97 protein-coding genes and 1 tRNA gene (2 of these 98 running past the window's edge) are annotated in these 115343 nt (G+C 56.6%); 40 read left to right on the plus strand and 58 right to left on the minus strand.

Features of this window, described 5'->3' with window-relative positions:
* A protein-coding gene (locus ACOTX5_RS03030) for a ligand-gated channel protein (protein WP_234101213.1) crosses the window boundary here: on the plus strand, positions 1-558 show its 3' end. 1428 nt of this gene lie to the left of the window's left edge; only the last 558 of its 1986 coding nucleotides appear in the window; its start codon lies off the left edge, out of view; its stop codon occupies positions 556-558.
* Positions 559-612: 54 nt separating this feature from the next.
* On the opposite strand, the gene ACOTX5_RS03035 is transcribed toward ACOTX5_RS03030, so the two are convergent.
* Together ACOTX5_RS03035 and yieE are read right to left on the minus strand one after the other, a co-directional pair.
* Positions 613-2082 carry an amino acid permease gene (locus ACOTX5_RS03035; protein WP_006811308.1) on the minus strand — a complete coding sequence of 490 codons (1470 nt, stop codon included), beginning with the start codon at positions 2080-2082 and terminating at the stop codon, positions 613-615.
* A gap of 180 nt (positions 2083-2262) precedes the next feature.
* Positions 2263-3129, minus strand: coding sequence for a DNA-binding transcriptional regulator YeiE (gene yieE, locus ACOTX5_RS03040; protein ID WP_017383387.1), 867 nt, complete (start codon positions 3127-3129; stop codon positions 2263-2265).
* A 97-nt stretch (positions 3130-3226) separates the two neighbouring features.
* On the opposite strand from yieE, the gene ACOTX5_RS03045 reads away from it, so the two are divergent.
* Positions 3227-4273 (plus strand): YeiH family protein, encoded by a 1047-nt coding sequence (locus ACOTX5_RS03045; protein WP_033487350.1) that lies wholly within the window; start codon positions 3227-3229, stop codon positions 4271-4273.
* Between the two features lie 64 nt (positions 4274-4337).
* The gene (nfo, locus tag ACOTX5_RS03050; RefSeq protein ID WP_045910724.1) at positions 4338-5195 is read left to right on the plus strand and encodes a deoxyribonuclease IV; all 858 of its coding nucleotides are present in this window, start codon (positions 4338-4340) and stop codon (positions 5193-5195) included.
* A 74-nt stretch (positions 5196-5269) separates the two neighbouring features.
* Here the strand turns inward: nfo and fruA are convergent, their stop codons facing one another.
* The 3 genes from fruA to fruB are packed head-to-tail and all read right to left on the minus strand — an operon-like array spanning position 5270 to position 9040.
* Positions 5270-6955 carry a PTS fructose transporter subunit IIBC gene (fruA, locus tag ACOTX5_RS03055; protein WP_015572312.1) on the minus strand — a complete coding sequence of 562 codons (1686 nt, stop codon included), beginning with the start codon at positions 6953-6955 and terminating at the stop codon, positions 5270-5272.
* A 16-nt stretch (positions 6956-6971) separates the two neighbouring features.
* On the minus strand, positions 6972-7910 hold the full coding sequence (gene fruK / locus ACOTX5_RS03060; RefSeq protein ID WP_006811313.1) for a 1-phosphofructokinase: 939 nt from the start codon (positions 7908-7910) through the stop codon (positions 6972-6974).
* The gene (gene fruB / locus ACOTX5_RS03065; RefSeq protein WP_045910723.1) at positions 7910-9040 is read right to left on the minus strand and encodes a fused PTS fructose transporter subunit IIA/HPr protein; all 1131 of its coding nucleotides are present in this window, start codon (positions 9038-9040) and stop codon (positions 7910-7912) included. Before fruB ends, fruK begins: the two co-directional genes overlap by 1 nt.
* 358 nt (positions 9041-9398) lie before the next feature.
* Here fruB and setB point away from each other — a divergent pair, with 358 nt between their 5' ends.
* The gene (gene setB / locus ACOTX5_RS03070) at positions 9399-10580 is read left to right on the plus strand and encodes a sugar efflux transporter SetB (protein ID WP_015572310.1); all 1182 of its coding nucleotides are present in this window, start codon (positions 9399-9401) and stop codon (positions 10578-10580) included.
* Here the strand turns inward: setB and ACOTX5_RS03075 are convergent.
* Positions 10577-10831 carry a YkgJ family cysteine cluster protein gene (locus ACOTX5_RS03075; protein ID WP_003859353.1) on the minus strand — a complete coding sequence of 85 codons (255 nt, stop codon included), beginning with the start codon at positions 10829-10831 and terminating at the stop codon, positions 10577-10579. The genes setB and ACOTX5_RS03075 overlap by 4 nt on opposite strands.
* Before the next feature lie 164 nt (positions 10832-10995).
* On the opposite strand from ACOTX5_RS03075, the gene yeiP reads away from it, so the two are divergent.
* Positions 10996-11568, plus strand: a complete 573-nt coding sequence (yeiP, locus tag ACOTX5_RS03080; protein ID WP_003859355.1) for an elongation factor P-like protein YeiP — start codon at positions 10996-10998, stop codon at positions 11566-11568.
* 116 nt (positions 11569-11684) lie between these two features.
* Here the strand turns inward: yeiP and uxuA are convergent, their stop codons facing one another.
* Positions 11685-12875 (minus strand): mannonate dehydratase, encoded by a 1191-nt coding sequence (gene uxuA, locus ACOTX5_RS03085; protein ID WP_045910722.1) that lies wholly within the window; start codon positions 12873-12875, stop codon positions 11685-11687.
* A 205-nt stretch (positions 12876-13080) separates the two neighbouring features.
* Here uxuA and ACOTX5_RS03090 point away from each other — a divergent pair, with 205 nt between their 5' ends.
* From ACOTX5_RS03090 to yejF, 9 genes are all read left to right on the plus strand, one after another.
* Positions 13081-14547, plus strand: coding sequence for a mannitol dehydrogenase family protein (locus ACOTX5_RS03090; protein WP_045910721.1), 1467 nt, complete (start codon positions 13081-13083; stop codon positions 14545-14547).
* A gap of 123 nt (positions 14548-14670) precedes the next feature.
* On the plus strand, positions 14671-15657 hold the full coding sequence (locus tag ACOTX5_RS03095) for a CobW family GTP-binding protein (RefSeq protein WP_017383393.1): 987 nt from the start codon (positions 14671-14673) through the stop codon (positions 15655-15657).
* 33 nt (positions 15658-15690) lie between these two features.
* Complete coding sequence (locus ACOTX5_RS03100) at positions 15691-16404, plus strand: phosphatase PAP2 family protein (protein ID WP_023295065.1); 714 nt, start codon at positions 15691-15693, stop codon at positions 16402-16404.
* A 415-nt stretch (positions 16405-16819) separates the two neighbouring features.
* Entirely contained in the window at positions 16820-17389 is a 570-nt protein-coding gene (gene mepS, locus ACOTX5_RS03105; protein WP_047727285.1) for a bifunctional murein DD-endopeptidase/murein LD-carboxypeptidase, read from the plus strand.
* Positions 17390-17516: 127 nt separating this feature from the next.
* The gene (locus ACOTX5_RS03110) at positions 17517-19070 is read left to right on the plus strand and encodes a cyclic di-GMP phosphodiesterase (protein ID WP_045327800.1); all 1554 of its coding nucleotides are present in this window, start codon (positions 17517-17519) and stop codon (positions 19068-19070) included.
* A 75-nt stretch (positions 19071-19145) separates the two neighbouring features.
* Entirely contained in the window at positions 19146-20951 is a 1806-nt protein-coding gene (locus ACOTX5_RS03115; protein ID WP_045910720.1) for an extracellular solute-binding protein, read from the plus strand.
* A 9-nt stretch (positions 20952-20960) separates the two neighbouring features.
* Positions 20961-22055, plus strand: a complete 1095-nt coding sequence (locus tag ACOTX5_RS03120) for a microcin C ABC transporter permease YejB (protein ID WP_003859369.1) — start codon at positions 20961-20963, stop codon at positions 22053-22055.
* A complete protein-coding gene (locus tag ACOTX5_RS03125) occupies positions 22055-23080 on the plus strand; it encodes a microcin C ABC transporter permease (protein WP_017693033.1) in 1026 nt (341 codons plus the stop codon). The genes ACOTX5_RS03120 and ACOTX5_RS03125 overlap by 1 nt, the downstream gene beginning before the upstream one ends.
* A gap of 1 nt (position 23081) precedes the next feature.
* The gene (gene yejF, locus ACOTX5_RS03130; protein WP_045910719.1) at positions 23082-24671 is read left to right on the plus strand and encodes a microcin C ABC transporter ATP-binding protein YejF; all 1590 of its coding nucleotides are present in this window, start codon (positions 23082-23084) and stop codon (positions 24669-24671) included.
* 3 nt (positions 24672-24674) lie between these two features.
* Here the strand turns inward: yejF and ACOTX5_RS03135 are convergent, their stop codons facing one another.
* The 3 genes from ACOTX5_RS03135 to rsuA all read right to left on the minus strand — a co-directional run bounded on the left by ACOTX5_RS03135 (position 24675) and on the right by rsuA (position 27218).
* The gene (locus tag ACOTX5_RS03135) at positions 24675-25019 is read right to left on the minus strand and encodes a YejG family protein (protein ID WP_003859372.1); all 345 of its coding nucleotides are present in this window, start codon (positions 25017-25019) and stop codon (positions 24675-24677) included.
* Positions 25020-25295: 276 nt separating this feature from the next.
* The gene (locus ACOTX5_RS03140) at positions 25296-26495 is read right to left on the minus strand and encodes a Bcr/CflA family multidrug efflux MFS transporter (RefSeq protein ID WP_017383400.1); all 1200 of its coding nucleotides are present in this window, start codon (positions 26493-26495) and stop codon (positions 25296-25298) included.
* 15 nt (positions 26496-26510) lie between these two features.
* Complete coding sequence (rsuA, locus tag ACOTX5_RS03145) at positions 26511-27218, minus strand: 16S rRNA pseudouridine(516) synthase RsuA (protein ID WP_017383401.1); 708 nt, start codon at positions 27216-27218, stop codon at positions 26511-26513.
* 151 nt (positions 27219-27369) lie between these two features.
* On the opposite strand from rsuA, the gene ACOTX5_RS03150 reads away from it, so the two are divergent.
* Together ACOTX5_RS03150 and rplY are read left to right on the plus strand one after the other, a co-directional pair.
* Positions 27370-29130: a DEAD/DEAH box helicase gene (locus ACOTX5_RS03150; protein WP_017383402.1), complete on the plus strand. Its 1761-nt coding sequence runs from the start codon at positions 27370-27372 to the stop codon at positions 29128-29130.
* Between the two features lie 125 nt (positions 29131-29255).
* The gene (gene rplY, locus ACOTX5_RS03155; RefSeq protein WP_015572298.1) at positions 29256-29540 is read left to right on the plus strand and encodes a 50S ribosomal protein L25; all 285 of its coding nucleotides are present in this window, start codon (positions 29256-29258) and stop codon (positions 29538-29540) included.
* A gap of 51 nt (positions 29541-29591) precedes the next feature.
* Here rplY and yejK read toward each other — a convergent pair whose 3' ends face one another.
* Positions 29592-30599, minus strand: a complete 1008-nt coding sequence (gene yejK / locus ACOTX5_RS03160) for a nucleoid-associated protein YejK (protein ID WP_017693031.1) — start codon at positions 30597-30599, stop codon at positions 29592-29594.
* Positions 30600-30733: 134 nt separating this feature from the next.
* Between yejK and ACOTX5_RS03165 the strand changes: the two genes are divergently transcribed.
* The 3 genes from ACOTX5_RS03165 to ACOTX5_RS03175 all read left to right on the plus strand — a co-directional run bounded on the left by ACOTX5_RS03165 (position 30734) and on the right by ACOTX5_RS03175 (position 32891).
* Positions 30734-30961 (plus strand): YejL family protein, encoded by a 228-nt coding sequence (locus tag ACOTX5_RS03165; RefSeq protein WP_001135586.1) that lies wholly within the window; start codon positions 30734-30736, stop codon positions 30959-30961.
* A gap of 19 nt (positions 30962-30980) precedes the next feature.
* Positions 30981-32741 (plus strand): LPS biosynthesis-modulating metalloenzyme YejM, encoded by a 1761-nt coding sequence (gene yejM / locus ACOTX5_RS03170; protein ID WP_017383404.1) that lies wholly within the window; start codon positions 30981-30983, stop codon positions 32739-32741.
* Between the two features lie 73 nt (positions 32742-32814).
* Positions 32815-32891, plus strand: a tRNA-Pro gene (locus tag ACOTX5_RS03175).
* Between the two features lie 66 nt (positions 32892-32957).
* On the opposite strand, the gene ACOTX5_RS03180 is transcribed toward ACOTX5_RS03175, so the two are convergent.
* On the minus strand, positions 32958-33218 hold the full coding sequence (locus ACOTX5_RS03180; RefSeq protein ID WP_006811332.1) for a DUF2534 family protein: 261 nt from the start codon (positions 33216-33218) through the stop codon (positions 32958-32960).
* 202 nt (positions 33219-33420) lie between these two features.
* Here ACOTX5_RS03180 and eco point away from each other — a divergent pair, with 202 nt between their 5' ends.
* Entirely contained in the window at positions 33421-33930 is a 510-nt protein-coding gene (gene eco, locus ACOTX5_RS03185) for a serine protease inhibitor ecotin (protein WP_045910717.1), read from the plus strand.
* A 135-nt stretch (positions 33931-34065) separates the two neighbouring features.
* Here the strand turns inward: eco and mqo are convergent, their stop codons facing one another.
* On the minus strand, positions 34066-35715 hold the full coding sequence (gene mqo, locus ACOTX5_RS03190) for a malate dehydrogenase (quinone) (protein WP_017693029.1): 1650 nt from the start codon (positions 35713-35715) through the stop codon (positions 34066-34068).
* 187 nt (positions 35716-35902) lie between these two features.
* Here mqo and ACOTX5_RS03195 point away from each other — a divergent pair, with 187 nt between their 5' ends.
* Entirely contained in the window at positions 35903-37198 is a 1296-nt protein-coding gene (locus ACOTX5_RS03195; RefSeq protein WP_040118313.1) for a SulP family inorganic anion transporter, read from the plus strand.
* Here the strand turns inward: ACOTX5_RS03195 and mgtE are convergent.
* The 6 genes from mgtE to ACOTX5_RS03225 form a co-directional block, all read right to left on the minus strand.
* Positions 37161-38597 (minus strand): magnesium transporter, encoded by a 1437-nt coding sequence (gene mgtE / locus ACOTX5_RS03200; protein WP_006811337.1) that lies wholly within the window; start codon positions 38595-38597, stop codon positions 37161-37163. The genes ACOTX5_RS03195 and mgtE overlap by 38 nt on opposite strands.
* A 140-nt stretch (positions 38598-38737) precedes the next feature.
* Positions 38738-40381 carry a multidrug ABC transporter permease/ATP-binding protein gene (locus ACOTX5_RS03205; protein ID WP_017383408.1) on the minus strand — a complete coding sequence of 548 codons (1644 nt, stop codon included), beginning with the start codon at positions 40379-40381 and terminating at the stop codon, positions 38738-38740.
* Positions 40382-40457: 76 nt separating this feature from the next.
* Positions 40458-41108, minus strand: coding sequence for a DNA oxidative demethylase AlkB (gene alkB, locus ACOTX5_RS03210; RefSeq protein ID WP_045910715.1), 651 nt, complete (start codon positions 41106-41108; stop codon positions 40458-40460).
* Positions 41108-42166, minus strand: coding sequence for a bifunctional DNA-binding transcriptional regulator/O6-methylguanine-DNA methyltransferase Ada (gene ada / locus ACOTX5_RS03215; RefSeq protein ID WP_047727283.1), 1059 nt, complete (start codon positions 42164-42166; stop codon positions 41108-41110). Before ada ends, alkB begins: the two co-directional genes overlap by 1 nt.
* Positions 42167-42238: 72 nt before the next feature.
* Entirely contained in the window at positions 42239-43294 is a 1056-nt protein-coding gene (apbE, locus tag ACOTX5_RS03220) for an FAD:protein FMN transferase ApbE (protein WP_015572290.1), read from the minus strand.
* 114 nt (positions 43295-43408) lie between these two features.
* Positions 43409-44500 carry a porin OmpC gene (locus ACOTX5_RS03225; protein WP_017693024.1) on the minus strand — a complete coding sequence of 364 codons (1092 nt, stop codon included), beginning with the start codon at positions 44498-44500 and terminating at the stop codon, positions 43409-43411.
* A gap of 744 nt (positions 44501-45244) precedes the next feature.
* Between ACOTX5_RS03225 and rcsD the strand changes: the two genes are divergently transcribed.
* Positions 45245-47917, plus strand: a complete 2673-nt coding sequence (rcsD, locus tag ACOTX5_RS03230; RefSeq protein ID WP_045910713.1) for a phosphotransferase RcsD — start codon at positions 45245-45247, stop codon at positions 47915-47917.
* A 16-nt stretch (positions 47918-47933) separates the two neighbouring features.
* Complete coding sequence (rcsB, locus tag ACOTX5_RS03235; RefSeq protein ID WP_003859405.1) at positions 47934-48584, plus strand: response regulator transcription factor RcsB; 651 nt, start codon at positions 47934-47936, stop codon at positions 48582-48584.
* A gap of 84 nt (positions 48585-48668) precedes the next feature.
* Here rcsB and rcsC read toward each other — a convergent pair whose 3' ends face one another.
* Positions 48669-51515: a two-component system sensor histidine kinase RcsC gene (gene rcsC / locus ACOTX5_RS03240; protein WP_017383412.1), complete on the minus strand. Its 2847-nt coding sequence runs from the start codon at positions 51513-51515 to the stop codon at positions 48669-48671.
* Between the two features lie 135 nt (positions 51516-51650).
* A complete protein-coding gene (gyrA, locus tag ACOTX5_RS03245; RefSeq protein WP_063945173.1) occupies positions 51651-54287 on the minus strand; it encodes a DNA topoisomerase (ATP-hydrolyzing) subunit A in 2637 nt (878 codons plus the stop codon).
* A gap of 146 nt (positions 54288-54433) precedes the next feature.
* Between gyrA and ubiG the strand changes: the two genes are divergently transcribed.
* The 4 genes from ubiG (at position 54434) to yfaE (ending at position 59282) form a co-directional block, all read left to right on the plus strand.
* Entirely contained in the window at positions 54434-55162 is a 729-nt protein-coding gene (gene ubiG, locus ACOTX5_RS03250) for a bifunctional 2-polyprenyl-6-hydroxyphenol methylase/3-demethylubiquinol 3-O-methyltransferase UbiG (RefSeq protein ID WP_006811346.1), read from the plus strand.
* 349 nt (positions 55163-55511) lie between these two features.
* Entirely contained in the window at positions 55512-57797 is a 2286-nt protein-coding gene (gene nrdA, locus ACOTX5_RS03255; protein ID WP_023295072.1) for a class 1a ribonucleoside-diphosphate reductase subunit alpha, read from the plus strand.
* Positions 57798-57897: 100 nt separating this feature from the next.
* The gene (gene nrdB / locus ACOTX5_RS03260) at positions 57898-59028 is read left to right on the plus strand and encodes a class Ia ribonucleoside-diphosphate reductase subunit beta (RefSeq protein ID WP_026080618.1); all 1131 of its coding nucleotides are present in this window, start codon (positions 57898-57900) and stop codon (positions 59026-59028) included.
* Positions 59028-59282 carry a class I ribonucleotide reductase maintenance protein YfaE gene (gene yfaE, locus ACOTX5_RS03265; RefSeq protein ID WP_003859419.1) on the plus strand — a complete coding sequence of 85 codons (255 nt, stop codon included), beginning with the start codon at positions 59028-59030 and terminating at the stop codon, positions 59280-59282. Before nrdB ends, yfaE begins: the two co-directional genes overlap by 1 nt.
* A gap of 83 nt (positions 59283-59365) precedes the next feature.
* Here yfaE and glpQ read toward each other — a convergent pair whose 3' ends face one another.
* Together glpQ and glpT are read right to left on the minus strand one after the other, a co-directional pair.
* A complete protein-coding gene (gene glpQ / locus ACOTX5_RS03270) occupies positions 59366-60427 on the minus strand; it encodes a glycerophosphodiester phosphodiesterase (RefSeq protein WP_017693020.1) in 1062 nt (353 codons plus the stop codon).
* Between the two features lie 11 nt (positions 60428-60438).
* Positions 60439-61791: a glycerol-3-phosphate transporter gene (gene glpT, locus ACOTX5_RS03275; RefSeq protein ID WP_045910711.1), complete on the minus strand. Its 1353-nt coding sequence runs from the start codon at positions 61789-61791 to the stop codon at positions 60439-60441.
* 250 nt (positions 61792-62041) lie between these two features.
* Between glpT and glpA the strand changes: the two genes are divergently transcribed.
* Genes glpA through glpC form a run of 3 tightly spaced genes read left to right on the plus strand, consistent with a single transcriptional unit; the run spans position 62042 to position 66064 of the window.
* Positions 62042-63670 (plus strand): anaerobic glycerol-3-phosphate dehydrogenase subunit A, encoded by a 1629-nt coding sequence (gene glpA, locus ACOTX5_RS03280; protein WP_015572285.1) that lies wholly within the window; start codon positions 62042-62044, stop codon positions 63668-63670.
* Positions 63660-64877, plus strand: a complete 1218-nt coding sequence (gene glpB, locus ACOTX5_RS03285) for a glycerol-3-phosphate dehydrogenase subunit GlpB (protein WP_045910710.1) — start codon at positions 63660-63662, stop codon at positions 64875-64877. The genes glpA and glpB overlap by 11 nt, the downstream gene beginning before the upstream one ends.
* Entirely contained in the window at positions 64874-66064 is a 1191-nt protein-coding gene (glpC, locus tag ACOTX5_RS03290; protein ID WP_023295077.1) for an anaerobic glycerol-3-phosphate dehydrogenase subunit GlpC, read from the plus strand. Before glpB ends, glpC begins: the two co-directional genes overlap by 4 nt.
* A 31-nt stretch (positions 66065-66095) precedes the next feature.
* Here the strand turns inward: glpC and ACOTX5_RS03295 are convergent, their stop codons facing one another.
* The 4 genes from ACOTX5_RS03295 to tctD all read right to left on the minus strand — a co-directional run bounded on the left by ACOTX5_RS03295 (position 66096) and on the right by tctD (position 70132).
* Positions 66096-67295 (minus strand): nicotinamide mononucleotide deamidase-related protein YfaY, encoded by a 1200-nt coding sequence (locus ACOTX5_RS03295; protein WP_017693016.1) that lies wholly within the window; start codon positions 67293-67295, stop codon positions 66096-66098.
* A 94-nt stretch (positions 67296-67389) separates the two neighbouring features.
* Positions 67390-67932 carry a YfaZ family outer membrane protein gene (locus ACOTX5_RS03300; RefSeq protein ID WP_017383419.1) on the minus strand — a complete coding sequence of 181 codons (543 nt, stop codon included), beginning with the start codon at positions 67930-67932 and terminating at the stop codon, positions 67390-67392.
* A gap of 129 nt (positions 67933-68061) precedes the next feature.
* A complete protein-coding gene (locus tag ACOTX5_RS03305) occupies positions 68062-69471 on the minus strand; it encodes a sensor histidine kinase (protein WP_023304141.1) in 1410 nt (469 codons plus the stop codon).
* Positions 69458-70132, minus strand: a complete 675-nt coding sequence (gene tctD / locus ACOTX5_RS03310; protein ID WP_006811361.1) for a transcriptional regulator TctD — start codon at positions 70130-70132, stop codon at positions 69458-69460. The genes ACOTX5_RS03305 and tctD overlap by 14 nt, the downstream gene beginning before the upstream one ends.
* Positions 70133-70284: 152 nt before the next feature.
* Between tctD and ACOTX5_RS03315 the strand changes: the two genes are divergently transcribed.
* Genes ACOTX5_RS03315 through ACOTX5_RS03325 form a run of 3 tightly spaced genes read left to right on the plus strand, consistent with a single transcriptional unit; the run spans position 70285 to position 73234 of the window.
* A complete protein-coding gene (locus ACOTX5_RS03315) occupies positions 70285-71265 on the plus strand; it encodes a Bug family tripartite tricarboxylate transporter substrate binding protein (RefSeq protein ID WP_006811363.1) in 981 nt (326 codons plus the stop codon).
* An 11-nt stretch (positions 71266-71276) separates the two neighbouring features.
* Entirely contained in the window at positions 71277-71708 is a 432-nt protein-coding gene (locus tag ACOTX5_RS03320; RefSeq protein WP_003859443.1) for a tripartite tricarboxylate transporter TctB family protein, read from the plus strand.
* 11 nt (positions 71709-71719) lie between these two features.
* A complete protein-coding gene (locus ACOTX5_RS03325) occupies positions 71720-73234 on the plus strand; it encodes a tripartite tricarboxylate transporter permease (protein WP_006811365.1) in 1515 nt (504 codons plus the stop codon).
* On the opposite strand, the gene menE is transcribed toward ACOTX5_RS03325, so the two are convergent.
* From menE to ACOTX5_RS03365, 8 genes are all read right to left on the minus strand, one after another.
* Entirely contained in the window at positions 73235-74596 is a 1362-nt protein-coding gene (gene menE / locus ACOTX5_RS03330) for an o-succinylbenzoate--CoA ligase (RefSeq protein ID WP_032102726.1), read from the minus strand.
* Complete coding sequence (menC, locus tag ACOTX5_RS03335) at positions 74593-75558, minus strand: o-succinylbenzoate synthase (protein WP_032102727.1); 966 nt, start codon at positions 75556-75558, stop codon at positions 74593-74595. The genes menE and menC overlap by 4 nt, the downstream gene beginning before the upstream one ends.
* Positions 75558-76415, minus strand: coding sequence for a 1,4-dihydroxy-2-naphthoyl-CoA synthase (menB, locus tag ACOTX5_RS03340; protein WP_003859452.1), 858 nt, complete (start codon positions 76413-76415; stop codon positions 75558-75560). The genes menC and menB overlap by 1 nt, the downstream gene beginning before the upstream one ends.
* Complete coding sequence (gene menH, locus ACOTX5_RS03345) at positions 76412-77188, minus strand: 2-succinyl-6-hydroxy-2,4-cyclohexadiene-1-carboxylate synthase (RefSeq protein ID WP_033487373.1); 777 nt, start codon at positions 77186-77188, stop codon at positions 76412-76414. The genes menB and menH overlap by 4 nt, the downstream gene beginning before the upstream one ends.
* Positions 77185-78855, minus strand: coding sequence for a 2-succinyl-5-enolpyruvyl-6-hydroxy-3-cyclohexene-1-carboxylic-acid synthase (gene menD, locus ACOTX5_RS03350; protein ID WP_015572277.1), 1671 nt, complete (start codon positions 78853-78855; stop codon positions 77185-77187). Before menD ends, menH begins: the two co-directional genes overlap by 4 nt.
* A gap of 88 nt (positions 78856-78943) precedes the next feature.
* A complete protein-coding gene (gene menF / locus ACOTX5_RS03355) occupies positions 78944-80239 on the minus strand; it encodes an isochorismate synthase MenF (RefSeq protein WP_045910709.1) in 1296 nt (431 codons plus the stop codon).
* Positions 80240-80325: 86 nt separating this feature from the next.
* Positions 80326-80631 carry a stress response protein ElaB gene (elaB, locus tag ACOTX5_RS03360; RefSeq protein WP_017693006.1) on the minus strand — a complete coding sequence of 102 codons (306 nt, stop codon included), beginning with the start codon at positions 80629-80631 and terminating at the stop codon, positions 80326-80328.
* A 50-nt stretch (positions 80632-80681) separates the two neighbouring features.
* On the minus strand, positions 80682-81146 hold the full coding sequence (locus ACOTX5_RS03365; protein WP_045910708.1) for a GNAT family N-acetyltransferase: 465 nt from the start codon (positions 81144-81146) through the stop codon (positions 80682-80684).
* A gap of 71 nt (positions 81147-81217) precedes the next feature.
* Between ACOTX5_RS03365 and rbn the strand changes: the two genes are divergently transcribed.
* Together rbn and ACOTX5_RS03375 are read left to right on the plus strand one after the other, a co-directional pair.
* Entirely contained in the window at positions 81218-82135 is a 918-nt protein-coding gene (rbn, locus tag ACOTX5_RS03370; RefSeq protein ID WP_015572275.1) for a ribonuclease BN, read from the plus strand.
* 64 nt (positions 82136-82199) lie between these two features.
* A complete protein-coding gene (locus ACOTX5_RS03375; RefSeq protein ID WP_015572274.1) occupies positions 82200-83204 on the plus strand; it encodes a chemotaxis protein in 1005 nt (334 codons plus the stop codon).
* 164 nt (positions 83205-83368) lie between these two features.
* On the opposite strand, the gene nuoN is transcribed toward ACOTX5_RS03375, so the two are convergent.
* From nuoN to lrhA, 14 genes are all read right to left on the minus strand, one after another.
* Positions 83369-84826 carry an NADH-quinone oxidoreductase subunit NuoN gene (gene nuoN, locus ACOTX5_RS03380; RefSeq protein ID WP_015572273.1) on the minus strand — a complete coding sequence of 486 codons (1458 nt, stop codon included), beginning with the start codon at positions 84824-84826 and terminating at the stop codon, positions 83369-83371.
* 6 nt (positions 84827-84832) lie between these two features.
* Entirely contained in the window at positions 84833-86362 is a 1530-nt protein-coding gene (gene nuoM / locus ACOTX5_RS03385) for an NADH-quinone oxidoreductase subunit M (protein WP_017383429.1), read from the minus strand.
* 145 nt (positions 86363-86507) lie between these two features.
* Positions 86508-88349, minus strand: coding sequence for an NADH-quinone oxidoreductase subunit L (gene nuoL / locus ACOTX5_RS03390; protein WP_015572272.1), 1842 nt, complete (start codon positions 88347-88349; stop codon positions 86508-86510).
* Entirely contained in the window at positions 88346-88648 is a 303-nt protein-coding gene (gene nuoK, locus ACOTX5_RS03395; protein WP_003861496.1) for an NADH-quinone oxidoreductase subunit NuoK, read from the minus strand. Before nuoK ends, nuoL begins: the two co-directional genes overlap by 4 nt.
* A complete protein-coding gene (gene nuoJ, locus ACOTX5_RS03400; protein ID WP_003861493.1) occupies positions 88645-89199 on the minus strand; it encodes an NADH-quinone oxidoreductase subunit J in 555 nt (184 codons plus the stop codon). The genes nuoK and nuoJ overlap by 4 nt, the downstream gene beginning before the upstream one ends.
* 10 nt (positions 89200-89209) lie before the next feature.
* Positions 89210-89752, minus strand: coding sequence for an NADH-quinone oxidoreductase subunit NuoI (nuoI, locus tag ACOTX5_RS03405; protein WP_003861491.1), 543 nt, complete (start codon positions 89750-89752; stop codon positions 89210-89212).
* 14 nt (positions 89753-89766) lie between these two features.
* Positions 89767-90744 carry an NADH-quinone oxidoreductase subunit NuoH gene (gene nuoH, locus ACOTX5_RS03410; protein WP_003861490.1) on the minus strand — a complete coding sequence of 326 codons (978 nt, stop codon included), beginning with the start codon at positions 90742-90744 and terminating at the stop codon, positions 89767-89769.
* The gene (gene nuoG / locus ACOTX5_RS03415; protein ID WP_003861488.1) at positions 90741-93464 is read right to left on the minus strand and encodes an NADH-quinone oxidoreductase subunit NuoG; all 2724 of its coding nucleotides are present in this window, start codon (positions 93462-93464) and stop codon (positions 90741-90743) included. Before nuoG ends, nuoH begins: the two co-directional genes overlap by 4 nt.
* Before the next feature lie 54 nt (positions 93465-93518).
* Positions 93519-94856: an NADH-quinone oxidoreductase subunit NuoF gene (gene nuoF / locus ACOTX5_RS03420; protein WP_003861487.1), complete on the minus strand. Its 1338-nt coding sequence runs from the start codon at positions 94854-94856 to the stop codon at positions 93519-93521.
* Complete coding sequence (gene nuoE, locus ACOTX5_RS03425) at positions 94853-95353, minus strand: NADH-quinone oxidoreductase subunit NuoE (RefSeq protein WP_006176513.1); 501 nt, start codon at positions 95351-95353, stop codon at positions 94853-94855. The genes nuoF and nuoE overlap by 4 nt, the downstream gene beginning before the upstream one ends.
* Before the next feature lie 2 nt (positions 95354-95355).
* Positions 95356-97158 carry an NADH-quinone oxidoreductase subunit C/D gene (nuoC, locus tag ACOTX5_RS03430; protein ID WP_003861484.1) on the minus strand — a complete coding sequence of 601 codons (1803 nt, stop codon included), beginning with the start codon at positions 97156-97158 and terminating at the stop codon, positions 95356-95358.
* 89 nt (positions 97159-97247) lie between these two features.
* Positions 97248-97922 carry an NADH-quinone oxidoreductase subunit NuoB gene (gene nuoB / locus ACOTX5_RS03435; RefSeq protein WP_003861482.1) on the minus strand — a complete coding sequence of 225 codons (675 nt, stop codon included), beginning with the start codon at positions 97920-97922 and terminating at the stop codon, positions 97248-97250.
* 15 nt (positions 97923-97937) lie between these two features.
* Complete coding sequence (gene nuoA / locus ACOTX5_RS03440; protein WP_003861475.1) at positions 97938-98378, minus strand: NADH-quinone oxidoreductase subunit NuoA; 441 nt, start codon at positions 98376-98378, stop codon at positions 97938-97940.
* A 631-nt stretch (positions 98379-99009) separates the two neighbouring features.
* Positions 99010-99948 carry a transcriptional regulator LrhA gene (gene lrhA / locus ACOTX5_RS03445; RefSeq protein WP_017693002.1) on the minus strand — a complete coding sequence of 313 codons (939 nt, stop codon included), beginning with the start codon at positions 99946-99948 and terminating at the stop codon, positions 99010-99012.
* Positions 99949-100885: 937 nt separating this feature from the next.
* Here lrhA and alaA point away from each other — a divergent pair.
* Both alaA and yfbR read left to right on the plus strand, forming a co-directional pair.
* On the plus strand, positions 100886-102100 hold the full coding sequence (gene alaA / locus ACOTX5_RS03450) for an alanine transaminase AlaA (protein WP_003861471.1): 1215 nt from the start codon (positions 100886-100888) through the stop codon (positions 102098-102100).
* A gap of 117 nt (positions 102101-102217) precedes the next feature.
* On the plus strand, positions 102218-102817 hold the full coding sequence (gene yfbR / locus ACOTX5_RS03455) for a 5'-deoxynucleotidase (RefSeq protein WP_003861468.1): 600 nt from the start codon (positions 102218-102220) through the stop codon (positions 102815-102817).
* A gap of 85 nt (positions 102818-102902) precedes the next feature.
* Here yfbR and ACOTX5_RS03460 read toward each other — a convergent pair whose 3' ends face one another.
* From ACOTX5_RS03460 to yfbV, 4 genes are all read right to left on the minus strand, one after another.
* A complete protein-coding gene (locus ACOTX5_RS03460) occupies positions 102903-104735 on the minus strand; it encodes an SLC13 family permease (RefSeq protein WP_045910707.1) in 1833 nt (610 codons plus the stop codon).
* 75 nt (positions 104736-104810) lie between these two features.
* Complete coding sequence (locus ACOTX5_RS03465) at positions 104811-105470, minus strand: sugar phosphatase (protein WP_003861463.1); 660 nt, start codon at positions 105468-105470, stop codon at positions 104811-104813.
* Between the two features lie 11 nt (positions 105471-105481).
* On the minus strand, positions 105482-105976 hold the full coding sequence (locus ACOTX5_RS03470; RefSeq protein WP_003861461.1) for a YfbU family protein: 495 nt from the start codon (positions 105974-105976) through the stop codon (positions 105482-105484).
* Between the two features lie 92 nt (positions 105977-106068).
* Positions 106069-106524, minus strand: a complete 456-nt coding sequence (gene yfbV / locus ACOTX5_RS03475) for a terminus macrodomain insulation protein YfbV (RefSeq protein ID WP_039270294.1) — start codon at positions 106522-106524, stop codon at positions 106069-106071.
* 337 nt (positions 106525-106861) lie between these two features.
* Between yfbV and ackA the strand changes: the two genes are divergently transcribed.
* The gene (gene ackA / locus ACOTX5_RS03480; protein WP_015572267.1) at positions 106862-108064 is read left to right on the plus strand and encodes an acetate kinase; all 1203 of its coding nucleotides are present in this window, start codon (positions 106862-106864) and stop codon (positions 108062-108064) included.
* Between the two features lie 75 nt (positions 108065-108139).
* On the plus strand, positions 108140-110281 hold the full coding sequence (pta, locus tag ACOTX5_RS03485; RefSeq protein ID WP_045327763.1) for a phosphate acetyltransferase: 2142 nt from the start codon (positions 108140-108142) through the stop codon (positions 110279-110281).
* Between the two features lie 108 nt (positions 110282-110389).
* Here the strand turns inward: pta and ACOTX5_RS03490 are convergent, their stop codons facing one another.
* The 5 genes from ACOTX5_RS03490 to ACOTX5_RS03510 all read right to left on the minus strand — a co-directional run bounded on the left by ACOTX5_RS03490 (position 110390) and on the right by ACOTX5_RS03510 (position 114371).
* Positions 110390-111343 (minus strand): transketolase family protein, encoded by a 954-nt coding sequence (locus ACOTX5_RS03490; RefSeq protein WP_015572265.1) that lies wholly within the window; start codon positions 111341-111343, stop codon positions 110390-110392.
* Positions 111336-112166 carry a transketolase gene (locus ACOTX5_RS03495; protein WP_045910706.1) on the minus strand — a complete coding sequence of 277 codons (831 nt, stop codon included), beginning with the start codon at positions 112164-112166 and terminating at the stop codon, positions 111336-111338. Before ACOTX5_RS03495 ends, ACOTX5_RS03490 begins: the two co-directional genes overlap by 8 nt.
* Positions 112163-113554 (minus strand): PTS ascorbate transporter subunit IIC, encoded by a 1392-nt coding sequence (locus tag ACOTX5_RS03500; protein WP_017383437.1) that lies wholly within the window; start codon positions 113552-113554, stop codon positions 112163-112165. Before ACOTX5_RS03500 ends, ACOTX5_RS03495 begins: the two co-directional genes overlap by 4 nt.
* Positions 113555-113575: 21 nt before the next feature.
* Positions 113576-113848, minus strand: coding sequence for a PTS sugar transporter subunit IIB (locus ACOTX5_RS03505; protein ID WP_045910705.1), 273 nt, complete (start codon positions 113846-113848; stop codon positions 113576-113578).
* 79 nt (positions 113849-113927) lie between these two features.
* Positions 113928-114371, minus strand: a complete 444-nt coding sequence (locus tag ACOTX5_RS03510) for a PTS sugar transporter subunit IIA (RefSeq protein ID WP_045910704.1) — start codon at positions 114369-114371, stop codon at positions 113928-113930.
* A 236-nt stretch (positions 114372-114607) separates the two neighbouring features.
* On the opposite strand from ACOTX5_RS03510, the gene ACOTX5_RS03515 reads away from it, so the two are divergent.
* Positions 114608-115343: the 5' portion of a LacI family DNA-binding transcriptional regulator gene (locus tag ACOTX5_RS03515; protein ID WP_017383439.1), read on the plus strand. The gene runs 284 nt beyond the window's last position; the window shows 736 of its 1020 coding nt (coding positions 1-736); the start codon lies at positions 114608-114610; the stop codon falls past the right edge of the window.

Consider the following 115343-nt stretch of genomic DNA (forward strand, 5'->3'; position numbering starts at 1 on the left):
GGCGTAACGCTGTTTAATACCGACTTCAAGGACAAGATTACGGAAGTTCGCCGCTGTAACAGCAGCGCCGATCCCGCCTGTACGATTGGCGATCACAGCTATGATTTCGTCAGCGATCGCGTCAACGTGGACAAAGCCAACATGCGCGGTGTGGAGTCCTCCTTCGGGTGGAAAATCACGCGCGATGTGAACTGGACTGCAAACTACACCTATACGGAGTCTGAGCAGAAGAGCGGCCAGTTCTCCGGCAAGCCACTGAACAAAATGCCGAAACACATGTTCAACACCACCCTGGACTGGCAGGCGACGCCAGATGTCGGATTCTGGAGCCGTCTGAACCTGCGCGGTAAAACGTCTGAGTACCTGAGCCGCACGTCAATGTCCCAGGGTACGCCGTCCTACACTCAGGTTGATGTCGGTATGCGCTACAACGCCAACAAAAACCTGCTGGTTACTGCCGGTGTGTATAACGTGCTCGATAAGCAGATTGATTACGATACGTATGACACCGTGCTGGATGGCCGTCGCTACACCGTCGGCATGACCTACAGCTTCTGATCTGCCCATAAAAAAGCCCGCTCAACTGAGCGGGCTAAAAGAGAGGAAGTGCGGTTATTGTTTAAATCGTTCCGGGAAATCCATTTCACTGTAGCGAACGAAGCGTGTTCCTTTCGTCAGTTTGTAGCCAAACCAGATGATCAGGAACAGCGGAATGCCAATATAGGTGGCCGTGACGGCGCCCCAGTCAATGGTGTCCGCAAGGAAGGCCTCATAGTTCTGACCCAGGGTAATAATCAGGCACAGAACGAAGGCGAAGATCGGCCCCAGCGGGAAGAACCCTGACCGGTACGGCAGATTATTCAGATCATGCCCCTGCTTGACGTACCCGCGACGGAAACGGTAGTGGCTGATGGCAATGCCCAGCCAGGCAATGAAGCCCGTCATACCAGAGGTGTTAAGCAGCCACAGGTAGACCGTCTGATTGCCGAACATGGAGGTCAGGAAACAGAGACCCGCAATCACCGTGGTCGCATACAGCGCGTTGCGCGGCACGCCACCGCGAGACAGTTTCGAGAAAATACGCGGCGCTTTACCGTCGCAGGCCAGGGTGTAGAGCATGCGGGTGGAGGCGTACATCCCGGAGTTACCCGCAGACAGTACCGCCGTCAGGATCACCGCGTTCATCACCGCCGCGGCAGAGAGCAGACCCGCGTGCTGGAAGACCAGCGTGAACGGGCTGACGCTGATGTCTTTCACATCGTTACGCAGCAGGCTTGGGTCGGTATACGGAATAATCAGGCTGATAATCAGGATCGCGAACACATAGAACAGCAGGATACGCCAGAACACCTGACGCACCGCGCGCGGAATGTTCTTCTCCGGGTTTTCGGATTCACCGGCCGCGATACCAATCAGCTCGGTACCCTGGAAGGAGAAGCCGACAATCATCGCCACGCCAATCATCGCCGAGAAGCCCCCGGCAAACGGCGCATCGCCTATAGTCCAGTTACTCCAGCCCGCCGGTTCAGCCCCTTTGAAAATACCAACGATCATCGCCACACCGACGACGATAAAGATGATGACGGTTGCCACTTTAATCAAAGAGAACCAGTATTCCGCTTCGCCAAAGCCGCGCACGGAGATGTAGTTCAGCAGGAAGATGACCGCCAGGAACAGGGCGCTCCAGATCCAGCCTGGCGTGTCCGGGAACCACCAGGTCATCACCAGCTGTGCGGCGACGAGGTCAACGGCGATGGTCACCGCCCAGTTGTACCAGTAGTTCCAGCCCAGCGCGAAGCCGAAGCCTTCCTCAACGTATTTTTGTCCGTAGGTCGAAAACGAACCAGACACCGGCATGTATGCCGCCAGTTCACCCAGGCTGGTCATCAGGAAGTAGACCATCAGGCCAATCAGAATATAAGAGAATAATGCCCCACCCGGGCCGGCTGCCGAAATTGTTGCGCCAGAGGCAACGAAAAGACCCGTACCGATGGAGCCGCCAATGGCGATCATCGTCAGGTGACGCGCCTTAAGTGCGCGACGTAGCGCGGGCGCTTCTGTGGTTTTAGTTTCTGAAACCATGTGAAAATGCTGTCCATTCAATAAATGAGGCGCGATTGTAGCAGACGATCTGCGTTGCTTCCGGCAGAAATGCTCAGTTATAAGAGAGCTTCATGACTCGGCCAGGATTATAAGTAAAGCATAAAAATGTGGGGTGATAAGCGCACATAGCCCCGGTAAGCGAAGCGCCACCGGGGAACGTTAAATGGCGCAGTAGCGCAGAAAACGCTGGAGCGAGCTGGAAAGGTGTTTCTGACGATGATGGATGCACCACAGCGTGCGCACCAGCTTCGGCAGCGGAACGGGGATCTCAACCAGAGAGCCGGTCTCCAGCTGTTCGGCAATCACCCGTCGGGAAAGACAGCTAATGCCCAGGCCATGACGCACCGCATGCTTAATCGCCTCGGAGTTACCCAATTCCATCCCTAACTGGAACTGCGGCAGATGGGACAGCAGCAGATAATCGACAATCTCACGCGTGCCGGAGCCCTGCTCTCGCAAGATCCACTGCGCCTGCGCCAGACGCTCCAGCGTCACCTCGCCCTGGAGTAAAGATGAGGCCGGGGAGGCAAACACCACCAGCTCATCCTCCAGCCAGGGTTCCGCAATGATATCCACGTTGTGGCACGGCCCTTCGATAAGCCCGATGTCCACGCGGAAATCGATCACCGCGTTGATCACGTCCTGGCTGTTGCCGACGCTCATTTCCAGCGGCAGGGTCGGAAAATCCCGGCGGTAGCGGGCAATCACTTCCGGCAGGATGTAGTTACCGATCGTGCTGCTGGCGTAGACGCGAATAGCGCCGTTGTCCTCGCGGAACAGCTGTTCGATCTCCGTTGCCTGCTCCAGCAAGGCCAGGGCACGCGGGTACAGCAGGCGGCCATGTTCGTTCACCACCAGCCGCTTTCCTACCCTGTCGAAAAGCTGAACGCCCAGTTGCCCTTCAAGATCGGTCAAGGCCGCGCTAACGGCGGACTGCGAGAGCGCCAGCATTTGTGACGCCTGGGTTGTCGAGCCGCTTTTCAGCACCTCGGCAAAAACTTCCAGCTGACGCAATGTAATGTGCATGGTTGCTTACCACTTATAAAGATTGATTATAAATATATAATCAATTTTATTTTTAAGCCAGAGCGCCGTAACCTTTAGCCAGACAAAGGAGAAGGTTATGTCAGAAATCACCTTACAACATCATCGTACAGTATGGCACTTCGTGCCGGGTCTCGCGCTCAGCGCCGTGGTTACCGGCGTGGCTTTATGGGGCGGGAGTATACCGGCGGTTGCCGGCGCAGGGTTCAGCGCCCTGACGCTGGCCATTCTGCTTGGCATGGTGGTCGGGAACACCGTTTATCCACACATATGGAAATCCTGCGACGGCGGCGTGCTTTTCGCCAAGCAGCATTTATTACGTCTCGGGATCATCCTTTATGGCTTCCGTCTCACCTTTTCGCAGATTGCGGATGTCGGTGTCAGCGGGATTGCCATTGACGTCCTGACCCTTTCGAGCACCTTTTTACTGGCGTGCTTTATCGGCCAGAAGATCTTTGGGCTGGACAAACAGACCAGCTGGCTGATCGGTGCGGGTAGCAGCATCTGCGGCGCGGCGGCGGTACTGGCAACAGAACCCGTCGTTAAAGCCGAAGCCAGTAAAGTCACGGTTGCCGTCGCGACGGTAGTTATCTTCGGTACGCTGGCGATCTTCCTGTATCCGGCCATGTATCCGCTGGTGGCGCACTGGTTTAGTCCGGAAACCTACGGCATTTATATCGGCTCAACCATGCACGAAGTGGCGCAGGTGGTGGCGGCAGGTCACGCCATTAACCCGGAAGCGGAAAACGCGGCGGTCATCGCCAAAATGCTGCGCGTGATGATGCTGGCCCCGTTCCTGATTTTCCTCGCGGCGCGGGTTAAACAGCTTGCTCCGGCAGGCGGCAGCGAGAAAAGCAAAATCACCATTCCGTGGTTTGCGATCCTGTTCATCGTGGTCGCTGTCTTCAACTCTTTCCACCTGCTGCCAAAAGCGATGGTGGATATGCTGGTGACGCTGGATACGGTCCTGCTGGCGATGGCGATGGCGGCGCTGGGCGTCACCACACACGTCAGCGCGCTGAAAAAAGCCGGCGCGAAACCGCTGCTGATGGCGCTGGTGCTGTTCATCTGGCTAATCGTTGGCGGTGGTGCGATTAACCTCGCCGTGCACAGCCTGTTGGCATAAACCATCTCGTCCTTCTCCTGTTAACCCGCTATCATAGGCATTTCGGGTTAACAGGAGTCTTTTTATGAAATATGTTGGAGCGCACGTCAGCGCTGCCGGTGGCCTTGCGAATGCCGCCATTCGCGCCGCCGAAATCGAGGCGACCGCTTTCGCCCTGTTCACCAAAAACCAGCGCCAGTGGCGCGCCGCAGCGCTCACCGCTGAAGTGATTGATGATTTCAAAGCCGCCTGTGAGAAATACGGCTACGGGCCTGGCCAAATCCTTCCCCACGACAGCTACCTCATTAACCTCGGTCACCCGGTTGCCGAGGCGCTGGAAAAATCCCGCGAAGCGTTCCTGGATGAGGTTCAGCGCTGTGAACAGCTGGGGCTGACGCTGCTGAACTTCCATCCCGGCAGCCATCTGATGCAGATTGACGAAGACGCCTGTCTGGCGCGCATCGCCGAGTCCATCAACATGACCCTGGATAAAACCCAGGGCGTGACGGCGGTGATTGAGAATACCGCCGGTCAGGGCAGCAACCTCGGCTTTAAGTTTGAGCATCTGGCGGCGATCATCGACGGCGTGGAAGATAAATCCCGCGTGGGGGTGTGCATCGATACCTGTCACGCCTTTGCCGCCGGCTATGACCTGCGCACAACCGAGGCCACGAAAAATACCTTCGAGGAGTTCGAGCGTATTGTCGGTTTTAAATACCTTCGCGGTATGCACTTAAACGATGCGAAAAGCGCGTTCGGCAGTCGCGTTGACCGCCACCACAGCCTGGGCGAAGGCAACATCGGCCATGATGCGTTCCGCTTTATCATGCAGGATGCCCGCTTCGACGGCATTCCAATGGTGCTGGAAACCATCAATCCGGATATCTGGGCGGAAGAGATTGCCTGGCTGAAGGCGCAGCAAACCGCTGACCAGGCGGCATAAAAAAAGCCGGGCTGCTTACGCACCCGGCTTTTTTTGTAGGTCGGGTAAGGCGAAGCCGCCACCCGACACCGCTTTTAGGCTGCCTTTGCGACCACTTCCGCTTCCGGGCGCTTCAGCACCGCGTAAGACAGGCCTGCCACCAGCGTACCGGCAACAATCGCCAGCAGATAACCCAGCACCGGCGTGATGGCGCCAGGGATCAGCAGGACGAACAGACCGCCGTGCGGCGCCATCAGTTTCGCACCTACCGCCATGGAGATAGCCCCCGTCACCGCACCACCCACGATACAGCACGGCAGAACACGCATTGGATCGCGTGCCGCAAACGGAATTGCGCCTTCGGTGATGAAGCACAGGCCCAGCACCAGCGCCGCTTTACCGCCTTCCTGCTGCGCTTTATCGAACTTACGGCGGGCAATAATCGTCGCCAGACCGAGCGCCAGCGGAGGCACCATACCGGCCGCCATGATCGCCGCCATCGGCGCGTAGGTCTGGGTACTCAGCAGGCCAACGCCAAAAGCATATGCCGCTTTGTTCACCGGCCCCCCCATGTCGGTACACATCATACCGCCGAGGATTGCGCCCAGCAGCACCGCGTTCGCCGTCCCCATGGTTTGCAGCCAGTGGGTCAGACCTTCCAGAATGCCCGCGACCGGCTTACCAATCAGGTAAATCATCGCCAGACCGACCACCAGGCTGGAAATCAGCGGGATGATCAGGATAGGTTTCAGCGCCTCCATACTCTGCGGTAGCTTCAGCTTCGAGCTGATCAGCTTCGCCACATAACCGGCGAGGAAACCGGCAATGATACCGCCGATAAAGCCAGAACCGGTGCTCACGGCGAGCATACCGCCGATAAGACCCGGCGTCAGACCCGGACGGTCAGCAATGGAGAAGGCGATAAAGCCCGCCAGCACCGGCACCATCAACGCAAACGCGGAGCCGCCGCCAATCTGCATCAACGCGGCCGCCAGTGTGCCCGGCTCTTTAAACGCCTCGATACCAAAGGCGAAGGAGAGCGCAATACACAGGCCGCCCGCCACCACCATCGGCAGCATGTAGGACACGCCGGTCAGCAGGTGACGATACGCGCCCGCAGACTCTTTTTTCCCTTCGGTCGCAGTTTTAGCCGCACCGGTTGCCTGATACGGTTTGGCTTCTGCCAGCGCCTTATCAAACTCCTGCGCGGTCTTCTTCAGCGCCAGGCCGGTAGAGGTACGGTACATCGGCTTGCCGGCAAACTTCGCCAGATCCACTTCGATATCCGCCGCCACAATCACCAGATCGGCTTCCGCCACCTCTTCAGGCGTGATGGCATTGCCCGCACCAACAGAGCCGCGGGTTTCAACCTTCACCCACCAGCCACGTTTTTTCGCTTCGGTTTCAATGGCTTCAGCCGCCATAAAGGTGTGCGCCACACCTGTCGGGCAGGCCGTTACCGCAACAATGCGTTTCGGCCCAGCGGCGGCAACCGGCGCCGCCTCAACAGGTGCGCTGTAAACCGTCGCATGACCTTTTGCTTCGCTCAGAAACAGTTCAGGGTGTGCCACCGCGCGATTAATATCACCCAGCCACACTTTTTTGCCGTTCAGGGCGCTGTCAGCGGGGATTTTGTCGCCCAGAACAATCGCCATTTCAGCATCACCCGGGTTATCAATGATATCCAGATGCGCTTTTTGTGCCGCCGCGCCCAGCAGGGTCTTCGCCATATAGGCACGAGCCTGTCCGAGACCGGAGTCAATGATCAGCAGCGTTTTCATTATTCCTCTCCTGCTGTTAGTTAAAAGGTTTTAAGTCAACGCGCGCCATCATCGCGGCTAACTGGGTACGATCGGTAATACCGACATTGCTCTGGCTCACGGCCAGGGCCGCAACGGCGGTAGCAAGACGTAAGGTATGTTCACTGGATTCGCGCATCAGCAGACCGTAGATCAGGCCGCCAACCATCGAATCCCCGGCACCCACGGTGCTGACCACCTCCATTGAAGGCGGTTTGGCAATCCATTCCCCGGAGGCGTTAACCCACAGGGCACCTTCTGCACCCAGAGAAATCACCACGTGAGCGATACCCTGCTCGCGCAGCGCATGGGCAGCGTCAATCACATCCTTTAATTCTGGCAGCTTACGGCCCGCCCAGATCTCCAGTTCGCGGCGGTTAGGCTTAACCAGCCATGGCGAGGCTTTCAGACCGGCGACCAGCGCGTCGCGGCTGCTGTCGAAAATAATGCACGGGCACTGGCTGCGCAGGCGCGTCATCCAGTCGGTGAACGCTTCCGGGCTGACGCCGGACGGCAGACTGCCGCTGACGCACACCATGTCAAACTGGCCCAGCCAGCTCAGGGAATCGGCAACAAAGCGCTCCCAGTCAGCCGGGGTCACTTCGAAGCCGGAGAAGTTCAGATCGGTCACTTCACCGTCTTTCTCGGTCAGCTTAACGTTGATGCGGGTACGGCCCTGCACAACCTGAAAACGGTTAGCGATGCCCAGTTCACTGAACAACTGCTGAAAACCATCCTGGTTGTCTTTACCGAGGAAGCCGCCAACGGTGACGTCGATGCCGAGATCTTTCAGCACCTTCGCCACGTTAATCCCTTTTCCTGCGGCATGCAGGCCGGTCGTCCGCACCAGGTTGACTTCGCCACGCTCAATTTCCGGACAGAAACCCACCAGATCGTAAGCCGGGTTCAGCGTAATGGTCGCAACACGTCTGCTCATTATGCGCCCTCCCCCAGACCGGCCGCGATGGCGTCGCCAATCGCTTTCAGCGCCTGTTCAGCATCCGCACCCTGCGCGGTAAAGCGCAGACGATGACCTTTCTTCACGCCCAGCGCGACAACTTTCATCAGGCTGCGCCCGTTGGCTGGTTTACCCGAACCGTCCAGATTGGTCACGGTGATCTCACTTTCAAATTGTTTAATGGTATTCACCAGCATGGTGCCCGGACGGGCATGCAGGCCATGCTCGTTACGCACCACGTACTCTGCGCTCAACAGGTCATCCTTCAGCGCATCGTCGCTGGTCAGCAGGGCCAGCACCGTCGCCGCGTCTGCGTTCAGCAGTTTTTCAGCTTTATTGTTCAGCAGCAGATCGCCCAGACGCTTCAGCACGGATACCGGCTGATCGTCCGCCATGGCGACCGTTACCAGCATCGCGGCGCGTTCGCCGTCTGTCTCAAAGGCAACCGCAGCACGGCTGACCGCGATAGCGCTACGCAGGTTGCCTTCAGCACTGTCGTTCAGCCAGATGCCCTGACCCAGGTTTAATGGCTTATCATTGATGGCGCACGTCACAAAAGTGGTATCTGCCGCTCCCACTTCTTTCAGGCGGGCCGCGTTCAGCGCCTGGAGCGTCAGCAAATCGGACGCAACGACGTCCAGCGTCAGGGTTTCATTATCCAGCTTCAGCGCTTCGCTCTGTTTTTCGCCCATCAGCAGGGCACGCAGCTCTTCAGCAGTGGTGGCGGATTTAAGCTGTTCCGCGACGGCATCATCACTCAGCACGTGCGTCAGCTGACGCAGCAGGCCCAGGTGTTCGTCACCGCTGGCCGCGATGCCGATCGCCACATAAGCCACCTGACCCTCGCCCCACAGCACGCCCTGCGGGAACTGGAAGACCTGCACGCCGGTTTTCAGCACCTGATCGCGGGTGTCCGTGGTGCCGTGCGGAATTGCAATACCGTTACCGAGGAAGGTGGAGGTCTGCTGTTCACGCGCCAGCATGCCGTTGACGTAGCCGTCAGCCACGTTGCCAGCCTGCACGAGCGCAGCGGCGACCTGGCGAATAGCCTCTTCTTTATTCCCGGCCTGTTCGCCCGGGTGAATATCCTGAACAGATAACTGGAACATGATTCTCCTCTCCTGCTGAAATTGAATCGTTTCAGCTTAACTGAGAAACCAGGCGCTAACCTGCTTCGTCAGGACAGGCAAGATAGCGCTGAAACGTTTCAAGAAGTCTTATCTTTTCTACAAAAGGTTGCAAGAAAAGTTACATTTCTTGCTGCAGAATTTAGAAGTGCAGCACATTTCTTCTTCAGTCGGGAGGTTTTTGCTGATGTTCAGCAAACAGGTTCAGCACGCTTCAGCGAAACGGCGATAAACTGAAATGCTATTTTGATTTATTGTGGCAATCTTGATTTTGCCCTCTGTTTATTTAATGACAGGCGGCGTAAACTCCGCCTCTCTCTGTTACTCGCAAAGACTGAACATGCATAACACCCCCGCTGCCGCCTCACCAAAGCCTTTTGATTTGACGTCAACGGCGTTTTTGATCGTTGCTTTTCTCACCGGTATTGCCGGTGCGTTACAAACGCCTACGCTGAGCCTGTTTCTGACCAACGAAGTTCACGCCCGCCCGGCGATGGTTGGCTTCTTCTTCACCGGGAGCGCCATCATCGGCATTTTCGTCAGCCAGTTTCTAGCCGGGCGTTCAGACCGCAAAGGCGATCGCAAAAGCCTGATCGTTTTTTGCTGCCTGCTCGGGGTGTTTGCCTGCCTGCTGTTTGCCTGGAACCGTAACTACTTCATTCTGCTGTTCGTGGGCGTCTTCCTGAGCAGTTTCGGCTCGACCGCCAACCCGCAGATGTTCGCCCTTGCCCGCGAGCATGCCGACCGCACCGGGCGAGAAGCGGTGATGTTCAGCTCGATACTGCGCGCGCAGGTGTCGCTGGCCTGGGTGATTGGCCCCCCGCTCGCCTACGCGCTGGCGATGGGTTTTGGCTTTACGGTGATGTACCTCAGCGCAGCCGTGGCCTTCGTGGTATGCGGCGCAATGGTCTGGTTCTTTCTGCCCTCCATGCGCAAAGAGCCGAAAGTGGCGACCGGTACGCTGGAAGCTCCGCGACGTAACCGGCGCGACGCGCTGCTGTTATTCATTATCTGTACGCTAATGTGGGGAACCAACAGCCTCTATATCATTAATATGCCGCTGTTTATTATTGATGAGTTGCATCTGCCGGAGAAGCTGGCCGGGATCATGATGGGAACCGCCGCGGGGCTTGAGATCCCCACCATGCTGATTGCGGGCTATTACGCGAAGCGCTTCGGCAAGCGCTTTTTGATGCGCGTCGCCGCCGTAGCCGGGCTGCTGTTTTATGTCGGTATGCTGACGGTTCATACGCCAGCCCTGCTTCTTGCTTTACAGCTGCTGAACGCCATTTACATCGGTATCCTGGCCGGTATCGGCATGCTCTACTTCCAGGATCTGATGCCGGGTCAGGCAGGCTCTGCCACCACCCTTTATACTAATACCACCCGCGTGGGCTGGATTATTGCAGGCTCACTGGCGGGCGTTGTGGCTGAAATCTGGAACTATCATACGGTGTTCTGGATTGCGCTGGTGATGTGCGTCCTGACGCTGAGCTGCCTGACGCGAATCAAAGACGTTTAAGGCGCGGTGAGCGCTTCCAGCTCAAGCAGATAAGTGATGGCCTGCTGGCGCGTACTGCCGCACATTTCGGCGGTTGGCTGGAGCCCGGAGCACACCTTCGGGCGCAGGGGCGAGCCAAAGATCATGCACAGGTTAGTGTCAGAGAGCTGAACGCAGCGTGTATTGGCAGGCTTGCCCTCCGGCATGCCTGGAATGGGGCTTGAGATGGACGGTGCGGTACAGCACGCGCCACAGTCGGAACGACAATCCATACATGCTCTCTGTTGGTGGCAGATGCCCGCGCAGTCGGGCATTGCGCGCACAGTAACACCTTTTATGTATTGATAGCAAAACCCACGAATTCCGCTTGCCTGAAAGGCCGCGCGCGAGTAATTTGGCGCGATATTTTTTACCTCCCGTAAACAGGATTACTGCAATGCCAAGAGCGAACGAAATTAAGAAAGGTATGGTACTGAATTACAACGGCAAACTGCTGATTGTGAAAGATATCGACATTCAGGCACCCAGCGCCCGCGGCGCAGCAACGCTGTACAAAATGCGTTTCTCCGATGTCCGCACCGGCCTGAAAGTGGAAGAACGTTTTAAAGGCGACGATATCGTTGATACCGTGACCCTCACCCGTCGCTACGTTGATTTCTCCTACATCGACGGCAACGAATACGTGTTCATGGATAAAGAAGATTACACCCCGTATATCTTCACTAAAGATCAGATCGAAGAAGAGCTGCTGTTTATTCCAGAAGGTGGAATGCCGGACATGCAGGTGCTGACCTGGGATGGCGTGCTGCTGGCGCTGGAGCTGCCGCAGACCGTTGATCTGGAAATTGTTGAAACGGCGCCGGGCATCAAAGGCGCGTCTGCAAGTGCGCGTAACAAACCGGCTACCCTGACTACCGGTCTGGTCGTACAGGTGCCAGAGTACCTGTCAGCGGGCGAGAAAATCCGTATCCATATCGAAGAAAAACGCTATATGGGTCGTGCTGACTGATCGTGCTTTTCGCCCGGTGGCGCTACGCTTACCGGGCCTACAAAAAACCGGCTCTGATGCCGGTTTTTGTGTTTTTGTAGGCCGGGTAAGGCGCAGCCGCCACCCGGCAACAACCTTTACAGCAGTTCAGGATACTTCGTCATTTTCAGCGCCAGCTCGATACCGCGCACTTCCGCCATCCCTTTCAGACGGCCAATCGCCGAATACCCTGGATTCGTTTTCTTGCGCAGATCGTCCAGCATCTGGTGCCCGTGATCCGGACGGAACGGGATAGGACGCACATCCCCCGCCTGCTTACGACGTACCTCTTCAGAGAGAATGGCATCCACCACCGCAACCATGTTCACGTCGCCGCCAAGATGGGCTGCTTCGTGGAAGGTTTTCGGGTTCTCTTCACGGCAGGTTGCACGCAGGTGGGTGAAATGAATGCGATCGCCAAAGGTTTCGATCATCCGCACCAGATCGTTATCCGCCCGCACGCCATACGAGCCCGTACACATGGTAAAGCCGTTGTAGATGCTGTCCACCGTCTCTTTCAGCCACTGCATATCTTCAATCGTAGACACGATACGCGGCAGGCCAAGAATAGGACGCGGTGGATCGTCCGGATGAACCGCCAGCCGCACGCCGACTTCTTCTGCCACCGGCACGATAGCGCGCAGGAAGTGCGCCATGTTTTCACGCAGCTGGTTTTTATCGATATCACCATATTCCGCCAGGCGCGCGCGGAACTGATCGAGGGTATAACCCTCTTCCGCACCGGGCAGGCCCGCGATGATATTGCGAACCAGCTTCTCAATGTCCGCTTCACTGGCGGCATTGAACCACGCCAGCGCCTGCTGCTGCTCTTCGACGGTGTAGTCTGCTTCCGCCCCCGGACGCTTCAGAATGTGCAGCTCGAAAGCCGCAAAAGCGATTTGATCGAAACGCAGCGCCTTCGAACCATCGGCCATTTCATATTCCAGGTCGGTACGCGTCCAGTCCAGGATCGGCATAAAGTTGTAGCAGACGGTATCAATACCACAGGCTGCCAGGTTACGAATGCTCTGCTGATAATTCGCAATCCAGGTATCACACTCACCGGAGTGGGTTTTGATATCTTCGTGAACCGGAATACTTTCCACAACAGACCAGGTTAATCCCTTCTCTGCCAGCTGAGCCTGACGCTTTTGGATTTCCTCCACCGGCCACACCTGACCGTTCGGAATATGATGCAGCGCCGTGACCACACCCGTTGCGCCAGCCTGACGCACATCATCAAGAGAAACCGGATCGTTCGGCCCGTACCAACGCCAGGTTTGTTCCATTGCCCCACCCTCTCAAGTTGTTATACCAATATGTGTTACTTCAATGACGACTACCATACATGTTTAATCGAAGTGGTCAATACAGCACGCGGCATTGATTGATCAAACTCACATAACAGGGATATTTACGGCTTACCAATTTAATTTGTTGTCATATAACTTTACACTGGCATTGTTAATTAATGGTTAATCAGGTGTGTATTACATGAAGACTATTGCCTCCACCGCGCTTCCTGCTCATGTCCAGCAGCCCCGCTACGATCGCGAGCAGTTACGCTCCCGCATCGTCCATTTCGGTTTTGGCGCGTTCCACCGGGCGCATCAGGCGTTGTTAACAAACCGGGTACTGAATGCCAAAGGAGGCGACTGGGGAATTTGTGAGATTAGCCTCTTTAGCGGCGATGTCCTTATGGGCCAGCTCCGGGCGCAGGATCATCTGTTTACCGTGCTGGAGAAAGGTGCCGAAGGCAATCAGCCCATTATTATCGGTGCGGTAAAAGAGTGCCTGAACGCCAAACTCGACTCGCTGGCAGCCATTATTGAGAAATTCTGCGAACCGCAGGTGGCAATTGTCTCCCTCACCATTACCGAAAAAGGCTACTGTATCGATCCGGCGACGGGAAAACTGGATATGCGGAACAGCCGCATCCTGCACGATCTTGAGCACCCGTCTGAGCCGCATTCCGCGCCGGGTATTCTGGTTGAAGCGCTTCATCACCGCCGCGAGCGGGGCCTGCCGGCGTTTACCGTGCTCTCCTGCGACAATATTCCCGACAACGGCCACGTGGTGAAAAATGCCGTTCTCGGCATGGCCGGAAAGCGTTCCGCAGAGCTGGCCGCATGGATCGAGGCGCACGTGAGCTTCCCTGGCACCATGGTCGACCGAATCGTGCCCGCCGCCACCGACGCCTCACTCGCGGAAATCACCCAGGAACTTGGCGTTGAAGATCCCTGCGCCATCAGCTGTGAACCGTTCATTCAGTGGGTAGTGGAAGATAACTTTGTCGCCGGGCGTCCGGAGTGGGAGGTGGCAGGCGTACAGATGGTTGAGGATGTCCTGCCCTGGGAGCAGATGAAGCTGCGGATGCTGAACGGCAGCCACTCCTTCCTCGCGTATCTGGGCTACCTTGCCGGCTACGCGCACATAAATGAATGTATGCAGGACGACAGTTTCCGCGAGGCGGCCCGCAGGCTGATGCTGAATGAGCAGGCCCCTACGCTGCGCATCACCAACGTTGATCTGACAGCCTATGCTGACAGCCTGCTTGACCGCTTCGCCAACCCGGCCCTACAGCATCGCACATGGCAAATCGCCATGGACGGCAGCCAGAAGCTGCCTCAGCGCATGCTGGATGGGATCCGCGTGCATCTTGAGCGTAACACCGCCTGGCCATTACTGGCGCTGGGGGTGGCGGGCTGGATGCGCTACGTCAGCGGTACGGACGAACAGGGCAACGCCATTGACGTACGCGATCCGCTGAGCGACAAGTTTCAGGCCATTGTCGCTACCAGCAGCGACGCAGAACGCGTTAGCGCCCTGCTGACGCTAAATGAAATCTTTGGCGACGACCTGCCGCAAAACCCTGTCTTTGTCGAGGCAATCACCAGCGCGTACCAGCGCCTCGTCCGGCTCGGCGCGCGCCAGGCCGTTATCGAAACGTTAAAAATTTAGCGATTATTGCGTTTAAGGCGAACGGTTTTATGCTCCGTTCGCCCTCCCTCTTCTCAATGCCCGATTTTTTCGTCAGGATGATAGATAGTTGTTACTACATCACAATTATTTATCGGAGCGCACGTGACCAAAACCAACCTGATCACCGGTTTTCTAGGCAGCGGTAAAACTACGTCCATTCTGCATTTGCTGGCCAATAAAGACCCGGCGGAAAAGTGGGCCGTGCTGGTCAACGAATTTGGCGAAGTGGGGATCGACGGCGCGTTGCTCGCCGACAGCGGCGCGATGGTGAAAGAGATCCCGGGCGGGTGTATGTGCTGCGTGAATGGTCTGCCGATGCAGGTCGGGCTGAATACGCTGCTGCGTCAGGGCAAGCCGGACCGTCTGCTGATTGAGCCCACCGGGCTGGGTCATCCTAAGCAAATCCTTGATTTACTTACCGCCCCGGTATACGAGCCGTGGCTTGAGCTGCGTGCGACGCTTTGCCTGCTCGACCCCCGCCAGCTGCTGGATGAAAAAGCGATCAATAATGACAATTTCCGCGACCAGCTCGCCTCGGCAGATATTATCGTGGCGAATAAATCCGATCGCGCGACGGCTGAGAGTCAGGCCGCGTTCCAGTCCTGGTGGCAGCAGGCTGGCGGTGGACGTCAGTATGTGCAGACGACCCAGGGCAACATTGATGGCGCCCTGCTCGACCTTCCCCGCCTCAACCAGACGCAACTGCCTGCCAGCGCTGAGCATTCGCATAGCCACGGCGCGAAGCAAGGCCTGGCTGCACTGAGCCTGCCGGAGCATCAGCGCTGGCGTCGCAACCTGAACAGCGGCCAGGGGCATCAGGCCTGCGGGTGGATCTTCGATGCCGATACGGTTTTCGACACCATTGGTATACTGGAATGGGCGAGACTCGCGCCGGTTGAGCGGGTAAAAGGGATCATGCGCACTCCGGATGGTCTGGTGCGCATTAACCGTCAGGGCGAGGATTTCTTTATTGAAACCCAGAACGTCGCGCCACCCGACAGCCGGATAGAGTTAATTAGTGCGGTTAATACCGACTGGAATGCCCTCCAGTCAAGCCTGTTGAAGCTTCGTTTAAGTTTGGGCGGCTAACGTTGCCCCTGATTTCACACATTGCTGAAGACTATGACGACTCGACTTCCTGCTATTTTATTGCTCAACGCTGCCGGCCTGGCGATCTTTTTCTCCTGGTATATCCCGGCGGATCACGGTTTCTGGTTCCCGCTGGATTCCGGGCTGTTCCACTTCTTTAACCAGGCGCTGGCGAAGAGTGAAGCCTTCCTGTGGCTGGTGGCGATCACCAACAACCGCGCGTTTGACGGCTGTTCGCTGCTGGCAATGGGCTGTCTGATGCTCTCCTTCTGGCTGAAGGAAGACAAAACGGGTCGTCGCCGTATTCTGATTATCGGCCTGGTGATGCTGCTGACGGCCGTGATTATCAACCAGCTGGCGCAGCATCTGATGCCGGTTAAACGCGCCAGTCCTTCGCTCTTTTTCCCGAATATTAACCGCGTCAGCGAGCTGCTTCATATTCCAACCAAAGATGCCTCGAAGGACAGTTTTCCGGGCGACCACGGTATGATGCTGCTGATTTTTGCAGGCTTCATGCTGCGCTATTTTGGTAAAAAAGCCTTCGCCATCGCCCTGGTTATTGTGGTGGTATTTGCATTCCCGCGGGTGATGATTGGCGCTCACTGGCTGACAGATATCGCCGTAGGCTCCCTCACGGCGGTGTTAATTGGTTTACCGTGGGTGCTGATGACCCCACTGAGCGATCGCATAATAGGCATTTTTGATCGCTATCTTCCTGGCAAATTTAAACAAGCTGGAAACAAATAAATAACGAAAATTAACACCATTCATCAGGGATCGTTTTCGATCCCTGCGTCACTTCTTTTCGGCGTCATTCAACGCTGTCATCATCCCGTCATACAATTCGTGATAAAAATGAAGCAATTGCAGGGATTACCGATATGAATGGCGGCATTTTGAGCAATTCCGCGCTGTAACTTTGTGTATCACATTTTCTTATAAAAAAACGGACTTTTTTGCTCGCAATACCCCGTGCAATCGGTTAACCTCGAACTCGTTTTGCCCCACTGAGATAATTATTATCATGGTGAATAATTTTGTGCGTTGAGCCACAGTTTTCACCATAAAGAATTGTCTCATTGTGAACAGATTATTAGTCTCGTCACGGTTGGCATTTTTATAACGATATTTTCGTTAAGGACTTCAAGGGAAAACAAACAAAATGGTCAAATCTCAACCAATCTTGAGATATATCTTGCGGGGGATCCCGGCGATTGCAGTGGCGGTTCTGCTTTCGGCATGTAGTACGACGAATACCGCGAAGAATATGCATCCTGAGACGCGTGTTGTGGGAATGGAAGATTCCTCTTCACTGCAAGCCTCTCAGGATGAATTTGAAAATATGGTACGTAATCTCGATGTTAAGTCGCGTATTATGGATCAGTATGCTGACTGGAAAGGCGTGCGTTACCGTCTGGGCGGCAGCACCAAGAAAGGCATCGATTGTTCCGCGTTCGTACAGCGTACGTTCCGTGAGCAGTTTGGGTTAGACCTTCCGCGTTCTACTTATGAACAGCAGGAAATGGGTAAATCCATTTCGCGCACTAAACTGCGCACGGGCGATTTAGTCCTGTTCAGCGCGGGTTCAACCGGTCGACACGTTGGCATCTATATCGGTAACGATCAGTTTGTCCATGCTTCCACCAGCAGTGGTGTGACGATTTCCAGCATGAACGAACCTTACTGGAAGAAGCGCTACAACGAAGCTCGCCGCGTTCTGAGCCGTAGTTAATATTGCTGTCGTATCGTTGGTTATCCCTTGGCTGGCGATACGATAAAAAAAGCACTGCTCCGGCAGTGTTTTTTTTTGCCCGTTACACTGATAACTATCCAGCGGCATTTCAGGAATCACGACATCTATGTTTACCCGCTACTTCTCCAGCAACCGCAAGATTCTGTTTCTCAGTTTCCTTACGGGGTTATTCACTGCCCTGCTCCTGGGAGCATTACAGTTTTACTGGAGTTACCACAAGCGAGACGTCAGATTCGATACCCTTATTACCGATTTAAGCGTCTACATGGAGAGCTATTTCGATGAGCTCAAAATGTCGATTGATACACTCCAGCCACTCACGCTAAACAGCTGCGAGGAAGTGAGTGCCGCCCTGACCTCCCGGGCGGCCTTTAGCATCAACGTGCGCGCCTTTTTGCTGGTCAGGGATAAAAACGCCTACTGCTCTTCCGCCACCGGCCCGATGAATGTCCCTCTGGAAGCGCTTATTCCTGAACTGCACATCAATAAACAGGTTGATATGGCGCTCCTGCCGGGCACCCCCATGATGCCGGACAAGCCCGCGATTGCCATCTGGTATCGCAACCCACTGGTGAAGGACGGCGGTGTATTTACCTCCGTTAATCTTAACCTGACTCCTTATCTCCTCTACACCTCAAGACAGGATGAGTTTGCCGGTATTTCCATCATTATTGGCGATTATGCGTTATCAACCCATTCCGGAACGCTGGTCTCTGCGCGTGATTTGCCTGATATCCCGGTCCGTACCGCCACGCTGAAAAATGTGCCTCTGACCATCCATGTTTATGCGGAAGCCTGGACGACCGATGAAGTGCTGTACGCCCTGTTTTTCGGCCTGGTCTGCGGTATCGCGGCGGGCCTGTTGAATTTCTATATTCTTACTATCCGTCTTAATCCGGGGAAAGAGATCCTAACGGCCATCAAACGCGACCAGTTTTACGTGGTCTATCAACCCGTCGTGGATGCGCAGTCGCTCAAAATGACCGGGCTGGAAGTCCTGATGCGCTGGAAGCATCCGGTGATGGGAGAAATTCCACCGGATGCCTTTATTAATTTCGCTGAAGCGCAGAAGCTGATTGTCCCGCTGACGCTGCATCTTTTTGACCTGATTATCCGCGATGCCCCTGTCCTGCAAACGGTGCTCCCGCCTGGGGCCAAGTTTGGGATCAACATCGCGCCCGGTCATCTGCATGCGGAAAGCTTTAAAGAGGATATGCGCGCGTTTGCCGCCGCCCTTCCACCCGATCACTTCCAGATTGTGCTGGAAATAACCGAGCGCGATATGATCAACCACCGCGAGGCTAATCAGCTGTTCGAATGGCTGCACGAAGAAGGTTTTGAAATTGCCATCGATGATTTTGGCACCGGCCACAGCGCGCTGATCTATCTGGAACGCTTCACGATGGATTACCTGAAAATTGACCGTGGCTTCGTGAATGCCATCGGGACTGAAACCGTCACCTCGCCAGTGCTTGACGCGGTGCTGACGCTGGCAGAACGCCTGAATATGTTAACCGTTGCCGAGGGTGTTGAAACGCCGGAGCAGGCGGCGTGGCTGCGCGAGCATGGCGTGAACTATCTTCAGGGCTACTGGATCGGCCGCCCGATGCCGCTGGAGCAGTTCAGGACGTGGCAACCCGACATCACGCTCGGGGAATAATTTCACAATCACGGCGCTGTCCCTTATTATTCTGTTCAACCGAGCCTGCCTGTGAACAAAGGGATCCGCCGCACTATGATTATGCGCGTTGTGTTGACGCTATTGGCGCTGGTGAGCCTGTCGAGCCAGGCGCAGACCATCAAAGAGAGCACGGCCTTTGCCGTCATTGGCGAGCCGAAGTACGCGGTTAACTTTAACCACTACGATTACGTTAACCCCGCCGCCCCGAAAGGCGGAAACGTGACGCTTTCCGCCACGGGAACGTTTGACAACTTTAACCGCTTTGCCCTGCGCGGCGTGGCGGCAGCGCGTACCGAATCCCTCTATGACACGCTGTTCGTCACCTCCGACGACGAACCCGGCAGCTATTATCCCCTGGTCGCCGAGAACGTGCGTTACGCCGATGATTTCAGCTGGGCAGAAATCGCGATTAATCCGCGGGCGCGTTTTCACGACGGTACGCCGGTTAGCGCCCGTGACGTGGCATTCACCTTTCATAAATTTATGACCGAAGGCGTGCCGCAGTTTCGTCTGGTGTACAAGGGCACCACGGTGAAAGCCATCGCCCCGCTGACCGTGCGAATCGAACTCCCTGAGCCGAACAAAGAGAATATGCTGAGCCTGTTCTCCCTGCCCGTCATGCCCGAATCCTTCTGGAAAAATCATAAGCTGAGCGATCCCCTCTCTACCCCGCCGCTGGCCGGAGGGCCGTATCGCATTACCGACTGGCGAATGGGCCAGTACGTGATCTATTCCCGGGTGAAAGATTACTGGGCAGCCACGCTGCCGGTAAACCGGGGCCGCTGGAACTTCGATACAATCCGCTACGACTACTACCTGGATGATAACGTGGCCTTCGAGGCATTTAAGGCGGGCACGTTTGATTTACGTGTCGAGAACAGCGCCAAAAATTGGGCGACCCGTTATATCGGAAAAAATTTCGCGAAAGGCTATATCGTTAAAGACGAACACAAAAACGAATCCGCGCAGGACACGCGCTGGCTGGCGTTTAATATTCAGCGCCCGGTTTTTTCCGATCGTCGGGTGCGTGAAGCCATTACCCTGGCGTTTGATTTCGAATGGATGAACAAAGCGCTGTTTTACGGAGCCTACAGCCGGGCGAACAGCTATTTCCAGAATACTGAATATGCCGCCCGTGATTATCCCCACGCGGACGAGCTGGTTTTGCTGGCGCCAATGAAAGCGGAGCTCCCGCCGGAGGTGTTCACCCGCGTATTTGAACCGCCCAAATCCGACGGAAACGGGTTCGACCGGGACAACCTGCTGAAAGCCAGCAACCTGCTGGATGATGCTGGCTGGGTGCTGAAAAATCGGCAACGGGTTAATGCGCAAACCAGTAAACCGCTCAGCTTCGAACTGCTGATTGCCTCCGGCGCAAACGATCAGTGGGTGCTGCCATTTAAGAAGAACCTTGCCCGGCTTGGCGTCACCATGAATATCCGCCAGGTCGATATGGCCCAGTTAACCAACCGCAAGCGCAGTCGCGATTACGACATGATGCAGACCCTGTGGGCCGCGCAGCCGTGGCCAAGTTCAGATCTGCAAATCTCCTGGGCATCGGGTTATATCGACTCCTCCTACAACGCCCCGGGCGTAAAGAGCCCGGTGATAGATGCGCTGATTGCAAAAATTGTCGCCGCTCAGGGCGATAAGAACAAGCTTCTGCCGCTTGGCCGCGCGCTCGATCGGGTCTTAACCTGGAACTATTACATGCTGCCGATGTGGTATATGGGCGAAGATCGCGTGGCCCGCTGGGATAAATTCTCCCTGCCTGCCGTTCGCCCGGTCTACACCCTCGGCTTTGACACCTGGTGGTATGACGTGAATAAAGCCGCAAAACTGCCCGCAGAGCGGCGTTAAGGAGTGACGATGGGCGCTTATCTTATCCGCCGGCTGCTGTTAGTGATCCCGACGCTGTGGGCCATCATTACCATTAACTTTTTTATCGTCCAGATCGCCCCCGGCGGTCCGGTGGACCAGGCAATTGCGGCGATAGAATTTGGTCACGCTGGCGGCATGCCGGGCGGCGGCGGTGAAGGAATGGGGGCCAGCCATGCCCGGACGGGCGTGGGCAACATCAGCGAAAGCCACTACCGGGGCGGTCGCGGACTGGATCCGGAGGTGATCGCCGAGATCACCCATCGCTATGGTTTTGACAAGCCGCTGCACGAGCGTTATTTCAGGATGCTCTGGGATTATGTCCGTTTCGATTTTGGCGACAGCCTGTTTCGCAGCGCCTCGGTGTTAACCCTGATCAAACAAAGCCTGCCGGTTTCCATCACGCTCGGACTGTGGGGGACGCTGATTATTTATCTGGTCTCCATTCCGCTGGGGATCCGAAAAGCGGTCTACAACGGTAGCCGTTTTGATATCTGGAGCAGCACATTCATTATCATCGGCTACGCTATCCCGGCGTTTCTGTTTGCCGTGCTGCTGATTGTCTTTTTCGCCGGCGGCAGTTATTTCGACCTCTTCCCGCTGCGCGGGCTGGTCTCTGCGGATTTCAGCACCCTGCCGTGGTATCAGAAAATCACCGATTACTTCTGGCACATCACGCTTCCGGTGCTGGCGACGGTCATCGGCGGTTTTGCGGCGCTTACGATGCTGACCAAAAACGCCTTTCTTGATGAGATCCGCAAACAGTACGTCGTCACCGCGCGCGCCAAAGGCGTCGGTGAAAAGCAGATCATGTGGAAGCACGTTTTTCGTAACGCCATGCTGCTGGTGATTGCCGGTTTCCCCGCCACGTTCATCAGTATGTTTTTTACCGGCTCGCTGCTGATAGAGGTGATGTTCTCGCTCAACGGATTAGGGCTGCTGGGCTATGAGGCCACCGTCTCCCGTGATTATCCGGTGATGTTTGGCACACTCTACATTTTCACCCTGATCGGCCTGCTGCTGAACATCATCAGCGATATCAGCTATACGCTGGTCGATCCCCGTATCGATTTTGAGGGTCGCTGATGTCGCGTTTAAGCCCCGTCAATCAGGCCCGCTGGGCGCGCTTTCGCCACAACCGTCGCGGCTACTGGTCGCTGTGGATCTTCGCCGTCCTGTTCGCCTTAAGTATGTGTTCGGAACTGATTGCCAACGATAAACCCCTGCTGGTGCATTTCAAAGACCGCTGGTATGTGCCGGTGCTGGCCACCTACAGCGAAAGCGATTTTGGCGGCCCGTTTGCGACGCCAGCCGAGTACCAGGATCCCTGGTTACGTGAACAGATAGCGCAGCACGGCTGGGCTATCTGGGCGCCGATTCGTTTTGGCGCAAACAGTATTAACTTCGCCACGTCCACCCCCTTCCCTTCGCCGCCTTCCGCGCAAAACTGGCTGGGAACGGACGCCAACGGCGGCGATGTGCTGGCGCGCATTCTCTATGGCACCCGCATCTCGCTCCTGTTTGGGCTGCTGCTGACGCTCTTTAGCAGCGTAATGGGCGTTGTGGCGGGCGCCGTGCAGGGCTATTACGGGGGTAAAATAGATTTATGGGGACAGCGCGTGATTGAAGTCTGGTCCGGTATGCCGACGCTGTTTCTGATTATCCTGCTGTCCAGCGTGGTACAGCCTGGCTTCTGGTGGCTGCTCGGGATCACCGTCCTGTTCGGCTGGATGGCGCTGGTCGGCGTGGTGCGCGCGGAGTTTCTGCGTACGCGGAATTACGACTATATTCGCGCTGCGCAGGCGTTAGGCGTGAGCGATGGCGCAATCATCTTCCGTCACATGCTTCCCAATGCGGTGGTGGCGACCCTCACCTTCCTGCCGTTTATTTTGTGCAGCTCCATTACCACCCTGACGTCGCTTGATTTTCTTGGTTTCGGTTTGCCGCTGGGCTCACCGTCCCTTGGCGAACTGCTGTTGCAGGGCAAAAACAATCTCCAGGCCCCCTGGCTGGGCATCGCCGCATTCCTCTCCGTGGCGGTGCTCCTTTCCCTGCTGATTTTTATTGGCGAAGCCGTGCGCGATGCCTTCGATCCCAACAAGGCGGTATGACATGACCCGGCCTCTTCTGAGCATAGAGAACCTGTCGATTGCGTTTTCAAAACAGGGCGAATCACGCACGGTGGTGACGGATTTATCGTTGCAGATCCAGCGCGGAGAGACGCTGGCGCTGGTCGGGGAATCCGGCTCCGGTAAGAGCGTTTCGGCGCTGTCGGTGCTGCGCCTGCTCCCTTCCCCGCCGGTCAGCTATCCGCAGGGGGATATTCTGTTCCATGGACAATCGCTGCTGAACGCTGACGAGCAAACCCTGCGCGGCATTCGTGGCAACACCATCGCCATGATTTTTCAGGAGCCGATGGTGTCGCTCAACCCACTGCATACCCTGGAAAAACAGCTCTATGAAGTGCTGTCACTTCATCGGGGAATGCGTAAAGAGGCAGCGCGGGGTGAAATTCTGGACTGCCTTGAACGCACCGGTATCCGTAATGCGGCGAAACGGCTGAACGATTTCCCGCACCAGCTTTCCGGCGGCGAGCGCCAGCGCGTGATGATTGCAATGGCCCTGCTCACGCGCCCCGAACTGCTGATTGCCGATGAACCTACTACCGCGCTGGACGTCACGGTACAGGCACAAATTCTGCAACTGCTGCGCGAACTGCGCGACGAGCTGAACATGAGCCTGCTGTTTATTACGCACAACCTGAGCATCGTGAAAAAGCTCGCTGACACGGTGGCCGTGATGCAAAACGGCCGCTGCGTGGAACAGAACCGGGCATCCGCCCTGCTGAGCGCGCCTCAGCACCCGTATACACAGCGCCTGCTCGATAGCGAACCCGCTGGCGACCCGGTTCCGCTTAACGCTGACAGCGCGCCGTTGCTGAGGGTTGAGGGGCTGTCGGTGTCATTCCCGATCCGCAAAGGCATTTTGCGTCGCGTGGTCGATCACAATCATGTTCTGAAAGACATGAGCTTCGCTCTGCGTCCAGGCGAATCGCTTGGGCTTGTGGGCGAGTCCGGTTCAGGCAAAAGCACCACCGGCCTGGCGCTGCTGCGCCTGATCGCCTCTCAGGGAAGCATTGTTTTTGACGGCATGCCGCTGCAAAACCTGAATCGCCGGATGATGCTTCCCGTGCGTCCGCGGATGCAGGTGGTATTTCAGGATCCAAACTCTTCGCTTAACCCGCGCCTGAGCGTATTACAGATTATTGAAGAGGGCCTGCGCGTCCACCAGCCGACAATGACGGCGCAACAGCGTGAAATCGACGTGATGCGGGTGATGGCGGAAGTGGGTTTAGATCCCGAGACCCGGCACCGGTATCCGGCTGAGTTTTCCGGCGGACAGCGCCAGCGTATAGCGATTGCCCGCGCGCTGATCCTGAAACCGGAGCTGATCGTGCTGGACGAGCCAACCTCTTCCCTGGACCGCACCGTGCAGGCGCAAATTCTGGCGCTGCTGAAGGGGCTACAGGAAAAGCATCGGCTGGCCTATATCTTTATCAGCCACGATTTACAGGTGGTGCGTGCGCTTTGCCATCAGGTGGTGGTATTGCGGCAGGGAGAAGTCGTTGAGCAGGGAGAGTGCCAGCGCGTATTCACCGCGCCGACGCAGGATTACACACGCCAGCTATTGTCCGCTGACTAGCACTCAGAAAGGATATTGACCGGAGAACGGCTCGGCAATGGCCACGCCGAAGTTTTTCAGACGACAGGTGGCGGCAAACTCATCCTGGCTGTTAACAAACAGGCACGGCTCACCTTCGCATTCCAGCACGGAGCTGTCCACTTCGATGTCCGTCAGCGCCTGGCTGAGACGTTCCATGACCGGCCACGCATTTTCATCGCTCGGGCTGAGCAGTTTGAGGGCCACCAGACAATTATCCTCCCCGGCAACGCTTTGCGGAATCGGTTCAACTTTCGAACCTGCAAAACCCGTCGACCAGCGATAGCTCTGGGGCAAGCGATGGACAATGGAGAGTTGTAATGTATTCACGTTCAGATCCCCGGAAGCAAATTTACTTCACAATTTATTTACATTTATAGTAACACATCATCGCCAACCTGCACTGTTTAGCGGATTTTATAGGCGTTGCAGGCTCGCGTCGGCGCTATATGTACCCGTTTCTGCGATCTAACTCAACCTTTTTAAATACAATGATGTGACTTTTTACATAAATAGATTTTACATAAAAGAAACAAACACAGGGTAAACGAACGGAGGGTTGGTTGATATGGGTCAACAAAAAGGCCCGTCACGGGCCTTAAGTGGTCATTTATGCGCCGTCTTTCGCGGCCGGCTGGCGTAAAGATAGAAGAGTATGGAGCAGGTCGCGCAGAGGGCAATCGCCCACAGCATCGGCCAGGCGGTATTAAACGTCGCCGTCGAGAGCAGCGCCCCGACTATCGCGCCAATTCCGAAACGGAACGTTCCTGCCAGCGACGAGGCGGTGCCCGCCATATGCGGAAATTCGTCGAGGATCACCGCCATCGCGTTGGATGAAACCATCGACACGCAGCCGACAAACGCCGCCACGCCCACCACCAGCGCCCAGAAACCGACGCCCAGCAACGCGCTCAATACCAGCCAGATAGCCATCACGAACTGGATCCACAGCCCGGCGCGGAACATATTCAGCGCCCCAACCCGCCGGACAAAGCGGCTGTTGATAATGGTCATCACAAACAGGAACACAATATTCAGCGCGAAGTAGTAACCAAAATGCTGGGGTGACACATGGTTCAGTTCGATGTACACAAACGGCCCCGCGCTCAGGAACGAGAACATTCCGGCAAAGCTGAAGCCGCTGGCCAGCATATAGCTGAGCACACGCTTATGGCGAAACAGCGAGGCAAAGTTGCCAAGCGTGGTGCGAATGTGGAACTTCTGACGTCGCTCGACCGGCAGCGTTTCATCGATAAAGACGAAGATCATCACCGAGGCCAGCAGCGCGGCAATCGCCAGGATCCAGAAAATCGCATGCCAGCTGAACCACACCAGGACCGCCCCGCCCACCATGGGGGCGACCAGCGGCGCAATTGTCGTGACCAGCATGACGAACGACATCATGCGTGAGAACTCTTCCTTCGGGTAGACGTCGCGCATCAGCGCGTTAATCACCACGCTTGCCGCAGCAGCCGCCAGGCCATGGAAGAAGCGCATCACAATCAGCTGATCGATACTCTGCGCCAGCGCGCAGGCCACCGCCGCCGCGGCAAATATCAATGTCCCGCCCAGGATAACCGGTTTACGCCCCAGGCTGTCGGCCATTGGTCCATAAAAGAGCTGACCGAGGGCAAAACCAAGAATGTAGGTGCTGAGCGTCATCTGCGCGCTGCCGGCCGGTACGCCAAACTGAGCGGAAATCACCGGCAGCGCGGGCAGATACATATCGATGGACAGCGGCATCAGCATGGCCAGCAGGCCAAGGATAAATACAATTTTAAACGACGAGTGTGGCCTGGTGGTCACAGGGTTCTCCTGAATTTAGCGTGAAGGCAGCCCGACGCTGGCAATCTCTTCTTCCGTCAGCGGGCGATATTCCCCTGGGGCCAGGTCTGGATCGAGTTCAATCGCGCCGATACGTTCACGATGCAGCCCCACAACGTGATTGCCCACGGCGGCAAACATCCGTTTCACCTGGTGGTAGCGGCCTTCACTGATGGTCAGACGGACGTCCGTGGGGGTGAGGATTTCCAGCACCGCCGGTTTGGTCAGATCCTTCTCATTATGCAGCTGAACGCCTTTCGCGAATTGCTCTGCCGTGTCATCCGAGACCGGAGACTCAAGCATCACCCGATAGGTTTTCTCACAGTGATGGCGCGGGGAGGTGATGCGGTGCGACCACTGGCCGTCATCGGTCATCAGCACCAGGCCGGTGGTATCGATATCCAGTCGCCCTGCCGCATGCAGCTTGTGCGCCACAGGTTCGTCGAGGAAGTAGAGCACCGTCGGGTGATCCGGATCGTCCGTTGAACAGACGTAACCTTCCGGTTTGTTGAGCATGAAGTAGCGCGGGCCATTCTGCTGGGTCAGCGGGTTGCCGTCATACTCCACCTGGTGCTCAGGCTGGAGTTTAAAAGCGCTGTCTTTCACAATGTCGCCGTCCACGGTTACGCGGCTGGCGCGAATTTCACGCCCGGCAATAGCGCGGCTTACGCCGAGTTGCTGAGCGATAAACTTATCAAGTCGCATGAAATCTTTTTAGCCTTAATGGTGCTGGAAGTCGGACTACGCGTCCGAAAAAGAAGCAGTCAGAAACAGTTCAGTATAATGGTCTGGTTGCGCCACTCAAGGGAAAAAGTTTCGTGGCATACTATATGCGAGTTAACTGAATAGAGAAGCCATGACGTTCACATTACGCCCCTATCAGCAGGAAGCCGTTGATGCCACCCTCGCCTGGTTTCGCAAGCATCGGGAGCCCGCCGCCATCGTTCTCCCGACCGGAGCCGGTAAAAGCCTGGTGATTGCCGAACTGGCGCGCCTGGCCCGCGGACGCGTGCTGGTGCTGGCGCACGTCAAAGAGCTGGTGGCGCAAAACCACGCCAAATATTGCGCGCTCGGCCTGGAGGCCGACATTTTTGCCGCCGGACTGAAGCGCAAAGAGAGCCACGGAAAAGTGGTGTTTGGCAGCGTACAATCCGTTGCGCGCAACCTGGAACTGTTTCGCAGCGAGTTTTCCCTGCTGATTGTCGATGAGTGTCACCGCATCAGCGATGACGACGACAGCCAGTATCAGCAAATCCTCACTCATCTGAAAAAGGTGAATCCTCACCTCCGTCTGCTTGGCCTCACCGCCACGCCGTTTCGTCTGGGCAAGGGCTGGATTTATCAGTTTCATTATCACGGCATGGTGCGTGGCGATGAAAAGGCCCTGTTCCGCGACTGTATCTATGAGCTTCCGCTGCGCTACATGATCAAGCACGGCTACCTGACGCCGCCGGAGCGGCTGGATATGCCCGTCGTGCAGTACGATTTCAGCCGCTTACAGGTGCAGAGCAACGGGCTGTTCAGCGAGGCTGATCTTAACCATGAGCTGAAAAAACAGAAGCGGATCACGCCGCATATCATCAGCCAGATTGAAGAGTTCGCACAAACGCGCAAAGGGGTGATGATTTTTGCTGCCACTGTCGAACACGCGCGCGAAATTACGGGGCTGCTGCCCGCCGACGACGCGGCGTTAATTACCGGTGAAACCCCCGGCCCGGAGCGCGACAGCCTGATTGAGGACTTCAAAGCTCAGCGGTTCCGCTATCTGGTGAATGTCTCCGTACTAACCACCGGCTTTGACGCCCCGCACGTCGACCTGATTGCGATTCTTCGCCCGACGGAATCCGTCAGCCTGTATCAGCAGATTGTTGGCCGCGGGCTGCGTCTGGCGCCGGGCAAAACCGACTGTCTGATCCTTGATTACGCCGGTAACCCGCACGATCTCTATTCGCCGGAAGTCGGCACGCCAAAAGGCAAGAGCGACAACGTGCCCGTTCAGGTTTTTTGCCCTGCCTGCGGGTTTGCCAACACCTTCTGGGGGAAAACCACCGCCGACGGCACGCTGATCGAACATTTTGGCCGCCGCTGTCAGGGCTGGTTTGAAGACGATGAAGGCCATCGCGAACAGTGTGACTTCCGCTTCCGCTTCAAAAACTGCCCGCAGTGCAATGCCGAAAACGACATTGCCGCCCGCCGCTGTCGGGAGTGCGACACGGTCCTGGTCGACCCGGACGACATGCTGAAAGCGGCGCTGAAGCTGAAAGATGCGCTGGTGCTGCGCTGTTCCGGCATGGCCTTACAGCCCGGCGCGGATGAAAAAGGCGAGTGGCTAAAAATTACCTACTACGACGAGGATGGCGCAGACGTCAGCGAGCGGTTCCGGGTCCAGACGCCCGCCCAGCGCACCGCGTTTGAGCAGCTCTTTATCCGCCCGCATACCCGCACGCCTGGCGTGCCGCTGCGCTGGATAACCGTGGCCGATATCGTGCGCCAGCAGGCGTTACTGCGCCATCCTGATTTTGTTGTCGCCCGTAAAAAAGGGCAGTTCTGGCAGGTGCGTGAGAAGGTCTTTGACTATGAAGGACGCTTTCGCCGGGCAAACGAATTGCGCGGTTAACGGGACTTTTCGTTGATGCGCGAGCCATTTGAGTATAAAATGCCGCCCGCTTCACATCCGTGAGGCAGAACACTCACCTGCTGCTGGGTCGCCTGTAGTAGGGTTTTAAATACAGAGAGAAATCAATGTTCACTATCGAAGCAGAAGTACGTAACGTGCAGGGTAAGGGTGCGAGCCGCCGCCTGCGTACCGCAAACAAGTTCCCGGCTATCGTTTACGGTGGCGAAGCTGCTCCAGTTGCTATTGAACTGGATCACGACAAAGTATGGAACATGCAGAACAAAGCTGAATTCTACAGCGAAGTTCTGACCATCGTTGTTGACGGTAAAGAAGAAAAAGTGAAAGTTCAGGCTGTTCAGCGTCACGCGTTCAAGCCAAAACTGACTCACATCGACTTCGTTCGCGCGTAATCGCAAACCTGTCGAGAAAAACCCCGCGTTTGCGGGGTTTTTTTATGGCTGTTACTTACCGCCTGAAGTGCGACGCTGAAGCTGGTCGCGCAGATTCGGCGGTGTGCCTTTAATGGTCAGCGTGTCGGTGGCCGGGTCCCAGAAGATACGTTCCCCGAGCAGCATGGCATCAAAGTTAATGGTTAACCCACCGCCGCTACCGGCAAATTTCGTCAGCTGACGCAGCGTACTGCGATCCGCCGGGAAGCTCTCTTCCAGCTCATAGCCTTTTTCCGCAGTAAATTCCTGGAAGCTGACTTCGCTGACGCCTGCCAGCTCTTTGGACAGCGACTCCAGCTCAATCTCTTCCCCGGCCTGTAACTGCTCGTTGCAGTAGCTGTAAACCTGCTGACGCACGGTCTGACGCTCAGATTTATCAAGCTGCGCCTCAGCCGTAAAGTCATCCACCGCCTGGAGTAGACCTTTGTTCTGCGCTTTGGCATTCAGCCCTTCGCTGGCGCCGAGGAAGTCCATAAAGAAATCCGCCACTTTGCGGCCCACGCGGCCTTTAAGGAAGGTCAGATAGCGCGTTGATTCCGGGTTGGTTTCCCATTCGGTTAAATCGATACGCGCCACAATATCCGCATGGTTGATATCCAGGTAGTGCGTTGAGCTGATATCCAGCTGCTCGTTCACGCGCATACTGCTTAAGTTATTCAGCACGGTGACCAGCAGATACTCTACCGCCAGATAGCGGTAGTGGCAGAACAGGACGATACCGCCATCGGCGAAGGGATATTTCGCCAGCTCGTCACGCAGACGGCCAGTAGCAGCGCGGCTGAATGCCAGGAAATCCTCTTCGCCCTGACGTTGCAGGCGCAGGCTATCCGCCAGTTCGCTCTCTTCGCTGAACAAGCCATAGGCTTTATTTTTCGCGCTGTAGACGCGATGCAACTCCGCCATCATCTCGACAACGGTAGGCGTTGGTTCCAGTAACGAATCGCGCAGCACCACTTCAAGGGTTTGCTCATCACGCTTGATAAGCTGGTGCAAGGCAATCTGGTTGATTTCCAGACTCATGATAAACTCTCCTTTTAGACCGGGCGGTATTCAACCACCACCAACGCATGTGTGCAACAGAAGATAAAAAAGGGGAAAAAAAGCTGTTGCTACGGTAATATGTCGCCCTTCTCTCAACAAACTGATTTTGATTTATGCCACAACATTCCCGCTACAGTGACGAACACGTTGAACAATTGCTCAGTGAGCTGGTCAACGTACTGGAAAAACATAAAACGCCAACCGATCTCTCCCTGATGGTTTTGGGAAATATGGTTACCAACCTGATCAATACCAGCGTTGCTCCGGCTCAGCGTCAGGCGATCGCCAAATCTTTCGCCCAGGCTTTGCAGTCCTCCGTTAGCGACGACCAGGCACACTAAGGGAAACGAACAACAGTTTATGGTGACGAATCGTCAGCGCTACCGTGAAAAAGTCTCCCAGATGGTCAGCTGGGGGCACTGGTTTGCCCTGTTCAATATTCTGTTGGCGATGGTGCTCGGCTGCCGTTATCTGTTTGTGGCGGACTGGCCAACCACGTTAACCGGGCGCATCTACTCGTGGATGAGTCTTGTTGGTCACTTTAGCTTTCTGGTCTTCGCCACCTATCTGCTGATCCTGTTCCCACTGACGTTTATCGTCATGTCGCAGCGGCTGATGCGCTTCCTGTCCGCCATTCTTGCGACGGCGGGCATGACGCTGTTGCTGATCGACAGCGAAGTCTTTACCCGTTTCCACCTGCACCTGAATCCTGTCGTCTGGGAGCTGGTGATTAACCCGGATCAGAACGAGACCGCGCGCGACTGGCAGCTGATGTTTATCAGCGTGCCGATTATCCTGCTGATCGAAATGCTGTTCGCCACGTGGAGCTGGCAAAAACTCCGCAGTCTGACCCGACGCCGCCATTATGCGAAGCCCGTCGCGGCGCTCTTTTTCGCCTCATTTATCGGTTCGCACCTGATGTATATCTGGGCAGATGCGAACTTCTACCGCCCGATTACCATGCAGCGCGCGAACCTGCCGCTCTCCTATCCGATGACGGCACGTCGTTTCCTCGAAAAACACGGCCTGCTGGACGCGCAGGAGTATCAGCGTCGTCTGGTCGAACAGGGTAATCCGGAAGCGGTCAGCGTGCAGTATCCCCTGAGCGATCTGAAATATCGCGACATGGGCCGCGGTCAGAACGTGCTGCTGATTACCGTCGATGGCCTGAACTATTCCCGCTATGAGAAGCAGATGCCAGCGCTGGCTGAATTCGCTGAGAACAACATCGTATTCACTCAGCATATGAGCTCCGGTAATTCGACCGACGCGGGTATTTTCGGCCTGTTCTATGGCATTTCACCGAGCTATATGGACGGCGTGCTGTCGGCCCGTATTCCGGCGGCATTGATTACCGGGCTTAATCAGCAGGGCTACCAGCTGGGGCTGTTCGCCTCTGATGGTTTCAACAGCTCGCTGTACCGCCAGGCGCTGCTGTCTGATTTCTCACTGCCCGCCGCGCAGAGCCAGTCTGACGATCGGACCGCTGACCAGTGGATAGACTGGCTGAAGCGCTATGCGCAGGAAGATAACCGCTGGTTCTCCTGGGTTGCGTTTAACGGCACAACGCTTGATGACAGCAATCAGAAAGGCTTCGCGCGCCGCTATAGCCGTGCGGCGGGCGATGTCGATGCGCAGATCGGCCGCGTGCTGACCGCCCTGCGCGACGCGGGCAAGCTGGACAATACGGTCGTGATTATCACGGCGGGGCATGGCGTGCCGCTCGGCGACGAGGCGAAGGGCATGGAGTGGTCGCGTCCGAACCTGCATGTTCCCCTGGTGATCCACTGGCCGGGCACTCCCGCGCAGCGCATCAACATGCTCACCGACCATAAAGACGTCATGACCACGTTAATGCAACGGCTGCTGCACGTCAGCACACCGGCAATTGAGTACTCGCAGGGACAAGACCTCTTTAGCGCCACGCGGCGTCATAACTGGGTCACGGCTGCTGGCGGAAACACGCTGGTGGTGACCACGCCGACGTTGTCCCTGGTGCTGAACAGCAATGGCAATTACCAGACGTATAACCTCGAAGGTGAGAAGCTGAAAGACCAGAAGCCGCAGCTCAGTTTGCTGTTGCAGGTGCTGACAGACGAGAAGCGCTTTATCGCTAACTGATTATTTATGAATCAGTTAGCGTTGCTTGCCCCTTGCATTCAAAAAGGAATCGAGTAGTATTCCTTTTATGCGTCGGCACGTAGCGCAGCCTGGTAGCGCACCGTCATGGGGTGTCGGGGGTCGGAGGTTCAAATCCTCTCGTGCCGACCAAAACTACACAAAAAAACCAGCCGCTTATGGCTGGTTTTTTATTGCCTGTCTCCGCATGCGCAATGCTTAGTGTTTTTCACGCCCACCGAGAAAGAAAATCCCCAGCGGAATCGCCAGCAGGACGGTGAACACCAGGCTGTAAACAAAGATCATCGCCGATTGCAGGACAAACATGCTGGTTGTCCAGGCAGAGAGCGGGATGTTGTACTGCTCAATCACACCGACAATGGTTGCTCGCCCCACGCATGCAGCAGCAATCATAAACACAACCAGTAACGCCAGCAGGAACTTGCGGCCTTCAGGTGTCTTCAGTTTTTCACGTACCATCTCCCCTCCCTTTACAGATGAATAACAATAATTAACGCGTAAAATAACACGATTGCCGCATCGACTCCAACACAGCATTAAACACCAATAAATGAACATAAAAGCAGTGTATTACTCCATTTAAAATGAAAATATGAGTAAATTGCGCCAACTATTCACGTGCTATATGTTAGTCTTTCCAGGATCGTTTTAACAAAAAGGAATGACAGTGAAAAACGCACCTAAATTTGCCATCGCCCTCATCGCCGCTGCGTGCGCCAGCACCAGTGCTTTCGCCAGCGAAACCCGGAAAGAGCAGCCGCTGGAAAAAGTTGCTCCGTATCCGCAAGCGGACAAAGGGATGAAGCGCCAGGTTATTCAGCTCCCGGCTCAGCAGGATGAAGCAAATTTCAAAGTTGAGCTGTTAATCGGCCAGACGCTGGAAGTGGACTGCAATCAGCATCGTCTGGGCGGCCAGCTGGAAAGCAAAACGCTGGAAGGCTGGGGCTATGACTACTATGTCTTCGACAAAGTAACCTCGCCAGTCTCCACCGTGATGGCGTGTCCGGACGGCAAGAAAGAGAAGAAATTTATTACCGCGTATCTGGGTGATAACAGTCTGCTGCGCTATAACAGCAAGCTGCCGATCGTCGTATACACGCCGGAAAACGTGGATGTGAAATATCGCGTATGGAAGGCTGATGAGACGGTAGGACAAGCGGTAGTTCGTTAAAAATAAGTCGGGTGGCGCTCTCGCTTACCCGACCTGGAAAGGGTGCGGTCTGGTGCCCTCACCCCAACCCTCTCCCACCGGGGAGAGGGAGAAAACACTAAAAACGGTAACGGATGTTACCGTTTTGCGTTTACCTTACAGCGCGATATCCGCTACCGGCTTGCTTTCCGCCTGAGGCTTCAGCTCTGCCTTTGGCGCAGCATCAGCAGCCTGCGGTTTGACGTATTGCAGTTGCAGAACGCGGCTGGTGTATTCCAGCTCTTGTTCCGTGGCTTCAACGTTACCGTTCAGCTTCGTACCGTAGGATGGAATAATGGTTTTCAGCTTCGCCTGCCATTCCGGGCTGGATACTTTGTCCTTAAACACTTTTTCCATCAGGTGCAGCATGATTGGCGCAGCGGTAGACGCCCCCGGAGATGCCCCCAGCAGCGCGGCAATGGTGCCATCCTTATCGCTTACCACTTCGGTGCCCAGACGCAGCACGCCGCCCTCTTTCGGATCGCGTTTGATAATCTGCACGCGCTGACCCGCCTGCCACAGACGCCAGTCTTCTTTCTTCGCCTGCGGATAGTACTCTTTCAGCGCCTCGAAGCGCTCTTCATCAGAGAGCATCACCTGGCTAATCAGGTATTTCACCAGATCGAAGTTATCCAGCCCCACGTCCATCATTGGCTTGACGTTTGACGTCGTGGTCGCGCTCAGCAGATCCCACAGGGAACCGTTTTTCAGGAATTTGGTGGAGAATGTGGCAAACGGCCCGAACAGCACTACGCGCTTACCGTCCAGCATGCGGGTGTCGATATGCGGAACGGACATCGGTGGTGCGCCCACAGAGGCCTGACCGTACACTTTAGCCAGATGACGGTTAACCACTTCCGGGTTTTCCGACACCAGGAACTGGCCGCCGACCGGGAAGCCCGCGTAGTCGTCCGCTTCCGGAATACCGGACTCCTGCAACAGTTTCAGCGCCGCGCCGCCCGCACCGATAAACACGAACTTCGCCTTAATCACATGCTCGGCTTCGTTGTTTTTCAGATCGGCAACGGTCACGCTCCAGCTGTTATCCGCGTTGCGCTTGAAACCACGCACTTCGGAGCTGAGTTGCAGGTTAAAGTTCTCTTTTTTCTTCAGAGAGGACACCAGCTGACGGGTGATTTCACCGTAGTTAACGTCAGTACCAATTTCAGTGCGGGTCGCCGCTACTTTCTGGTTCGGATCGCGGCCTTCCATGACCAGCGGCGCCCACTCTTTGATTTGAGCGTGATCTTCAGAGTATTTCATCCCGCGGAAAAGCGTGCTCTGTTGCAGGGCAGCGTAGCGCGCGCGCAGGAAGTTGACGTTTTGATCGCCCCACACAAAGCTCATGTGCGGTACGGTGTTGATGAAGGAGTGCGGATTGTGCAACACACCGCTGTTCACCTGGTGAGACCAGAACTGACGTGAGATCTGGAACGCTTCGTTGATCTCTACCGCCTTCTCGATACTAATGGAACCGTCCTTTTTCTGCGGCGTATAGTTCAGTTCCATGAGTGCCGAGTGCCCCGTCCCGGCGTTGTTCCAGCCGTTAGAGCTTTCCTGTGCCACGCCATCGAGGCGCTCGACCATGGTCATGGACCAGTTCGGCTCTAATTCCTGAAGATACGTTCCCAGCGTGGCGCTCATGATGCCGCCACCAATTAAAAGGACATCCGTTTCCTGCTCTTTTGGTGCGTCAGCCTTCGCCGCCATCGAGACGACGTTCAGCCCCACGGCCAGAGAAAAGAGCACGGCAGTCATTTTTTTCATCATTTATGCCTTAGTTGAATAGTGCTTGATGCGTGGAAATTACAGGTGAAACACGCTGCGGTGGCACGGTAGCAACTTTTAAATATTGTTTAAAGGTTACGAAATTATTGTAATTGTGAAATTTAATGATGGATTGTTTGTAGGGATTTGGCAAACAGGCTGGCACCAGACGATTTTCCTGGCTATCATGCTGCACTTTGTGATCGCGCGCACGGAAGCCTGCCCCTACCAGCGAATTGTTATGTCATTACCCCACTCGTCTGTACCTCAAGAAGGCCATGTCGCCACTGTTTTACGTTCGCCTCACCGTCTGATGCGCGAAACCCTGGCCGGTGTGATTACCGCGCTGGCGCTGATCCCGGAAGTGATTTCGTTTTCCGTGGTCGCGGGCGTGGATCCGAAAGTGAGCCTTATCGCCTCCGTGGTGCTCTGTTTCGCCCTTTCCCTGCTCGGCGGGCGTCCGGCCATGGTGACGGCGGCGGCAGGTTCCGTCGCGCTGGTGATTGGGCCGATGGTCCATCAACACGGCGTACAGTACATTCTGCCCGCGGTGGTAATGGCAGGCGTGATTCAGATCCTGTTCGGCGCGCTGGGTATGGCGCGGCTGATGCGCTTTATTCCCCAGTCGGTGATGACCGGGTTTGTTAACGCCCTTGGCATTTTGATTTTCTTTGCCCAGGTGCCCCATTTCTGGAGCCGAAGCCCGCTGATTGTGGGCCTGTTCGTGCTGACGCTGCTGATTGTGCTCTGGGTGCCACGCTATATCAAAAGCGTGCCCTCCCCGCTGATTGCCATTGTGCTGCTGACTTTGTTCACCGTCACCAGCGGGCAAATCCTGCCGACGGTAGGGGATGAAGGTTCCATGGGCGGCGGTTTGCCGGGCTTTACGCAACTGCTGGTGCCGCTCAATCTGGAAACCCTGAGCATCATCTGGCCGTGCGCGCTAAGTATCGCTTTCGTTGGCCTGCTGGAATCCTTGTTGACGGCAAAACTGGTGGACGAGCTGACCGCTACCCCCTCCAGTAAGCGCCGCGAGAGCATCGGACTGGGCGTGGGCAATATTATGGCCGGGTTCTACGGCGGCATTGCGGGCTGCGCGATGATTGGGCAGACCATCGTTAACGTGGAGATGGGGAAAGGCAGAAGCCGTATCTCCACCCTTGCGGCGGGCATCGTACTGCTGGTGCTGGTTACGGCGCTCAGCGAGGTGATGGCCAAAATTCCGATGGCGGTACTGGCGGGAATTATGGCCATTGTGGCCGTCAAGACCTTTAGCTGGCATAGCGTTCAGCCCGGAACGCTGAAAAACGCGCCGGTGGCTGAAACCGTCGTGATGCTGGTGACGGTTGTGGCAACGGTTTTCACCGGCAACCTGGCAATTGGCGTGCTGGGCGGGATTATGATGATGTTCATCCTCCCTGCCCGACTTAAGCAAAAAGCGCTGGCTACAGAAGAAAAATCGTCGCCAGTCCAAGAAAAATAAAGAAACCGCCGGTATCGGTAATGGCGGTGATCATCACGCTCGACCCCACCGCGGGGTCGCGCCCCAGCCGGGTCATGGTCAACGGGATAATCACGCCCATCATCGCCGCCACCAGCAGGTTCAGCACCATCGCCAGCATCATGACCCCGCCCAGCGCCATATCATCATACAGCCACCAGGTAATGCCGCCCATGATGCCGCCCCAGACCAGGCCATTAATCAGCGCGACGCCCATCTCCCTGAAAATCAGCCACGAGAAATTACCCGGCTGTATGTTTTCCAGCGCCAGGGCGCGAACGATCATGGTGATAGTCTGGTTACCGGTGTTCCCGCCGATCCCCGCCACAATCGGCATCAGCGACGCCAGGGCCACCAGCTGGGAAATGGTATGTTCGAAGCCGTCAATAACGCGGGACGCCACGAACGCGGTGCATAAATTGATGGCGAGCCACGCCCAGCGCGTTTTGACGGCCTTGCCGACGGAGGCATGAACGTCATCTTCGGCACTGATCCCGCCAAGGGCACGCAGGTCGTTATCGGTCTCTTCATAGACCACGTCAACGATCTCATCGATGGTCAGACGCCCCATCAGCTTGCCCACCGAATCCACCACCGCCGCGCTCACCAGGTCATCACGTTCGAAGGTACGCGCCGCTTTTTCGGCATCGTCTTCCGGCGAGAAGACCATCGGCTCGGTTTCCATGACCTCACTCACCCGCTGCTGAGTGCTGTTAAGCAGGATCGTTTTCAGCTCCAGCTCCCCGAGCAGGGTTTTATCCCGCGAGGTGACGAACAGTTTATCGGTGTTATCCGGCATACTGCCCAGGCGACGAAGATAGCGCTGCACCGTACCCAGGGTAACGTCCGGACGCACGGTGATGACGCCAAACTCCATGATCGCGCCGACGCTGTTTTTCTCGTAGTGCATCACCTGACGCACGCGCGCCCGCTCTTCGGCAGGCAGGGAAGCCAGCAGGCGTCCGGTCAGGTTGCGCGGAAGATGCTGAACGAGGTAAATCTGCTCATCGATATCCAGCGTTTGCAGGGCGTCAAGGATGTCCCGGTCGCTCATCTCATCGATAAGGTCATCCCAGACGTTTTCCGAGGCTTCAAGCAGTACCTGACCGCGCTCGTGATCCTGCACCAGCCGCCACAGGGCGTGGCGCTCTTCGGAAGGTAATGCCTCCAGGGTGTCCGCCAGGTCCGGGGGCGGTAAATGTGCAACCAGCGCACCTACCTCAGCAATATCGTCGGCCAGCGTGCCGACATCATATTGCTCAGCCAGGGTTAGCTTACCCAATAACGTTGACGTGACCGCTTTATCGGTCGTCAGGAGCCAGATGAGCCGCGCACGCTCCTGGTCACGCTGCCTGGCGCTGTTTTTCTTTAATACCGACATCAATCATAAATCCATTAAATGAGTTGGCGTTAAGCATAGCGCGGGGATATGTAAATAAGAATAAACGGCGGGTCGGGATGGAGAAAAAAACGGCATATATGAAAAATTAGTGTGCCGGGCGCCACCCGGCACAATTGCAATCAGGCCGTACGCGCCACCGCGTCCCGTGACGCCGCATCGCGCTCATCGCCGGTCAGCTCACTCAGCTTGCCGTCGCGCATCTCCAGCAGACGGTCGGCGTGAATGAAGTAGTGATCGTCATGGCTGATGGCAAAAATGGTTTTTCCCATCGCCTGCATCAGCGGCAGCAGGACCTGATAAAACTCGCGACGGAAGTGCGGGTCCTGATCGGCGGCCCACTCATCCAGCAGGATGATGTCGCGCTCTTCGGCCAGCGCCAGCAGCAGCGCCACGCGCTTCTTCTGCCCTTTCGACAGCTTGAGATTCAGGATTTTGCCATCCTGTAGCTCCAGCTTGTGCGACATTTGCAGGTGCGCAAGCCATTTCTCCACCAGCGCCGGATCCGCCTGCTGCCCTTCCGGGCCCAGCAGCCGGTCGAACAGCCAGACGTCGGTAAATACCGCCGAGAAGAGCTTGCGGTAGTCCTCCGGTTTCTCCGCGCTCAGCGCTTTACCATCCAGCAAAATTTCACCCGCCTGCGGCTGGTAGAGGCCCGTCAGCAGCATCGCCAGCGTAGATTTGCCACTGCCGTTGCCGCCGATAAGGAACAGCAGTTCGCCGCGATGAATGGTCAGGTTTATCGGCCCTACGGAGAAGGCGTTATCCTGATAGCGGAAGGTAACGTTACGCAGTTCCAGCGTTTGCCAGTTCGGGAAGGCCTGCGGGCGCGGGAACTCAGCCTTAAACGGCGCAAGGTCGAATTTCTTCAGCTTGTTGAAGGCCACCTGAGCACTCAGCAGCGTTGGCAGTGCGCCAACGGCCGAGAGCAGCGGCGTGCGTAAAAACAGCAGCGTCAGGGAGTACGTTGCCGCCACGTTGGTATCCGCCCACCCCAGGCTGTTCGCCATCCAGAATACCAGGCCAATCGCGCCCAGCATCATGATGTTGGACCAGTTCACGGCGCTCAGGTGGAACGTATCGGCTCGAATAATGTGATGACGATATTCGTGCGCATCCGGGATATAGAGGTGGTTGAAGATATGCTCGGCGCGCTCGCGGTTCAGCGTCAGCTCTTTGCGCCCTTCCAGCACCGTCTGGTAATCGTTATAGAGCTTGTCTTCCGTTTCGCGCAGCACCGCCATGTGCTTATAAACGCGTGATACCAGCAGGAACCCGCCCCAGATGGTAATAACAATCCACAGCGCAGTCACCGCCAGCATCTTGCTGGAGAGCCAGGCGAGATAGGCTGCCGAGCCAAAGGTCAGGATGATCCCCTGCACCAGCTCCGGCAGGCGCACAAAGGCGATGGTAATGGCGCGCACATCGCTGGTCAGCCCCGCCAGCAGAGAGGCACTTCCCAGCTGTTCGATGCGTTCCACCTGAGTATCAAGGATCCGTTTGATGAACTCGCTGCGCAGACGGAAAACGAAATGGTGGCCGAGGGCGGTCAGCGCCAGCTGTGACCCGAGCGTGACTGCCATCAGCAGCAGCAGTAAACCCAGAAATTCCGGCAGGACGGAGAGTGACGTGTCGACCATTTCGATCAAACGCACGTTAATGAAGGCAATCAGGCCGATCCCCAGCGCCGCGCTGGCAAGGCTTAACGCCATCACCGCGATAAAAGGCCAGCGATACTGCCGCCAGACAAGAAGAAGTAGTTGCATGCAGAGCAATCCGGACAAGAAAAATCAGCCAGCAGTGTAAACTGCCTTTCACACACATCAAGAATAATTCTTATTTTTATTCTCTGTATGCCGCCTGACGGAACGTGAGGTTGTAGCGAAACGCCCCCGCCACCGGGTGATCGCCAGGTTTAAGCGGCTGAATACCGTGGTAAAAAAGCCGTGATTCACCGCCCCATACCACCACATCGCCATGCTCCAGCATCAGCCGTTTGAGCGGGTCGTTGCGCCGCAGGCCGCCAAACTGAAAGACAGCGGGCAGCCCAAGGGATACCGAGACAATCGGCGCGCGCAGGTCCGGCTCGTCCTTATCCTGATGCAAGGAGAGCTTTGCCCCAACGGCATAGCGGTTAATAAGACAGGCATCGGGTCGAAAATCAGGATAGCCGGCCGCCACGGCGGCAGCATGACACAGCGCCTGAAACGCCTCCGGCATCGGCGGCCACGGCTGATCCGTCAGCGGATCGTTCGCGGCATATACATAGCCCCGCTCATTCGTTGCCCATCCCAGTTCGCCGCAGTTGGTCATCGCCACGGACATGGTATACCCGCCCGGCGTAACCATATGGCGAAACGGCGAAAGGGCGTTGACGGCATCAATACCGTCGAACAGCGCCGCCGCGCGGGAAAGCGCGAATCGTCTCAGGATCGTCGCCCCCGGCGCGAGCGGCTCGTGCCAGGGTTCAGCATCAGCAAAAAGATCGAGCATTATCCCTCCGGGTTGTTCGCCTCACGTTTCAACAATAGCACCTTACGCGCTGCACCCCAGCGATAACCCGACAGCGCACCGTCGTTACGCACCACGCGGTGACAGGGGATGACTATCGCCAGTTTGTTGGCACCGCAGGCCCCCGCCACGGCACGTACGGCATTGGGTTTACCAATGGCCTTCGCCACCTGCTGATAACTTGCCGTTTCACCGCAGGGGATAGTCCGCAGCGCCTGCCAGACCTGCTGCTGGAAGGCGGTACCACGAATATCCAGCGGCAGCGTCAGCGGCGTCGCGCGGCTGTCGACAGAGGCAATAACCTGCCGAACACGCCCGGCAAACGCGCCTTCCATCGGTTCACGGACGGCAAGCGGAAACAGTGACAGCAGCTCAGCCGTCAGCCCGGCGTCGTCATCACCCAGCAGTATTGCGCAGATCCCGCGCTCGCTTTCGGCCACCAGACAGCGGCCCAGCGAGCAGTCACTGATGTCATAGCGGACCGCAGCCTCTCTGTTGCGGTACTGTTTTGCCGTCATGCCCAGCGCGCCGTTGGCTTTACGGTAGTAACTGCTGCCGTCCGGGAAGCCAGCGGCCAGTACGGCGTCGGTGATTTTACCGCCCTGTGCAAGCAGGCTGCGCAGGCGTTGTTCACGCGCGGCCTGCTGCCATGCTTTCGGCGTCATGCCGGTGACGGATTTAAACAAGCGGTGGAAATGGTACGGACTCATGCCAACCTGCTGCGCCAGTGCCTCCAGGTTCAGCGCGGCATCCTGTTCAAGCAGTCGACAGGCCAGCGCAATGCTGGCCTTTTTCTGCGCCATAGGGTCGACCTGGTCCGGCCTACAGCGCTTACAGGGGCGGAAACCCGCCTGCGCGGCCTGGTGAGCATCAGGATAAAAGCAGACATTTTTACGCAGCGCGTGGCGGGCGCGGCAGGACGGACGACAATAAATGCCGGTCGTCTGCACGGCAAAGACAAACTGGTTATCCGCACGCGGATCGCGGGCCAGTACGGCCTGCCAGCGATCCTCATCGGTAAGATAGGTTGTGTTTTTCATTATCGGCTCCTCTTACAAGCATACGCTCAGCTTGCCTGAACGCCACCGAACAAAAACCCGCAACCTTGCTTTTTAATTTTTTTCGCTCACCAGGAAGCTATTGAACTGCGGCGAACTCCAGGTTTTAAATCCGTCAGCCTCTTTGGTGATCATATAGACGGCCAGCCCTTCCTGACGCACCACCTCTTTGGCCTTCTCCGTGCCGAGCACCATCAATCCGGTATCCCAGGCATCCGCTTCCAGCGCGGTTGGGGCTATCACCGTCACGGACACCAGGTTGTGGGTAATCGGGCGTCCGGTTTGCGGATCAATCACGTGCGAGATACGTTTGCCATCCAGCTCGTAATAGTTGCGGTAGCTTCCGGAGGTGCTTATACCGTGCCCGTTGATGTCGACAATCGCCTGCACCGCGTTCTGCTGATCGGTTGGTTTTTGGATGGCCACTCGCCACGGCCTGCCGCTGGCGTTCATGCCCCGGCTGACGAGCGCGCCCCCGACGGAAACCAGATAACGCGGAATGCCTTCCTGCGCCATCAGGGCCGCGAGATGATCCGCAGCATACCCCTCGCCTACCGTGGAGAGATCCACAAACAGGTCGGGAATATCTTTTTGCAGGTATTGCTGACCGTACTGGGAGATCACCGCCAGATGCTGTAACCCTGTACGGGCGCGGGCGTCGTCGATGGCGGCTTGATCGGGTGTAGTCACCGGCTGCTTGTTGGGGCCAAATCCCCACAGGTTCACCAGCGGCCCCACGGTCACATCCATTGCGCCGTTGGTTTTGTAGCCCACGCGCATGGATTCTGTGACGATATCGGCCATCGCTTCGCTCACCGGCCACAGCGAGGTGCTGCTGGAGCGATTGAAACGCATCAGCGCAGAGTCATTTTTATAGGTAGAGAGTAGCTGATCGTCGGCATCCAGCTGCGCCTGAATTTTACCGCGTAATTCTTCAGCGCGGGATTTATCAATATCCATCACGCTGACGCGCCAGAAGGTCCCCATGGTTTTCCCTTCCAGCACCGTCGCGGCGGGTGCGTCGATTTTTGCGGGCTGTGTGGAAGAGTCACACGCGGTCAGGAGTAAAAAAGTCGCCAGAACGCTGGCGCGTAAAAAAGTCATATCCATTGGTTATTATCCTCATGCCAGGGCGGCAAGAGTACACTAAAACAGCGTATTTGTAAGACCCTAAAAAAGCATGAAAAAAGGGGCCTGATGGCCCCTTTGTCGCTGTATGAGCAATTAGAACTGGTAAACCAGACCCAGCGCGACGATATCGTCAGTACCGATACCTGCTGCGCGAGTGAAGTCGTTCTCATCAACCAGGTTGATTTTGTAATCAACGTAGGTGGACATGTTTTTGTTGAAGTAGTAAGTCGCGCCAACATCAACATATTTCAGCAGATCCTGGTCGCCGTAGCCGTTTTCCAGGTCCTTACCTTTAGATTGCAGGTACGCCACGGATGGACGCAGACCGAAGTCGAACTGATACTGCGCAACCACTTCGAAGTTCTGCGCTTTGTTAGCCCAGCCCAGGTCGCCCGCACGGGTCGCGTTGTAAGTCTGAGTATACTGTGCAGCCAGGTAGATGTTGTTCGCGTCATATTTCAGACCACCGGTGTAGGTCTCAGCACGATCGCCGTTACCGTAGGCCATGGCGTTCTGGTCATCAGTACGTTTAGAGCTGGTGACCGCCGTACCGAGTGCGAAGCCTTCGCCCAGATCGTAGGTCAGAGAGCCACCGTAGCCATCACCGTTCTGACGCAGTGCCTCACGACCGTTGTTGGTCTGGCCTTCGCCGCTTGGGCTGCCGTTTTTACCCTGGTACTGCAACGCGAAGTTCAGACCATCAACCAGACCGAAGAAGTCCTGGTTACGGTAGGTCGCGAAGCCGTTACCACGCTGCTGCATGAAGTTGTCAGAACCGTAGGTATCGCCGCCGAATTCCGGCAGAACGTCGGTCCATGAAGTCACATCGTAAACAACGCCGTAGTTACGACCGTAGTCGAATGAACCCGCATCCGCGAATTTCAGACCTGCGAACGCCACACGCGTCCATGAGTTGTTTTCGTTCTCACCAGAGTTACCCTGGATCTGGTATTCCCACTGGCCGTAACCGGTCAGCTGGTCGTTAACCTGAGTTTCGCCTTTGAAGCCCAGACGCATGTAGGTCTGGTCGCCGTCTGCACTGTCGTCATCAGAGAAATAGTGCAGACCATCCACTTTACCGTACAGATCTAATTTGTTGCCGTCTTTGTTATAAATTTCAGCCGCATTTGCTGCGCCTGCCACCAGCAGAGCTGGTACCAGGAGGGACAGTACTTTAACTTTCATTTTATTAACCCTCTGTTATATGCCTTATTATTTACCACTGCTTACTGGTCAACCCTCTTTACCAGTCGGCAAGTTCATTCTCCTCAAAAATGCAGAATAATCCAACAGGAATATGATACGAAAACTTTGAAGATGTTTCACTTTACCATCAACATGTTTCAATTTGTAAATTTGAAGGAACTTTTACAGAGCATAAATAGTTTAAAAATATAGCACGGATAATCAAAACAAAAATATATTCTATTTAATACAAGTGATTAGCTTAAAAAACGGTACAGCACTGAATGACAAAAAAATTCCCTTCAACACCACTAAAATAACTCTCGCTATCATCATTAACTTTATTTATTACCGTCATTCAGTTCTGAATGTCTGTTTATCCCTAATTGAACCGGATGCTTCGCATTCGGTTTTTTTTTACCTTTCTTTACGTCAGCCTACATTTTATGTGCTACCCCTCAGAAATGATAACGACTATTAACTAAATCCAGCATCCGGCTTTCGCTGAATTCTTTTTTATGCTATTGAAATTAATTTCTTGTTTATTCGTGCTATTTTCCTGCCGGTGCGATCGCGTATTTATACATTTCACGGGGTTTTGTACACCTTTCATCCGGGGACGTTGAAGCCGGTTACCCGGATAAAAAGTCAAGGTCATACCGTTAACGACGCTGGAAATTCAGTTATTACCCTTTATACTGCCCTATCCCATTACCGCGCGGCCATTACGGGTTAAACACATCGATGAGTCAGACTGAAATTACCGCCCCGAGCAAATTCTCCCTTCTACCGGGCAGCATCACCCGTTTCTTTCTTCTGTTGATCGTTGTGCTGTTAGTCACAATGGGGGTGATGGTTCAGAGCGCCGTTAATACCTGGCTTAAAGATAAAAGCTATCAAATCGTCGATATCACCCATGCGGTGCATAAGCGCATTGATACGTGGCGCTATGCGACCTGGCAAATCTACGACAATATCGCTGCCGCGCCTGCCACCTCGTCAGGCGAAGGGTTGCAGGAAACGCGCCTTAAGCAGGATGTGTATTACCTTGAAAAACCGCAGCGCAAGACGGAAGCCCTGATTTTCGGCTCGCACGACAGCGCAACGCTTGAGATGACGCAGCGGATCTCCTCCTATCTGGACACCCTGTGGGGCGCCGAGACCGTACCGTGGTCAATGTATTACCTGAACGGGCAGGACAACAGCATGATCCTGATCTCGACCCTGCCGCTTAAGGATCTTTCGTCCGGCTTTAAAGAGACCACCGTTGGCAGTATTGTGGATTCCCGTCGGGCAGAAATGCTGCAACAGGCCAACGCGCTGGACGAGCGAGAAAGTTTCTCGTCACTACGCCGTCTTGCCTGGCAGAATGGCCACTACTTTACGCTGCGAACTACCTTTAACCAGCCGGGCCATCTGGCGACCGTGGTTGCCTTCGACCTGCCGATTAACGATCTCATCCCACCGGATATGCCGCTGGACAGTTTCCGTCTGGAGCCAGACAACAGCACCCAAAATATGCGCACGCCGTCGGATAAAGAAGGCGCGGACAGCGTAGCGATCTCCTTTAATGGCTCAAAGATTGAGATTGCCTCATCGCTCAACTCAACCGGTATGCGTCTGGTGTGGCAGGTGCCTTTTGGCACCCTGATGCTTGATACTCTGCAAAACATTCTGCTGCCGCTGTTGCTGAATATTGGCCTGCTGGCGCTGGCGCTGTTTGGCTACAGCACCTTCCGTTTCCAGTCGGGCCGCCAGAGCGACTCGACGTCGGTATCAGCCGGGACCAGCAACGAGTTGCGCATTCTTCGTGCCCTGAATGAAGAGATTATTTCCGTGCTGCCGCTTGGGGTGCTCGTTCACGACCAGGAGGCTAACCGCACGGTAATGAGCAATAAAATTGCCGATCACCTTCTGCCGCATCTTAACCTGCAAAATATTACGGCCATGGCGGACCAGCACCAGGGCGTTATTCAGGCCACCGTTAATAATGAACTGTATGAGATCCGTCAGTTCCGCAGTCAGGTCGCCTCGCGCACGCAAATCTTCATCATTCGCGATCAGGATCGCGAAGTGCTGGTGAATAAAAAGCTCAAGCAGGCGCAAAGGCTGTACGAGAAAAACCAACATGGCCGCGCGGCGTTTATGCAAAATATTGGCGATGCCTTTAAACAACCGTTGAAGTCACTCGCCACGCAGATTGCTGATCTGAGCACGCCGGAAAGCCGACAGCTCAGCAGCCAGGCCGACTCCCTGGTTCGTCTGGTGGACGAAATCCAGCTTGCGAACATGCTGGAAAATGACATCTGGAAGGGCACCCCTACGCTCTTCTCCATCCAGGACCTGATTGATGAGGTGGTGCCGGAAGTCCTGCCGGTGATCAAGCGCAAGGGACTCCAGCTGCTGATCAACAACCATTTACCGGCCAACGACGAACGTCACGGCGATCGCGATGCCCTGCGTCGCATCCTGATGATGTTGATACAGTATGCCGTCACCACGACGCAGATCGGCAAGATCACCCTTGAAGTCAGCACCGATGAGTCCACCGACGATCGTCTGACGTTCCGCATTCTGGATACGGGCGAAGGCGTCACAGTGAGCGAAATTGATAACCTGCACTTCCCGTTCCTGAACGATACCCAGCGCGACCACTACGGCAAGGCGAATGCCCTCACCTTCTGGCTTTGCGATCAGCTGGCGCGTAAGCTGGGCGGTCATCTGAACATTAAGGCCCGCGAATCCCTCGGCACCCGCTACTCTTTACACGTGAAAATGGCGGCGAATCCCCAGGAAGAGGATGAAGAGCGTCTGCTGGACGATGTGGTGGTGATGGTGGATGTGACCTCCAGTGAGATCCGTAATATCGTCGTTCGTCAGCTGGAAAACTGGGGGGCGTCCTGCATTACCCCGGACGAAAGGCTCGCGAGTCAAGAATTTGATCTATTTTTAACTGATAATCCGTCTAATCTTACTGCCTCAGGCTTGCTTTTAAGCGATGATGAGCCAGGCGTGCGTAAAATCGGCCCTGGGCAGCTGCGCGTCAACTTTAATATGAGCAATGCAATGCAGGAAGCTGTATTACAACTGATTGAAGAGAATCTGGCGCAGGAAGAGATCCTGGAGTCACCGTTAGGCGGCGATGAAAATGCCGAACTCCATGCCAGCGGATATTATTCGCTCTTCGTTGATACAGTACCAGATGATGTTAAGCGGTTGTATACTGAGTCCGCTGCGCAGGATTTTGCAGCGCTGGCACAGACAGCACACCGGCTTAAAGGGGTGTTTGCCATGCTTAATCTGGTTCCCGGCAAGCAGTTATGTGAAACGCTGGAACATCTAATTCGTGAGAAAGATGCCTCTGGCATTGAAAAATACATCAGCGACATTGACGCTTACGTCAAGAGCTTGCTGTAGCAAGGTAGCCTTATACATGAACAATATGAACGTAATTATTGCCGATGACCATCCGATTGTACTGTTCGGTATTCGCAAATCACTTGAACAGATCGAGTGGGTGAATGTAGTCGGTGAATTTGAAGATTCCACAGCCCTCATTAACAATCTGCCTAAACTTGATGCGCACGTGCTCATTACCGATCTCTCCATGCCTGGAGATAAGTACGGTGATGGGATCACGCTCATCAAATACATTAAACGCCACTTCCCGGACATTTCGATCATTGTTCTGACCATGAACAATAACCCGGCGATCTTGAGCGCCGTTCTGGATCTCGATATTGAAGGGATTGTGCTGAAACAAGGCGCACCTACCGATCTGCCAAAAGCGCTGGCGGCGCTACAGAAAGGGAAAAAATTCACTCCTGAGAGCGTCTCACGCCTGCTTGAAAAAATCAGTGCGGGTGGCTATGGCGACAAGCGTCTCTCGCCTAAAGAGAGTGAAGTTCTGCGTCTGTTCGCTGAAGGTTTCCTGGTCACTGAAATCGCCAAAAAGCTGAACCGCAGTATTAAAACCATCAGTAGCCAGAAAAAATCCGCGATGATGAAGCTGGGTGTGGATAACGATATCGCCCTGCTGAACTATCTCTCTTCCGTGACGCTGAGCGCAACGGACAAAGATTGATCTTCGCTGTCTACGCCGGGTGGCGCTCGCGCTTACCCGGCCTACAGCCGCCGGAGAAATAAAAAAGGCCCTTTCGGGCCTTTTTTATTGTCTCGCTTTTCGTACCCGCTCCGCATACACGGATAGCGTCTGCTTCAGTACATCCAGCGTGACCGGCTTCGACAGGCAGCTGTCCATTCCCGACTCCAGACAGCGCTGCTTCTCCTCCGCCAGCGCGTTGGCTGTCACCCCCACCACCGGCAGCGTCAGCCCCAGCTGTCGAATACGCTGCGTCAGACGGTAGCCGTCCATGTTAGGCATGTTCACATCGCTGAGCACAATATCAATATGGTTCTTACTTAAGACATTCAGGGCATCCACGCCATCATTGGCCGTTTTACACTGATAGCCCAGAGAGCCAAGCTGATCTGCGAGCAGACGACGGTTAATCGGATGATCGTCGACGACCAGAATCATCATATCGTCGTTCACCGACGCCAGCTCATCAGGGGAAGCCAGCACGGTGGCGCCGTCGCTGTCCTCAAGCTGCACGCTGTAAATACGCGCCAGCAAGCCCAGCAGCTCGTGCGGTGTCGCCACGCTGTGCACCCATACCCCAGGCGAACGCTCAAGCGGAATACCGATATGACGGCGGCAGAACATCACTACGCCCCGCCCCGCCCACGCCTGCTCCGGCTCAACGTCGGTGATCAGCATGTCATCCGCGTCCGGCGTCTGGCCTTCGTAGCGTGAAACCCGCACGCCGCTGCTGGTCAGCATCGAGGTCAGGAAATCATGTAAGGAGGCGTTGTGCACCGCCAGCCAGCAGTGCTTATCGCTCAGCCCGTCGACGGTGGTTTTCGCCGGATAGTGCGCCGAATAGAGCGGAATACGAATGGTGAACTGGCTGCCCATGCCTGGCTCTGTATCGACGGAGATATCTCCATCCATCATACTGATAAGCTTCTCGCAAATCGCCAGACCTAGCCCGGTCCCCTGGAAATTACGCTGGACGCCGGTTCCCACCTGGAAGAACGGATCGAACAGGCGAACGACCTCTTTCGCCGGAATGCCAACACCCGTGTCGCGCACGCGAATGGTCAGGTACTCCCCTGCCCGACAGACGTGCAGCACAATACAGCCGATATCGGTGAATTTGATGGCGTTGCTCAGCAGGTTTGAGATGACCTGTTGCAGACGCATCGGATCGCCATGCAGCGTCAGCGGCACATCCGGCTCGATAAAGCAGTACAGCCCAAGCTGTTTACGCACCACCAGCGGCAGGTAGTTAGCGCAGATATGGTTCATCACTTCGCGCGGGGAGAACTCGCGCGGCTCTATTTTCAACTGCTCGGATTCAATTTTAGAGAAATCGAGAATATCGCTGATGATTTTCAGCAACAGGCTGGACGAGTTGTTCATGGCCGTCACCAGCCGGTCGACCCCTTTCGGCAGCTCTTTGGTCTGGAGCAGGTCGAGGTTACCGATAATGCCGTACAGCGGCGTTCGCAGCTCATGGCTGACGGTCGCGAGGAACATCGATTTCGACTGACTGGCCTGCTCCGCCGCCTGCGCCATATCCTGCAATGACTCTTCCATTTTCACGCGCGCAGAGACGTCCACTAGCACGCAAATGGCCACGTTTTCATTGCGGTAGCGAGAATGGACGAAGCTGATTTGCAGGTTGGTATGGGTGCTGGTCAGCACATCCACAAAGTTAACCTGCTGACCGCAGATGATCTGCGTTAACCGCTGGCGGTCTTCATGCGTGAGCATGTTCAGGTAGTTATGGGCAAGCTCATTACTGAGGATATTTGTCCCGTCCTGAGTACGCAGGATGCAGATCCCCACCGGCGCCGAGGCGACAATTTTACGGTTAAACTGCTCATGCTCTTCCAGACGCTGAGCATCCGCTTCCGCCGGAATAAAGATCCGCCGCTCATACATTCTCGCCAGCATAAACAGCGCGACGCCTACCGCGATGTTCAGCAAAATGGCGTTAAGTATCAGGATGCGAATGCGCTCCAGGACCTTGTCCACCGGCAGCGAGTAGACAATGCTCAGCGACGATGGCGGTAAACTTTTCTTCAGCACCAGCTCGCGGAACCCGGAGGTATAGCCAAACCATGACCGCTCCTGCATCCAGCTGGGCTCCACCTTCAGGCGGTTTTCAGGCCCGGTAAGGGAGATGAGCGGATGGCCGTTTTCATCCAGAATAGTCACGCCCATCGGCAGACTGCCCGGCGTGAAGAAGTTTTCCATGCGGATGGTTTGTTCAATCCCCAGCAGCGCTTGCAGGCGGTTTCCGAGGTAAACCGGAGTCAGGGCATAGAAATAGCCGACGCCCATGCGCGGCCCCTGGCTTATCCAGAAGATGTTGTTCCCGCGCTCTTCCTGAGGCGCATTGCGGTATTTCACTATACGCTCATGCAGACTTTTCAGCGCGTCTTCGCGTTCGACGGGCATATCCCGCAGGCCGAAATCCGCCATGCAGAGATTTTCGTTGCCAATCAGGTAGACACGGTTCAGATCGTAGGCGGCCGAGAAATTATCGCGCCAGTAGCGCATAAACCATGACAGGGACTCCAGTGAACCACGCCAGGCTTTGCCCATGGCGGAACAATCGGAGTCCGGGAAGAGAGGTTCGAAATCAGGTACTTCGGTTTTTTCATCCCGACCGCGGATAGCAAGAATGCCGTTCTCCGCCGTGAGTCGATTCTCAGCAATATACTTAAGCTCTTTCATCACGTCAGACGTGCGCTGGATATAGCGCTGAGCCTGATCCGAGCTTAAGTTAAACTCCTGGCGGATCTCCGCTTCTTTCTGGTGTAACGCGTTAACGATGTAAAACACCGAGAGCAGTGCCACCAGCAACCATAGCAGTAGCGCAAGCGCCCGAAACAGATAGCGAGAGACTTTTAACGTGGTACGAAAGGAGACGAGGTATTTCAAAGGGGCGAGGCTCCGCCGTCGGGGTCAAAAAGAATGTGGTTAAGGTAGCGGTAAACGCGGCTTGTCGCAACGTTCACTTGTCTGCTTGCGCAAAACAAAAGGGCCGGAAACCGGCCCTTTATGCGTCAGGAGACGTTACTCGTCAGCGTCATCCGCTACTTCATCATCGGTGTCCGCTTCCGGGGCGATTTCATCATCCCCTTCCGCAGCGCTGCCGTCGATAGAGTCGAGCTCTTCGTCATCCACCGGCTCAGCAACGCGTTGCAGACCGACGACGTTTTCATCTTCCGCAGTGCGGATGAGGATAACGCCCTGGGTGTTACGACCCACCACGCTGATCTCAGACACGCGGGTACGCACCAGCGTACCGGCATCGGTGATCATCATGATCTGGTCCGCGTCGTCCACCTGCACCGCGCCAACAACGGAACCGTTGCGCTCGGTCACTTTGATGGAGATAACGCCCTGCGTGCCGCGTGACTTGGTCGGGTATTCGCTTTCCGCCGTACGTTTACCGTAGCCGTTCTGGGTGACGGTCAGGATTGCGCCTTCGCCACGCGGAACGATCAGGGAAACCACGCTGTCTTCACCCGCCAGCTTGATACCACGCACGCCGGTCGCCGTACGACCCATTGCGCGCACGGCGTTCTCTTTAAAGCGCACCACTTTACCGGCGGCAGAGAACAGCATCACTTCATCGGAACCGGAGGTCAGATCCACGCCGATCAGCTCATCGCCTTCGTTCAGGTTCACCGCGATGATCCCGGCAGAACGTGGACGGCTGAACTCGGTCAGCGCGGTTTTCTTCACGGTACCGCTCGCGGTCGCCATAAAGACGTTCACGCCCTCTTCGTACTCGCGTACCGGCAGAATAGCGGTGATACGTTCGTTCGCTTCCAGCGGCAGCAGGTTGACGATAGGACGACCCCGCGCGCCACGGCTCGCTTCCGGCAGCTGATAGACTTTCATCCAGTACAGACGGCCCCGGCTGGAGAAGCAGAGGATCGTGTCGTGGGTGTTGGCCACCAGCAGACGGTCAATGAAGTCTTCTTCTTTAATACGCGCCGCAGATTTGCCTTTACCGCCACGACGCTGTGCTTCGTAGTCGGTCAACGGCTGATACTTCACGTAGCCCTGGTGAGACAGCGTCACTACCACGTCTTCGCGGTTGATCAGATCTTCAATGTTGATATCAGAGCTGTTGGCCGTGATTTCGGTGCGACGCTCGTCGCCGAACTGATCGCGAACCAGCTCCAGCTCTTCACGGATCACTTCCATCAGGCGCTCTGCGCTACCCAGGATATGCAGCAGCTCGGCAATCTGCTCCAGCAGCTCTTTGTACTCGTCGAGCAGTTTTTCATGCTCAAGGCCGGTCAGTTTCTGCAAACGCAGATCCAGAATCGCCTGGGCCTGCTGTTCAGTCAGGTAGTACTGACCGTCACGCACGCCGAATTCCGGTTCCAGCCACTCAGGACGCGCAGCGTCATCACCGGCACGTTCCAGCATTGCCGCCACGTTGCCCAGATCCCATGGACGCGCAACCAGCGACGCCTTCGCTTCTGCCGGCGTCGGCGCACGGCGGATCAGCTCGATGATCGGGTCGATGTTCGCCAGCGCAACGGCCAGTGCTTCAAGGATATGGGCACGGTCGCGCGCTTTGCGCAGTTCGAAGATGGTACGACGGGTCACCACTTCACGGCGGTGACGCACGAACGCGCTCAGGATCTCTTTCAGGTTCATGATCTTCGGCTGGCCATGGTGCAGCGCAACCATGTTGATACCGAAGGAGACCTGAAGCTGAGTCTGGGAGTAAAGGTTGTTCAGCACAACTTCACCCACCGCGTCGCGCTTGATTTCAATCACGATGCGCATACCGTCTTTATCAGACTCGTCACGCAGCGCGCTGATGCCTTCAACGCGTTTTTCTTTTACCAGCTCGGCGATTTTTTCAATCAGTCGCGCTTTGTTCACCTGATACGGGATCTCGTGAACAATAATGGTTTCACGGCCGGTTTTAGCGTCCGCTTCCACTTCGGCGCGGGCACGGATGTAAATCTTGCCGCGACCGGTGCGGTACGCTTCTTCAATACCGCGACGGCCATTGATGATTGCCGCCGTCGGGAAGTCCGGGCCCGGGATGTGTTCCATCAGCCCTTCAATGCTGATGTCTTCATCGTCAATGTAGGCCAGGCAGCCGTTGATCACTTCCGTGATATTGTGCGGTGGAATGTTGGTTGCCATACCGACGGCGATACCGGACGAACCGTTCACCAGCAGGTTTGGGATCTTCGTTGGCATAACGTCAGGAATTTTTTCCGTGCCGTCGTAGTTATCAACGAAATCAACCGTCTCTTTTTCCAGGTCAGCCATCAGCTCATGGGCAATCTTCGCCAGACGGATTTCCGTATAACGCATTGCCGCGGCGGAGTCGCCGTCGATAGAACCAAAGTTACCCTGACCATCTACCAGCATGTAACGCAGCGAGAAGGGCTGCGCCATACGGACAATGGTGTCGTACACCGCGATATCACCATGAGGATGGTATTTACCGATTACGTCACCAACGACACGGGCAGATTTTTTGTAGGCTTTATTCCAGTCATTGCCCAATACGTTCATGGCGTATAGTACGCGACGGTGTACCGGCTTCAGGCCATCGCGGACGTCCGGCAGCGCACGGCCAACAATGACCGACATCGCATAGTCCAGATAGGAGCTTTTCAGCTCTTCCTCGATGTTAACCGGTGTAATTTCTCTCGCAAGGTCGCTCATCTAACCGCTATCCCTCTACTGTATCCCGGATTCAAAGGTCGCAAATTATAACACAGCCGCGGTGATACAGGTAAACCTATACGCTTTATTCACAGGGATTGCCTGATATACTCATTTGTCTTGCTAAATAAGGAGTAAAAGCGCCCATGAATGCCGAAAAATCCCCGGTGGCTCACAACGTTGACCACGAAGAGATTGCCAAATTTGAAGCGGTGGCGTCCCGCTGGTGGGATCTCGAAGGTGAGTTCAAACCTCTGCATCGTATTAACCCGCTGCGTCTGGGCTATATCGCGGAGCGTTCCGGCGGTCTGTTCGGTAAGAAAGTGCTCGACGTCGGCTGCGGCGGCGGCATCCTGGCGGAAAGTATGGCGCGTGAAGGGGCCACCGTCACCGGTCTGGACATGGGCTTCGAACCTCTACAGGTTGCGCGTCTTCATGCGCTGGAGTCCGGCGTACAGGTAGAATATGTCCAGGAAACCGTGGAAGAGCACGCGGCAAAACATGCGCACCAGTATGACGTGGTGACCTGCATGGAGATGCTGGAGCACGTTCCCGATCCGCAGTCTGTGGTCAGCGCCTGTGCAAAACTGGTGAAACCGGGTGGACAGGTCTTCTTCTCGACCATCAACCGCAACGGCAAAGCCTGGCTGATGGCCGTGGTAGGCGCGGAATACGTGCTGCGCATGGTGCCGAAAGGGACGCACGACGTGAAGAAGTTCATCAAGCCTGCCGAACTGCTGGGCTGGGTTGACCAGACATGGCTTAAGGAGCAGCACATGACGGGTCTGCACTACAATCCGCTGACGGATAAATTCAAACTTGCCCCAGGTGTGGATGTTAACTATATGTTGCACACAACCGCCAAAAACGACTAACGTCATCCGTTATTCTTATAATGATTGCGCGACATCATGTTGCGCAATTCTGACCTCCCGTTGAAGAAATCAGCACTCGATCAAATTTTGAATTTTTTTTCTTAATTATTGACATCTCTTCCAGGCCTTACGGCACGAGGACTTAGCCTTTTTTACCCTTTCACAACCTCAATTTAACGTCAAAATCAACCCTTGTGCTGAAAAGATTCGATACTAGAATACTCACCATATAGCGTTCTTCTTATCGCAAAACCCCTATATGTAGTATTTATCCACAGAGTTAGTCACAAGACGGTTCTGTGGATAAGCGGGGGATATTTTTTTATTTCACGGACAGGTAAAAACCCACATGAATCAGAGTCTGCTGGTGACAAAGCGCGACGGTACCACCGAGCGTATCAATCTGGACAAAATCCATCGAGTTCTCGACTGGGCAGCAGAAGGACTGAACAACGTATCTATCTCCCAGGTTGAACTGCGTTCTCACATTCAGTTCTACGACGGCATCAAAACGTCTGATATCCACGAAACCATTATCAAAGCCGCGGCAGATCTGATCTCCCGCGACGCACCGGATTATCAGTACCTCGCTGCGCGTCTGGCGATTTTCCACCTGCGTAAAAAAGCCTACGGCCAGTTCGAGCCGCCGAAGCTTTACGATCACGTAGTGAAAATGGTCGAGCTGGGCAAATACGACACGCATCTGCTGGAAGACTATACGGAAGAAGAGTTCGAGCAGATGAACGGGTTTATCGATCACTGGCGCGACATGAACTTCTCCTACGCGGCGGTGAAGCAGCTCGAAGGCAAATACCTGGTTCAGAACCGTGTGACGGGCGAAATCTACGAGAGCGCCCAGTTCCTCTATATTCTGGTGGCCGCCTGCCTGTTCTCTAATTACCCGCGTGAAACCCGTCTGGACTACGTGAAGCGTTTCTACGATGCGGTCTCTACGTTCAAGATTTCTCTGCCTACGCCAATCATGTCTGGCGTGCGTACCCCTACCCGCCAGTTCAGCTCCTGCGTACTGATCGAGTGTGGTGACAGCCTGGATTCTATCAACGCGACCTCCAGCGCCATCGTGAAATACGTCTCCCAGCGTGCCGGTATCGGCATCAACGCCGGCCGTATCCGTGCGCTGGGCAGCCCAATCCGCGGCGGTGAAGCGTTCCACACCGGCTGTATTCCGTTCTACAAGCACTTCCAGACGGCAGTAAAATCCTGCTCTCAGGGCGGCGTGCGTGGTGGTGCAGCGACCCTGTTCTACCCGATGTGGCACCTGGAAGTGGAAAGCCTGCTGGTTCTGAAAAACAACCGCGGCGTGGAAGGCAACCGCGTGCGTCACATGGACTACGGCGTGCAGATCAACAAGCTGATGTACACCCGTCTGCTGAAAGGGGAAGACATCACCCTGTTCAGCCCGTCCGACGTCCCGGGTCTGTACGACGCCTTCTTCGCCGATCAGGACGAATTCGAGCGTCTGTACACCAAATATGAAAAAGACGACAGCATCCGCAAGCAGCGCGTGAAAGCGGTCGATCTGTTCTCCCTGATGATGCAGGAACGTGCTTCTACCGGCCGTATCTACATCCAGAACGTTGACCACTGCAACACCCACAGCCCGTTCGATCCGGTGGTTGCCCCAGTGCGCCAGTCCAACCTGTGCCTGGAGATCGCCCTGCCGACCAAACCGCTGGAAGACGTGAACGACGAAAACGGTGAAATCGCGCTCTGTACGCTGTCCGCGTTCAACCTGGGTGCGATTAAGAGCCTGGACGAGCTGGAAGAGCTGGCGGTGCTGGCGGTTCGTGCGCTCGACGCCCTGCTGGATTACCAGGATTACCCAATCCCGGCGGCAAAACGCGGCGCAATGGGCCGTCGCACTTTAGGTATCGGCGTGATCAACTTCGCCTACTGGCTGGCGAAAAACGGCAAGCGTTACTCCGACGGCAGCGCCAACAATCTGACGCACCAGACGTTCGAAGCGATTCAGTACTACCTGATGAAAGCCTCTAACGAGCTGGCGAAAGAGCAAGGCGCGTGCCCGTGGTTCAACGAAACCACCTACGCGAAAGGCATTCTGCCGATCGACACCTACAAAAAAGACCTGGATGCGATCGTCAGCGAGCCGCTGCACCTCGACTGGGAAGGCCTGCGCGAGTCCATTAAAACTCACGGCCTGCGTAACTCCACGCTCTCTGCCCTGATGCCGTCCGAGACCTCTTCGCAGATCTCCAACGCCACCAACGGTATTGAGCCACCGCGTGGCCACGTCAGCATCAAAGCGTCGAAAGACGGCGTGCTGCGTCAGGTGGTGCCGGATTACGAAACGCTGGGTGACAACTACGAGCTGCTGTGGGAAATGCCAAACAACGACGGCTATCTGCAACTGGTGGGTATCATGCAGAAGTTTATCGACCAGTCGATCTCTGCCAATACCAACTACGACCCAACGCGCTTCCCGTCTGGCAAGGTTCCGATGCAGCAACTGCTGAAGGACCTGCTCACCGCCTACAAATTTGGCGTGAAAACGCTGTACTATCACAACACCCGTGATGGTGCGGAAGACGCCCAGGACGACCTGGTGCCGTCAATTCAGGACGATGGCTGCGAAAGCGGCGCATGTAAGATCTAAGCACTTCGCCGGGTGGCGCTACGCTTACCCGGCCTACGGTTTTGTAGGCCCGGCAAACGCAGTGCCGCCGGGCAATAAAATCTCAACAGGACTCACCGCAATGGCATATACCACCTTTTCACAGACGAAAAACGACCAGCTCAAAGAGCCGATGTTCTTCGGCCAGCCGGTCAACGTGGCACGCTACGATCAGCAAAAATATGACATCTTCGAAAAGCTGATTGAAAAGCAACTCTCCTTCTTCTGGCGTCCGGAAGAAGTTGACGTTTCCCGCGACCGTATCGATTTCCAGGCGCTGCCGGAACACGAAAAGCACATCTTCCTCAGCAACCTGAAGTACCAGACGCTGCTGGACTCCATTCAGGGCCGTAGTCCGAACGTGGCGCTGCTGCCGCTGATCTCGATTCCTGAGCTGGAAACCTGGGTAGAAACCTGGGCGTTCTCCGAGACGATCCACTCCCGCTCTTACACCCACATCATCCGCAACATCGTGAACGATCCGGCGGTGGTGTTTGACGATATCGTCACCAACGAGCAGATCCAGAAGCGCGCGGAAGGCATTGCGCACTACTACGACGAGCTGATCGAGATGACCAGCTACTGGCATCTGCTGGGCGAAGGCACGCATAACGTGAACGGCAAAACCATTACCGTAAACCTGCGGGCCCTGAAAAAGCAGCTGTACCTGTGCCTGATGAGCGTTAACGCGCTGGAAGCGATCCGCTTCTACGTGAGCTTCGCCTGCTCCTTCGCCTTTGCCGAGCGCAAGCTGATGGAAGGCAACGCCAAAATCATCCGCCTGATCGCCCGTGACGAAGCCCTGCATCTGACCGGGACTCAGCACATGCTGAACCTGCTGCGCAGCGGCGCGGACGACCCGGAAATGGCTGCGATTGCCGAAGAGTGCAAGCAGGAATGCTACGATCTGTTCGTGCTGGCCGCCCAGCAGGAGAAAGAGTGGGCAGACTACCTGTTCCGCGACGGCTCCATGATTGGCCTGAACAAAGACATTCTGTGCCAGTACGTGGAGTACATCACTAACATCCGCATGCAGGCTGTGGGTCTCGATCTGCCATTCCAGACGCGCTCTAACCCGATTCCGTGGATCAACACCTGGCTGGTGTCCGATAACGTGCAGGTTGCGCCGCAGGAAGTGGAAGTGAGTTCTTATCTGGTCGGTCAGATTGATTCTGAAGTCAACACCGACGACCTGAGCGATTTCCAGCTCTGATGAGCCGCGTAACGCTGAGCCTTTCTGGTACAGAGGTGTTGTGCCAGGAAGAGCACCCTTCTCTGCTGGTGGCGCTTGAAGCGCATCAGGTAGAAGTAGAGTACCAGTGTCGTGAAGGCTACTGCGGCTCCTGCCGCTGCCGTCTGGTCGCAGGCCAGGTAGACTGGCTGACCGAACCGCTGGCCTTTATCAGCGAAGGGGAAATTTTGCCCTGCTGCTGCCGGGCAAAAGGCGATATTGAGATCGAGATGTAATTATGTCGGGTGGCGCTTCGCTGACCCGACCTACAAAACCGCAGTTCGTAGGCCGGGTAAGGCGCAGCCGCCACCCGGCAATTTCAGCGTTTATCCTTCAAAAAGCTCACCGCTTTATCCGGGAAATCCGTAAACAACCCGTCCACATCCGCCTGGTTATACAGCACGTCGTAAAGCTGATTCACGTCCGTCGCATACTCCGGCAGCTGGTCTGCGCGTACGGTATACGGATGCACCTGCATCTTGCTCGCATGCGCCTCTTTCACCATCGCCGTCAGCTTCACGTGACCCGGCGTTGAGCCTTCCGCCACCAGCATGTGGTAATCCGGCCCGATGCCGTCGGCGTACTGCGCAATCTGCTTCATCGCGCCCGGCTTAAACATCCAGTCATAGCTGTAGTTCACCCACTTCCCGTCCGGCTGTTTTTCCTGGGTTTCATTCCAGTCGGTATACGCAATCAGCTGCACCAGATTGAGATCCATCCCCATTTTCGGCTCCAGCTCGGTTTTGATGCGCTTCAGTTCCGCGGCGTCGAAACATTGCAGGAAAACCTTATCCTGCTTGCTGGTGTAGCCGTACTTTTTCAGTACCTCCAGCGTCTTCGCGGCAATGTCCTTCCCTTCCTGATGGTGGAACCACGGCGCTTTGATTTCCGGGTAGATACCGATATTTTTTCCTGTCGAGTGGTTCAGCCCCTGAACAAACTCGATCTCCTCTTCGAAGGTGTGAATACGGAAGTCAGACTTGCCCATCGGGAAACGTCCCGGATAGACCTGTACCTTCTTACCGTTTTCAATCTCGAAGCCCTCGGTAAACTTCAGCGAGCGGATCTCCGCCAGCGTGAAGTCGATGGCGTAGTAGCGACCATCTTTACGGGCGCGATCCGGGAAACGCTCCGCCACGTCCGTCACGCGGTCAAGATAGTGGTCATGCAGAACGACCAGCTGGTCGTCCTTCGTCATCACCAGATCCTGCTCCAGATAATCCGCGCCCTGGGCATAGGCCATCGCTTTTGCCGGCAGCGTATGCTCCGGCAGATAACCGCTGGCGCCACGGTGGGCGATCACGATCTTATCCGCCGCCAGCGCGGAGCCTGTCATCAGGCCCGCCAGCAGCAGACCTGTCGCTAACTGAGTTAATTTCATCGCAATGCTCCTTATTGACGACGCGCCAGCACTTCGGCGTGGTGACGTTTTTCACCAATCATCACAACAACCAGCAGCAGAACAGCCAGCACGCTGCCGCCAATCATCACCATAAAGCCGCCATCCCAGCCGAAGAAGTCGACGGTGTAGCCGACGATGGCGCTCGCAGCGACCGAACCGCCGAGGTAGCCAAACAGACCGGTAAAGCCTGCCGCCGTGCCTGCCGCTTTCTTCGGCGCCAGCTCCAGGGCATGCAGACCAATCAGCATAACCGGACCATAAATCAGGAAGCCGATGACGATCATACAGGTCATATCCACACCCGGATTCCCCGGCGGGTTAAGCCAGTAAACGACCGTCGCGATGGTGACCAGCGTCATAAAGAACACGCCCGTCGCCCCACGGTTGCCCTTAAACACTTTGTCCGACATCCAGCCGCAGATCAGCGTGCCGGGAATGCCCGCGTATTCATACAGGAAATAGGCCCAGGAGGATTTATCCAGCGCGAAGTGCTTCACCTCTTTCAGGTAGGTTGGCGACCAGTCGAGGATGCCGTAGCGCAGCAGGTAGACAAATACGTTTGCCACCGCGATGTACCACAGCAGCTTGTTCGGCAGCACGTACTTCATGAAGATCTGCTTTGCCGTCAGCTCTTCTTCGTGCTTCTCGCTGTAATCATCCGGGTAGTCGTTTTTGTACTCTTCAATCGGCGGCAGGCCGCAGGACTGTGGGGTGTCGCGCATCAGAGCGAAGGCGATAATCGCCACCAGAATGGCGCCAAAGGCTGGCATATAGAGCGCGGCATGCCAGTCGTTGAACCAGGCCATCCCCAGCAGGAACAGCAGCGGCGGAAGCCCGCCCCCGACGTTATGTGCGCAGTTCCACACAGATACAATTCCACCACGCTCTTTCTGTGACCACCAGTGAACCATGGTGCGTCCGCATGGCGGCCATCCCATCCCCTGGAACCAGCCGCAGAGGAACAGCAGCACGAACATGATGGCAATGCTGGAGGTCGCCCACGGCACAAAGCCCATGAACAGCATCACCGCTGCCGCGAGGATCAGACCGGCGGGCAGGAACACGCGCGGATTCGAACGATCCGACACCGACCCCATAATGAACTTCGAAAAACCGTACGCGATGGAGATCCCCGACAGCGCAAATCCCAGATCGCCGCGAGAGAAGCCCTGCTCCACCAGGTACGGCATGGCGAGCGCAAAGTTTTTACGTACCAGATAGTACGCCGCATACCCGAAGAAGATCCCGAGGAAGATTTGCCAACGCAGACGGCGGTAGAGAGGATCAATCTCTGCCTCTGGCAGTCGCGCCCGATGTGGCGCAGGTTTAAAGATACTGAGCATAACAGCCTCCGTGGCCTTTCAAAAAATGACCGGGCATCTCGCGCCCGGCTACAGAGGCGGCGATGTTAAGAAATCACGGTGAATGTTACTGTGAATCAACGCACAGATTGTTACAGAAATATGACAGAATGCGCAAAAAAGCGCATGAAATCACGTTTCACTTTCGAATTTCGCGCGTTTATGTTCGAAATCAAACAAACCACACGATCAATGTGGCTAAATGCTAAAAAACGAACATAGAGGAAAGGCAATGACAATTCACGATCCACGCTTCAGCGATGTGATTATCATTGGCGGTGGCGCGACGGGTGCCGGCATCGCACGCGACTGCGCCCTGCGGGGATTGAGCGTCACGCTTCTGGAACGCCACGATATCGCCACCGGCGCGACGGGACGTAATCACGGTCTGTTGCACAGCGGCGCCCGCTATGCGGTCACTGACGCTGAGTCAGCACGCGAGTGTATCGCTGAAAACCAGATCCTCAGGCGCATCGCCCGCCACTGCGTTGAACCGACCAACGGTCTTTTTATCACCCTTCCAGAAGATGACCTCGGCTTTCAGCAAACCTTTATCACCGCCTGCACGGCGGCAGGCATTCAGGCCGAGGCGATCGATCCTGCGCAGGCGCGCCGTCTTGAACCCTCGGTAAACCCGGCGTTACTGGGCGCGGTAAAAGTACCGGACGGAACCGTTGATCCTTTCCGCCTGACCGCCGCCAATATGCTCGACGCGCGGGAACATGGCGCCCAGATCCTGACCGGGCATCACGTCACCGGGCTTATTCGTGAAGGTAATACCGTGCGCGGGGTGCGCGTGTTTGATGCGCAGTACAACGAACACCGCGAGCTGTATGCCGCCGTCGTGGTCAACGCGGCGGGGATCTGGGGCCAGCGCATCGCGGAATACGCGGACCTGTCGGTGCGCATGTTCCCGGCGAAAGGCTCGCTGCTGATCCTCGACCACCGCATCAATAACCATGTCATCAACCGCTGCCGTAAACCGTCTGACGCCGATATCCTCGTGCCGGGGGACACCATTTCGTTAATCGGCACGACCTCAATGCATGTGGACTACAGCGAAATTGATTACAACCGCGTCACCGCTGAAGAGGTGGATATCCTGCTGCGCGAAGGGGAAAAGCTGGCCCCGGTGATGGCGCAGACGCGTATTCTGCGTGCCTACGCGGGCGTGCGTCCCCTCGTCGCCAGCGATAACGATCCGAGCGGGCGTAACGTCAGCCGCGGCATCGTGCTGCTCGATCACGCCGAACGCGACGGCATGGACGGGTTTATCACCATTACCGGCGGCAAGCTGATGACCTACCGGCTGATGGCCCAGTGGGCCACCGATGCCGTCTGCCGTAAGCTCGGCAACACCGCACCGTGCGTGACGGCGGAACAGGCTCTGCCCGGCTCGCAGCAATCGACAGAAAAAACGCTGCACAAAATCATTTCACTCCCTGCCCCGCTTCGCGGTTCGGCGATTTACCGTCACGGCGACCGCACCCCAACCTGGCTCGGTGAAGGGCGACTCAGCCGCAGCCTGGTGTGCGAATGCGAAGCCGTAACCGCAGGCGAGGTGCAGTATGCCGTGGAAAACCTGACGGTGAACAACCTGCTCGATTTACGCCGCCGCACGCGCGTCGGGATGGGCACCTGTCAGGGGGAGCTGTGCGCCTGCCGTGCCGCCGGGCTGCTGCAACGTTTTCACGCCACCACGTCAACCCAGTCGCTTGCCCAGCTCAGCGATTTTTTAAACGAGCGCTGGAAAGGCATTCAGCCCGTCGCCTGGGGCGATGCCCTGCGCGAAAGCGAGTTTACCCGCTGGGTCTATCAGGGGCTTTGCGGTCTGGAGAAGGAGCACAACCATGAAATTTGATACCGTGATTGTGGGTGGGGGGCTGGCGGGCCTGCTGTGCGGCCTCAAACTGACGCAGCGGGGTCTGCGCTGCGCCATTGTCACTCGCGGTCAGAGTGCCCTGCACTTCTCTTCCGGCTCGCTGGATTTACTGGGCGTGCTATCGTTCGCCGATCTGCCGCCTGAACATCCCTACCGCCTGACGGGCGCAGAGAATATGGCCCGCTTTGCCTGCGAAACCGAACACCTGCTCACCACCTGCGGCGCACGCATGCAGGGTGACGCCGAGCAAAATCATCAGCGCGTCACGCCGCTCGGCACCCTGCGCGCCGCCTGGCTTAGCCCGGAAGAGGTGCCTGTCGCCCCCATCGCTGCCGAGCGCGTGCGGGTGGTGGGGATCAGCGGCTTCCTCGATTTCCAGCCGCATCTGGCCGCCGCGTCTCTCAGACAGCAGGGTGTTCAGGTGGATACGGCGGAGATTGATCTCCCCGAACTCGACGTGCTGCGCGAAAACCCCAGCGAGTTTCGTGCGGTGAACATTGCCCGCCTGCTGGATAATGAAAGTTACTGGCCGCAGCTGTACGCGGCGCTTCAACCGCTCGGCGAGACCTGCGACGCCCTGTTTATGCCCGCCTGTTTTGGCTTAACGGACAACCGGCTCTGGCGCTGGCTCTCGGCGCGCCTGCCCTGTACGCTCGGTTTACTGCCGACGCTCCCCCCTTCCGTGCCCGGCATTCGTCTGCACACCCAGCTTCAGCGTCAGTTTGTTGCCCAGGGTGGCGTCTGGATGGCAGGCGACGAGGTGAAAAAAATCATCCTGGCTGAGGGCGCGGTAAGCGAAATCTGGACCCGCAACCACGGCGACATCCCGCTTCGCGCACGCTTTACGGTGCTGGCAAGCGGCAGTTTCTTCAGTAACGGTCTGCTGAGCAGCCGGGATGGCGTGCGTGAGGCGATCCTCGGTCTGGACGTCCGGCAAAGCGCTTCCCGCGCGGACTGGTATCAAAGCGATTTCTTCACCCCGCAGCCCTGGCAGCAGTTCGGCGTGATCGTCGACAGCCAACTGCGCCCGCGGCTGGGCGGGGAACCGGTTGAAAATCTTTACGCCATCGGCTCGGTTCTGGGCGGGTACGATCCCGTGGCGCAGGGCTGCGGTGGCGGCGTCTGCGCCGTCACTGCGCTGCATGTCGCGGAGCAGATTATCCAGCGCAGGGAGGGAGCACAATGAACGACACCCAATTTGAAAGCTGTATCAAATGCACGGTCTGCACCACGGTTTGCCCGGTCAGCGGCGTCGATCCGCGCTATCCCGGCCCGAAACAGGCCGGTCCCGACGGGGAGCGTCTGCGCCTCAAGGATGGCGCGCTCTACGACGAGGCGCTGAAATACTGCATCAACTGCAAACGCTGCGAAGTTGCCTGCCCGTCGGACGTGAAAATAGGCGATATCATCCAGCGCGCCCGCGCCCGCTACAGTACGCAAAAACCGACGCTGCGTGACGCGATACTGAGCCACACCGATCTGATGGGTAGCCTCTCGACGCCTTTCGCGCCGGTCGTCAATGCTGCCACCGCCCTGAAGCCGGTGCGCAGGCTGCTGGATGCGACGCTCAAAATCGACCATCACCGCAGTCTGCCGAAATATTCTCACGGCACCTTCCGCCGCTGGTTTAAATCCGTGGCGGCAGAACAGGCGCAGTTCTCTGAGCAGGTCGCCTTCTTCCACGGCTGCTACGTGAACTACAACCATCCGCAGCTGGGGAAAGACCTGCTGAAAGTCCTGAACGCCATGGGAACGGGCGTTCAGCTGCTGAGCAAAGAAAAGTGCTGCGGCGTTCCGCTGATTGCCAACGGCTTCATCGACAAAGCGCGCAAGCAGGCGAGCAGCAACGTCACCTCTTTACGTGAGGCGATCGTCGACAAAGGGATACCGGTACTGGCGACGTCGTCAACCTGTACCTTCACGCTGCGCGATGAATATCCGCATCTGCTGGAGGTGGATAACACCGGCCTGCGCGAGCACATTGAGCTGGCGACCCGTTTTCTCTGGCGCAAACTGGACAGCGGGCAGACGTTACCGCTGGGCAAATTGCCGCTGAAGGTGGTGTATCACACGCCATGTCATATGGAGAAGATGGGCTGGTCGATCTATACGCTTGAGCTGCTGCGTCTGATCCCCGGGCTGGAGCTGACGGTGCTGGACTCACGCTGCTGCGGCATCGCAGGCACGTACGGCTTCAAGCGTGAAAACTACCCAACGTCACAGGCCATTGGCGCGCCGCTGTTCCGCCAGATTGAAGAGAGCGGCGCAGATATCGTGGTGACGGACTGCGAAACCTGCAAGTGGCAGATCGAGATGTCCACCAGCAAACGCTGTGAACATCCCATTACCTTGCTGGCAAAAGCGCTGGCGTAACCGTTGCCGGGGACGCGGCCCCGGCACACTCTCACTCCACGAACAGCGATTCGACGACGTTGATCCAGCCGTGCTCGCTGGCGACCTCTTTCCCGTTCAGCCAGCGGCGCAGCATGTTCAGCGCCATCATCGCGCACACCTCCTGACGCACGGCCAGGCTGTGGCGGGTAATGCTCATCCTGACCCGCAGGGCGTGCGTCCCTTCCGGCGTTGCCAGGGCAAAGTTGAGGTGCTCCTCATCCAGCCCGCCCACAAACAGCGCCAGCCCGGCGAAATGCTTCACTCTGCGCTCGGACGCCCAGCGCGCCGTCTGCGCCAGCGTCTCCTGCTGGAACGGCACCACTTCACTGGCCAGCAGCGGCGCACCCGCCCGGGTAAGCTGAAGCGCCAGAAGCCCACCGGTAAACTGCTCGCTTAACGTCACGCTCAACTGGCGGGACTGCAAATGCGCTGCGATCTGCGCCGGCAGCCCTTCCGTTCCTTCGAAAATCAGGCTTTCCCCGGCGACGCGCTGCACTTCCGGCCACAGCGCCAGCATGGCGGCTTTCTCTGACGCCGGTCCGGTCAGCTTCAGTTCAATAATCGGCATGGAGGAGCGATAGCCCATCGACACGCCAGGAGGCAGTTGCAGGTGATCGAGGCTCTGGGCCAGATCGCTTTCCGAGCGACCAAAGGTGGTCAGACGCAGGCACAGCGGCGGTTCAGGCAGCGTAAAGCGCGCGCGCAGGCGCGGCAGGATCTGCTGCTCGACCATCACTTTAAATTCCGACGGGACGCCCGGGGTGAAGAACATCAGGCAGCGGTTCAGCTGAACGGCAAACCCGCAGGCGGTGCCGACCGGGTTATCAATCAGTTCCGCGCTGGCGGGAATTTCAGCCTGCTTGCGGTTGCTGGGGGCCATCACGCGGCCACGCCCGGAGAAAAAGCGCTCCATCTGTGCCAGCCACGCCTCGTGCAGAACCAGGCCTTCGCCTTTGGCCGTGGCGGCGGCCAGCGCGCTGAGATCGTCGCTGGTGGGTCCCAGCCCGCCGTTCACAATCAGCACGTCGCAGCGTTCGCTGCGCTCGCGCAGAACGTTGACCAGCGACTCAAGATTGTCACCTACGGTGTTGCGGCGCGTTAACGGTAATCCTTGCTCAAAGAAGAGATCGGCGAGCCAGGCGGCATTGGTATCAATGATTTGCCCATGCAGCACTTCGTCGCCAGTGGATAACATTTCCACATTTATCATTGTGTTCTCCCATTTCAATGGTCAAAACACTATAGCGCAATCGAGGACCGGGGGAAGAGAGAAACTGGCGCGACTGAACGCCGCGCCGAGAGGATTAGAAACCGGCGCTCACGCCAATGTACGGGCCGTCTGCCAGGGCGTTGTCGCGGTTGCCGTCTTTACCGGCCAGGTTCAGATAGCGATAGCCCGCTTCGATGGTGATCGGACGCATGATGGTCCAGCGCGCGCCGGCATTAGCTTCCTGATAGCTGTCGATACCGCTGGAGAGGGAATCCGGGGAGTAGTAGTACTCACCGAACAGGCCAAAGCTGTCGCCAATTTTCCACTGCAAGCCGCCGCCCACTGCCGCCGCGTAGCCTTCGTCGCCGTCGTTCGGGTTGGTGTAAATGCCTTTACCGCCGACGGTCGCCAGGAAGGGACCCAACGGCACGTTGAAGCCGAGGCCCAGGCTTGCCGCATCCCCATCGTCGTCGTTGTGCGTCCAGCCGCCGGTCATTGCCAGGCCTGCGCTATCCGTGCCAAGACCAAAGCCCAGATGGGTATAATCTTGTCCCGCCGAGCCGTTGAAGGAAATTGCGTTTGCCGCTGCTGAAACAAACATCAGGCCGCTTAAGCCCATTAATGCCACTTTTTTCATTGTCGTGATCCCGCACAATTTATTCAGAGATGTCCAAAAACCGCGAGATTTTAACCTGACTGCCTGTGTGATCAATGGACTCCGCGTGCGGCGGGCAATTAGTTTGTAACGATTTGATAATATCGGCATTTATACCTGCATCAGAAAGCGCATTTTCACGCTCAGCCCACCCAGATTTTCACTGGGCATCAGCTGAAGATGGCTGCGGTGCAGGCGGGCAATATCGTTAGCCAGCGCCAGGCCAATGCCGGACCCGGCGGCATCGCCCACGTTATCCAACCGATGAAACGGCAGCATGGCCTGGGAGATCTGGTCTTCAGCAATGCCCGGTCCGCTGTCCTCCACGCTCAGCTCAACGGCATCGTTAGCCGTGCGCAGGTACACCGTCACGACGCCCTGCTCCGGTGTGTATTTGATCGCGTTCTCCAGCAGGTTGGCGCAAAGTTCGCCCAGCAACACGTCATCCCCCTCAATCATTACCGGCTGCTGTACGCCGTCATAACCGAGATCGATACCCTTGCTGCGCGCCTGCGCCAGCCGGGAAAAGCAGCAGTTTTGCACCACCTGTACCAGATCGACAGGCGCAAACTGTCGCTCCCCCTGCTCTTTTCGCTTCACCGCCGAAAGCTGCAACAGCCTTTCCGTCAGCACGATGGTGTTATCCAGCGTGACGTTCATCGCCCGTAAGCTCTCCTGCCACAGCGCCGGATCGTTACGCGTCAGGGCAACCGATACCTGGGTTTTCAGCACCGCCAGCGGCGTTTTGAGCTGGTGTGAGGCGTCGGCGTTAAAGCGCGCCTGCCGCGAAAGTACGCCGCGCAACCTGTCGATATAGCGGTTAAATGCCACAATCAGCAGCCGCGTTTCCGACCAGGGCAGCAGCTCCGGCAGCGGAGCCAGCAGCCCCGGCTCACGGCGCACCATCAGGGACGAGAGCTGCCGCATCGGGCGCAGCACGCGACGCAGCAGCCACGCGGTCAGGACCAGCGTCAGCAGCACCAGCAGCCCCTGCGACACGAGCGAGGAAAACAGCAGCTGAGTGGCCAGATAGCGCCGCGACTGCAACGTTTCGGCGACGTAGATCTCCGCCATCCCGAACACACTGTCCTCGTTAACCGGCTGGAGCAGCTTCGCCACGCGGATCGCCTGCCCGCGATACTCGGTATGATAAAACCACGCCAGCGCCGGATAGTGTGTAGTGCGCGACGTGGAGGGAGGCATATTCGGCAGATCGTCGTAGCCGGAGATCGTCCGCCCGTCAGGGTCCACGACCTTGTAATAGAGGCGATCGTTCATGTTCAGCTCGAAGCTGTCGAGCACGACCCAGGGCACGTTCACCTGGAGTTTACCGTTGTGCACCACCAGCCGCTCTGACACCGTGCGCGCCGAGGATAACAGCGTGCGGTCATAGGCCTGCGTCGCCGCCTGTAACGCGCTAACGTAGCTGTTAAAGGCTGACAGCCCCCATAACAGCAGCAGCGGCAAACCCAGAAAAAGCAAAAGTTGCAGGTAAAGCGACTGCGGCTTAACCCACCTCATCGCCGCACTCCAGCACGTAGCCCAGCCCCCGGAGGGTAATGATCCGCACCCCGCTGCCGGTCAGCTTCTTACGCAGGCGGTGAATATAGAGATCGATGCTCTCGGGGCTGACGTCGTCGTTCAGGCTGAATACCTGGTCGAAAAGCTGTTGCCGGGAGACGGGACGGGTCCGGCGGTGCATCAGCACCTTCAGCAAAGAGAGTTCGCGCGGCGTGAGGGAAAGGGGTTCATCGCGCAGCAGAAAAAAGCCTTCATCATCGTACTCCAGCTCTCCCAGCCGCTGGCGCTCCTGGGTTCGTCCTTCGCTGCGGCGCAGCAGCGCGCGCAGGCGGGCATCAAGCTCCTCCAGCTCGAACGGTTTCGGCAGGTAGTCATCCGCCCCGGCATTCAACCCCTTCACCCTGTCTGCCACGTTGCTGCGGGCGGTAAGAAACAGCACCGGCAGCGTCTGCCCGCGTTTTCTCAGGCGATGCACCACCTCCAGCCCGTCGAAGCCGGGCATGCCGATATCAAGGATCGCGACGGCATAGTTTTCTCCCTGCAAAAGATGATCGGCCGCCCGTCCATCGTTGACGCAATCCACGGCAAATCCGTTTTGTACCAGCGCTTTTTCCAGCCAGTGAGCCAGCTCACGATTATCTTCCGCCAGTAAGAGACGCATATCACATCCTGTAAAGTTGGTGTCGCAGTGAAAGGGAAATGAAAGGTTATTGTTTTAACAATCACGCAACGGAACCGCTACAAGGTGGTTCACATAATCAGAAAAAATACACCCGTACCCGTACTCCCGGTTCTCCGGCGTGAGGATAAACGATGAAAAAACAATTACTTTCTACCCTTGCTGCAAGCGTATTGCTGTTGAGTGCCTCTGTCGTCCAGGCGCAAGACGCGCCATCCCGTACCGAATGTATCGCCCCGGCCAAACCCGGCGGCGGCTTCGACCTGACCTGTAAGCTGATTCAGGTCAGCCTGCTGGAGACGAAGGCCATCGAGAAACCGATGCGCGTCACCTACATGCCCGGCGGCGTGGGCGCGGTAGCCTATAACGCCATCGTCGCGCAGCGCCCTGCCGAAGCGGGCACCGTGGTGGCCTTCTCCGGCGGTTCGCTGCTGAACCTGTCGCAGGGGAAATTTGGTCGTTATGACGTGAATGACGTGCGCTGGCTCGCCACCGTAGGCACCGATTACGGCATGATCGCCGTGCGCGCGGACTCCCCGTGGAAATCCCTGAAAGATCTGCTGACCGCCATGGAAAAAGATCCGAACAGCGTGGTCATTGGCGCGGGCGCCTCTATCGGCAGCCAGGACTGGATGAAAGCCGCGCTGCTGGCGCAGCAGGCCAAAGTGGATCCGCACAAGATGCGTTACGTGGCCTTTGAAGGCGGCGGCGAGCCGGTGACGGCGCTGATGGGCAATCACGTCCAGGCGGTATCGGGCGATCTCAGCGAAATGGTGCCCTACCTGAGCGGGGATAAGATCCGCGTGCTGGCGGTCTTCTCGGAAAACCGTCTGCCGGGCCAGCTGGCAGACGTCCCAACCGCTAAAGAGCAGGGTTATAACCTGGTCTGGCCGATCATCCGCGGCTTCTTCGTCGGGCCAAAAGTGACCGACGCCGAGTACCAGTGGTGGGTGGATACCTTCGCAAAACTTCAGCAAACCGAGGAGTTCAAAAAACAGCGCGATCTGCGCGGGCTGTTTGAGTTCAACCTGAACGGCAAGCAGCTGGACGAGTATGTCAAAAAACAGGTGAATGACTACCGCGAACAGGCGAAAGCCTTTGGTCTGGCGAAATAACCGGAGGCGCTATGAGCGATCGCATTTTTGCCGGGATATGGCTGCTGCTCTGCATTGGCGGCATGTTCGTCGCCTGGCAGATCCACAGCGAATACAGCTATGAACCCGTGGGGCCACGCCCCTTCCCCGTCGGCATAGTCGGCCTGATGCTGCTCTGCTCGGTGGCGCTGCTGCTGCGCCATCCGGATACCGTGGAGTGGCCGCCACGCCGTACGCTGCAACGTCTGCTGGTAATGGTAATTGTCCTGCTGATGTATGCGTGGGGCTTTGAGTGGCTCGGCTTCCCGATTGCCACCGCCCTGCTGACGATGGTGATTGGCATACTGTTTAACGCCTCGCTGCCTGCGGCGGGGATCTCCGGGGTCGTACTGGGCATTTTACTCTGGTACGCCTTCGACCGCCTGCTGGACGTAACCCTGCCGCTCGGCGCATGGTTTAACTAACGGAGCACGCTATGGATACCTGGATCTATCTCTCTCAGGGGTTCGCGGTAGCGATGACCCCGGAAAACCTGGTGATCGCCCTGATCGGCTGTTTCGTCGGGACCATCGTCGGCCTGCTGCCGGGCCTTGGCCCTATCAACGGCGTGGCGATTTTACTGCCGCTGGCCTTTGCGCTGCACCTGCCTGCGGAATCGGCGCTGATCCTGCTGGCGACGGTCTATATCGGCTGCGAATACGGGGGGCGTATTTCCTCGATTCTGCTTAACGTGCCCGGCGATGCCGCCGCCATTATGACCGCGCTGGATGGCTACCCGATGGCGCAGCAGGGGCGCGGCGGCGTGGCGCTCTCTATTTCTGCCGTCAGCTCGTTCTTTGGCTCCATGATCGCCATTGGCGGCATCATCCTCTTCGCCCCGGCGCTGGCCCAGTGGTCGCTGGCGTTTGGTCCGGCCGAGTATTTTGCCCTGATGGTGTTCGCCATCGCCTGTCTCGGCAGCATGATGGCGCAGAATCCGCTGAAGTCGTTTTTGTCTGCGTTGATTGGCCTCAGTCTGGCGACCGTCGGCGTGGATGCCAACACCGGGGTTTATCGTTTTACCTTCGACAGCGTTCATCTCTCCGACGGCGTGCAGTTTATCGTCGTGGTGATTGGTCTGTTCTCTGTCTCAGAAATCTTACTGATGCTGGAGCATACCAGCAGCGGGCAGACGCTGGTGCGTAAAACCGGACGTATGCTCTTTAATGCCAAAGAGGGGGCGCAGTGTATTGGCGCCACCCTGCGTTCGTCGGTGATCGGTTTCTTCGTCGGCATTCTGCCCGGCGCGGGGGCTACTATCGCCAGCGCCATCACCTACATGACCGAGAAAAAGCTGAGCGGTAACAGCGACAGCTTCGGCAAAGGCGATATCCGCGGCGTGGCGGCGCCGGAGGCGGCGAATAACGCCTCGGCCTGCGGCTCGTTTATCCCGATGCTGACCCTCGGCGTGCCGGGCTCCGGCACCACGGCGGTAATGATGGGCGCGCTGACGCTCTATAACATCACCCCGGGTCCGGCGATGTTTACCGAGCAGCCCGATATCGTCTGGGGTTTAATTGCCGCCCTGCTGATCGCCAACGTGATGTTGCTGGTAATGAACATCCCGCTGATCGGCCTGTTCACCCGCATGCTGACCATTCCCCTGTGGTTCCTGGTCCCGGCCATCGCCGCCGTCTCTGCGGTTGGGGTGTACGCGGTGCACAGCACCACCTTCGACCTGGTGTTGATGGTGCTGCTCGGCGTGCTGGGCTACATTCTGCGCAAGATGCACTTCCCGATGTCGCCGCTGATTTTAGGGTTTGTGCTGGGGGAAATGCTGGAGCAAAACCTGCGCCGCGCCCTCTCCATCAGCAATGGCAACATGGGGATCCTGTGGGAGAGCAGCGTGACGAAGATCCTGCTGGCAATGGCGATTATGGTGATTGTCGTGCCGCCGGTGCTGCGCTGGGTCCGCCGACGCCAGCACAAACCGCAGCCGGATATCGGCTGATTAGCCCCTCAACAGGGCATTGACCCACTGCTTTAACGCCTGGCGGGAGATTTTAATCCCGCCATTTTTCAGTTCTGACGGCAGCGCCAGCCAGTGTACCGGCTGCTCAAAGCGCGCCAGCCTGCCCTGAACCCACTCCGGCAGCAGCGTGATATCCGTGCCCGGCTCGCATTCCACTACCGCCACCGGACGTTGCCCATACTCGGCATCATCCAGCGGAACGACAAACGCCTGGCTTACCTGCGGATGCGTGGCGATAACGCGCTCCAGCGCTTCGGGCTGGATCCCTTCTCCGCCGCTGAAAAAGAGATTGTCCATTCGGCCCAGAATGGTCAGGCGTCCGTCATGCCACTCGCCGCGATCGCGGGTGGCGAACCAGCCCTGCTCATTGACCAGCGGCAATAATGCGCCGTCTCGCCAGTAGCCCGCCGCCATGCTTTCCGCCCGGATCCAGACTTCACCGTTCACCACCTGAACGTCTCTGCCCGGCAGCGCGCTGCCCACGTCCGGCGCGCCGTCGGCCTCTTTGGCGCAGACGGTGGAGGCGAACTCGGTCAGACCGTAGCCGCAGAACGTACGGATCCCCTGCTCGCGCGCCTGTTCGGTCAGCGCAACGGGGATTTCCGCCCCGCCGAGCAGCACGGCTTTCAGCGCGACGGGATGGTGTGAATTAAGCAGCCGCCACAGCTGCGTTGGCACCAGCGAGGCGTGGGTACAGCCCTGTAGCGCCTGTTCCAGCGGCTGTTTTTCACGCACGGTGAGACGGCCTCCGCCCTGCAACCAGCGCCACAAAATCCCCTGACCGGAGACGTGAAACAGCGGCAGAGAGAGCAGCCAGTCGTCGCTATCGCCGTAAGGCATCAGCGCCAGCACCCCTTTTGCGCTGGCAAGGTGGGCGGCACAGGTGTGCACCGCCGCTTTCGGCAAGCCGGTGGAGCCAGAGGTGAGCGTCATTGAGGCCAGGCGTTCTACCCGCCACGTGACGCCGCCCTGCCCCTCGCCCTCTCTTAATACCAGACCGGGCAGACCGTCATACTCACCGTTAAGCACCAGCGCAAAGCGCAGGGTCATCTGCGGCAGGAGGACGTCCAGCAGCGGACGGGGAAGCTGAGGGTTCACCGGCAAAATGCGGGCGCCGCACTGAAGCAGCGCCAGCCAGGCCAGCAGGGTCTGCGGGTGGTTGTGGGCGAGCAGCATGACGCCATCACCGTCCGTAACGCCCTGAGACTGAAAACCGGCTGCGAGACGATCGATACGCTCGCCCAGCTGAGACCAGCTGAGCGTTATATCGTCTAAACGCAGCGCGGGTTTATTGGCACTCCGGGTGCGCCAGTGCCGCCACGGCCAGTCGGTAAAACTCATCGCAATGGCTCCAGCGCCCCGACGTCGAGGCACGGCAAGGTGCTGCCAGGCCACTGACGAATCAGCTGGGCCTGCATCAGGTTTAGCGTATCGAGACCGGGAACGGTGTCCGGCGTTAACCATGCAGCGATGCGCGCCAGCTGCGTCAGGCCGAGGCTGGATTCGATGGATGAACTGATCACCGCCGTCAGCCCTGCGGCATGGGCCGCCGCAACCTGCTCGCGCACCTTGTCGAGGCTGCCGGTCAGCGTTGGCTTAATCACCACGGCCCTGACGCCCGGCTCGGCGGCAAACGCGAAATCGGCTTCGCGCAGGCTCTCATCCCAGGCAATGGCAATGCCGGTTTCCCGGGCAAAGGCGCGCGAGTCGTCGCGCGTTTTGCACGGCTCTTCGAGAAACGCGATGCGGCTGCGGTACGCCGGGTTGACGTACTTCGCAAACTGTTGCGCCCTGAGCGGCGTCCAGGCGCGGTTGGCGTCCAGGCGCAGGTGTAGATCGGGAATGGCTTCCAGTAACAGGTTAACCACCATTCCGTCGCGCACTGCTTCGTACAGGCCAACCTTTATTTTCGCCACCTTCTCGCCAGGCATCGCGGAAAGGAGCGCGAAAAGTTCATCCGGATCGCCGGTACAGAGCGGCGCGGCGCAATAGTTCGCCGCGTCCGGTAAACTGCCGTCCAGCTCTGCCAGCGCACAGCTGATGCCGAACGCGGCGGAAGGTACGTCCGGCAGCGCCGGAACTGCTCCCTCACGCCATTCGTACGTCCAGGCCATCAGCGCAGCCTGCGCCTCGTCCGGCGTTTCCAGGCTAAAGCCCGGAAGCGGGGCGATTTCGCCCCACCCTTCCCGCTCGCCCTGCCGGAGATGCACGAAAAAGCCGTCACGGGTTTTTAACCGCCGTTCACGCAGCACCACGCCCGCGTCCATCGGTATCTGCCAGCGGTAAACCTGCGCGCAACGCATTACGGGTTCCGTTTGTATTTGCTGAAGTCCGGCTGGCGTTTTTCGTTGAACGCGTTGCGCCCTTCCTGACCCTCTTCGGTCATATAGAACAGCATGGTGGCGTTACCTGCCAGCTCCTGAAGGCCCGCCTGACCGTCACAGTCGGCGTTGAGGGCCGCTTTCAGGCAGCGCAGCGCCATTGGGCTGTTTTGCAGCATTTCGCGACACCAGCGCACGGTCTCTTTTTCCAGATCGGCGATCGGCACCACGGTGTTAACCAGCCCCATATCCAGCGCTTCCTGGGCGTTGTACTGACGGCACAGGAACCAGATTTCGCGGGCTTTTTTCTGACCGACAATGCGCGCCATATAGGACGCGCCCCAGCCGCCGTCGAAAGAGCCGACTTTCGGGCCAGTCTGACCGAAAATGGCATTTTCCGCCGCGATCGTCAGGTCACACATCATGTGCAGCACGTGACCGCCGCCGATGGAATACCCTGCCACCATCGCGACCACCGGTTTTGGACAGGTGCGGATCTGGCGCTGGAAATCCAGCACGTTCAGGTGGTGCGTGCCCGCATCATCCTGGTATCCGCCGTAGTCACCGCGGACTTTCTGATCGCCGCCGGAGCAGAAGGCTTTCTCCCCTTCCCCGGTGAGGATGATGACGCCGATAGTGTCGTCGTAGCGGGCATCCGCCAGCGCCTGGATCATCTCTTTTACGGTCAGCGGACGAAATGCGTTGCGCACCTGTGGACGGTTGATAGTAATTTTGGCGATACCATCGGCGGATTTGTGGTAACGAATGTCGGTGTAGCCTTCGGAGCAGTCCTGCCATTCAACCGGCGCGTAAAGCATGTGTTCATCAGGATAGATCATAGCGTGTCCTTTGTTCGATAACGCAGTATCTGAGCCAGACTCGCGGCAACCGCGTCCGGGTTGTCCCGGTGGGCGTTGTGTCCGGCGTGAGGGATAGCATGACGCGTGGCGTTAAGTTCAGCGGCGATAGCTGCAAACTTCCCGTCACGTTCGCCATAGAGATAGTCAAAAGAAAAATCACGCGCGATGAGCGCGGGACGTAAATCAGGCTGAACGGCAAGCGAGGTGGCCTCCAGCATCTCTGCCAGCCTCGGGCCGTTGTTCCGGCTGCGCAGCGCGATCAGCGCCCTGCGCTGATCATCCGTAAGTGAGGCAAAGACCGGCTGTTGATACCAGTCGGCAAAGACGGCCTCCAGCGGCTCACTGCGAAACCGTGACGCCCAGCGGCGGTCAGAGATCAGCCGGGCCTGGCGCGCATCGGCGTCTTGCAGGCCCGGGTGTCCACCTTCCACAATCACCCCGTCTAACCCCGCAGGATGCTGGCAGGCATGGAACATCGCAATGCGGCCGCCGAGGGAGTACCCCACGAGCCAGTATCTTAGTATGTTGTAACTAACAAGGGTATGCGAGAGCAATTCACTTACCTCTGCAAACCCCGTCACGCCCGTATCCGCTGAACCACCGTGCCCGGGCAGGTCAAGGTAGAGCCGGGGGTAGTCATGCAGCGACGCCCCGACAGCCTGCCACTCGCGACAGTCGCCGGAAAAACCGTGCAGGAAAACCAGCCAGGGGTAGCCTGGTTTTCCTGGCTGGGAGAAGCCTGCGAGGATCACAGGTGACTCACCTGCGCAAGCAGATGTTGCAGCTTCTGCGCGCCGTCAGCATCGTTTACCACCAGCTCAATCAGCGTCGCGCCAGGCTGCCGCCAGGCGGTGTTCAGCGCCGTCTCCAGCGCGTCCCAGTTTTCCGGGCGATGGTACTTCAGGCTGAACATGGCGGCGGCGTGTTCGAACTGCACGTTTTGCGGCATCAGATAGAAGCGCTCACGCTCGCTTTGCGGCGTCGGCAGCAACGAGAAAATCTGCCCGCCGTTATTGTTCACAACAATCAGCACGAACGGGGCCGACGCCTGACGCAGGAGCGCCAGCGCGTTGAGATCGTAGAGGGCTGAGAGATCCCCCACAATCGCCAGCGTGGATTTCGCGCTGGCCCGCTGTACGCCAGCGGCTGTGGAGATCAGGCCGTCAATGCCGCTCGCGCCCCGGTTGCTGTACACCGGATAACCCGCCGGCAGCTGCGAAAAGGCGTCAATCAGGCGCACCACCAGGCTGTTACCGACAAAAAGTTGTCCCTGCTCGGGAAGATATTTGCGGATACGGTGCGCAAGCCCGGCTTCACTGAACGCCTCGCACTGCGTTTTGGTGAGTTCCCACGCCTGACGTGACAGCGCCGGGATCTCCACCGCCCAGGGTTTGCGTTTTTCCGCCGGATGCAATTCCAGCCAGCTGTCAATATCGCTCACCAGGCGGCGGCCACGATGGTGCGCCGGGTCAAGGCGTCCTTCGAGCGGGTCCACCAGCCAGTACTCTTCTGGGGTACAGGTGGCCTGCCACTGGAGCAGACGCTTCCCCGTCAGGCTCGATCCCAGCTGGACGACAATCTGCGCCTGCGCCAGCTCGGTAACCGCTTTCGCGTTACCCAGCCAGAGGTCGGCGCAGGGCAGCGGCTGGCCCGTCTGGGAAAGCACGTCACCAATCAGCGGCCAGCCAAGCGTTTGTGCCCACTCCGCCGCCAGCTTGCCTTCCGCCGCACTCATCCGCCCGGCAATCACCACGCCGCGCTTCTGGCGCCAGAAGAACCAGTCGCGCTGTTTTGCGCTTTCCAGATGCGTCTGCTCGCGCAGCCAGGGTTTTTCACTCTCCCACCAGTCTCCCAGCTGCTGTTGCCAGACGAGGCCAGTATCGTTCATTTCACCGTACAGCGGCTCGGCAAACGGGCAGTTAATGTGCAGCCCGCCGCTGCGCAGTGCGTTCATGGCGTGGTCGAGGGTTGAGACCAGCCAGCTGGCGGGAATATCCTGGGTGGGGCGCGGCAACGAGACCGTCTGTGAAGGATGCGAGGCAAAAATGCCAGGCTGACGAATCGCCTGATTAGCACCGCAGTCAATAAGTTCCGGGGGACGGTCGGCAGTGAGTAAAATCAGCTTTTCGCCGGTTAATCCCGCTTCTATCAGCGCCGGATAGAGGTTCGCCACCGCCGTGCCGGAGGTGACTATCACCGCCACGGGCGCTTTGCTGACTTTCGCCAGCCCGAGCGCCAGATGGCCCAGACCCCGCTCATCAAAATGGGTGTGGTGAATAAAAGCCCGGTTTTCCGCGGCAGCAAGGGTGAGCGGCGTGGAGCGAGAGCCCGGGGCAATACACACATGCCTGACACCATGACGGGTCAGGGCTTCAAGGATCACCGCCGCCCAGCGTCGGTTAAAAGAACTTACTGACATGAGATTGTCCAGTATCAAGAATGCGACACAGTATAAATAATAGAAAAAGTCAGAATTTTGATATGAATCGGGATTGCACGAATCAGTATTAATCCCTTAGGAGAAGGGAACGCAGCCCGGCGGCCTTGTTTTCGATCTCCTGCCACTCCTGCTCCGGATCGGAGCCGCTGACGATGCCCGCCCCCGCATAAAGACGCAGCGCAGCGTCGTGAACGCGGGCGGAGCGTAATGCCACACAGAATTCGCTTTGATCGCGCGATAAATAGCCCGCCGACCCGGCGTACCACTCCCGGTCAAACGGCTCCACTTTCGCAATAAATTCTCGCGCCGCCTGTCGCGGCAGCCCGGCCACCGCCGCCGTCGGTTGCAGAATATGCAGGCACTGCTCGTCGTCAGGCTGTTTAAGTTCGGTCCAGATACAGCGACGTAAATGCTGCACCTTGCGCAGACGCAGCACCTGCGCAGGCAGGATCTCCAGCGTCCGGGTATGGTGCTGAAGACGCTGGCAGATATCTTCCACCACCAGCATATTTTCCCGCTGATTTTTGTCGTCGTTCATCAGCCAGTCGCCCAGACGCTGAGCCTGCTTATCGTCAGAATGGCTGGCGACGGTGCCTGCCAGCGCTTCAGTGCGCAGCAGCGTGCCGCGTCGCCGCCACAGGCGTTCAGGCGTTGAGCCGAGGAACGCGTTGCTGGCGTCAAAGACCATACAAAAATGATAGCAGTTGAGGTTTAGCGCGCGGCTGGCAGCCATCAGCGCGATGGCGTTCACGGGCTGCTGGCACTGCACATCGGTGGCACGTGCGAGCACCACTTTCTCAAAATCGCCGCGAGCAAGGGTATCCGTCGCCTGACGAATCAACGCCAGCCATTCCGGTTTTTCCGGATGATGGGTTTCCTGCACAATCTGCACGGACAACGGGCGGATCGGCGCGGCGTCGCGCAGGTTATCGACAAAATACAGCGCTTCACGGGCATCTTCCCGCAGCGACGTTTCGCTCCACAGTTGCAGACGCAGCGTGGCGACCCCGCCAGACCGTCGCCAGAGAAGGCGCGGTAAAAACAACTTGCCCTGCGCCGGGTTGAATGCGTTCAGGCCGCAGATACGGGTGTCATTGGCTACGTCGTGGGTGTGCAAAAACCGCGAGGCCGAGGCCAGAGAATCGAAATGGGCGAGGCTTCCGAGCGCGGCAAGTTCTTCATCACCGCTGCGCTGTTGCCAGTAAAACTGAGGATAGCATCGCTGCACACCGAGCCAGGCCAGCGGATCGAAGGCGTCGTTTAACGGGAAAGAGACATCGAAATGGCGTAAACCGGGTGTAGCTGGCAATGCTTGCGCAAGCTGAGTACGCAGGCTTTGCAGCGCGAGGAAAATCGAGTGCACGCGAACCTCTCCCTGTTAAAGCCTTATATTATACGGGGTACTGACGATAAATAGCAGTACCCACGTGTAGGGAGTGGTTTACCGGCTTAACGACGGGCTAACAGCAGACCCAGCACCAGCCCTACGGCCGCACCGACCCCAATGCCCTGCCACGGTTTTTCATGCACATAATCGTCGGCACGATAAACCGCCTGCTTGGCGCGGTAGTAGTAATTGTCGGATGCGTTACTGACGCGGTTTTTCACGTCATGCAGCGCCTGCTCGGCGCGGGCTTTGAGCTCAATGTACTTCTGATCGGCAGGATCGCCTGAAGAGCGCAGCACTTCTTCCAGCGTTTCGCTTAGCAGCGTCAGGTCGTCGTCGACTCGGGTATCCCAGGATTGAAATGACATATTTTTCTCCATGTTAGTACACCAGTCCGGTAACTATAGACAACGTATTGCTATTGCGCCTGTTTCGCTTCGCGTGCCATGCCGATGTGTGGGATGCCGTCTTCGTCGTAAATGTCCGTGACCGGGGTAAAACCAAAATGGCCATAGAATAATTGCAAATGCGCCTGCGCGCCCAGGTATAACGCCTTATCCGGCCACTGTTTCTGGCATGCGTCCAGCGTTTTTTCCATCAGCTGATAGCCCAGCTTTTCACCGCGCGCGCGGCCGCTGATAATGACGCGGCCAATGACGACAGGGTCAAAATCCTCTTCGCTTTTCAGAATCCTCGCATACGCCACCAGCTCGTTATCGCGCCAGCCGAGGATGTGCCGGTTCTCGCCGATCAGGTCATCGCCGTCGATATCCTGATACGGGCAGGTTTGTTCAACCACAAAGACTTCGCAGCGCAGCTTGAGCAGGGCGTAGAGTGAATGCACGGTCAGTTCGCTGTGGTGTAGATCTTGCCACTGGATCATGTGTTTCTCCTTCCTGGTGTTCATCACGTTATACTAAACCCCTTCCCATTCGGCAAAGGGCTGATTGCGTTATGGAACTGATTTTTCTGGGTACGTCCGCCGGGGTGCCAACCCGCTCACGAAACGTGACGGCGATTCTGCTGGATCTTAAGCATCCTACCCGCGGTGGGCTGTGGCTGTTTGACTGCGGCGAGGGTACGCAACATCAGCTGCTGCATACCTCATACCACCCGGGGAAAGTGGATAAAATATTTATCACCCATCTGCACGGCGACCATCTGTTTGGCCTGCCGGGCCTGCTGTGCAGCCGTTCGATGGCCGGTAACGCTAACCCGCTGACCATTTATGGCCCCGCGGGTATTCAGGAATTCGTTGAAACCACGCTGCGCCTGAGCGGCTCGTGGACCGATTATCCGCTGGAGGTGTTAGAGATCGGCGAGGGTCTGGTGTTCGATGACGGAGATTACCTGGTGCGCGCTTACCCGCTTAACCATCCGGTGGAATGCTACGGCTATCGCGTTGAGGAGCATGACAAGCCCGGGGCGCTGAACGCAGCCGCGTTGCAGGCCGATGGGGTGAAACCAGGCCCGCTGTTCCAGCGTCTGAAGCACGGCGAGACCGTCACGCTGGAAGACGGGCGCGTCATCAACGGTCAGGATTACCTCGCCCCACCGCAGCCGGGCAAAAAACTGGCTATTTTTGGGGATACCGCCCCCTGCCCTTCGGCGCTCAGGCTTGCCAGAGGTGTAGATGTGATGGTGCATGAGGCGACGCTGGAAGCGGCGATGGAAGAAAAAGCCAACAGCCGGGGGCACAGCTCTACGCGTCAGGCGGCGCAGCTGGCACGTGAGGCTGGCGTCCGGAAACTGATTGTTACTCACGTCAGCTCACGCTATGACGTCCGCGGCGCTGAAAGCCTGCTGGCAGAGTGCCGGGAAGTATTTCCGGCATGCGAGCTGGCGGAAGATTTTGCTCAGGTCAGCGTTTAGTCCTTCATTTTTCCCTCAGCGTGCCGATAACGATTAAAAGGCCAGCATTTCTCTTGAGGGTAGAATGGATAATTTCCAGAAAGATATTGATGACAGGGCAAACCTGACCCTGTCCAACCGTTTTGAACTGTTGCTGTTCCGTCTTGGCACCTCTCTGAACGAAAATAAATCCGAGCTGTTCGGCATCAACGTATTCAAATTGCGCGAAATTGTGCCGATGCCGACCTTCACCAAACCGGCGGGAATGAAGTCTCCGCTGATGGGGATGGTGAACATTCGCGACCAGGTGATCCCAGTGATCGATCTGGCCGCCGTCGCCGGCTGCAAACCAGCCACCGGGCTGAACATCCTGCTGATCACCGAATATGCCCGCAGCGTGCAGGCGTTTGCCGTAGAATCGGTGGAAAACATCATGCGTCTGGACTGGAAGCAGGTGCACGCCGCGGAAACCGCCGTCAGCGGTCGCTACATCACCAGCATTGCCTGTCTGGACGAGAAAACCGATACCAACGATCTGGCGATGGTGCTGGACGTGGAGCAGATCCTGTACGACATCACCCCGGCGAACCACGATCTGCACGCCACCCATCTGGAAACCACCAAATTCAACATCAAGCCTGGCTCTGTCGCGATTGTTGCAGAAGATTCAAAAGTAGCGCGCTCAATGCTGGAGAAGGGATTGCAGGCGATGGAGATCCCGGCCCAGCTGCATATCACCGGCAAAGACGCGTGGGAGAAAATCACTCAGCTGGCCGCGCAGGCACAGGCCGAGGGCGTTCCCGTTACCGATAAGATTGCCCTGGTATTAACCGACCTCGAAATGCCGGAGATGGACGGATTTACGCTGACGCGCAAAATCAAATCCGACCCGGTACTGAAAGATATTCCGGTGGTGATCCACTCGTCTCTTTCCGGCAACGCGAACGAAGATCATATTCGCAAAGTGAAGGCGGACGGCTATGTGGCGAAGTTTGAGCTGAACGAGCTGTCGTCGGTGATTGAAGAGGTGCTGGACCGCTCGATGAAGAAGATTGAAGGTCCGTTGATTAGCCGCAAGCAGCTGGCTTAGTCGGGTGGCGCTTCGCTTACCCGACCTACAAAACCCGTAGGCCCTGCAAGCGTAGCGCCGCTGGGCATGTTTTACTCTGTGCGGGCTGGTGCCCTCACCCCGGCCCTCTCCCACGGGGAGAGGGAGAAAACAATAAAAAACCCGCCGAGGCGGGTTTTTTGTTTTTACATCAGCGGCATCGCGCGCTGCACGATATCAATCAGCGGCTGCGGATAGATACCGAAGATCAGCACCAGCAGCGCGGAGATGAGCACCACAATGCCCCCCGCGCTGTACTGCCAGTTAGACGGCGCATCGCGGTTGAGCTGCTGAGGCGCGCTCAGGTACAGGCTCACCGCTACGCGCAGGTAGTAGTAGAGACCAATCGCGGAGCCGATAACGACACCCGCCGTCAGCCACCACAGACCCGCCTGCACACCGACGGCCAGCACGTAGAACTTACCGATAAAGCCCAGCGTCATCGGGATACCCGCCAGAGAGAGCATCATCACGGTCATTACCGCAGACAGAATCGGACGGTGCCAGAACAGACCACGGTAGGAGAACAGGGAATCCGCATCCGGGCCACGGTACGGGCTGGACATCAGGCTCACCACGCCGAACGCGCCGAGGCTGCTAAACAGGTAACCGGCCAGATAGACGCCCACAGTTTCCATCGACATCTCACCGCTTTGCAGCGCAATCAGCGCCACCAGCAGGTAACCCAGATGGGAGATAGAGGAGTAGCCCAGCAGACGCTTGATGTTGGTCTGGCTCAGCGCCATCAGGTTACCGAAGATGATGGACACGAACGCGATAATGCCCAGCACCACGCGGACCGCTTCGCTGTCGCCCACCGGGGCGTACAGGAACAGACGCATGACCACACCGAAGATAGCGATTTTGCTCGCCGTCGCCAGGAAGGTCGAGACCGGTGCAGGGGCACCCTGGTATACGTCTGGCGTCCACAGGTGGAACGGAACCAGTGAGAGTTTAAAGCCAAGGCCAACAATCATCATGCCCAGACCCGCCAGCAGCAGCGGCTCATGCATCATGCCGTCGCCAAGGCTCTTACCGAGCGCCATGAAGGAGAGATTACCCGTCTGTGCGTACAGCAGCGCGATACCAAACAGCAGGAACGACGACGCGGCAGCAGACAGGATCGTGTACTTGATTGCCGCTTCCAGAGAGCGCTTCTGGCGGAAAGCGTAACCAATCAGGCCGAACAGCGGGAGTGAGATCAGCTCAATACCGAGGAACAGCGCGGCCAGGTGGTTCGCGTTCGCCAGCAGAATACCGCCCAGTGCGGCAATCAGTACCAGCAGGTAAAACTCTTCTTTGTTGTCGTTGTACCCTTCGAGCCACGGGTACGCAAAGGTACAGGTTGCCAGGCTCGCCAGCAGCACCAGACCGGTGTAGAGCATGGCGTAACCGTCAACGCGCATCAGCGGCGTGACGTCCATCGCTCCCGCCTGGCCAACAAACCAGAGGGAAACTAACGCAGCGTTCAGACCCAGAACGGACAGGGTCGCATTCAGGAAGTGATTGCGTCGCCACGCAATGGAGAGCATCACAACCACCACCGTCAATCCGACGATCAGCAGCGGTAGCAGCGCGATCAGTTGTTGTGGAGTTATTGTCATGGCGAATTACGGCCTTGTAGTAGAAGCAGAATTAACAAACCACTGCTGGATGTTACCCATCGCGGAGTGCGAGGTATCCAGAATCGGCTGCGGATAGAAGCCCAACAGCACCAGCAGTACGACCAGCAGCAGGATGATGAACAGCTCACGCAGCGACATCCCCGGCAGTTCTTGTGCAGCAATTTCACTCTTCGCTTTACCGAAGTAAGCGCGGTGCAGCATCGCCAGCGAGTACACGGAGGCAAATACCAGACCAAAGGTGGAGATGATGGTGATCGTCGGTACCACGTTGAAGCTGCCGAACAGGATCATAAACTCGCCGACGAAGTTACCGGTACCCGGCATACCCAGAGTCGCCACCGCGAAGAACATGGAGAGCGCCGGCAGCCATTTCATTTTGCCCCACAGGCCGCCCATCATACGCATGTCGCGGGTATGCAGACGTTCGTACAGCTGACCACACAGGATGAAGAGACCGGCAGCAGACAGGCCGTGCGCAATCATCTGGATCACCGCCCCCTGGTACGCCAGCTGGCTGCCGGTGTAGATGGCAATCAGCACGAAGCCCATGTGGGAAACGGAGGTGTAAGCAATCAGACGTTTGATGTCGTACTGCGTGAAGGCCATCCACGCACCGTAGAAGATACCGATCACGCCAAGCCACATGGCAATCGGCGCGAACTCTGCGGAGGCGTTCGGGAACAGCGGCAGGGAGAAACGCAGCAGACCGTAGGCCGCCGTTTTCAGCAAGATACCCGCCAGGTCAACGGAACCCGCCGTTGGCGCCTGAGAGTGCGCGTCCGGCAGCCAGCCGTGCAGCGGTACGACCGGCATTTTCACCGCGAAGGCGATGAAGAAGCCGAGCATCAGCAGGTATTCCACGCCGTGGGACATCGGGGTCTTCAGCAGATCTTCATAGTTGAAGGTCCAGACGCCGGTCGCATTGTAATGCACGAATACCAGCGCCAGGATGGCAATCAGCATCACCAGACCACTCGCCTGGGTGTAGATGAAGAACTTGGTGGCCGCCGTGATACGCGTTTTACCGTCGGATGCCTTGTGGCCCCACAGCGCGATCAGGAAGTACATCGGCACCAGCATCATCTCCCAGAAGAAGAAGAACAGGAACATGTCGATGGCCAGGAACACGCCGATCACGCCGCCCAGGATCCACATCAGGTTCAGGTGGAAGAAGCCCTGGTATTTTTCGATTTCTCGCCAGGAGCAGAGTACCGCCAGAACGCCGAGCAGACCGGTCAGCACCACCATCAGCAGCGACAGACCGTCAATCGCGAGGTGGATCGTAATACCGAAACGTGGGATCCACGGCAGAATGAACTCAGACTGCCACTGCGGAAGGCCCGCGGACTGGGTCAGTGAGTAGCCACCCTGCAACCAGAGTTGCAGACCAAGCGCGAGCGTCAATCCCATGGTGATCAGCGCGATCCAGCGCGGCATCTTCACGCCAAAGCGTTCAGTCTGCCAGCACAGGAAGCCGCCGATGAAGGGAATTAATATTAGCCAGGGTAGTAACATGGCGATTTTTATTCCTTGTTAAAGTCCCTCAGGGACCGATTTTCAACGAATTCGACAAAATTCACGTTTGAGTGCGGGGCCTTTTGCCCGGTGGCGCTTCGCTTACCGGGCCTACGGTCCGTAGACAATCCCCGCTAACTCAAAATCAACGCAACACCATCAGCAGCGCCAGTATGACAACCGCACCGATGCTCATGGACGCCACATACCAGCGCAGATAACCGTTCTCGCTGAACAGCAGGCCTTTACCTGCAAAGCGAGAGAGGATCGCCGGGATATTCATCAGGCTGTTCAGTGGATCGCGCTTCAGCAGCCACGCAATGCCCAGGAACGGCTTCACGAAGATCATGTCGTACAGCCAGTCGAAGCCCCATGCGTTGTACCACCAGGTGCCCAGCAGACGGCCCGGCGCGCTGTTGGCAACGGCAGTCACCAGCGTGCGTTTGCCCAGCCACAGCCATGCGGCAATCAGGATGCCCGCGATAGCCACTACGCCGGAGGTGATTTCAAGCGTCAGAACGCGACCGTGCTCAAGCTCGGTTGTTGCCGGCAGTACACCCTGCAACGGTGGCACAATCATCGCGCCAACGAAGGTGGACAGGACCAGCAGCACAATCAGCGGCAGGTGGTGGGTAATCCCCTTCCCTGCGTGAGCGTGAATTTGTTCTTTACCGTGGAAGACGATGAAAATCATACGGAAGGTGTACAGGGAGGTCATAAACGCACCGACCAGACCCGCAACCATCAGATTGATATGACCATTCGCCATGGCGCCCGCCAGGATTTCGTCCTTACTGAAGAAGCCCGCGGTGATCAGCGGCAGTGCCGCCAGCGCCGCGCCGCCTACCAGGAAGCAGACATAAACCAGCGGGATGGACTTACGCAGTCCGCCCATTTTGAAGATGTTCTGCTCGTGGTGGCAGGCCAGGATCACCGAACCGGATGAGAGGAACAGCAGCGCTTTAAAGAACGCGTGCGTCATCAGGTGGAAAATGGCCGCGTCCCACGCCTGAACGCCCAGCGCCAGGAACATGTAACCAATCTGGCTCATGGTGGAGTACGCGAGAACGCGTTTGATGTCGGTCTGCACCAGCGCGGCAAAGCCAGCCAGCACCAGCGTAACCGCACCGACAATACCCACCAGATGCAGAATTTCCGGGGTCATCAGGAACAGGCCATGGGTACGCGCAATCAGGTAGACACCGGCGGTAACCATGGTCGCGGCGTGGATCAACGCGGAGACAGGGGTTGGACCCGCCATTGCGTCGGCCAGCCATGTCTGCAACGGCAGCTGCGCGGATTTACCCACAGCGCCACCCAGCAGCATCAGCGTTGCCCACCACAGCATGTTGTTGCCTGCTTCGAAGTGCGCCGGCGCCAGTTCCACCATTTCGCGGAAGTTCAGCGTGCCCAGTTCGTTGTAGAGAATGAACAGCGCGAAAGCGAGGAACACGTCACCCACACGGGTCACGACGAACGCTTTCATGGCCGCTGCGCCATTCTTCGGATCGGTGTAGTAGAAACCGATCAGCAGGTAAGAACACAGACCCACGCCTTCCCAGCCCAGATACATCAGCAGCAGGTTATCGGCCAGCACCAGAACCACCATGCTGGCGATAAACAGGTTGGTGTAGGCGAAGAAGCGGGAGTATCCCTCTTCACCGCGCATGTACCAGGAGGCGAACATGTGGATCAGGAAGCCGACGCCGGTAACTACGGAGAGCATGGTCAGAGACAGACCATCCAGCACCAGGTTGAAACCGATGTTGAAGTTACCGACCGACATCCAGTTCCACAGCGGTACGCTGTAGGCCTGACGTCCATTGTTAAAGAAGTCGATACCCGCATACGCTGTGACCAGCGCAGCCAGGCCGATAGAGCCAATGCCCACGGTGGCAGACAGATTCTCAGACCAGCGGCCGCGAGAAAACGCCAGCAGCACGAAGCCAATCAGCGGAAAAATAATGGTTAAGGCAAGCATGTTCATCCACGCAACTCACTTACTGAATCGATGTTCAGGTTCTGGCGGCGACGATGGAGCTGTAGCAACAGCGCCAGGCCAATACTCGCTTCAGCAGCCGCGAGGCTGATGGCGAGAATGTACATCACCTGACCATCGGTCTGGCCCCAGTAGCTGCCGGCGACCACAAAGGCCAGCGCGGAAGCGTTGATCATGATTTCCAGACCGATCAGCATAAACAGCAGATTGCGGCGGATAACCAGACCGGTTAAGCCCAGAACGAATAAAATCGCAGCGAGGATCAGTCCATGTGTTAAGGGGATCATGCGCGTTCCTCCGTTTTTCTTTTCGCGCGGTCGTCAGTGCGGTTGCTCAGCACCTCGCCGACACGCTCTTCGCGGCCAACGTGGAAGGCCACAACCAGACCCGCCAGCAGCAGCATTGAGGCCAGCTCAACCGCCAGAACGTACGGACCAAACAGGGTGATACCCACGGCTTTCGCGCTGATTGGCGTCCCGTCGATACCCTGGTCGTTGACGCCCAGAATGGCGTAAACAATCACCGCCAGCATGATGGCCGACAGAATCGCCGGGCCAATCCACACCTGCGGTTTTAACCACTGACGTTCCTGCTCAATTTCAGAGCCGCCCAGGTTCAGCATCATCACCACGAACACAAACAGCACCATGATGGCCCCGGCGTAGACGATGATTTCCAGCGCACCAGCGAAGTGCGCGCCAAGCGCAAAGAACACCCCGGAAATAGCCAGCAGCGAGATGATTAAATACAGCAGCGCATGCACCGGATTGGTGTGCGTGATCACTCGCAGCGTAGCCAGGATGGCGATAAGGCCACAGATATAAAAAGCGAATTCCATTGCCCTCTCCTTACGGTAACAGGCTCTTGACGTCGATAGGCTTAGCTTCGTTCTCTGCTTCGCCTTTATCTTTGCCGTCGATTGCCATACCCGCCATCCGGTAGAAATTATATTCCGGGTATTTGCCCGGACCGGAAATCAGCAGATCCTCTTTCTCGTACACCAGATCCTGACGCTTGTACTCACCCAGCTCGAAGTCTGGAGTCAGCTGAATCGCCGTGGTTGGGCACGCTTCTTCACACAGACCGCAGAAAATGCAGCGTGAGAAGTTGATGCGGAAGAACTCAGGGTACCAGCGGCCGTCTACCGTCTCTGCTTTTTGCAGAGAGATACAGCCCACCGGACACGCTACCGCACACAGGTTACAGGCAACGCAACGCTCGGAACCGTCCGGATCGCGCGTCAGCACGATACGTCCACGGTAGCGCGGCGGCAGATATACCGGCTCTTCCGGGTACATCCGGGTTTCGCGTTTGGCAAACGCATGCAGGCCGATCATCCAGATACTGCGTACCTGAGTGCCGAAACCTACCAATAATTCTTTTAAGGTCATGATCTCAAAGCCCCTTATGGCTGCTGCCAGAGAATGACAGCCGCCGTTACCAACAAGTTGACGAGCGTCAGCGGCAGGCACACTTTCCAGCCGAAGGACATTACCTGGTCATAACGCGGACGCGGTAACGCTGCGCGAATCAAAATGAACATCATCATGAAGAACGCGGTTTTCAGCGCGAACCAGATGAACGGCGGTAAGAACGGGCCATGCCAGCCACCAAAGAACAGCGTTACCATCAACGCGGAAATGGTGACGATACCGATGTACTCGCCCACAAAGAACAGACCGAACTTCATACCGGAATATTCAATGTGGTAACCGTCGGCCAGTTCCTGTTCGGCTTCTGGCTGGTCAAACGGGTGACGGTGACACACCGCCACGCCCGCGATGGCAAAGGTAATAAACCCAAAGAACTGCGGGATAACGTTCCAGATGTCGGCCTGGTTGTTGACGATGTCGGTCATGTTAAATGAACCGGCCTGCGCCACCACGCCCATCAGAGAGAGACCCAGGAACACTTCGTAGCTCAGCGTCTGCGCGGAAGCACGCATCGCACCCAGCAGCGAGTATTTGTTGTTACTGGACCAGCCTGCGAACAGCACCGCGTAAACCGCGAGGCCTGCCATCATCAGGAAGAACAGAATGCCGATGTTCAGGTCAGCCACCACCCAGGTCGGGCTGACCGGAACGATAGCAAACGCCAGCAGCAGCGAGGTGAAGGCGATCATCGGCGCCAGCGTAAAGATCACGCGGTCCGAGAAGCGCGGAACCCAGTCCTCTTTAAAGAACATCTTGATCATGTCGGCGACCAGCTGGAGTGAACCACCCCAGCCCACGCGGTTCGGTCCGTAACGGTTCTGGAACAGACCGAGCAAACGACGTTCACCAAAGCTCATGAACGCGCCGCAGGTGACGACCACCAGCAGAATCACAACCGCTTTCAGAATGCTCAGCAGGATGTCGATAAGATCCGGCGTTAACCAACTCATGCTTTTGCCTCCTGAAGGTTATCAAGATGCGCACCCGCCAGGACCGGCGCGATGCCAGGCATACCCATCGGCAGACCCACCTGCCCTGCTGACAGGCGTTCAGAAATAATCAGCGGCAGGCTGATTGTCTGGCCGTCGTAGCTAAAGGCAATGTTCGCACCCGCGTTAACGCCAAGCTTCGCGGCATCCGCCGGGTTGAGCTTGATGTACGGCTGCGGCATACGCTGCTGGAATACCGGAGAACGCTGGGACATTTCGTCGCTACCGAACAGATGGTAGTACGGTGCAATACGCCAGTGACCTTCCTGCGCCTGGAAGCTCGCCGGAACGGTGGTGAAGAAGTCCAGACCGGTTTCGGAGGCTTCAATCAGACGCACGCCCGGATCGCCGTGGCGCAGGTGACCACCCACTTCAGCCTGGAACTTGTTCCATGCCTGCGGGGAGTTCCAGCCCGGTGCCCATGCAAACGGGATTTGCGAACGCGGCGCAGACGGCTGGTTGTTCCCTTCCATCGAGAAGGCAAACATGGTGTCTTTATCCTGCGGCTGACGCGGTTCGTGCACGCTGATGTTGGCGCGCATCGCGGTACGACCGCTGTAGCGGTGCGGCTCACGCGCCAGTTTCTGGCCGCGAATGCGGAAGCTTGCGTCAGGCGCGGCGTCTTTAATACCCGCCAGCTGAGGCAGTTTTTCAACAACCGCGTCGATAACGTGGTCGAGCTGCGTCCAGTCCACTTCACGGCTCTGCACGGTGCTGTGCAGAGAGTGCAGCCAGCGCCAGCTTTCCAGCATCACGGTGTTGCTGTCGTAGTAGGCCGGGTCATAAACCTGGAAGAAACGCTGGGCGCGGCCTTCGTTGTTGATCACCGTCCCGTCGCTTTCTGCGAAGCTTGCCGCAGAGAGCACGAGGTGCGCTTTGTCCATGATCGCGGTGCGCTGATGGTCGATAACCATCACCAGCGGCGCTCTGGAGAGCGCGGCGTCAACGCGAGCGGCAGAAGCATGGCGATGCAGGTCGTTTTCCAGCACCACAACGGCGTCAGCGGCACCGGATTCCAGTTCGCTTAACGCGTCTTCCAGCGAGCCGCCGCCAATCATACCCAGACCGATGCTGTTCACCGCACGGGCAATCATGGTCACACCGACGTCAGCGCCGCGGCCCTTCAGGGCTTTGGCAACGTTTGCTGCGGCCTGAATGATTTCAGCGCTACCGGCGTTGGTACCGGAAATAATCAGAGGTTTCTTCGCCCCCGCCAGTGCCTGAACAATCACGTCGACCTTGTTTTGCAGGTCGCGATCCAGTTCAACGGCCGGCGAGTTGCTGTCCAGCGCGTGGGCAATGGCAAAGCCGAGGCGCGCCTGATCTTCAACCGGCGCGCAGTAGGTCCACGCGGCGATATCGTCCAGACGGGTGTTGTCAACGTTAGTCACAAACAGAGGATGCTTCGCGCGCTGGCCGATGTTAAGGATGGCCGCAATCTGCCAGTCAGCCACTTTCTGCGCCGCTGCCATTTCACGTGCTTTGCCTTTCACCGCCTGACGAACCGCCAGAGCCGCGCGTGCGCCAGTCTGCGTCAGGTCTTCACCGAGCACCAGAACCGCATCATAGGATTCGATTTCGCGCAGCGCAGGCGTATGAATGCCGCCTTCACGCAGCACTTTCAGCACCAGCTGGAGACGTTCCTGCTCGCCCTGGGCGATACCGGTATAGAAGTTTTCCGCCCCAACCAGCTCGCGCAGCGCGAAGTTGCTTTCGATGCTGGCGCGCGGGGAACCGATGCCGATCACTTTCTTCGACTGACGCAGAATATCCGCCGCGCCCTGCATCGCCTGCTCAGCGTTGAGGGTAATGACGTCATCGCCACGGCGCTGTACCGGCTGACGCGGACGGTCTTTCAGGTTCACATAGCCATAGCCGAAACGACCGCGGTCGCAGAGGAAGTAGTGGTTAACGGTACCGTTGTAACGGTTTTCGATACGACGCAGTTCGCCGTAACGTTCACCCGGGCTGGTGTTACAGCCAAGGGAGCACTGCTGGCAGATGCTTGGCGCAAACTGCATGTCCCATTTACGGTTGTAACGTTCAGAGTGGGTTTTATCCGTGAATACGCCGGTCGGACAGATTTCTACCAGGTTACCGGAGAATTCGCTTTCCAGCGTACCGTCTTCCGGACGACCGAAGTAGACGTTGTCATGCGCGCCATATACGCCCAGATCCTGTCCGTCTGCATAATCTTTGTAATAACGCACGCAGCGGTAGCAGGCGATGCAGCGGTTCATTTCGTGAGAGATGAACGGCCCCAGATCCTGGTTACGGTGGGTACGCTTGGTAAAGCGATAGCGACGGAAGCTGTGACCGGTCATGACGGTCATATCCTGAAGGTGGCAGTTACCGCCCTCCTCACACACCGGACAGTCGTGCGGGTGGTTGGTCATCAACCACTCCACCACGCTTTCACGGAACTGTTTGGCTTCTTCGTCATCAATCGAAATAAAGGTGCCTTCGGCGGCTGGCGTCATACAGGACATCACCAGGCGACCACGCGTGTCTTCCGCGTTTTGATATTGCTTCACCGCACACTGGCGGCAAGCACCGACGCTGCCCAGCGCCGGATGCCAGCAAAAGTACGGAATATCGAGGCCAAGAGACAGACAAGCTTCCAGCAGGTTGTCCGCCCCGTTGACTTCGTATTCTTTGCCGTCTACATGAATCGTAGCCATTAGCATGCTTCCAGTTGGCTCGGCCGAAACCGAGCGTTAATCAAAATTCTGTTTTTACCAGCGCGCTTTCAGCAGGTTCGGCTGAATACCATTGATCGAATGGGTATTGCTGAACGGCTGCTTGATGCCTGCTTCGAATTCGTCGCGGAAATATTTAATCGCGCTTTGCAGCGGCTCGACGGCGCCCGGTGCGTGGGCACAGAAGGTTTTACCCGGCCCTAAGAATCGACACAGTTGCTCAAGTGTCTCGATATCGCCAGGCTGGCCTTCGCCACGTTCGATAGCACGCAGGATCTTCACGCTCCACGGCAGACCATCACGGCACGGTGTACACCAGCCGCAGGACTCGCGGGCGAAGAACTCTTCCAGGTTACGCACCAGGGATACCATGCCGATCTCGTGGTCGACGGCCATCGCCAGCGCGGTACCCAGACGGCTGCCTGCTTTACCAATGCTTTCGAACTCCATTGGCAGGTCAAGGTGGGCTTCGGTCAGGAAGTCCGTCCCTGCCCCACCCGGCTGCCAGGCTTTGAATTTCAGGCCATCGCGCATGCCGCCGGCGTAGTCTTCAAGAATTTCGCGTGCGGTGGTGCCGAACGGCAGCTCCCAGACGCCAGGGTTCTTCACGCGACCGGAGAAGCCCATCAGCTTGGTACCGGCATCTTTGCTTGAGGAGATGCCCTGATACCACTCCACGCCGTTCGCGAGGATCGCCGGGACGTTGCACAGGGTTTCGACGTTGTTGACGCAGGTCGGTTTACCCCACACGCCGGAGCTTGCCGGGAACGGTGGCTTGGAGCGCGGGTTCGCGCGGCGGCCTTCCAGGGAGTTAATCAGCGCGGTTTCTTCACCGCAGATGTAACGTCCGGCACCGGTGTGCACGAACAGCTCGAAGTCAAACCCGGTGCCCAGGATGTTTTTACCCAGCAGACCGGCTTCAGTGGCTTCGGCAATCGCGCGACGCAGGTTTTCAGCCGCTTCGATGTATTCACCGCGCAGGAAGATATAGCCACGGTACGCTTTCAGCGCGAACGCGGAGATCAGCATGCCTTCCACCAGCAGGTGCGGCAGCTGTTCCATCAGCAGGCGGTCTTTATAGGTACCCGGCTCCATTTCATCGGCGTTACACAGCAGGTAACGGATGTTCATGGATTCATCTTTCGGCATCAGACTCCACTTCAGACCGGTGGAGAAGCCCGCGCCCCCGCGGCCTTTCAGGCCAGACTCTTTCACCGCGTTAACGATGTCGTCCGGCGCCATGCCGCCAAGGGCTTTACGCGCGCCGGCATAGCCGTTTTTGCTCTGATATTCGTCGAGCCAGACCGGCTGTTTGTCATCACGCAGACGCCAGGTCAGCGGATGCGTCTCAGCAGTACGAATCACAGTTTTCATTTGTACTGCTCCAGCAGGTCAGGAATCGCTTCCGGCGTCAGATGGCTGTGAGTGTCCTCATCAATCATCATGGTCGGCCCCTTGTCGCAGTTACCCAGGCAGCAGGTTGGCAGCAGAGTAAAGCGTCCGTCGAAGGTGGTCTGGCCCGGCTTGATATTGAGTTTCTTCTCAATCGCAGCCTGAATGCCCTGATAACCGGTGATGTGGCAGACCACGCTGTCACAGTAGCGGATCACATGGCGGCCTACCGGCTGACGGAAGATCTGGCTGTAGAACGTGGCTACGCCTTCTACGTCACTTGCCGGAATACCCAGCACTTTTGCGATCTCGTAGATCGCCCCATCCGGCACCCAACCACGCTGTTTCTGTACGATTTTCAGCGCTTCAATGGACGCCGCACGTGGGTCTTCGTAGTGGTGCATCTCGTGCTCAATGGCGGCACGCTCTGCTTCACTCAGCTCAAAAGCCTCGGTTTGTGGTTGTTGATTCTCGTGCATAATTAGCGGTCCACATCTGACATAACAAAATCGATACTACCCAGATACACAATCAGGTCGGAGACCAGACTGCCGCGAATGGCGGCCGGGATCTGCTGCAAGTGCGCGAAGCTTGGCGTACGCACGCGGGTGCGGTAGCTCATGGTGCTGCCGTCGCTGGTGAGGTAGTAGCTGTTGATACCCTTGGTCGCTTCAATCATCTGGAAGGATTCCTGTGCTGGCATGACCGGGCCCCAGGAAACTTGCAGGAAGTGGGTGATCAGGGTTTCGATATGTTGCAGCGTGCGCTCTTTCGGTGGCGGCGTCGTCAGCGGGTGATCCGCCTTGAACGGGCCTTCCGGCATGTTATTGAGGCACTGCTCAAGGATGCGCAGGCTCTGGCGCAGCTCTTCCACTTTCAGCATCACGCGGGTGTAGCAGTCGGATACGCCGCCGCCAACCGGGACTTCAAAGTCGAAGTTCTCGTAACCAGAGTAAGGACGGGCTTTACGCACGTCGAAATCAATACCCGTCGCACGCAGACCTGCACCTGTGGTTCCCCACTCCAGCGCTTCTTTCGCGCCGTAGGCAGCAACGCCCTGAGAACGGCCTTTCAGGATGGAGTTACGCAGCGCGGCTTTCTCGTAAGACGCCAGACGTTTCGGCATCCAGTCGAGGAATTCACGCAGCAGGCGGTCCCAGCCGCGCGGCAGATCGTGCGCCACACCGCCGATGCGGAACCAGGCCGGGTGCATACGGAAACCGGTAATCGCTTCCACCAGATCGTAGATTTTCTGACGGTCGGTAAAGGCGAAGAAGACCGGCGTCATCGCGCCGACGTCCTGAATGAACGTGGAGATGTACAGCAGGTGGCTGTTAATACGGAACAGTTCAGACAGCATCACGCGAATCACGTTAACGCGATCCGGGACGGTGATGCCTGCCAGCTTCTCAACGGCCAGCACGTATGGCATTTCGTTCACGCAGCCGCCGAGGTATTCGATACGGTCGGTGTACGGAATGTAGCTGTGCCAGGACTGACGCTCGCCCATCTTCTCGGCACCACGGTGGTGGTAGCCGATGTCAGGGACGCAGTCGACAATTTCTTCACCGTCAAGCTGAAGGATAATACGGAATGCACCGTGCGCAGAGGGGTGGTTTGGACCGAGGTTGAGGAACATGAAGTCCTCGTTTTCGGTGCCGCGCTTCATGCCCCAGTCTTCCGGCTTGAAGGTCAGCGCTTCCATCTCCAGATCCTGCTTGGCTTTGGTCAGCTCAAACGGGTCGAATTCGGTGGCGCGTGCCGGGTAGTCTTTACGCAGCGGGTGGCCGGTCCAGGTCTGCGGCATCATGATGCGCGTCAGATGCGGGTGACCGTCGAAGGTCATGCCGAACATTTCCCAGGTTTCACGCTCGTACCAGTTGGCGTTCGGGAAAAGTTTGGTGATCGTCGGCAGATGCATGTCGTTTTCAGACAATGCCACCTTGAGCATGATATCCGTGTTGCGGTCTATTGAGATCAGGTGGTAGAAAACGGAAAAATCCGCAGCAGGGAGACCCTGGCGGTGCGTTCTCAGACGTTCGTCCATGCCGTGTAAGTCAAACAGCATGACGTAAGGTTTTGGCAATTTCTTGAGGAAATCGACAACTTCCAGTAATTGCTCACGCTTCACCCAAACAACGGGTACCCCGGTGCGGGTGGCCTGAACAGTAAAGGCATCCGGCCCAAAACGGTTGCGCAGTTCGCCAATGACGGGGTCATCGAGATGATCCCGGGTCTGCCAGGCGGCTTCTTGCGCGGTTAAGTCGGTCATATTGTTCACCATTGCAAATGGTCCGTGGTGACTGTTAAGCCTGGCTTCGCGCTATTTGAGTAGTGATATGCGAAGGTGTTCTCCAGGCCCACAGGCGCAAATTAAATTTCGTCAGGCGTACGCAGGTTGGTGACGGCAATACGTTCACCACGTTTACGCTCGCGCTCAGACTGCATGTTCGCGCGATAGACACCCTGATCGCCAACAACCCATGAAAGCGGGCGGCGTTCTTTACCAATTGACTCCTGGAGCAGCATCAGCGCCTGCATATAGGCCTCTGGACGCGGCGGGCAGCCCGGGATGTACACATCCACCGGAATGAACTTATCAACGCCCTGCACAACGGAATAAATGTCGTACATACCGCCGGAGTTTGCACATGCGCCCATGGAGATAACCCATTTTGGCTCCAGCATCTGGTCATAAAGACGCTGAATAACCGGTGCCATCTTGGTAAAGCAGGTCCCGGCCACCACCATCAGGTCAGCCTGACGTGGAGAAGCACGCAGTACCTCGGCCCCAAAACGCGCAACGTCATGCACCGCAGTGAATGACGTCACCATTTCAACGTAGCAGCAAGAAAGGCCAAAGTTGTATGGCCAGATGGAGTTCTTACGACCCCAGTTGACCATGTCGTGCATGGCATGTTCGAGCTTGCCCATGTACACGCTTTTGTTGACTTCTTGCTCCAGGGGGTCGGTTACGATCTCCTGTTTTTGCAGGGGGTAACGGTCATTCTCACCGTTAGGATCTATGCGGGTGAGCGTATAATCCATCTTATTGCCTCGCTGTTACTGCTGACGATTAGAGATACTGTTTTCCGGGTTGATGTGTTCACGGCGTGAACGCACAGGTGTCCAGTCCAGCGCGCCAATACGCACCAGATAAACCAGACCGGCCAGTAACACTAAAATGAAAATTGCGGCCTCGACAAAGCCCACCCAACCACTTTCGCGAATGGAGGTAGACCACGCGAAGAGGTAAAGCGCTTCCACGTCAAAAATGACGAAGAACATGGCTACCAGGTAGAACTTGGCAGACAGGCGTAAGCGAGCGGTACCTACTGAATCAATACCTGATTCGAAAGGTGTGTTTTTGTGCCTTGCGCGGGCGCGACCGCCCAGGAACCAGCCGCCGACTAACATCAGGCAGCACAGGCCAATGGCTACAATAAGAAAGATTGCGAATGCCCAGTGATGAGCGATGACTTCTGTGGATGTTGACATACTCATTGCTTACTCATCAAAAGTGATACCGACGACACTGCTCTTGCTGGCAGATGGGCATCACATCGATTCATGGGGAGGAACAAAATAACCTTACACTAACTGTCAGAAATGAGACATAGACAGCAAAATGATGGGGTTTTTTACTCCTTTCTATAACCTTTTGTCAACTTTAACAAAGGTTTCTTCACATTAAATTACAACGTGCGATTCTCATTAACATTTGGTGCCCTTTAACCCTGGTGGGTACATGACTTTCCGTCAAATGCATCTTGTTGAATCGTGTCCGTTTTGGAAGTAAAAAAAATAACCCTCCTATTTTGACAGGATTTGCCAACGATTCCTCCCCCCAAATGGGAGTATTTTCTTGATCTGAGACACGCTTTTGTTAATTCAATCAAAAAAACAGCAACATATTTCCTGTTTTTTTAACATCGGCGGGGTATGAGGTAAGTTAGAACAGGTATTGTTTACATCTTAACCAAAAACATTTTCTGCATTGATAAATAAGCGGTATTTGCTTTATCCCTGCTCTGTTCACGGTTATGAATAGCAAAAAAAACCACTCGCAGGAAAAAATCATGCGAGTGGCTCTTTTTTGCACTTACATTTTGTTACGAGAATTTTGAGGGAATGATCACTCAAAATCCCCTTCCACGATCAGGGAGTCGTCCCCTCCTTCGGGAGTAACAGGCGCGTACTGCCATGGATTGTGGTAGTTTTCCATTGCCTCGAACACCACTTTTGCCAGCTCGTTGTTGCTGGCGGCGTTATGGCACAGCAGGTACTCCGTATCCGGCAACGACGGGAGTCCCTCGGATTGACCCAGCACACGCAGATCGGGGCTCATCATCTCCACCGGACGGGCCGTTACGCCAAGCCCGGCCTTCACCGCCGCTCGCACTGCGGGCAAGGTTGACGCCACGTACGCCAGGCGCCATGGAATACCGGCTTCGTTGAGCGCAGCCAGCACCATATCGCGGAACGGACTCGGATCGTCCAGCAGGACCAGGGGTATCGGCTCACCTTTCTGCAATACATACTCCGCGGCACAGTACCAGTGCGTTGGAGAAGTACGCAGCGTCAGGCTGTCAAACTGGCCAGGTCGATGCGTGGTGACCACCAGGTCAACCTCGTTTTCTTTCAGCATCTCAACCATGAAGGCATTGCGTTTAACGCTAACGTCCAGGGCAAGCTTCGGATAAACCGAGCTAATTCGGTTGAGAAGGAAGGGTAAAATGGTATCTGCTGATTCATCTGACGCCCCTAATGTTAACACTCCCTGAAGGTTGCTAAACATTAATGACATACAGGCTTCATCATTAAAGCGCAGTATCTTTCTGGCATAACCCAGAAGCTGAATACCATGTTCTGTTAAAAGCTTATTACGTCCATGACGCGCAAAAAGCTCTTTACCAACCAGTTGTTCCAGCCGCTGCATTTGCTGACTCACGGCGGACTGGGTACGGCAAACGGCGGCAGCAGCTGCTGCAAAAGTGTTGAGATCGGCGACCGCAACAAACGTTCTCAGCAGATCGAGGTCGAGATTCATTATCGGACGATTTGCATTTATCATATCTTTTCACTTTCAGGTTGCTCGTGCGGAGCTGCCCGGGTTGAAGCTGTGTGTAACAGTTAAGCAATTCCTTCTGAAGAGTTTCCCTCGCATCCCGGCCCGGCAGACTGCCTGACAGATAGTTATTGTACTGCGGTATATCACCAGTCAGAAATCACGTTTCATGACGTTATTTTTATTCTCTTGCGTCCAGGATATTTCGTTGTTTGCAGGTCGATGTTAATACCATAAAGAGTAAGACATGTTTTCTGCCATCTATATCGCAGCGTTGGCAACGTAGCAAGATGTGACTTACCCAATCAGCCAGAGATAATTTTAACAATAACAATCGATTAATACAGGAAAGCAGTATCCGATATACGTAACAGGCCTATCGCTATGCTGCATTCCCGAAACACATCTTAACCCAAATCCACTATATTTATAAGTCTTATTGCAATATTAAGGATTTACCGCCAATGATAAGCAACTACACTCTTTTTATTAAAATTAACGAAAGTTGCATTTTCGTCGTTAATAATAAATAAAGTTTAATTTAGATTCAGGCCATTCATTAATAACCCTTAACATTAATTTCACATGAGTAACTTTTAACCTGGCTTTGCTAATATGGCAATCGGTATCTCAGCATTCAGGTTTTACGAATGGTCACTCAGGGGGACTAATGCATCAGCCCGAATCGTCTTTTTATTTATCCCAGAATAATATTCATATTTATATGAAATTTTTAGCACAAACAACCCAACACTCCTCTTTATCACGATAAATTCAGGCACAAAATCACTCCGTCGTTAGAGTAAGCGATCACCGCGGCATTGCCCGGTTGGACGAAATCTTCTTCTGTGCGCCCTTCAAAACGAAGCGCGGTGGGAGTACATTGTTCCGTGCTCACTTCCACGGCAGGAAGTTGCAATAATAGCGAAAAGGTTAAAGGTTCATGTCCCCTATCGAAAAATCCAGCAAGCTCGACAACGTCTGTTACGACATCCGTGGCCCGGTACTCAAAGAGGCAAAACGCCTTGAAGAGGAAGGCAATAAGGTTCTGAAACTCAACATCGGCAACCCCGCGCCATTTGGTTTTGAAGCGCCGGATGAGATCCTGGTGGATGTGATCCGTAACCTGCCCACTGCACAAGGCTACTGCGATTCAAAAGGGCTTTATTCCGCCCGTAAAGCCATCATGCAGCACTATCAGGCTCGCGGTATGCGCGACGTCACCGTTGAAGATATCTACATTGGCAACGGTGTCTCGGAGCTGATCGTTCAGGCGATGCAGGCGCTCCTGAACAGCGGCGATGAAATGCTGGTTCCTGCCCCGGATTATCCGCTGTGGACGGCTGCGGTGTCCCTGTCCAGCGGTAAAGCGGTGCACTACCTGTGCGACGAATCCTCTGACTGGTTCCCGGATCTGGATGATATTCGCGCCAAAATTACCCCGCGCACCCGGGGTATCGTGATCATTAACCCGAATAACCCGACGGGTGCGGTCTATTCAAAAGAGCTGCTGATGGAGATCGTCGAGATCGCCCGCCAGCACAACCTAATCATCTTTGCCGACGAGATTTACGACAAGATCCTGTACGACGCGGCGCAGCACCACTCTATCGCCGCGCTGGCGCCCGATCTGCTGACGGTCACCTTTAACGGACTGTCTAAAACTTACCGCGTTGCCGGTTTCCGTCAGGGCTGGATGGTACTGAACGGTCCCAAAAAACATGCGAAAGGCTACATTGAAGGGCTGGAGATGCTGGCATCCATGCGTCTGTGCGCCAACGTACCGGCGCAACATGCGATCCAGACAGCTCTCGGCGGCTATCAAAGCATCAGCGAGTTCATCGTGCCTGGCGGCCGCCTGTATGAACAGCGCAACCGCGCATGGGAATTGATCAATGATATTCCGGGCGTCTCCTGCGTGAAGCCTAACGGCGCGCTGTATATGTTCCCGAAAATCGACGCGAAGCGCTTCAATATTCACGACGATCAGAAAATGGTGCTCGACTTCCTGCTACAAGAAAAAGTGCTGCTGGTTCAGGGGACGGCGTTTAACTGGCCGTGGCCGGACCACGTGCGTATCGTGACGCTGCCGCGCGAAGACGATCTCGAGATGGCCATCAGCCGCTTCGGGCGCTTCCTCTCCGGGTACCATCAGTAACGCTGACTTTTCGCCGGGTAGCGCTGCGCTTACCCGGCCTGCAACATCCGCAAATTTGCATCTTCCCTCCCCTCCCCGCACAATGAAGTCTGTCGCAGTGAAGACATAAGGTAACCTATGAGTCAGAGTCATTTCTTTGCCCACCTCTCCCGCCTGAAACTCATCAACCGCTGGCCGCTGATGCGCAATGTGCGTACTGAAAATGTGTCTGAGCACAGTTTGCAGGTTGCCATGGTCGCGCACGCGCTGGCCGCGATTAAAAACCGCAAATTCAACGGGCAGGTGAATGCCGAACGTATCGCCCTGCTGGCGATGTATCACGATGCATCGGAAGTGCTGACCGGGGATCTGCCTACGCCGGTGAAATATTTCAACTCGCAGATTGCCCAGGAATATAAGGCCATTGAGAAGATTGCCCAGCAGAAGCTGATCGACATGGTGCCTGAAGAGCTGCGCGATATCTTCGGGCCGCTGATCGATGAGCATCAGTATACGGAAGAGGAGAAATCCCTGGTTAAGCAGGCCGATGCGCTGTGCGCCTACCTGAAGTGTCTGGAAGAGTTATCCGCCGGGAATAACGAATTTTTACTGGCAAAAACGCGTCTGGAAAAAACGCTGGAATCCCGTCGCAGCGAAGAGATGGACTACTTTATGCGCGTGTTTGTGCCGAGCTTCCATTTGTCGCTGGATGAGATTAGCCAGGATTCGCCACTCTGATTTTCGCCCAGCGGCGCGGCGCTGCGCTTGCAGGGCCTACGGGGTTGTAGGCCGGGTAAGGCGTAGCCGCCACCCGGCAAAATGCTCAGAACGGAAACAGGACCGGTATCAATACCACGCACACCACCATCACCAGCACGGTGAACGGCACACCCAGCTTCACGAAATCACTGAACCTATAATTCCCGGGCCCCAGCACCAGCGTATTGACCGGGGAAGAGACCGGCGTCATAAATGCCGCGGACGCCGCCATCGCAACCATCATCGCAAACGGATACGGCGAAACGCCCATCGATTTTGCCATCGCCAGCGCAATGGGCGCCATCAGCACCGCCGTTGCGGTATTGGAGATGAACAAACCGATGGTGGCACACATGACGAACAGGCAAACCATCATCAGGTACGGACCATATCCCCCGCCCGCGTCCATTAAGCCTTTCACGATCAAATCCACCCCGCCGGTTTTCTGTAGCGCCAGGGCGAAGGGCATCATCCCGACGATGAGAATGATGCTCGGCCAGTGAATCGCTTTGTAAGCGCTTTCGGCGTCAATACAGCGGAATTTGCCCATTAACAGACAGGCGATTATCGCCGCCACCGGGTTAGGGATCTCGTCCGTCAGCATCAGCGCGACCATCAATACCAGGCAAAAAATCGCATGGGGCGCCTGGCTGTGCGCCGGTGATGCATCGTTCTCTTCAATCGGCATATTCAGCACCACAAAATCGCGGCCTTTCTGCCCGAGCTGGCTAATCAGTTTCCAGTTGCCGACCACGAGGAAGATATCCCCCAGCAGGATCGGCTCATCCACCACCGCCCCTTCAAGGGCTACGCCATCGCGCTTCAGGCCCACCACGTTGAGGCCATAGCGGGTACGAAAGCCGATTTCACGCACGGTTTTGCCCAATAACTCCGATTCCGGGATCAGCGACGCCTCGGCCATTCCCACATCCAGCGCCTGGTCAGAGAAATACTCGCCGCGCAGGACCATCGGCTCCAGCAGCTGCTCGCTACAAAACTCCCGCAGATCCACGTCTGCGGTGGACATATCAATCAGCAGGACGTCACGCGCGCGAAACTCTGACACCCCGTTCACGTTAACGATCACCCGACGAAAACGACGCCAGCGCTCAACCCCGATGACGTTCGCGCCATAGCGTTCGCGTAGCTTAAGGTCATCCAGCCGCTGCCCCACCATAGGCGATCCCGGGCGGATAGCCAGACGTCGGGCACGCCCGGTCAGACGATACTCTTTAATCAGATCGCGGAAAGAGCGCCGCTTCCAGCCCTCTTTGGCTTTATCCTGCTTCTCCCCTTTCAGCGCGAAACGGGTCAATAGCATATAGATAATGCCCATAACCAGTACCACCAGCCCGATCGGCGTAACGCTGAAAAAGCTAAACCCCTCAAGCCCCTCACGGATCAGTTCGCTGTTCACGACGAGGTTCGGCGGCGTTGCGACCAGCGTCATCATGCCGCTGATGAGCCCGGCGAAGCTCAACGGCATCATCAGCCGCGACGGGGAGATCTGCATCCTCATGCAGACGCTCAGCACGACCGGAATAAAGATGGCCACAACGCCCGTAGAGCTCATAAACGCGCCCAGCCCGGCGACCGTCAGCATCAGGTAAATCAGCATTTTGGTTTCGCTGCTGCCCGCCACCTTAACCAACCACGACCCCATCATCGTCGCCACGCCGGTGCGTACCAGCCCGTCGCCAATAATAAACAGGGCGGCAATTAAAATAACGTTGGGATCGCTAAACCCGGAAAAGGCTTCCGGCAGGGAAAGGGTACCGCTCAGAACGAATGCGACAATCACAAACAGGGCGACGGCATCCATGCGCACCTTGCCCGTGGCAAAAAGAATGATGGCGATTAACAGCAGGCTCAGGACCCAAATCAGTTCACCGTTCACAACATGTCCTTGTCAGTGGAGGAGAAGCAATTCTGCCATAAAAAAGCCCCGGTAATGCGGGGCTATATCATGGGATTACATTTTTAGCGAGACGGTTACAACTCCGTCTGACGCCTTCGAGACGTCGATGGCGGTCAGGGTGTTAAGCACGAAATCCGCCTCTTCCAGCCGGGGGGAACCCGCCGGGACGTTAACGGCAATGACGTGGCTTCCGGCGTTCAGCCCGGCCAGCACGCCTGCCGCCGCGTCTTCCACCACCACGCACTCCGCTGGCGCAAGGCCAAGCAGTTCTGCGCCGAGCAGAAACGCATCCGGTTCAGGCTTGCCGCGCTTCACGCGCTCAGCGGTAATGAAGACGTCCGGCGTCGGTAAACCTGCCGCCTTATGACGGGCATGCGCGACGGGAACCGAGCCGGAGGTGACGATAGCCCACGGGATCTGCGCTTCATTCAGGTGCTCAAGCAGTTCACGCGCACCGGGCAGCGCGGTGATGCCTTCGGTATCGGTAGCTTCAATCTGCTCAAGATAGCGGAACTCCGCCTGAATCTCTTCCTCAGAACGTCCCGCAAGGAAGTGCCGCAATGAGGTAATGGCCTGTTTGCCATGGATGAAATTCAGTACGTCCTGATGGTCGATGCCATGCCGGTCGGCCCAGTGGCACCACGAGCGCTCCACCACCGGTAGCGAATCCACCAGCGTACCGTCCAGATCAAACAGAAAACCTTTACACTGCACACACACCTCCGTCAGGCATTAATGATTTGTTGAATTTCGTTGCTGCTTAAATGGTACTGACGCGGACAGGCGTGCCACGCGCTCAGCATACGTTGATACTTATCCCACATCGGGGTCTGGGCGTTGAAGCCGTGCGTACCCGCATCAAAATGGGTGTAACGCCCTTCGGTATTCACCATAAAGCGTACATAGCTCAGATAGCGCGCTTCCGTCGCAGCATCAAAGCCCAGGAACGTCACGCGGCGCTCGTCAATGGTCTGCTGGTCCTTCAGATTGGTCCAGGACACATGCAGCGCATGGTACATCTCCATGATGTCGATAACGATACGGCAGGTTTCCTCTTTCAGTTCGCCAAATTCGCGATCCAGTTCGCGCATCTGCAAGCCAAAACCACGTTCAACAATGGTTTGCAGGCGGCTGTAGCGCGCAGCGTTATCGGGATCAAGCATAGTCATCATCTTGTACTGGTTAGACAAAATCAGACGTTGAGCATGGGTCATTTCCATCTTTCGACTCCTGTAGCGCATTGCACTGTAAAAAAAAGACACGGTAACTGATTGTTACTGTGCCTTCTTTTGGTCGTCGTTTCGATGATCAATCACAAGTCATCGAGGAATGTTTTATCAAGCTGTTTAAACGCACGCTTGAGGGTATCCGCCAGCGCCTGATAGTCTGGCTTGCCTTCAACCGGTGCCAGCGCCTGGCCCGCCTCCTCCAGTTTTCCACGCACTTCATAAAACCAGTGTAAAACAGAAGGCGGAAGTGGCGTGACGGAACGTTTGCCTAACCACCATAGCCCCTGCATCGGCAGGCTTAACGCAAAAAGCGCCGTCGCGACGGCAGGGCCAAGCTGTCCATCTAACGCTATCTGCCAGCACAGGGTAAAAACGGCAATCGGGGGCATAAAGCGAATCGCATAGCGCGTGGCGCGAATAGTGCGATTTTCAATAAACATGGGCGCGAGGCGCTTTTCCATCGGCCATGTCTTTGCGTAATGCTGTCCCCGACGAAACAGACTAAAAAAGTTCACGGACGGGATTTCGGGTGTCGACATGGCTGTACCTCAACTTCACATATAAAAATTAAAATTTTCGTGCAAAACCACAACAGGCTATGACAACGTTCAAAATATTTTGTCATCGCTACCCCGTATCGGGTATCCTGTGCCAGCCTGATAGGGCCGTAGACGATAAGCGTTAACTCGTCAAATTATCGCATATTATGCCATTGTCTGAAAAATGTTCAAAATGGCTTAAAATCATAGGTATTTCTTCCATCCTGCCAGAATGTTTGTTTGGCATGATGTTAATCATAAATGTCTGGGTCAGCATGCGTTACGCTTTTAGACTCACTGACGTTTTTTTAGCCACGTATCAATAATAGGTACTTCCATGTCGAGTAAGTTAGTACTGGTTCTGAACTGCGGTAGCTCCTCACTGAAATTCGCCATCATCGATGCGCTCAACGGTGACGAGTACCTCTCTGGTTTGGCCGAATGTTTCCATCTGCCTGAAGCACGTATCAAGTGGAAGATGGACGGCAGCAAACAAGAAGCGGCTTTAGGTGCAGGCGCCGCTCACAGTGAAGCGCTGAACTTTATCGTTAACACTATTCTGGCACAAAAACCAGAACTGTCTGCTCAGCTGACCGCAATTGGTCACCGTATCGTCCACGGCGGCGAAAAATACACCAGTTCCGTGGTAATCGACGACTCCGTGATCCAGGGTATCAAAGACTCTGCGTCTTTCGCACCGCTGCATAACCCGGCTCACCTGATCGGTATCGCTGAAGCACTGAAATCCTTCCCGAGTCTGAAAGACAAAAACGTGGCCGTGTTTGATACCGCGTTCCATCAGACCATGCCGGAAGAGTCTTACCTCTATGCCCTGCCATACAGCCTGTACAAAGAGCACGGCGTCCGTCGTTACGGCGCCCACGGCACCAGCCACTTCTATGTGACTCAGGAAGCCGCAAAAGTGCTGAACAAGCCGGTTGAAGAAGTCAACATCATCACCTGCCACCTGGGTAACGGTGGTTCTGTTTCCGCTATCCGCAACGGTAAGTGTGTTGACACCTCTATGGGTCTGACCCCGCTGGAAGGTCTGGTGATGGGTACCCGTTCCGGTGATATCGACCCGGCGATCATCTTCCACCTGCACGACACCCTGGGCATGAGCGTTGACGATATCAACAAAATGCTGACCAAAGAGTCTGGCCTGCTGGGCCTGACCGAGGTCACCAGCGACTGCCGTTACGTTGAAGACAACTACGCAGAAAAAGCTGACGCTAAACGTGCAATGGACGTTTATTGCCACCGTCTGGCGAAGTACATCGGTTCTTACACCGCGCTGATGGAAGGCCGTCTGGATGCTGTTATCTTCACCGGCGGTATCGGTGAGAACGCGGCAATGGTACGTGAACTGTCCCTGGGCAAACTGGGCGTTCTGGGCTTCGAAGTTGATCATGAGCGTAACCTGGCTGCCCGCTTCGGCAAGTCTGGCTTCATCAACAAAGAAGGCACCCGCCCTGCTATCGTTATCCCAACTAACGAAGAGCTGGTCATCGCGCAAGACGCGCACCGCCTGACTGCCTGATTCCACACCGCCAGCAATGCTGGCGGTGCTGTTTTGTAACCCGCCCAACGCGGCGGTAACGAAAGAGGATAAACCGTGTCCCGTACTATTATGCTGATCCCTACCGGAACCAGCGTCGGCCTGACCAGCGTCAGCCTCGGCGTGATCCGCGCTATGGAACGCAAAGGCGTTCGTCTGAGCGTCTTTAAGCCTATCGCCCAGCCACGTGCCGGTGGCGATGCGCCAGACCAGACCACCACCATCGTTCGCAAGAACTCCAATCTGCCAGCGGCTGAACCGCTGAAGATGAGCCACGTTGAATCTCTGCTCTCCAGCAACCAGAAAGACGTGCTGATGGAAGAGATCATTGCCAACTACCACGCAAACGCGCAGGACGCGGAAGTGGTGCTGGTTGAAGGCCTGGTCCCGACCCGTAAACACCAGTTTGCCCAGTCTCTGAACTTTGAAATCGCGAAAACCCTGAACGCAGAGATCGTTTTCGTGATGTCTCAGGGCACGGATACCCCAGAGCAGCTGAAAGAGCGTATCGAACTGACGCGCAGCAGCTTCGGCGGTGCGAAAAACACCAGCATCACCGGCGTGATTGTTAACAAGCTGAACGCGCCAGTAGATGAGCAGGGCCGTACGCGTCCTGACCTGTCCGAAATTTTTGACGACTCTTCCAAAGCGAAAGTCATCAAAGTTGACCCGGCTAAGTTGCAGGATTCCAGCCCGCTGCCTGTTCTGGGCGCGGTGCCATGGAGCTTCGATCTGATTGCCACCCGTGCAATCGATATGGCGCGTCACCTGAACGCCACCGTGATCAACGAAGGCGATATCAACACCCGCCGCGTGAAGTCCGTAACTTTCTGCGCACGTAGCATTCCACACATGCTGGAGCACTTCCGTGCAGGTTCCCTGCTGGTAACCTCCGCAGACCGTCCGGACGTGCTGGTCGCTGCCTGCCTGGCGGCGATGAACGGCGTGGAAATCGGTGCCATTCTGCTGACCGGCGGCTACGAAATGGACGCGCGTATCAGCAAGCTGTGCGAACGTGCGTTCGCCACTGGCCTGCCAGTCTTCATGGTGAACACCAACACCTGGCAGACCTCCCTGAGCCTGCAAAGCTTCAACCTCGAAGTGCCGGTTGATGACCACGAGCGTATCGAGAAAGTTCAGGAATACGTTGCGGGCTACATCAACGCAGACTGGATCGAATCCCTGACGGCGACTTCCGAGCGCAGCCGTCGTCTGTCTCCTCCAGCCTTCCGTTACCAGCTGACCGAGCTGGCGCGTAAAGCGGGCAAACGCGTGGTTCTGCCAGAAGGCGACGAACCACGTACCGTTAAAGCGGCGGCCATCTGTGCAGAGCGCGGTATCGCGACCTGTGTGCTGCTGGGTAACCCGGATGAGATCAACCGCGTTGCGGCGTCGCAGGGCGTTGAGCTTGGCGCGGGCATCGAAATCGTTGATCCTGACGTGGTCCGCGAAAGCTACGTTGCCCGTCTGGTTGAGCTGCGTAAGAACAAAGGCATGACCGAAGCCGTTGCGCGTGAGCAGCTGGAAGACAACGTGGTGCTGGGTACGCTGATGCTGGAGCAGGACGAAGTTGACGGTCTGGTTTCCGGTGCGGTTCACACCACCGCGAACACCATCCGCCCACCGTTGCAGCTGATCAAAACCGCACCGGGCAGCTCTCTGGTCTCCTCCGTGTTCTTCATGCTGCTGCCTGAACAGGTTTACGTTTACGGCGACTGCGCGATCAACCCGGACCCAACCGCAGAGCAGCTGGCAGAAATCGCTATCCAGTCTGCGGACTCCGCAACTGCCTTCGGTATTGAACCACGCGTCGCGATGCTCTCCTACTCCACCGGTACCTCTGGTGCAGGTAGTGACGTAGAGAAAGTCCGTGAAGCAACCCGCATTGCACAGGAAAAACGTCCGGATCTGATGATCGACGGCCCGCTCCAGTACGATGCCGCGGTAATGGCTGACGTGGCGAAATCCAAAGCGCCGAACTCGCCGGTTGCAGGTCGCGCTACCGTGTTCATCTTCCCGGATCTGAACACCGGTAACACTACCTATAAAGCGGTACAGCGTTCAGCAGACCTGATCTCCATCGGGCCAATGCTGCAAGGCATGCGCAAACCTGTGAACGACCTGTCCCGTGGTGCGCTGGTTGACGATATCGTCTACACCATCGCGCTGACCGCGATCCAGTCTTCGCAGCAGCAGTAAGCTAAAAAGCCCGGTGGCGCTAGCGCTTACCGGGCCTACGGTTTTGTAGGCCGGATAAGCGAAGCGCCATCCGGCAAGAGAGGCGACCACAAATGGTCGCCTTTTTTATTACAGCAGCTCCCGCGCCGCCGACACAATGTCATGTGCCGTCAGGCCATACTCCTTTTGCAAGAAGTCCTGCGTTCCCACCTGACCATATCGTTCCTTCACCCCCACCCGCCGCATAGGCACCGGACAGGTTTCCACCAGCACTTCCGCCACCGCCGACCCCAGCCCGTTGTGAATGCTGTGATTTTCGCAGGTCACAATACGCCCGGTTTTCTCGGCATAGTTTTTCACCAGCATCCGATCGATGGGCTTCAGGGTAAACATGTCGATGACCGCTGCGCTTACCCCCTCCTGCTCCAGCTGGCGCGCCGCCTCCAGCGCTTCCGCCACCATAATGCCGTTAGCAATCAGGGTAATATCGGTTCCCTCGCGCAGCACGTTGCCCTTGCCGATGGTGAAGGTTGACCCCGGGGCATACACACTCGGCGCCTGTTTACGGATGGTCCGCACCCAGTAAAAGCCTTCCAGGTCGATAAGCTGACGCAGCACATCTTCGAACATCACCGCATCGGTCACCTCCAGCACCACTGAATGCGCCAGACCGCGCACGATGCCCATATCCTCAAACGACATATGCGTCCCGCCGTTGTGGCAGGCCGTCACGCCCGCATCCGAGGCAATCACCTTCACGTTATTGCGCTGGTAGTCCAGGGACATAAACAGCTGGTCGAAGCAGCGACGGCTGGCAAAGGCGGTAAAGGTATGGACGAACGGCTTACGTCCGGTGAGCGACAGCCCGGCGGCCGTCCCAATCACGTTGGCCTCCATAATGCCGCAGTTGATAACGTGCTGTGGATAATCACGCGCTACGCCGTCCATCGCCATCGAACTCATCAGATCCGCTTCGAGCGCAATGATCTCGCTCCCGGCCTCAATCTGTTTTGCCACAAAACCCGCGTAGACCTTACGCATCTCAACGGCATCTTTCTGTCCTGTCGGTGCAACCTTAATCATGTGAAGCCTCCAGTTGGCGAATCGTCTCGTTAAGCGCCGCTTTGCTCTCCTCGGTTAATCGCAGGTGATGCGAGTTGCTGAGCTGTTCCAGGTATGGCACCCCCTGCCCTTTGATGCTGTCGAGGATCACCACCCGCGGACGCGCATCGGCCTCAGGGATCGGCGCGGTCACCTCCAGCAGCGCCGGAATGTCATCCCCTTTCACCGTCACCACGTCAAAACCAAAGGCGCGGAATTTGCCTTCCAGGTCGAAGGCGCTGATGATTTCGTCCAGTTCACCGTCGAGCTGCTGTTTGTTCCAGTCCACGAATACCGTCAGGTTGTTAAGTCGATGGTGAGCGATAAACTGGAAGGCTTCCCAGCACTGCCCTTCATTCAGTTCTCCGTCGCCAACGATGCAAAACACCCGGTTTGGCCTTCCTGCCAGCTTGTGCGACAGCGCCATGCCGCCAGCGATGGAGATCCCCTGCCCCAGTGAACCGGTGGTGGCATCCACGCCGCGTGTTTTCAGGCGATCCGGGTGACTTGGCAGACGCGTCCCGTTCTGGTTCAGCGTGTTCAGCTCTTCAATCGGGAAGTAGCCCTTAATCGCCAGCGTGCTGTACAGCGCCGGCCCCGCATGGCCTTTCGACAGCACAAAGTAATCGCGCTCTGGCCAGTCCGGATCGGCCGGGTCAATTTTCATCACCGCGCCGTACAGAACGGCCAGCGTTTCAACGACTGACATACTGCCGCCGTAGTGACCAAAACCCAGCTGCGTAAGGGATTTCAGCGTCTCAAGGCGGATCTGACGCGCCAGGTCGGTTATTTCATTCTCATTCATGATTTGGCTCCGGGGTTTTCCTGCGCGTTACCGCTGGCAGGTTTGTTTTTAGCGAAGACGTTGTAGGCCACCAGCAGCGCGAACAACACAACAACCAGTCCGGTGATGGCAAGCGGCGACAGGAAGCGTGCCAGGTTGCCCAGCACAATCCCGACCGCACCAAAATCAGCGTCCGAGAAGGTCGTATTCGCAAAGCCAATTGCGCCCAGAACAGGCAGCAGCAGGACCGGGAGGAAGGTGATCAGCAGGCCGTTAGCAAACGCGCCAATCATCGCCCCGCGACGTCCGCCGGTGGCGTTACCAAACACGCCTGCCGTTGCGCCAGTGAAGAAGTGCGGCACCACTCCCGGCAGGATCAGCACCCAGCTAAACTGACCGCAGATGAACAAGCCCACAATCCCGCCGAGGAAGCTAAACAGGAAGCCAATCAGCACCGCGTTTGGCGCATACGGGTAAACCACCGGGCAGTCCAGCGCAGGCCGCGCATTGGGCACCAGTTTTTCCGAGAAGCCGGTAAAGGCCGGGACGATTTCCGCCAGAATCAGGCGCACGCCCTGCAAGATGATGAACACGCCTGCCGCGAAGGTGATGGCCATAATGATGGCGTACACCAGGTAGTTCTGGCCGCCGCTGAAGGTGGCCTCTACGTACTCACGTCCGGCGCTCACCGCCATGATCAGGTAGATAATCATCATGGTCAGGGAGATGGAGATTGAACTGTCACGCAGGAAGCTAAGGTTCTTCGGCAGGTTCATCTCTTCGGTGGAGCGCGAGCCTTTGCCGACCTTGCTGCCAATCCAGCCGGACAGCACGTAGCCCAGCGTGCCGAAATGACCGAAGGCGATCTCATCGTTGCCGGTAATACGCTTCATATAGCGCTGCGCAATCGCCGGGAAGAAGGCCATAATCAGGCCGAGGATCAACGAACCGGTAAAGACCAGCCCGACCCCCTCGAAGCCTGCAACCGTCAGGATCACGCCAATCATGCATGCCATGTAGAAGGTGTGATGCCCGGTGAGGAAGATGTATTTCAGGCGGGTAAAGCGCGCAACAATAATATTCGCCACCATCCCGAAGGCCATAATGAGCGCGGTGGAAGCGCCATATTTTTCCAGGGCAATCGACACAATAGCTTCATTGTTGGGAATAATGCCCTGAATATTAAAGGCGTGCTCAAACATACCGCCGAGCGGATTTAAAGAGCCCACCAGCACGGTTGCGCCGCCGCCCAGTACAATAAAGCCGAGAATGGTTTTAATTGTGCCTTTTACCACATCCGAAAAGGCTTTTTTCTGCGCCACAAGACCAATCAGGGCAATTAACCCGACCAGTACTGAAGGGACTTTTAAAATATCAACAACGAAATTCAGCGTTTCAAGGATAAACATATCCACCTCGCCTTATCAGGATTATTGTCTTTCGAACCAGGCGCGCAGCTGCGCTTCGAGTTCGTTGGTATCGATGATATTGTTGATCACCACCAGCTGGCTTTCCGGCACGCTGGCGCTGGCGGCAATGTCTTTCGCCATTACAAACAGGTCCGCCGCGCCTGGCGTGGCCGAGGAGAGATCGGAATGTTCAACCTCTGCCTCAATTTCCAGTTTTTTGAGCACCTTTTTAATATTCATTTCGACCATAAAACTGCTGCCCAGGCCGGAGCCGCAAATAGCCATGATTTTCATTGTTATCCCCTTTTTTGAGTAGAGTACGCCCCATCACGCTGACGCGTAATGTTGAGATGAATCGGATTAAATAATTAAATCAGAAGCGATCGATGATGGTTTTTATCTCCTCCAGCGTATTCGCCCGATGTAATTCAGCCATATCTTCGTCGCTGGAAAATAATTCCGCTAAGGCCGAGATCATTTCGATATGGCTATGCTTGTCCGGCGCCGCCAGCATCACAATCACATCGACGGGGTCAAACTCACCGGCACCAAAAGAGACGCCCTGTTTTAGTTTTAATAATGACAGGCCAAGTCCTTTCGCCCCTTCTTCCGGTCGCACATGTGGCATTGCCAGCCCTGGAGCCAGCACATAGTAGGGACCTAACGTGTAGTGCTGCTCGATGATAGCCGTAACATATTCCGGCGCAATGACCTGCAAATCCAGCAGCGGTTTCGCGCACAGTTCCAGCGCCTGGGGCCAGCTTTCAACGCTATCCTGTAGGATGATGGTTGTATCATATATCCACTTTTTGAGCATTTTTCACTCCCGCTAAAGACCAGACATGGGCAAACTCTATTCAACCCATCAATCAATGACTGCGATCGCGATCACAAAGATAGCGCTACCAACGACTAACATGCAGAACTGTGATAGCGCTATCAAATTGCTATCATGGTGCGAAATCACAGCAAAAAAAGGGATTTAAGGCGTATACTGCCTGTCACGTAAAATGAAGGATGAAACTGAATCGCGTCCTGTCAGCAGGAAGATGTATGTCTTTAACCCGAAAACGGCGCAGTACCGGAAAAGTAACGCTCGCGGATGTCGCACAGCTTGCCGGCGTAGGCACGATGACTGTTTCCCGTGCCCTCCGCACGCCCGAACAGGTTTCCGATAAACTGCGTGAAAAAATTGAAGCCGCGGTGCAGGAGCTGGGTTATATGCCCAATCTTGCCGCCAGCGCACTGGCATCGGCGTCGTCATGGACGATTGCGATGGTTGTTCCCAACCTTTCCGAAGCTGGCTGTTCCGAGATGTTCGCCGGACTACAGCAGGTGCTCCAGCCAGCCGGATATCAGATCATGCTGGCGGAATCTCAGCATCGTCTTGAACAGGAAGAGAAACTGCTTGAAACGCTGCTGGCCTCGAATATCGCCGCGGCGATACTGCTCAGCGTCGAGCACTCCGATACCGTACGCCACTGGCTGAAAAACGCCTCTATCCCGGTGATGGAAATGGGTGCAATGCGTGCCGATCCGATTGATATGAATATCGGGATTGATAACGTCGCCGCCATGTATGAACTTACCGAGATGGTGATTCAGCGTGGCTACCAGAATATCGGCCTGCTGTGCGCTAACCAGGAGCAGTGGATTTTTCAGCAGCATTTGCAGGGCTGGTACAAGGCGATGCTGCGCCACCACCTGTCGCCGAACAGAGTGATTAATGCCGCCATGCCGCCGAACTTCTCCACCGGCGCGGCACAACTGCCAGAGTTCCTGCTGGCGT

Origin of the sequence: Enterobacter cloacae complex sp. IR5441 (genome assembly GCF_049238215.1) — a bacterium.
GTDB lineage: Bacteria > Pseudomonadota > Gammaproteobacteria > Enterobacterales > Enterobacteriaceae > Enterobacter > Enterobacter hormaechei_C.

Coding starts and splice junctions, on each gene's coding strand:
- ACOTX5_RS03035 (WP_006811308.1), bottom strand. CDS start 2,082: ATGGTTTCAGAAACTAAAACCACAGAAGCGCCCGCGCTACGTCGCGCA.
- yieE (WP_017383387.1), bottom strand. CDS start 3,129: ATGCACATTACATTGCGTCAGCTGGAAGTTTTTGCCGAGGTGCTGAAA.
- ACOTX5_RS03045 (WP_033487350.1), top strand. CDS start 3,227: ATGTCAGAAATCACCTTACAACATCATCGTACAGTATGGCACTTCGTG.
- nfo (WP_045910724.1), top strand. CDS start 4,338: ATGAAATATGTTGGAGCGCACGTCAGCGCTGCCGGTGGCCTTGCGAAT.
- fruA (WP_015572312.1), bottom strand. CDS start 6,955: ATGAAAACGCTGCTGATCATTGACTCCGGTCTCGGACAGGCTCGTGCC.
- fruK (WP_006811313.1), bottom strand. CDS start 7,910: ATGAGCAGACGTGTTGCGACCATTACGCTGAACCCGGCTTACGATCTG.
- fruB (WP_045910723.1), bottom strand. CDS start 9,040: ATGTTCCAGTTATCTGTTCAGGATATTCACCCGGGCGAACAGGCCGGG.
- setB (WP_015572310.1), top strand. CDS start 9,399: ATGCATAACACCCCCGCTGCCGCCTCACCAAAGCCTTTTGATTTGACG.
- ACOTX5_RS03075 (WP_003859353.1), bottom strand. CDS start 10,831: ATGGATTGTCGTTCCGACTGTGGCGCGTGCTGTACCGCACCGTCCATC.
- yeiP (WP_003859355.1), top strand. CDS start 10,996: ATGCCAAGAGCGAACGAAATTAAGAAAGGTATGGTACTGAATTACAAC.
- uxuA (WP_045910722.1), bottom strand. CDS start 12,875: ATGGAACAAACCTGGCGTTGGTACGGGCCGAACGATCCGGTTTCTCTT.
- ACOTX5_RS03090 (WP_045910721.1), top strand. CDS start 13,081: ATGAAGACTATTGCCTCCACCGCGCTTCCTGCTCATGTCCAGCAGCCC.
- ACOTX5_RS03100 (WP_023295065.1), top strand. CDS start 15,691: ATGACGACTCGACTTCCTGCTATTTTATTGCTCAACGCTGCCGGCCTG.
- mepS (WP_047727285.1), top strand. CDS start 16,820: ATGGTCAAATCTCAACCAATCTTGAGATATATCTTGCGGGGGATCCCG.
- ACOTX5_RS03110 (WP_045327800.1), top strand. CDS start 17,517: ATGTTTACCCGCTACTTCTCCAGCAACCGCAAGATTCTGTTTCTCAGT.
- ACOTX5_RS03115 (WP_045910720.1), top strand. CDS start 19,146: ATGATTATGCGCGTTGTGTTGACGCTATTGGCGCTGGTGAGCCTGTCG.
- ACOTX5_RS03120 (WP_003859369.1), top strand. CDS start 20,961: ATGGGCGCTTATCTTATCCGCCGGCTGCTGTTAGTGATCCCGACGCTG.
- ACOTX5_RS03125 (WP_017693033.1), top strand. CDS start 22,055: ATGTCGCGTTTAAGCCCCGTCAATCAGGCCCGCTGGGCGCGCTTTCGC.
- yejF (WP_045910719.1), top strand. CDS start 23,082: ATGACCCGGCCTCTTCTGAGCATAGAGAACCTGTCGATTGCGTTTTCA.
- rsuA (WP_017383401.1), bottom strand. CDS start 27,218: ATGCGACTTGATAAGTTTATCGCTCAGCAACTCGGCGTAAGCCGCGCT.
- ACOTX5_RS03150 (WP_017383402.1), top strand. CDS start 27,370: ATGACGTTCACATTACGCCCCTATCAGCAGGAAGCCGTTGATGCCACC.
- rplY (WP_015572298.1), top strand. CDS start 29,256: ATGTTCACTATCGAAGCAGAAGTACGTAACGTGCAGGGTAAGGGTGCG.
- yejK (WP_017693031.1), bottom strand. CDS start 30,599: ATGAGTCTGGAAATCAACCAGATTGCCTTGCACCAGCTTATCAAGCGT.
- ACOTX5_RS03165 (WP_001135586.1), top strand. CDS start 30,734: ATGCCACAACATTCCCGCTACAGTGACGAACACGTTGAACAATTGCTC.
- yejM (WP_017383404.1), top strand. CDS start 30,981: ATGGTGACGAATCGTCAGCGCTACCGTGAAAAAGTCTCCCAGATGGTC.
- ACOTX5_RS03180 (WP_006811332.1), bottom strand. CDS start 33,218: ATGGTACGTGAAAAACTGAAGACACCTGAAGGCCGCAAGTTCCTGCTG.
- eco (WP_045910717.1), top strand. CDS start 33,421: ATGACAGTGAAAAACGCACCTAAATTTGCCATCGCCCTCATCGCCGCT.
- mqo (WP_017693029.1), bottom strand. CDS start 35,715: ATGAAAAAAATGACTGCCGTGCTCTTTTCTCTGGCCGTGGGGCTGAAC.
- ACOTX5_RS03195 (WP_040118313.1), top strand. CDS start 35,903: ATGCTGCACTTTGTGATCGCGCGCACGGAAGCCTGCCCCTACCAGCGA.
- mgtE (WP_006811337.1), bottom strand. CDS start 38,597: ATGTCGGTATTAAAGAAAAACAGCGCCAGGCAGCGTGACCAGGAGCGT.
- ACOTX5_RS03205 (WP_017383408.1), bottom strand. CDS start 40,381: ATGCAACTACTTCTTCTTGTCTGGCGGCAGTATCGCTGGCCTTTTATC.
- alkB (WP_045910715.1), bottom strand. CDS start 41,108: ATGCTCGATCTTTTTGCTGATGCTGAACCCTGGCACGAGCCGCTCGCG.
- ada (WP_047727283.1), bottom strand. CDS start 42,166: ATGAAAAACACAACCTATCTTACCGATGAGGATCGCTGGCAGGCCGTA.
- apbE (WP_015572290.1), bottom strand. CDS start 43,294: ATGGATATGACTTTTTTACGCGCCAGCGTTCTGGCGACTTTTTTACTC.
- ACOTX5_RS03225 (WP_017693024.1), bottom strand. CDS start 44,500: ATGAAAGTTAAAGTACTGTCCCTCCTGGTACCAGCTCTGCTGGTGGCA.
- rcsD (WP_045910713.1), top strand. CDS start 45,245: ATGAGTCAGACTGAAATTACCGCCCCGAGCAAATTCTCCCTTCTACCG.
- rcsB (WP_003859405.1), top strand. CDS start 47,934: ATGAACAATATGAACGTAATTATTGCCGATGACCATCCGATTGTACTG.
- gyrA (WP_063945173.1), bottom strand. CDS start 54,287: ATGAGCGACCTTGCGAGAGAAATTACACCGGTTAACATCGAGGAAGAG.
- ubiG (WP_006811346.1), top strand. CDS start 54,434: ATGAATGCCGAAAAATCCCCGGTGGCTCACAACGTTGACCACGAAGAG.
- nrdA (WP_023295072.1), top strand. CDS start 55,512: ATGAATCAGAGTCTGCTGGTGACAAAGCGCGACGGTACCACCGAGCGT.
- nrdB (WP_026080618.1), top strand. CDS start 57,898: ATGGCATATACCACCTTTTCACAGACGAAAAACGACCAGCTCAAAGAG.
- yfaE (WP_003859419.1), top strand. CDS start 59,028: ATGAGCCGCGTAACGCTGAGCCTTTCTGGTACAGAGGTGTTGTGCCAG.
- glpQ (WP_017693020.1), bottom strand. CDS start 60,427: ATGAAATTAACTCAGTTAGCGACAGGTCTGCTGCTGGCGGGCCTGATG.
- glpT (WP_045910711.1), bottom strand. CDS start 61,791: ATGCTCAGTATCTTTAAACCTGCGCCACATCGGGCGCGACTGCCAGAG.
- glpA (WP_015572285.1), top strand. CDS start 62,042: ATGACAATTCACGATCCACGCTTCAGCGATGTGATTATCATTGGCGGT.
- glpB (WP_045910710.1), top strand. CDS start 63,660: ATGAAATTTGATACCGTGATTGTGGGTGGGGGGCTGGCGGGCCTGCTG.
- glpC (WP_023295077.1), top strand. CDS start 64,874: ATGAACGACACCCAATTTGAAAGCTGTATCAAATGCACGGTCTGCACC.
- ACOTX5_RS03295 (WP_017693016.1), bottom strand. CDS start 67,295: ATGATAAATGTGGAAATGTTATCCACTGGCGACGAAGTGCTGCATGGG.
- ACOTX5_RS03300 (WP_017383419.1), bottom strand. CDS start 67,932: ATGAAAAAAGTGGCATTAATGGGCTTAAGCGGCCTGATGTTTGTTTCA.
- ACOTX5_RS03305 (WP_023304141.1), bottom strand. CDS start 69,471: ATGAGGTGGGTTAAGCCGCAGTCGCTTTACCTGCAACTTTTGCTTTTT.
- tctD (WP_006811361.1), bottom strand. CDS start 70,132: ATGCGTCTCTTACTGGCGGAAGATAATCGTGAGCTGGCTCACTGGCTG.
- ACOTX5_RS03315 (WP_006811363.1), top strand. CDS start 70,285: ATGAAAAAACAATTACTTTCTACCCTTGCTGCAAGCGTATTGCTGTTG.
- ACOTX5_RS03320 (WP_003859443.1), top strand. CDS start 71,277: ATGAGCGATCGCATTTTTGCCGGGATATGGCTGCTGCTCTGCATTGGC.
- ACOTX5_RS03325 (WP_006811365.1), top strand. CDS start 71,720: ATGGATACCTGGATCTATCTCTCTCAGGGGTTCGCGGTAGCGATGACC.
- menE (WP_032102726.1), bottom strand. CDS start 74,596: ATGAGTTTTACCGACTGGCCGTGGCGGCACTGGCGCACCCGGAGTGCC.
- menC (WP_032102727.1), bottom strand. CDS start 75,558: ATGCGTTGCGCGCAGGTTTACCGCTGGCAGATACCGATGGACGCGGGC.
- menB (WP_003859452.1), bottom strand. CDS start 76,415: ATGATCTATCCTGATGAACACATGCTTTACGCGCCGGTTGAATGGCAG.
- menD (WP_015572277.1), bottom strand. CDS start 78,855: ATGTCAGTAAGTTCTTTTAACCGACGCTGGGCGGCGGTGATCCTTGAA.
- elaB (WP_017693006.1), bottom strand. CDS start 80,631: ATGTCATTTCAATCCTGGGATACCCGAGTCGACGACGACCTGACGCTG.
- ACOTX5_RS03365 (WP_045910708.1), bottom strand. CDS start 81,146: ATGATCCAGTGGCAAGATCTACACCACAGCGAACTGACCGTGCATTCA.
- rbn (WP_015572275.1), top strand. CDS start 81,218: ATGGAACTGATTTTTCTGGGTACGTCCGCCGGGGTGCCAACCCGCTCA.
- ACOTX5_RS03375 (WP_015572274.1), top strand. CDS start 82,200: ATGGATAATTTCCAGAAAGATATTGATGACAGGGCAAACCTGACCCTG.
- nuoN (WP_015572273.1), bottom strand. CDS start 84,826: ATGACAATAACTCCACAACAACTGATCGCGCTGCTACCGCTGCTGATC.
- nuoM (WP_017383429.1), bottom strand. CDS start 86,362: ATGTTACTACCCTGGCTAATATTAATTCCCTTCATCGGCGGCTTCCTG.
- nuoL (WP_015572272.1), bottom strand. CDS start 88,349: ATGAACATGCTTGCCTTAACCATTATTTTTCCGCTGATTGGCTTCGTG.
- nuoK (WP_003861496.1), bottom strand. CDS start 88,648: ATGATCCCCTTAACACATGGACTGATCCTCGCTGCGATTTTATTCGTT.
- nuoJ (WP_003861493.1), bottom strand. CDS start 89,199: ATGGAATTCGCTTTTTATATCTGTGGCCTTATCGCCATCCTGGCTACG.
- nuoI (WP_003861491.1), bottom strand. CDS start 89,752: ATGACCTTAAAAGAATTATTGGTAGGTTTCGGCACTCAGGTACGCAGT.
- nuoH (WP_003861490.1), bottom strand. CDS start 90,744: ATGAGTTGGTTAACGCCGGATCTTATCGACATCCTGCTGAGCATTCTG.
- nuoG (WP_003861488.1), bottom strand. CDS start 93,464: ATGGCTACGATTCATGTAGACGGCAAAGAATACGAAGTCAACGGGGCG.
- nuoF (WP_003861487.1), bottom strand. CDS start 94,856: ATGAAAACTGTGATTCGTACTGCTGAGACGCATCCGCTGACCTGGCGT.
- nuoE (WP_006176513.1), bottom strand. CDS start 95,353: ATGCACGAGAATCAACAACCACAAACCGAGGCTTTTGAGCTGAGTGAA.
- nuoC (WP_003861484.1), bottom strand. CDS start 97,158: ATGGTGAACAATATGACCGACTTAACCGCGCAAGAAGCCGCCTGGCAG.
- nuoB (WP_003861482.1), bottom strand. CDS start 97,922: ATGGATTATACGCTCACCCGCATAGATCCTAACGGTGAGAATGACCGT.
- nuoA (WP_003861475.1), bottom strand. CDS start 98,378: ATGAGTATGTCAACATCCACAGAAGTCATCGCTCATCACTGGGCATTC.
- lrhA (WP_017693002.1), bottom strand. CDS start 99,948: ATGATAAATGCAAATCGTCCGATAATGAATCTCGACCTCGATCTGCTG.
- alaA (WP_003861471.1), top strand. CDS start 100,886: ATGTCCCCTATCGAAAAATCCAGCAAGCTCGACAACGTCTGTTACGAC.
- yfbR (WP_003861468.1), top strand. CDS start 102,218: ATGAGTCAGAGTCATTTCTTTGCCCACCTCTCCCGCCTGAAACTCATC.
- ACOTX5_RS03470 (WP_003861461.1), bottom strand. CDS start 105,976: ATGGAAATGACCCATGCTCAACGTCTGATTTTGTCTAACCAGTACAAG.
- yfbV (WP_039270294.1), bottom strand. CDS start 106,524: ATGTCGACACCCGAAATCCCGTCCGTGAACTTTTTTAGTCTGTTTCGT.
- ackA (WP_015572267.1), top strand. CDS start 106,862: ATGTCGAGTAAGTTAGTACTGGTTCTGAACTGCGGTAGCTCCTCACTG.
- ACOTX5_RS03490 (WP_015572265.1), bottom strand. CDS start 111,343: ATGATTAAGGTTGCACCGACAGGACAGAAAGATGCCGTTGAGATGCGT.
- ACOTX5_RS03495 (WP_045910706.1), bottom strand. CDS start 112,166: ATGAATGAGAATGAAATAACCGACCTGGCGCGTCAGATCCGCCTTGAG.
- ACOTX5_RS03500 (WP_017383437.1), bottom strand. CDS start 113,554: ATGTTTATCCTTGAAACGCTGAATTTCGTTGTTGATATTTTAAAAGTC.
- ACOTX5_RS03505 (WP_045910705.1), bottom strand. CDS start 113,848: ATGAAAATCATGGCTATTTGCGGCTCCGGCCTGGGCAGCAGTTTTATG.
- ACOTX5_RS03510 (WP_045910704.1), bottom strand. CDS start 114,371: ATGCTCAAAAAGTGGATATATGATACAACCATCATCCTACAGGATAGC.